Source organism: Streptomyces speibonae, assembly GCF_984686075.1.
In genome coordinates, this window is record NZ_OZ480260.1 from 562,175 (window position 1) to 676,392 (window position 114,218).

Consider the following 114,218-nt stretch of genomic DNA (forward strand, 5'->3'; position numbering starts at 1 on the left):
GAGGTCGAACTCACCCTCGGCGTACAGCCGTCCCGCGATCGCGGCGCGCTCCGGCGGCAGCAGCCGGTACGTTCCGACGATCTGCCCGCTCACCTCCTCGCGCACGAGCAGGTGGTCGCAGTAGGCGTCGAAGGGGTCGGCGTCAAGACCCGGCCGGGAGCCGGACAGCAGGGCGCCCATCTCACCCGCGAAGACGTCGTACCGCAGCCGCTGGGCGGCGCGCACGTCCTCCTCGTCGCGGGCGAGGGCGACGGTGTAGCGGGCGGGGGCGGCGGGTTTCGGGGGGTGGTCGGCGGTCAGCACACCGGTCATGGCTCTCTCCTGGTCACGCGCCGGAGGGGGTGGGGACACCCCTGTTCTGCCGACCGGGGTTGGCGTGTGCGTGACCGGAGCCGGGAGCACGGATGTGGAATGGCTGAATCCCAGGAGCGACAGCGAGACGGGGCCGGAAGGAGCACCTCTTCCGGCCCCGTCCGTCCGCGCTTCCGGCGAACGTCAGGCGCGCCCCTCGGGGGCGGTGCGGGGCGGGGCTACCGCTTGCCCGCCTTGCGGGTGGCCCGCAGCCACTCCTTGTTCATGCCGGTGATGGAGGTGAGCGGAATGCCCTTGGGGCAGGCGGTCGCGCACTCGCCGGCCAGCGTGCACCCGCCGAAGCCCTCCTCGTCCATCTGCGCCACCATGTCAAGGACCCTGGTCTCCCGCTCGGGAGCGCCCTGCGGCAGCACATTGAGGTGGTTGATCTTCGCCGAGGTGAACAGCATCGCCGCGCCGTTGGGGCAGGCCGCGACGCACGCGCCGCAGCCGATGCACTCCGCGTGCTCGAAGGCGAGATCGGCGTCCGGCTTCGGCACGGGCGTGGCGTGCGCCTCGGGCGCGGATCCCGTGGGCGCGGTGACGTATCCGCCGGCCTGGATGATCCGGTCGAAGGCCGACCGGTCGACCACCAGGTCCTTCACGACCGGGAAGGCGGACGCCCGCCACGGTTCGACGTCGATGGTGTCGCCGTCGCTGAAGGACCGCATGTGCAGCTGGCAGGTGGTGGTGCGCTCGGGCCCGTGGGCGTCGCCGTTGATGACGAGCGAGCAGGCGCCGCAGATCCCCTCACGGCAGTCGTGGTCGAAGGCGACCGGGTCCTCGCTCTTGAGGATCAGCTCCTCGTTGAGGGTGTCGAGCATCTCCAGGAAGGACATGTCGGGTGAGATGCCGTCCACCTCGTACGTGGACATGGCGCCGTCGGCGTCGGCGTTCTTCTGCCGCCAGACGCGCAGGGTGAGCTTCATGCGTAGCTCCGCTGGGTGGGGTGGACGTACTCGAAGACCAGGTCTTCCTTGTGCAGGGTGGGGGCGGTGCCCGTGCCGGTGAACTCCCAGGCGGCGGCGTAGGCGAACTCCTGGTCCTTGCGCTCGGCCTCGCCCTCGGGGCTCTGCGACTCCTCGCGGAAGTGACCGCCGCAGGACTCGGTGCGGTGCAGCGCGTCCAGGCACATCAGCTCGGCGAGTTCGAGGTAGTCGACGATGCGGTTGGCCTTCTCCAGCGACTGGTTGAACTCCTCACCGGTGCCCGGGACCTTGATGCGCCGCCAGAACTCCTCGCGGATCTGCGGGATGCGCTCCAGCGCCTTGTGCAGTCCCGTCTCGTTGCGGGCCATGCCGCAGAACTCCCACATCAGCTCGCCGAGTTCGCGGTGGAAGGAGTCCGGGGTGCGGTCCCCGTCGACGGACAGCAGCAGGTTGAGCCGGTCCTCGGTCTCGGCCAGCACCTCCTGCACCGCCGGGTGGCCGCTGTCGACCTCGTCCTTGTGCGGGTTGCGGGCCAGGTAGTCGTTGACGGTGGCCGGGACGACGAAGTAGCCGTCGGCCAGGCCCTGCATCAGCGCCGAGGCACCGAGCCGGTTGGCGCCGTGGTCGGAGAAGTTGGCCTCGCCGATCGCGAACAGGCCCGGGATGGTGGTCTGCAGGTCGTAGTCGACCCACAGGCCGCCCATCGTGTAGTGCACGGCCGGGTAGATCCGCATCGGCACCCGGTACGGATCCTCGTCGGTGATCCGCTGGTACATGTCGAAGAGGTTGCCGTACTTGGCCTCGACCGCCCCCCGCCCCATGCGCTTGATGGCGTCGGCGAAGTCCAGGTAGACGCCCTGGCCGCCGGGGCCCACTCCCCTGCCCTCGTCGCAGACGTTCTTCGCGGCGCGGGAGGCGATGTCCCGGGGGACGAGGTTGCCGAAGGAGGGGTAGATGCGCTCCAGGTAGTAGTCGCGCTCGTCCTCGGGGATCTGCGCGGGCGGGCGGGTGTCGCCCTTGGCCTTCGGCACCCAGATCCGGCCGTCGTTGCGCAGCGACTCGCTCATCAGGGTCAGCTTGGACTGGTGGTCGCCGGTGCGCGGGATGCAGGTGGGGTGGATCTGGGTGAAGCAGGGGTTGGCGAAGTACGCGCCGCGCCGGTGCGCCCGCCAGACCGCGGTCGCGTTGGAGTTCATGGCGTTGGTCGACAGGTAGAAGACGTTGCCGTAGCCGCCGGTGGCGAGGACGACGGCGTCCGCGAAGTAGGTGTCGATCTTCCCGGTGATCAGGTCCCGGGCGACGATGCCGCGGGCCCGGCCGTCGACGACGATCAGGTCGAGCATCTCGGTGCGCGGATGCATCTCGACGTTGCCGGCGGCGATCTGCCGGGACAGGGCCTGATAGGCGCCGAGGAGGAGCTGCTGGCCCGTCTGGCCGCGGGCGTAGAAGGTGCGGGAGACCTGGACGCCGCCGAAGGAGCGGGTGTCGAGCAGGCCACCGTACTCGCGGGCGAAGGGCACGCCCTGGGCGACGCACTGGTCGATGATCTCCACCGAGATCTCGGCCAGGCGGTGCACGTTGGACTCCCGGGAGCGGAAGTCGCCGCCCTTGACGGTGTCGTAGAAGAGGCGGTGGATGGAGTCGCCGTCGTTGCGGTAGTTCTTGGCGGCGTTGATGCCGCCCTGCGCGGCGATGGAGTGGGCGCGGCGCGGGGAGTCCTGGTAGCAGAACTGGACGACGCGGTAGCCCTGTTCGGCGAGCGTGGCGCCGGCCGAGCCGCCCGCGAGCCCGGTGCCGACGACGATGACGGTCTGCTTGCGCCGGTTGGCGGGGTTGACCAGCTTCGCCTCGAAGCGGCGCTTGTCCCAGCGCTCGTGGATGGGGCCGGCCGGGGCCTTGGTGTCGGCGATCCGCCCGCCGGTCCGGTAGTCGGCGTACGAGGTCATATCAGCTCACCACTCCGGTCATGACGCCCACGGGGACGGCGATGAAACCGGCCGTGAGCAGCAGCGCGAGTACGTTGGCGGTGGTCTTCAGGGCGCGGTCGCGGGCCCTGCTGCCGACGCCGAGGGTCTGGGCGGCGCTCCAGAAGCCGTGGCGGATGTGCAGGCCGACGGCGAGCATCGCGACGATGTAGATGACGTTGCCGTACCAGGTGGAGAAGGTGTCCACGACGTTCTGGTACGGCTTTCCGGTCTCGAAGCCGCCGGAGTGCACGGTGCCGGTGGTCAGGTCGAGGATGTGCCACACGATGAACAGCGCGAGGATGATGCCGCCCCAGCGCATGGTGCGCGTGGCGTAGCTCGTCCGCGCCTTCCTGTGCACGTACTTGCCGGGGCGCGCCTTGATGTCGCGGCGGCTGAGCTGGTACGCGGAGACGGCGTGCGCGATCACGGCGACGACGAGGACGACGCGGATCAGCCACAGCGTCCACTCGTAGTGCATGAACGGTTCGCCGATGGTGCGCAGCCAGTGGGCGTAGTGGTTGAACTCGCCGGCCCCGAAGAAGATCTTCAGATTCCCGATCATGTGGACGACCAGGTACAGCAGCATGATCAGACCACTGACCGCCATCACTGTCTTCTTGCCGACGGTCGAGTCCCACACGGTGCGTGCCATGGACGGCCGTCGGTCCGTCCGCGTTGCCAGAGCCATGTCACCAGACGCTAGGGCCGGAAGGCCCCATCGGTCCAAGACATGGTGCGGCTCGATTCGATAGGGGCTGCCTATGATGAGCCCATGCAGTTCCAGCAGCTCCAGTACTTCGTGGCCGTGGCCGAGACCAGGCACTTCACCCGGGCGGCCGAGCTGGTGCATGTCGCGCAGCCGTCGCTGTCGCAGCAGATCAAGGTGCTGGAACGGGAGTTGGGGGCGGATCTGTTCCAGCGGGCGCGCGGGAACATCACGCTGACCGACGCGGGCGAGGCGCTGCTGCCGCTGGCCCGGCGGATCCTGGCGGACGCGGACACCGCGCGGCACGAGGTGCAGGAAGTGGCGCAGCTGCGGAGCGGGCGGGTGCGGCTGGGGGCCACGCCGAGCCTGTGCACCGGTCTGCTGCCGGATGTGCTGCGCGCGTTCCACGACCGGTATCCGGGTGTCCGGCTGCTGATCGAGGAGGGCGGCTCGCACGATCTGGTGCGCGAGCTGGCGCGGGGGGCGCTGGATCTCGCCCTGGTGGTGCTGCCGCTGCCGTCGCCGTCACCGGCGCTGACCACGGTGGAGCTGCTGCGGGAGGACCTGGTGGTGGTGTCGTCACCGGACGCCCCACGGCCGGGGCGGGGCCGCAGAGCCGTGCGCGTCGCCGATCTGGAGGGGGAGCGTCTTGTGATGTTCCGGCACGGCTACGACCTGCGGGAACTGACGGTGGCCGCGTGCCGGGCGGAGGGCTTCGAGCCGGAGTTCGCGGTGGAGGGCGGGGAGATGGACGCGGTACTGGGGTTCGTGCGGGCGCGGCTGGGGGTGGCCGTGGTGCCGCGGATGGTGGCGGCCCGGTCGGGGCACGGGTTGCGGGTGACGCCGCTGGCCCGGCCGGGTCTGTACCGGGCCATCGCGCTGGCCCACCGCAGCGACGTGGCTCCGCCCCGGGCGGCACGGGAGTTGCAGCGGATGCTGCTGGAACGGTGAGGTGCGGGGAGGGGGGTGGGGGTGTTTTTCGCCCCTGCCGCCCCTTCCCGTCCCGTCCCCGGGGGGCTCCCCCCCGGGCCCCCCTTTGCGCCCACGCGGCGGAGCCGCATGTGTATACAGTCCCGCGCCCCTGTGCGGCTCCCCGCGTCCCTAACCTGTCGCGTCGACCAGGGCGAGTTCGTGGAGGCGGTCCGGGGGGCCCGGGCGGGCGTAGTACCAGCCCTGGGCGGTGTCGCAGCCCAGGATGCGGAGCTGTTCGGCCTGGGCGCCCGTTTCGACGCCCTCCACGGTGACCGCGAGGTCGAGGCTGTGGGCCAGGGAGACGATCCCCTCGACGATCTTCAGGTCGACCGGGTCCGCCGGGAAGCGCTGCATGCTCTGGGTGAAGGAGCGGTCCAGTTTCAGGACACTCACCGGCAGACGGCGCAGGTTGGCGAGGTTAGAGTAGCCCGTGCCGAAGTCGTCGAGGGCGATGTCGATACCCATCTCGGCGAGCCGGCGCAACGGCTTCAGCAGGTCGTCGTCGGCCCCGATCAGCGCCGACTCGGTCACCTCCAGGCACAGGCTGTCGGGGGCCACGCCGGTGCGCTCCAGGATCTCCACCGTGTCCTGGACGAGCCCGGGGTGGGTGAGCTGGCAGGGCGAGAGATTCACGTTGATGCGCAGCGGGCCGAGCGCCTCGCCCCCGTGGCGGTCGCGCCACTCGCGGGCCTGGCGCACGGACTGCTCCAGCACCCAGCGGCCCAGCGGCACGATGAGTCCCGTGTGCTCGGCGAGCGGGATGAAACGGTCCGGCGACAGCACGCCGTGCTGCGGGTGCAGCCAGCGCACCAGCGCCTCGGCGCCCCGGACGCTCCCGTCGCCGAGGTGGACCAGCGGCTGGTACTCGATGAAGAACTCGCCCCGGTCCAGGGCCGTGGGGAGCGCCGTGGTGAGGCCGTGCCGGGTGATGGCGCGGGCGTCCGCCTCCGGGTCGGCCAGCTCGAAGCGGTTGCCGCCCGCCGACTTGGCCCGGTACATCGTGATGTCGGCGCTGCGCAGCACCTCGGCGGCGCTGCGCTCCCCCGCCGGCCCCTCGACGATGCCGATGCTGCCGCGCACGGTCAGTTCCCGGCCGTCGACGCTGATCGGGGCGAGCAGCGCGTTCATGATGCGGGCGGCGAGCTCGTCGACCGTGCGCTGGGTGTCAGGGCCGGTGGTCAGGGCCACGAACTCGTCGCCGCCGAGCCGGGCCACCATCTCGCCGGGTGCGGTGGCGCAGGCCTGGAGCCGGTCGGCGACCTCGACCAGCAGCCGGTCGCCGGCCGCGTGCCCGAGGCTGTCGTTGACGGTCTTGAAGCCGTCCAGGTCCAGGTAGCACAGCCCGAAGCGGCGGTCCTTGCCGGCGCTCAGCGCCTTTTCCAGGCGCTCGAAGAAGAACGTACGGTTGGGCAGTCCGGTGAGCGCGTCGTGCGTGGCCTCGTAGCGCAGCCGGAGGTTGAGCAGCCGCCGCTCGGTGGTGTCCTCCATGAGGGCGAGCTGGTACTGCGGTTCGCCGTCGGCGTCGCGGAGCAGGGACACCGTCAGGTTGGTCCACAGGACCGTTCCGTCCTGGCGGTAGAACGCCTTCTCCAGGTGGTAGTGCTCGCGCTCGCCGCTGACCAGCTCGTCGTAGAGCCGCCAGGTCTGCGGGGCGTCGTCGGGGTGGACCCAGTCCCTGACGTTGCGGCTGCGCAGCCCCGGCTCGGACAGGCCGAACATGCGCCGCAGCGCGTTGTTGACCTGCAGGATGTTGCCCTCCAGGTCGGCGATGCCGATGCCTATGGCGGCGCCTTCGAAGACGGCCCGGAAGCGGGCCTCGGTGTCGTGCAGCGCCTGTGCCACCACGCCCTGGGCCTCCAGCGCGGCCTGCGCGATGGCCTCCTGTTCGGCCAGCGTCCGCTCGCGCAGCGCCTGAGCGAACCCCGCGGCCATGGCGTGCTGGAGCCGGGCGCTGCGCGCCCGGAGGTCCTCGCGGTCGCCGTCCTCCCCGCAGTACAGGACGAGATAGGCGTCCACGCAGTCCAGGGTCCGGCTGAGCGCCTCGGGGTCGGTGCAGTGCGCCTCCACCAGGGCCGCCCCGGCCGCCTTGCCGGCGTCCGCGTCGAAGGACCGGGCCCGCAGCGCCTCGCTCAGCCGGCGGGCCAGCGGCAGCAGACAGGCCTCGAACTCCGGGCGGGTCGACGAGGTGGAGGTCACCGGGTAGACCGCCCGGCTCCAGATCGTCGCGAACCGGCGCAGTCTGTCCTCCGGCCCGTCCGGCTCCCCGCTCACGCCGTACGCCCCACGCCGGCGAATCCGGAGAAGGCGTAGGGATCCTCGTCCTCCGGTGCGGTGTCCGGCCGCCACTGCGACATCGGCACCAGTCCGGGTTCCACCATGTCGTACCCCTCGAAGAACCGCGCGATCTCCTCGCGCGTGCGCATGATCAGCGGGTTGCGAATGTTCTGGTACACGTCCACCGCCCCCTCGGCCCGCTCCGGCGACAGCGGGAGTCCCTCGTACGAGGCATGGGTGAGCAGGAGCATGCTGCCGGGCGCGAGGGCGTCGCGCAGTCCGGCCACCGCTCCGTACGGGTCGTCCGCGTCTTCCACGAAGTGAAGTATGGCAACGAGAAGCAGCGCCACTGGCCGATTCAGGTCGATCAGTCTGCGGACCTCGGGAGCGTTCAGGATTTCCCGGGGCTTGCGGAGGTCCGCCGCGAGGATGTCCGCCCGGTCGTTGTCCTGGAGAACCGCCTGGCTGTGCGCCACGGCCACGGGGTCGTGGTCGACGTACATCACGCGTGCGTCCGGGTCGGCCGCCTGGGCCACTTCGTGGACGTTGCCGAACGTCGGAATGCCGGAGCCGATGTCCAGGAACTGGGAAATACCCTCGGAAACGGCGAATTGCACCGCTCGCCGCATGAATGCCCGGTTCGCCTGCATGATCTTGGGGAGTCCCGGCATGAACTCCATGGCCTTGCGGGCCGCTTCCCGGTCGACCTCGAAGTTGTGCGAACCGCCCAGGTAGTAGTCGTACATCCGGGAGACGCTGGGCACCGTGATGTCGATGCTCCGGGGGGCCCAGGCGGGACGCTCCATGTATCTCTCCAAGGCGTAGGCGATCCGGTGTTCGAGCAGAGGCTACTGATCGCCCGCCAAAGGAGCGACCCCAAACGGAAATTGACCATCCGTTCCCGGTCACTGCCAGTGGCACGTGCCGCGCCGGCCCACCCCATTCCGTGACAAGAAGTGTCCGCAGGAATCCGGAGAGTTCCGACACGCGGTGAAGTGTGCGGAGAAGCGGGTGCGGAGAAATACCGGCCCTTTCCGGGTTCCCGGGCGGGCGGACGGCAAAAGGTCCGCCCCTCCGCGGGCTGCGGAGGGGCGGAACGGGCCGGCGTCATCCGGAGTGGACGACACCCTGGGGAGGTTGTTACTTCTCCGAAGCGCCGACCGGCTTGCCGTCGGGGCGTACGGCGTACCAGGTGCCGCCGACTCCCTGACCGTTGGTGTCGCCGGGGGCCTTGTCACCGGCGAAGGTGTACATGGGCCAGCAGTTGATCGTCTGCTGCTCGGCTCCGTCCGGGCGGGTGAAGGTCATGTAGCCCTTCTTCTGGATGCCCTTGGTGTCCTCGAAGTCGACCGGCGACACCGCCGGCCACTTCTCCAGGCAGGCGCCGGTGCAGTTCGACACGGGCTCGGGCCAGGCCTCGTCCTTCATGAACCGGTAGACGGTCATGCCGTTCTTGTCCACGACGATCTCGCCGAGCTTCGGGTCCTTGCGGGTGGACAGACCGGGCTGGTCGGCCGACTGCGCCTTCTTGCCCTGCGGGTTCAGCGCATACCACTTGCCGCCCACGCCCTGGCCCTTGACGTCACCGGCGTTGACGTCCTTGACGTAGCGGTAGGCGGGCCAGCCGCCGACGGTGAGCTGCTTGGTGCCGTCGCTCCGGGTGACCTCGCCGAGCAGCGACTTCTCGATGCCCTCTCCGGCCGAGGCGTCGTCGGCCGGGACGGGCGGCCAGGTCTTGGCGCAGTCGCCCTCGCAGTTGGACGCGGGCGGTTCGGCGGTGTCCTGGTCGAAGCGGTACAGGGTCAGACCGAGGTTGTCGGTCACGATCTTGCCCAGTTCGCCGTTGGTCGAGACGTTCAGCTCGCCCGCGGTGTTGCTGGAAGGGCTCGCGGCGGGCTGTCCGCCGCCCGTCTTGTCACCGCCGCCGCTGCCCGCGTTGCCGTAGTCCCCGGCCGCGGCCGTGGCACCCACGTTCTGGCTGGCAGGGGGCGGCGGGGCGTCCTGACCGCACGCCGTGGTCAGGGACAGCACCGCCGCGGCGCTCGCGACCAGTGAGGCGGTCCGCCAGGAGGTCTTCATCGTCACAACTCCACATCATCGCCAGGGTCTTGCAGCGCCCCGTGTGCCGCCGCTCGACGATGGGTACGCACGGAGGCACGCGTTGTGTTCAACCGCGGCCCGGATTTCTTTCATTAACTCCTTCGGGGCAATCACCGCGGTCCCGTGCGCAGGCGGGTGTCCGGCGACTCATGATCGTCGTCGTGCAACGTCTCGTACCGACCCAATCCCGCATCGCGGCAACCGCGTTGGCCGCGACGGCGCTGGTCTGGGCGCTCGTCGGCGCACCCGGCGCGGCGGTGGCCGACGCCTGTGCGTACGCCTCGACGGGACCGGGCGGCACGGAGGCGGTGGCGGTCGCGGGAAGCCTCACCTGGACGGATCCCCCGCCCTGCGCACCGCCTTCCCCGTCCCCGACGCCCACCCCCACGCCCTCTCCGGCCCCTTCGCCGCCGCCCCCGCCCTCACCCACGCCTTCGCCCACGCCCGAGCCGACGACGCCTCCCCCGCCGGTTCCCAGCCCGGCTCCGAAACCGCCACCGCCACCGCCGCCGCCCGCGGCCCGCCCGGCACCGCCCCCGGCGCGTCCGTCACCGGCCCCCACACCGCCGCCTCCGCCACCGCGCCCCGCGCCGTCCCCGCCGCCGGCTCCGGTGCCACCCGAGCCGAAGCCGGAGCCGGAGCCGTCCGTGGCGCCCGTGCACTATCCGCCGTACCGCGCGACCCCGGACCGGCGGCCCACCGGCGGCGCCACCTCGCCGCTCACCTTCGTGCTGCTCATCGCGACACCTGCGGTGGTCGCCATCGCCGCGCTGCGTCCGCGCTGACGCCCCGCCCTCTTTCGATCCCTTCTGGAGGCATCTCTTGCCGGAATGGCTTGTTCTCATCCTCGCGATGCTCGCCGTGTGCGCCGTCGTGGTGGTCATCACCCTCGTGCGGCACCGCAGGGCGGCCGATGACGAGGACCCCAGCGAGACCCCGGACGTCATCGAGTACATGACGATGTGGATCGGCGTGGTGTACGCCATCGTCCTGGGTCTCGCCATCGCCGGCGTCTGGGAGGGCCGCAGCGCCGCCCAGGAGCACGTACGGGCGGAGGCGGTGGCCCTGCACGAGGTCACGGAGCGGGTACGGGTCTACCCCGCCGAGGTGCGCGACCGCATCCGGGAGGATGTCAACGCCTATGTCGGACACGTCGTCACCACCGAGTGGCGGGCGATGGCCGAGGACGGCGAGGTCACCGAGCGGGGCACCGAACTGCTCGACCGGGTGCGCCGGGACGTCACCGACTACGAGCCGCGGACGGACTTCGAGGCGCAGGCCTACCAGCCGCTCGTGGACCAGGTGGCCGCCGCCGACGAGTCGCGCAGCGCGCGGGCCGAGTCGACCGGGGAGACCATGCCGGGCGTGGTGTGGTTCGGGCTCATCGCCGGTGCCGTGATCACCATCGGGATGATCTTCGCGTTGCAGATCCGGCGCACCCGCCGGGAGATGATTCTCGCCGGGCTGTTCTCCGCGCTGATCGCCTTCCTGCTCTTCCTGATCTGGGACTTCGACGCCCCGTACAGCCGGGGACTGGCCACGTCCGCGGACGCGTTCCTGCGGCTGTTCCCGCACATCAAGGGCTGAGCCCCCGGCAGAGCTCCGCCCCGGATCCGTGGGGATCCGGGGCGCGGCCTTTCGCACACGTGCGCATCGGGACCGAGGGGGACAGCGGGCTCAGATCCGCTTCTCCGCGCGGCGGCGCATCCAGAAGACACCGCTGCCGACGACCGCCGCGGCCACCAGCGCGCCGCCGATCGCCATGTCGGTCGGGGTGGCCCCGCTGGTGCTGCTGCCGCCGACGCCACCGCGGACACCGCCGATGACGGTGAAGGCGGCCGGGCGGGTCAGGCTCCTGCCGGAGCAGTGGACGGTGATGTCGTAGGAACCGGGGCGCGCGTCGTCGTTGACGGTCGCGGTGCCCTTCGAGGTGTCTTTGGCGCCGCTGATGGGCGTCAGATTGGTTCTCGGGAAGGCGTTCGAGGTCGCCGTGCCGCCGTTGGGGCAGCCGTCGACCGTGATGGTCAGCTGGCCGCCGCGGGCGATGACGCTGGGCAGGGCGACGATGTTGGACGGGTGGGGAACCCGGCCGGAGTCCGCGACGGCCGCCGGGGCGGCGAGCCCGAGGACGGCGACCGCGGCGCCCGCGGCCGCCAGGGCACGTGAGTTACGCATGTGATCCTCCGCGGGAGACGCCCCGGGGCCCGTCCCCGGTCCGATCGGCGAGAAAGCGTCTCCCGGAAAGACCCTCAGTTGCCCTGCCCGGCCCCGCATTTCGGGAATGGTCCGTACTGGTGAGGTACACCCCCCGGGGACCGCCGTGCCAGGGGATATCGCCGCAGGTCACGGACCGTCAGAAAATCTTCGTCACGTTGATCCACGGATGGCGCACCCCGCCCCGCCCGCGCCACCCGTTCGCCGCCGCCCCGTCGCCGGCCGCGCGCGCTCCGCCTAGCGTTCTCGTCATGCGCGAGTGGTACGGCGACGGCCGTGGCGAGAGGGGAGGACCGATGTCTGCTTTCGAGCCGGACGAAGCCGAATGGGAGGCTCGGCGGAAGAGGCGTTCCCCCTGGGGCGTGATAGCGCTGGTCCTGCTGACCGGCCTCGCGCTCATCCGCAACGGCTCGGGGGAATTCGACGTGGGCCCGCCGCAGCCGGCCGGGGCGGCCGCTGCCGACAGCAGGACCCCCGGCGCCGTCGTGGCCGAGGCGGTGCCGCCGCTCCCGCACGCCGTGCCGCAGCGGGTGCGGATCCCGGCGATCCAGGTGGACGCGCCGGTCATGCCGGTGGGCCTGGACACGGAGGGCTGGGTGGACGCGCCGCCGCCGCAGGACCCGAACCTGGCGGGCTGGTTCACCGGTGCCGTCTCGCCGGGCGAGAAGGGCACGGCGGTCGTCGTCGGCCATGTCGACAACGCGCAGGGGCCGGCCGTGTTCTACGGGCTCGGGGCACTGAAGAAGGGGAAGCGGGTCGAGATCGCGCGGGCGGACGGGAAGACCGCCGTGTTCGAGATCTACGGCATCGAGGTCTTCGCGAAGAACGACTTCCCAGGCGACCGGGTCTACGCCTCCAAGGGGACCGCGGAGCTGCGGGTCATCACCTGCGGCGGCGGCTTCTCCCAGCAGAACGGCTACGACGGGAACGTCGTCGCCTTCGCCCGCCTGGCCGAGGTCCGCTGAGCGGTCCCCGGCCGGGCGGGCGGGGCCGCTCAGACGTACTGCCGTCGCGGCACGGTGATGTGATACCCGGAGTCCAGCAGTTCGGGCAGATAGTCGCGCAGGGCCCGGACGCTCTGCGAGCGGTTGCCCCCGGCGTCGTGCGAGAGCACCACGACCCCGGGGGCGGCGCCGTCCTCGACCCGCTCGACGATGGTGGCGGTGCCCGGCGTGGTCCAGTCGAGGGTGTCGACGGTCCACGCCATGGGCTCCATGCCCAGTTCGGCGCCGAGCTGGAAGGCGGCGCGGTTCCAGGCGCCGTAGGGGGCGCGGAACCATTCGGGGCGTTCGCCGTAGCCCTTCTCGATGACGTCGCAGGTGCGTTCCATCTCGGAGCGGATCCGGCGGCGGCTGAGGCGGGTGAGCAGGGGGTGGCTCCAGGTGTGGTTGCCGACCACGTGGCCCTCGTCGGCCATCCGGGCCAGCAAATCCCGGTGCTCGGTGGCCATCTCGCCGCACACGAAGAACATCGCGCGTACGCCGTAGCGGGCCAGGGTGTCCAGGATGGGCGGGGTGTAGCGGGGGTCGGGCCCGTCGTCGAAGGTCAGCACCATGGTGCGGCCGCGTCCGGACACCCGCAGCAGCGGCTTCTTGCGCACCGGTGTGCTGGCGGTCGTGCGGCGGGGCGGCCCGTAGCCGGTCAGGGGCCTCAGCCGGAACTCGGAGGGGCTGAGCGGCCGGCGGGCGGCCTGGGCGCCGGCGGCGGGCGCAGCGGGGGACGCGGCACGGTTCCCGGCGCCCGGCGCGAGCGCCGCCGCGGCGACACCTGCCGCGCCCAGCGTGGCGGCGCCGGTGAACAACGCCCGCCGCCGGGTGAGCAATTGATCCTTCTGCATGACTCATCAGTCGCCCCGCGAAGGGCCGACGCATCTCAGCGACACCGCTGTGGCGGCCTGAATTCACCCGTTCGGCTCAGTACGGGGCGGTGGTGCGCCCGGGACCGCTGGGGTCGGCACCGGCGCGTGTGTCGGCTAACCTCGCAGCTGTGACGGAACAGCAGGCCCCTCGGTTCGAACGGGGTACGGACGGCCCGAAGGTGATCGTGGCCGGCGTGGACGGCTCGGACTCCTCGCTGCGGGCGGCGGCGTACGCCTCCGGCCTGGCGCGGCGTCAGGGGGCGCTGCTCGCCATCGTGTACGTGCAGCCGGTGCCGGCGGCGGCCGCGGCGCTCGGCGCGCCGGTGGCCGAGGCGACCGAGGAGATCGCCGAGGATCTGGTGGCGCAGATCCGGGAGGCGATGGAGCGGATCAAGGGCGACTCCGGGCTTCGCTGGGAGTTCCACACGTTCCGCGGCGATCCGTACACCGGGCTGGTGAAGGCCTCGGACGACCTGAAGGCGGACGCGGTGGTCGTGGGGGCCTCCGAGCAGGCGGGCCACCGGATCATCGGGTCGGTCGCGGTGCGGCTGGTGAAGGCCGGGCGCTGGCCGGTGACGGTGGTGCCGTGATTCCGGACGGGCGGGCTCACAGCGTCTTGAGGAAACCGGCGACGATCTCGTTGTAGACGTCGGGGCGTTCCATGTTCGGGTAGTGGGCGGTGTTGTCGACCGTCACCGAACGGCCGTCGGCGACGGTACGCACGAGCCGGTCCGCCATCCGCAGATGGTCGTCGGAGTCGAGCCCGCCGTGCACCGCGAGCACCGGGACGCCGATGCCGTCGATCCGCTCCCAGGTGCCGGTGACGGGCACCCTGAGGTCCGGCTCGTCCGCGGTGTGCTTGCCGATGGTGCCGAGGGCCATGGCGCGCTGCCGGTCCAGGATCCCGGGGGCGACGTCGTCGGCGGTCCGGTGCGGTCCCGGCACGAACCGCAGGAACGCCTCGAGCCAGGCGTCCACGTCCCCGGCGGCCAGCGCGGCGCCCCAGTCGGCCAGCACGGAGGTGGTCCAGGGGTCCCGGAAGTCGGGCTCGCTGGTGCCGGCCCCGGAGACGATCAGGGCCCGCACCCGACGGGGGTGCTCCAGCGCGACGTCGACCGCCGTGCCCGCGCCCATCGACAGGCCGGCCAGGACCGCGGAGCCGATGCCGAGGTGGTCGAGGAGAGCGGCGACGTCGTCGGCCGGGCGGAAGGGCCGGGTGGCGTTGGCGGAGGCGCCGTGGCCGCGGGCGTCGGGCACCACGACCCGGTGGGAGGCGGCGAGGGCGGGTACCTGGGCGTCCCACATGCGGTGGTCCAGGAAGCCGCCGTGCAACAGCACCAGGGCGGGGCCGGTGCCCCCGGTGTCGCGGTAGGCGAGGTCGCCGTCGCCGGAGGGGAGGAAACGGAGGTCCGCATCAGCACTCATGACAACCAGGGTGTCATTTTCTGCCCGAACATGGCAACCCAGGTGTCATGATGGGACGGTGAACGCCACGGAACCGCCTCTCCCGCCGGACGAACTCGGCCACCGCCTCACCGAGGTCTACGACGCGGTCGGCCCCCTGTACCGGCGCGCGCAGCGCCTGGTCGAGCAGGGGCTGGCGCCGGAGGGCATCTCCGTCGGCGTGCGGGCGGTGCTGACCCTGCTGCACCGCGGCGGGCCGATGACCGTGCCGCAGATGGGGCGCGCGCAGTCGATCAGCCGTCAGTTCGTGCAGCGGATGGTGAACGACGCGGCGGCCCGCGACCTGGTGGAGAGCGTGCCGAACCCCGCCCACCGGCGCTCCTCGCTGATCCGGCTGACCGACCGGGGGCGGTCGGTGATCACCGCGGTGCTGGACCGGGAGCACCGGATGCTGCGCGAGGTGGGCGGCGGCCTCACGGACACGGACGTGACGGCGTGTCTGCGGGTGCTCGGGGTCATGCTGACGGCCCTCGACCACGTGGACGTCGACTGACCTCCCCGGCCTACTCCCCCATCACCAGGCCGTCCTGCGCCGCGCCCCGGCTCAGCACCACCTCCCGGATCCGGTCCCGCACCGACTGCACCTCGGCGCCCCGGGCCAGCGCCTGGTTGAGGTTGACGACCCGTCCGGCGTCCACGTCGAAGAGCTGCGGGACGAACTCGGCCCGGGTCACCTCCCAGCGCCCGCCGGAGCGCTTCGGCGGGGCGAAGGTGAAGCGGGCCAGGGTGGACTGGTTGCCGCGCGGGTCGTGGACCCCGTGGTGGTTGGTCATCTCGCCGGCGATCTGGTCACCCATGCCGTAGACGACCCAGGTGCCGTTGACCTTCTCGTAGGCCTGCGGGACGTGGGCGTGGGTGCCGAGCACGAGGTCGATGTCGGGGCGGCCGTTCGTGCGGGACGCGGTGAGCGCGCGGGCCAGCTCGGTCTGCCGCTGGTCGGGGGCCTCCTGCCATTCGGTGCCCCAGTGCACGGAGACCACCACGACATCGGCTCCGGCCCGCCGGGCGGCGCGCGCGTCGGCGATGATCCGCTCCCGGTCGAGGAGGGCGACGGCCCACGGCTGGTCCGGCGGCAGCGGAAGGCCGTTGGTGTCGGTGGTGTAGGCGAGGTGGGCGACGCGCGCCGCGCCCGCGCGCAGCACGGTCGCCGTACCGGCCTCCCCCTCGCTGCGGGCGGATCCCGCATGGCGTACGCCGGCCCGGTCGAGCGCGTCGAGCGTGCGGCGGATGCCGTCCACGCCGTCGTCGAGGGTGTGGTTGGAGGCGGTGGAGCAGCCGTCGTATCCCGTCGCGGCCAGCCCCCGGGCCACTTCGGGCGGGGACTTGAAGAGGGGGTATCCGGTGTAGTCGCCGTCGGCCCCGTAGACGGTCTCCATGTGACACAGCGCCACATCGGCGGGGGCGACCACGGAGCGGATGCCGGAGAGCATCGGCCGGAAGTCGTAGCCGGTGCCGCCGGCGTCGAACCGGGCGCGTTCGATGATCGAGGTGTGGGGCAGCACGTCGCCGGAGGCGACGAGGGTGAAGCCGCGCTGCCCGGCGGCGGAAGGGGCCGGACGACCCGGTTCCGGTGGCTGGTGGTCGCGGGCCTGACAGGCGGCACCCGCGGTGAGGACGACGGTCAGGGCCAGGGCCACCTGTCGACTGCGTGTGATCATCGCTTCACCCCGCGCGGTAGTCGTATTTATGGATAAACAGGTAAGAAGCCACATCTGGCCCTGGCTTGTTCCGACACGCTCTTTAGGCCGTCCGGCGTGCGTGAACGGCCTTTCCGACCGTTCGTCGAACCGTTCGTCGACGCGATCGACCGTCCGCCGCACGCTGCTGTGCACGCCCTGTCCCCCGGGGGACGCCGTGCGCTGCCATACGGCCATGACGGCCGGAATCACACTCACGAACGGGACGACCGCCGAGCACGAGCTCGCCGCACTGCAGCGGGAGCACGGCCGGCCTCTCTTCGCGCTGCTGCTCCGGCTCTGCGACGGGGACCGGCAGCGCGCGGAGGATCTGGTCCAGGAGACGCTGGTACGCGCCTGGCAGCACCCCGAGGCCCTGCGCGCCGAGGACTTCGACTCGGTGCGGCCCTGGCTGCTCACCGTGGGCCGGCGGCTCGCGATCGACGCGCGGCGGGCCCGGCAGGCGCGTCCGCCCGAGGTCGGGGACGCGGTGCTGGAGAACGCGCGGGTGATCTCCGACCACGCCGAGCGGGCCGCCGCGGCCCTCGATGTCCGCGAGGCTGTGAAGACACTCACTCCGGAGCACCGTGAAGTCCTGGTGCTGGTGTATTTCCAGGGGGCGAGTGTGGCGGAAGCCGCGGCTGCCCTCGGAATTCCGCCCGGTACCGTGAAGTCGCGCGCGTATTACGCGCTGCGCGCCCTGCGCCGGGTGCTTCCCGGATACGCCTCCGACATGCGGTGAAACCGACTGTCGGGTCAAGCCTCCGTAAAGCGCCTTGCCGATGACCCCGGTTGAGTAATCGGCTGTCCTCATCCGTGTTCCGGACCGGGGGCCAGGGTTCGGGCGACGCGCACGCACCGGAGGAAGGCAGGAAGGGATGCTGCACAGAGGTCGAGAGAGCACGGACGGCACCGGAGACGGTGAACTGACCGTCCCCATGGCCTGGTTGTACGCCGAGTACATCGCCGACGAACTGCTGCGCAGCGGCGATCTCATGCCGCCGACGTCCTTCGAGTTCCGGGCCGGCCGGGACGCCCTGGCGCTGACCGTCTTCCTGTCCGACACCGACGGCGAGCTGTCGGGCATCCGCGTGGTCACCCAGTTGGAGAACTGGCTGTCGCTGACCGCCTACGACCAGCCGTGGCAGGAGTGGGTGCAGGGGCGGCTCGCCGATCTGTCCGCGCGGGCCGCCGCGTCGGGGCGCACTGCGCCGGACCCGGACCTGGAGCTGGCCCGGGAGGCATGGCGCTGGCTGTGCGAGACGGAACTGCTCGCACCCGACCTCAACGCGGTGCCGGGCGGCGGCGCGGTGGCCGGTGAGGACGAGGGACCCAAGGTGTGGACGCCGGCCTGGCAGCTCGGGCTGCCGCTCGGCCACCTCGCCATCCATCTCTTTTGAAACCTCTCGGGAATCCGACCAATCCGCGGGCCGCAGGGCTCCGAATCCTTTGGTCACGATTCGGCATGCGGCTTGAGTGATTCGGTCGGCTGGTGCGTACCGGTGGGAGCAAGGAGTAACCCCACCCGCACCCAACGGCACGAGGATTCGGCATGAGGTCCCTGGAAAGGCATCGCGACGTCGGCGCCTACGCGCTCGGCGTGCTGGACGAGGCGGAGGCGTTCCGCTTCGAGGACCACCTCATGGAGTGCCCGAGCTGTGCCGTCCAGGTGACCGAATTCGGCCCCGCAGCACGCCAGTTGATGCTGTACCGGAGCGCCACCCCGCGACCGGTGAACCCGGTCGCCCAGCCCAGCCCGAGGATGCTGGACCGGCTGCTGTCCCAGGTCACGGCGCGCAGGCGCGCGGGGCGCCGCCGGATGCTGCTCGCCCTGGCCGCCTCGGTGGTCCTGGCCGTGTCCGCGCCGGCGCTCGTGGTGATGACGCGGACCGGAGGCGAGAGAGCCGTGACCGTCGCGGCGACCGACGAGCGGTCCGGGGTGTGGGCGGAGGTGACCACCGAGGACCGGGAGTGGGGCAGCCTGCTGGAGCTGAAGGTCAAGGACGGCGCCGGACCGCGCGCCTGCCATCTGGTGGTGGTCGGCCGGGACGGCACCGAGGAGATGGTGACCAGCTGGAGCGTGCCGCGTCACGACGCCCGCCCCAACACGATGCCGGGCGGCTCCGCCCTGCACCCCGAGGACATCGACCGCTACGAGGTGCGCACCTCGGACGGCGAGCACCTGGTCACGCTGGAACCGCGGTGACCGCCGCGGCCCGCCGGCTCACTTCAGCAGGCGGGAGAGCCTGCGGTCGGCCAGCGGCCTGCCCCCGGTCTGGCAGGTCGGGCAGTACTGCAACGAGGAGTCGCTGAAGGAGACCTCGCGGATGGTGTCCCCGCACACCGGGCAGGCCTCGCCAGTGCGCCCGTGGACCCGCAGACCGCTCTTCTTCTCAGCCTTCAGCCGCCCGGCCGCGACGCCGCGCGAGCGCTCCACCGCCTCGGTGAGGGTGGTGCGCAGCGCCGTGTGCAGCCGGGAGGTCTCCTCCGGCGTGAGGGAACCGGCCGGTTTGTACGGGGACATGCGGGCCGCGTGCAGGATCTCGTCGCTGTAGGCGTTGCCGACCCCCGCGATCAGGCTCTGGTCCCGCAGCGCCCCCTTGAGCCGGCGCCGTTCCCCGGACAGCAGCTCCGCCAGGCGCCGCTCGTCGAAGTCGTCGGCCAGCGGGTCAGGGCCCAGCCGGGCGATGCCCGGGACATCGCCGGGGTCCGCCACCACGTACACCGCGAGCCGCTTCTGGGTGCCCGCCTCCGTCAGGTCGAAGCCGGCCCCGGTCTCCAGCGCGACGCGCAGCGCGAGCGGCCCCTTGCCGGGGCGGGGCGCCCCGCTGGGCAGGCGGTCCCTCCAGTGCAGCCAGCCCGCGCGGGCCAGATGGGTGACGAAGTACGGCCCGCCGCCGGTCCGAAGGGCGAGGAACTTGCCGTACCGGTGCACGGCGGTGACCTCGCGGCCCTCGACGGCCGTGACCGGCGGATCGTAGGTCTTCAGGACGCTGATCGCCACGGGCAGCACCCGGACGATCTCGTGGCCGGCCAGGTGCTCGGAGAGGAAGTCCTTGAGCGCCTCGACCTCGGGGAGTTCCGGCATGGGTCCAGGGTGCCACCAGTGACGGGATCGGAGGGGTCAGGCGGCATCGGCCGCCGTGCCCACCACGAACTCGCTCCATACGCACTTGCCGCCGCCGCGCGCCTCCACGCCCCAGACGTCGGTGAGCATGTCGACCAGGAACAGGCCCCGGCCGGAGACCCCCGACTCCCCCGCCTCGCGGCGGCGCGGCAGCGCGCTGGAGGAGTCCTCGACCTCCACGCGCACCCTCCGGTCCTCGCCGGTGAGCACCCTGAGCGTGACGACCGCGGTGCCCTCGGTGTGCATCAGCACGTTGGTGATCATCTCGTCGGTGACCAGTTCGATCTCGTCGGCCCGGTCCCGGGCGCCCCACGCGCTCGCCGCCGCGCGGATCATGCGCCGGGTCTCGGAGAGCGCCCTCGGGTCTCCGGGCGGGACGTGCCGCTTGAGCCGGCCGCCGGGGCGCGCGCTGTCCAGGGCGCGGCGGCGCAGCAGGAGCAGCGCCACGTCGTCCTCGCCGCCGCGTTCCTCGGCGACGTCGATGAGCCGGTCGGCGAGGTCGCGCACGTCGTCGGGGCCCACGGTGATCAGCGCGGACAGGGTGCGCATGCCGTCGTCGAGGTCGGCGCCCGGCTGTTCGACAAGGCCGTCGGTGCACAGCAGCAGGGTGTCGCCCGCGTCGAGCTCTATCGTGCCGACGGGGTAGTCGAGCCCGCCGAACTCCGCCGACAGGCCGAGCGGCAGCCCGCCGGGGACGGGGACGCGGTGGCACGAGCCGTCGGTCCGGCGCACCAGCGGGTCGATGTGCCCGGCCCGCACCACCTGGACCACGCCCGTGGACAGGTCCGCCTCGGCGTAGAGGCAGGTCGCGGAGCGGTCGGTGTCGAGCTCGTCGAGGAAGACGGAGGCGCGGGCCATCACCGTGCTCGGCGGATGGCCCTCCGCGGCGTAGGCGCGCAGCACGATGCGCAGCTGGCCCATGACGGCGGCGGCGTGCGTGTCGTGGCCCTGGACGTCGCCGATGACGGCACCGACCCTGCCCCCGGGCAGCGGGATCAGGTCGTACCAGTCGCCGCCGATGTCCCGGCCGAAGGTGCCGCCGATGGAGGCGGCCCGGTAGCGCACGGCGAGGTCGGCGCCCGGCACGCTGGGGATGGTGCGCGGCAGCATGGCCTGCTGCAGGCTCTGGGCGAGGTCCGTCTCCTGCTCGTAGAACATCGCGCGTTGCAGGCTCTGGGCGATGCTGCTGCCCAGGGCGACCAGGATGTTGCGCTCCTCGGCGGAGAAGCCGCGCCGGTCGCTGTAGAGCAGTCCCATGGCCCCGATCGGGCTGGCCTGGACGATGAGCGGCAGATAGGCGGCGGAGGTGATGTTCAGGCCGGTGATGCCCTGCCAGAGCTTCGGGTAGCGCTCGGCGAACTCTTCCGGTGACTCGATGAAGCACGGACCGAGGGTGCGTACGGCCTCGCTCATCGGGTAGGGCTCGTCGATCCGGGTGATCCGGGTGCCCTCGACGAAGCTGCCGTCGGGTCCCTCCGCGATGAGCCGGATCCGCCCGGCCTCGACCAGTCCCATCACGAGGCTGGTGGCGCCCAGATGGGTGAGTCCGTGGGTGTCCTTGAGGGCGTCGATGACCTCCCGCACCGTGCGGGCGTGGGCGAGGGCCGCGGTGGTGAGCTGGACGATGTTGGTCTGCCGGCGGCGGGCGTCCTCCTGCTCGGCCTCGGCGCGCCGGGCCTCCGTGTCGCTGAGCTCCTCGGTGGCGTCGCGGACGATGCCGATGATGCGGCGGGGCCGGCCCGTCCCGTCACGGCGGATGTAGCCCTGGGTGCGGGTCCAGCGCAGGGTGCCGTCGCGGCGGCGGACGCGGAAGTAGGTGCCGTAGTTCTCGCTGCCGTCCTTCAGCGCCCGGGAGACGACGGCGTCCACCCGCCAGGCCTCGCCGGGCGGCACGCGCTTCGCCAGGGTCCCGGGCCGGTCGTCGTACTCGTCCGGGCGCACGTCGAAGATCTCGTGCGCCTGGGCGTCCATCTGCATCACCCCGGAGTCCAGGTCCCAGTCGAAGCTGCCCATGCGGTTGAGCACCAGGATCGGGTCCGGGTGGTCCGGCCAGTCGTCCGGGAGTGGCAGGGGGCTCGCTCCCTGTTCGGACATGGGGCCACCTTGCCAGGATTCTGCCGATTCTTCGACCGCTGGAGGGGTTCCGCGCGTCTCTTCCCCAGGGGTTGCGCCCGCCACCCGGTGGTATACGGAGAGTCACAGAGGTTCCGGGTGTGACCGGGCGGAGGGAGCGGACGGCCGTGGAGTGGTTCACCGCATCCGAGTACTGGCTCGGCCGGCTGGTGTTCCAGCGGGCGCTGGCCGGGCTGTATCTCGTCGCGTTCCTGACGGCGGCCCTGCAGTTCAGGGCGCTGATCGGGGAGCGGGGCATGCTGCCGGTGCCGCGCTTCGTGGAGCGGGTGCCGTTCCGCGGGTCGCCGAGCCTGTTCCACCTGCACTACTCCGACCGGTTCTTCGCGGGGTGCGCCTGGGCGGGGTGCGCGGTGTCGGCGGCGCTGATCGCGGGTCTGGACTCGCTGCTGCCGTTGTGGGGCGGGATGCTGCTGTGGCTGGTGCCGTGGGCGCTGTATCTGTCGATCGTCAATGTCGGGCAGACCTGGTACTCGTTCGGCTGGGAGTCCCTGCTGCTGGAGGTCGGCTTCCTCGCCGTGTTCCTCGGCAACGACGAGGTGGCGCCGCCGGTCGTGGTGCTGTTCCTGCTGCGGTGGATCCTGTTCCGGGTGGAGTTCGGCGCGGGGCTGATCAAGATGCGGGGCGACGTGTGCTGGCGGAAGCTGACCTGCCTGGACCACCACCACGAGACGCAGCCGATGCCGGGTCCGCTGAGCTGGTTCTTCCACCATCTGCCGAAGCCGCTGCACCGGGTCGAGGTGGCGGCCAACCACGTCACCCAGCTGGTGGTGCCGTTCGCGCTGTTCGCCCCGCAGCCGGTCGCCACGGCGGCCGCCGCCCTGATGATCGTCACGCAGCTGTGGCTGGTGCTGTCCGGCAACTTCGCCTGGCTGAACTGGCTCACGATCGTGCTGGCCCTGCCGGTGATCGCGTTCCCCGCCGACGCGCCCGAGGTGCCCGACGCGCCGCTGTGGTACGTGGTGGTCGTCCTCGCGGTGTCCGCGTTGCTGCTCGGCCTGAGCCACCGGCCGGTCCGCAACATGATCTCCCGCCGGCAGGTGATGAACCGCTCCTTCGACCCGTTGCACCTGGTCAACACCTACGGCGCGTTCGGCAGCGTCAGCCGGGTCCGCTACGAGGTCGTCCTGGAGGGCACGGCGGACGAGGTGCCCCGTGAGGACTCCGGCTGGCGGGAGTACGAGTTCAAGGGCAAGCCGGGTGATCCGCGGCGCTGGCCGCGCCAGTTCGCGCCGTACCATCTGCGGCTCGACTGGCTGATGTGGTTCGCCGCGCTGTCGCCCGCGTGCGCCGGGCCGTGGTTCGGGGCGCTGGTGGAGCGCCTGCTGGAGAACGACCGGGACACGCTGAAGCTGCTGCGCCGCTCCCCGTTCCCGCCGGCCGCGCCGCCCCGGCACATCCGCGCCCGTCTCTTCCGCTACCGGTACACGACCTGGCGGGAACTGCGGGAGACGGGCGCGTGCTGGGAGCGGACGTATGTGCGGGAGTACCTGCCGCCGACGCGGCTGGCGGGGACGGCGGCGCACCGGCCGTAGCCACGGCCGGCTAGTGCCCGTCGCCGTGCCCGTGCGCCTGGGTCCGCGCCTCTGCGTCGATACGGCGCTTGGCGTCGGCCCAGTCGATCGGCAGCCGGTCGGCGGGCACTTCCCAGAAGGTGAACGTCGAGTGGCGCATCGTCGCGCGCACGTCGCTCATCACGCTCCTGTGCGGCTCGGTCCGGGCGTAGGTGTAAAGCGCGTCGCGGCTCTCCCACGCGGACAGCGTGTAGAAGACCTTGCCCAACGGCTTGGCCTCCAGGGAGGCGCCGAGCGCCCCGGGCGCCTTGCGGACCTGCGCCCAGGCGGCGAGCGACTTCCGGAAGAAGCGGGGGACGTCCTTCAGCGACCGGACCTCGAAGCGGGAGGCCATGACGAAGGCCCGGGTGTCGGGGCGGGCCGGGTTCGGCGTGATCCAGGGAAGAGTAGGCACGGCAGTCTCGCCTCCATCGTTGCGAGGGCTATTGGGGAGTGGCACTATCCATCTTAGACAGTGACACTACCCAATAGCCAGAGGAAAGCGGGGAAGCGCGTGCGCATCTCGGAACTCAGCCGCCGCAGCGGGGTGCCCAACGCGACGGTCAAGTACTACCTGCGGGAAGGGCTGCTGCCGCCCGGCCGGGCCACCGCTGCGACCCAGGCCGAGTACGACGAGACCCACCTGCGGCGGCTGCGGCTGATCCGCGCGCTCATCGGTGTGCGCGGTCTGTCCGTGGCGGCGGCGAGACAGGTCCTGGACGCCATGACCGAGCACCGGGGCGACGTCCATGAGATGCTCGGCATCGCCTTCGGCATCCGGCCGCCCGGCGCCGGGTCACCGGACACGGCCGGGGAGGAGACCGCCCCGGAGGCAGCCGCCCTGGTCGACGCGATGGGCTGGTCGGTCTCCGGGGCCAACCCGGCCCGGCGGACCATCGACGAGACGCTGCGCACCCTGCGCTCACTGGACATCGACTACGACTGGCGGGCCCTGCTCCCCCACGCCGAACTCGCGGAGCGCACGGCCCGGCACGACCTGGACCGGATCGAGGCGATCACGGACCCGCTGGAGAAGGCCGAGCAGGCGGTGCTCCTGACCTTCCTGCTGGAACCGGCGCTGATGGCCCTGCGCCGGCTGGCGCAGGAGAACGAGTCGACGGCCCGCCACGGCGGCGCCGGACCCGGCCGGGAGCCCGGTGCGGATCTTGCCGGGCCCGCCTCGGAGGGCCTAGGGTCGGCCGGGTGACTGCCGGGTCGGCCGTAGGCCATGCACGAAGGGTGTTCCCGGCCTCGCCGTGAGGCCGGTGCGGGGCGCTCCCCCGCCCGCGCGGGACCGGGCCCCGGCCCGTGGCCCGCCGCTTCTCTCCGCGTTCCGTTCCCGCCGCGCGCGACCGCGCGCGGATCCACCCCGGAAAACGAAACCGGAGAATCGTCCCGCCATGCCCGAAGCACAGCACATCGAGCTCAACCACACCGTCGTTCACGCGCGCGACCGCCAGGTCTCCGCCGGGTTCCTCGCCGGGATCCTGGGGCTGGAGGTCGGCGCCCCGTTCGGCCCGTTCCTCCCGGTCGACCTGGGCAACGGCGTGACCCTCGACTACTACGAGAAGCGCGACGAGCCGATCCAGTCCCAGCACTACGCCTTCCTGGTGCCGGAGGAGGGGTTCGACGCCATGATCGCGCGCCTGGAGGCCGCCGGGGTCACCTACTACGCGGACCCCGGTCATACGGAGCCGGGCCGGGTCAACGGTCTGTTCGGCGGACGCGGCGCCTACTTCGACGACCCGGACGGCCACAACATGGAGATCATGACCCGGCCCTACGCACGGCCCTGAGCAGTGCCCGGCTCCGTCACAGCGCCCTGTACATGATGTGCAGTCCGACCGGGCCGTGCCGGGGGTGGTCGAACGCCTCGGGCACCGTCCCGAGGATGGTGAAACCGAGTGAAGTCCACAGTTTCACCGCGGGGTTGGTCTCGACGACGGCGTTGAACACCATGCCCCGGTAGCCGGCCTTCCGCGCCTCGGCCAGGACGTGCTCGGCGAGCAGGCGGCCCACGCCCCGGCCGGCGTGATCGGGGTCGACCATGAATCCGGCGTTGGCGATGTGCGCGGCGGGGCCGCCGTAGTTGGGGGTGACATAGGCCGAGCCGACCACGGCTCCGGCGTCGTCCTCCACGACGTACACCTGCTTCGGCGGACCCGTCCACAGGGCCCGGGCGGCCTCCTCGGAGGCGCCCGGGTCCCAGGCGTAGGTCTCGCCCGCGGCGACGATGCGGTGCCAGAACGGCCAGATGCGCGGCCAGTCGCCGGAGACCGCTTCCCTGATCAGCATGGGGCGAGTCTGGCACGCCCGCGAACCGGCGGGGCGCGGGGCCTGCGTCAGTCGACGCTGGGCAGGATGTGCGGTTCGGCGAGGTCGTCCTCGTAGCCCGCCAGACGGATCGGGGCCGAGCGGGCCCACACGTCGAGACTGCCGAGCTCCCCGGGACGGCGGCGGGAACGCTCCGTGCGTTCCTCGGGGCGCTGTTCGCTTTGCGTCTGTTCCGGTGTCACCGCGCACTCCTTATGTGTCGGTCACCCTGGGGACGTGCTGCGTCGGGCCCTGTGCCTGGCGTCTGACGTCCGCTCGGGTCTGAGTCGAATGCCGTTCGGACGCGGTGGCGCCGGTAACTCGGGTGAGAGCAGGCCGTGATGAACCGGCTTGTCCCAGACGGACCGTGGGTGCGGGTAGGACCCTGGGTGCTGTCCGTCCGACTCAGATTAACCAAATGAGCGGCCCCCCGCTCGATGGGGCTCGAAACCGCCGGTAACAATCACGCGACAGGGCGCTCACCATCAAGCGTAATATGCTGCTATTTCAGCTTTGTTACGGCATCTCCGTTCACTCGATCGGCGTACAGGGGTGTCGACGCTTTCGACAAGGCCGCATGGTCATGGTGCCGTTCAGGTCCCGTTGGCCGGATCGCAAGCTCGCCATGCTCTGCTGCCGCATGGCAACGGCTGTCTCCCGGGAGGACCGGCGCATGGAACTGCGCACCGTCGAGGAGCTGATGGACCTGCTGTACGCGTGCCGCGGCACACGGAAGGACCGGGACCGCCCCGGCGGCACCGGCGCGGACCCGCACGACCACGCCCTGCGGACCGCCGCGCTGCTGCGCCGGAGCCGGCCCGCGGACAAGGAACTCCAGGTGGCCGGGCTGGTCCGGCCGGTCGCCGGGCTGCTGATGCCGGGCGATCCGGCGGGGGGCGCCGGCCGCGCGGCGGACGCGGTACGGGAGCTGCTCGGCGCGCGGGTGGCCGGGCTGGTCCGCCGGCACCCCCGGTACGGCCTTCGGGCGGACGACGACGTCCTCGCCCTGCGCACGGCGGACGAGGAGGCCCGCACCGCCTGTTTCGACGCCGGCGTGCTGGAGGACTGGCGCACCGTGCTGGAACTGCTGGCGGCCCGTTCCGCACGGCTGGGCAGGGTCGACTGACGGCCGCGGGGGTGTCCCCCGCCTTCGTCACCAGCGGCTGGGCGCGTAGTCCTTGAGGAAGACGCCGTACAGGTCCTCGCCCGCCTCGCCGCGCACGATCGGGTCGTAGACCCGGGCCGCGCCGTCGACCAGGTCGAGCGGGGCGTGGAAGCCCTCCTCGGCCAGGCGCAGCTTGTCGAAGTGGGGACGCTCGTCGGTGATCCAGCCGGTGTCGACCGAAGTCATCAGGATGCGGTCGGTGTCGAACATCTCCTGCGCGCTGGTCCGCGTCACCATGTTCATCGCGGCCTTGGCCGCATTGGTGTTGGGGTGCCCCGCGCCCTTGTAGCCGCGGGCGAACACGCCTTCCATGGCCGAGACGTTGACGACGTACGCGCGCCCGGCGGCCGCACGGCGCGCGGCCTCGGCCATCGCCGGACGCAGCGCGCTGATCAGGATGAACGGCGCCGTGTAGTTGCACAGCTGGGTCTCCAGCAGCTCCACCGGGGAGATCTGCTCGATCGTCTGGACCCAGGTGTTGGAGTCGACCACGTCCGGCACCAGCCCGCCCGCGTCGATGGCGGTGCCGTCCCGGTGCCGCTCCACGCTGGCGTTGCCCGCGACCAGGGCGAGGTCGGCCACCTTCTGCGCGTCCAGTCCGCTCACCCCGGCGGGCAGCGCGGTCAGTCCGTCGACCGCACCGGAGTTGAAGGCGCCGATGACGTGGTGGGCGGGCAGCTCACCGGCCGGCAGCGGGGCGCTCTCGCCCTCGACGAGCGCGGCGTACGCCGACGGCAGGCGGCGCACCGTCTGGGTGGCGTTGTTGATGAGGATGTCCAACGGGCCCTGCTCCGCGACCTGCTCGGCCAGCGCGACGGCCTGGCCGGGGTCGCGCAGGTCGATGCCGACGACCTCCAGGCGGTGCATCCAGTCCGCGGAGTCGTCCATGGCCTTGAAGCGGCGGATGGCGTCCTTGGGGAAGCGCGTGGTGATGGTGGTGTGGGCACCGTCGCGCAGCAGCCGCAGCGCGATGTACATGCCGATCTTGGCGCGGCCGCCGGTGAGCAGCGCCCGCTTGCCGGTGAGGTCTGCGCGGGCGTCGCGGCGGACCCGGTTCTCGGCGGCGCACTCCGGGCAGAGCTGGTGGTAGAAGTAGTCGACCTCGACGTAGCGGGTCTTGCAGACGTAGCAGGAGCGGGGGCGCTGGAGTATCCCCGCGATCCGGCCGGACTCCACCCGCGAGGAGGGCAGGATGCCCTCGGTCTCGTCGTCGATGCGGTCGGCGGAGCCGGTGGCGGTGGCCTCGGTGACCGCCTTGTCGTGGGCGGTCTTGGCGGCCCGGCGCTCCTGGCGGCGGCGCTGCTTGACCGTGCGGTAGATGTGTGAGGTGGCCCTGCGGACCAGGATCGCGTCGGGGTGGTCGACGTCGAGCTTGTCGAGCTCCTCCAGCACGCCGAGGCAGACGGCCAGTCGTTCCGGGTCGATGCCGGGCCCGTGTGCCGCCGCCTGCGCGGCCTCGGGGCCGTTCTCTGTCACCGTCATCGCCGCTGCCGTTTCCCGCTCTTCCGTCGCGGCGCTCCGTTCGCATCCGCTGTCGAGCGGGGGATTTTACTTCAGCACCGGGCCGCAGTACCAAACCGCGGCCGGTCAGTGATCGCAGACGGCGGCCAGCGTCGTCACCTCCTCGGTGAGCGCCCGGGCCAGGCGGTCGAGGTCCGGGACGGCCACGCCGTCGGCGACCAGGCCGTAGTGGACGCTCCCGCGGTAGGTGGAGACGGCGACCGCGAGCGAGTGGCCCGGGGCCAGCGGCGCGAGCGGGAAGACGGCGCCGAGCGGGTCGCCGCCGAGCTTCAGACCGAAGCCGGGCAGCGGCACGCTGGTGACCAGGACGTCGAACCAGAGCCGGGCCGCCTGTCCCAGCAGCGGACCGCCGAGCCGGTGTCCGAGCGGCGGCACATGCTCGGCGAGCAGCGCGACCGCGCCCGCGCCGCGGTGCGGGCCGGCCTCCTTGTTGCGGTCCATCGCGGTACGGACCCGGGTCAGGCGGGTGACCGGGTCCTTCTCGTCGACCGGGAGCCGTATCAAGTACCCGGAGAGCCGGTTGCCCTGCGGGTGGGCGGTGCGCGGCCGGCGCCGGGAGACGGGGATGAGGGCGCGCGGGGCGACGCCCTCGCTGCCGTCGCCGCGCTCGTCGAGCCAGCGGCGCAGGGCTCCGGCGACGACCGCGATCGTGACGTCGTTGACGGTGCCGCCGGCGCTCTTGCGGATCCGGTGCACCTCGTCGAGGTCGACGACCGCGCCCGCGGTGCGCCGGGTGCCGCTGGGCGCGCAGGTCAGCGCGGGCGAGGAGCGCATGTCGAGGGTGGAGCGGGCGACGGCGGCGCCGATGTCCAGGGCCCGGCCCGCGTCGGACAGGGCGTCCCGCACCAGGCCGGGGACCTCGCGCACGTCCGGGAGGAGTCCGCGCGGGGGCGGGGCGGGGCGCGGCCGGGGCGCGGGCAGGTCCATGGGGTCCATCAGCGCGGCGGCGAGGGTCAGGGCGCGCAGTCCGTCGGCGAGGGCGTGGTGGAACTTGAACAGGACGGCGATGCGGGCGCCGCCCTCCTCCGGCAGCACGTGCGCCTCCCACGGCGGACGGGTGCGCTCCAGGGGGCGTCCCATCAGTTCGCCCGCGGTGGCGTGGAAGTCGGCGACGGGCGTGTGCAGCCGGACGTGGTCCAGGGGGTCGAAGCCGGGGTCGGGCTCGCGGGCGGCGCCGCCGAAGGCGAGCGAGCCGCGGACGACGGAGGTGAGCGGGCGGCCCAGCGCGGCCGTGAGGGGCTCGCCGGGGGTGGGCAGGGAGCGGCGCAGCGCCGACAGCGAGCGCCGTAGTCCGAGCGGCTGCCAGGTGTCGCGGATGCGCATCCGCAGCCCCGGCACGGCGGCGGCCCGGGCGGCCAGCAGATCCACCGCGTGCGCGGCCGCCGAGGGCGAGCCGGCGGAGAAGACCCCGAGCGCCGCGAGGTGCATCGGGTGACCGGCGGACTCGAGGTTCCAGAACGCCAGGTCGAGGGGGGCGAGCGGGTCTGCGGTCATGAGCGGGGCCTCGCATCGGCGACGGGAACGGATCAGCAGTCAATCGCTCCCGGCCGATTACGGTCAAGTACGATCTGGCTACACATAGTTAACAGCATGTGACGACTCCGCCCCTTCCGCCGTTACGGCAGAAGGGGCGGAAACCTGGTCATATGCGGCCCCGAGGGGCGTTCCGGGCGTCCGACGGGGTGACGCACGCCACCCGGACGCACGCCACCCGGACGGGCGGGTCACCCCTCACTACGGGTTTGTCAGTCCGTGGACGGGCAGCCCGCGGGCCGGTCCCGGGAGGCGTCCCGGATCAGGTCCCGCTGCGCCGCCCGCACCCGCTTCACGTCCGGCTTCATCACCCGCCGGTCGTAGGTGAGCAGACCGTTCAGCTCGCCCTCCACGTCGGAGATCTGGGTGTAGACGGCGCCGTTGCCGCCCTGGCACACCAGTGCCCGCACCTCGTCGAGCTTGGTGAGGTAGTCGTCGGTGTAGGTCGCCGGGTCGACGTCGACGTACGACTGCTGCACGGACCAGGCGTGGCCGGGCACGGCGAGGCCGAGACCGCCGTACTCGCCGCTGACGAGGGCGCGTTCGCCGTCGGGCCGGGGCGGCAGGGCGGGGCTCGGGTAGCCGTGCTCGTCCATGATGTCGCCGGTCCCGCCGTCGATGCCCAGGTTCAGCCCGGACTGGCTGTTGACCAGCCGGCTGGGGTCCCAGGACTTGGCCTGCGCGGCGATCCGGCCGACGTCGTACTGGCCCCAGCCCTCGTTGAAGGTGACCCACATGACGATCGACGGGCTGCTGATGTGCTCGTCGATCATCTCCTTCATCTCGCGCTCGTAGCGGGCGCGGGCCTCGGCGTCCGGGGTGCGGGCGTCCCGCATGGAGGGCATGTCCTGCCACACCAGCAGTCCGAGGCGGTCGGCCCAGTAGAACCAGCGGTCGGGTTCGACCTTGATGTGCTTGCGCACCGAGTTGAAGCCGAGCTTCTTGTGGGCCTTGAGGTCGTACGCGAGGGCCTCGTCGGTGGGGGCGGTGTGCAGGCCGTCGGGCCAGAAGCCCTGGTCGAGGGTGGCCATCAGGAAGACGGGCTTGCCGTTGAGGACCGTGCGCGGCACTCCGTCGATCTTCTCAACGGCGATGGAGCGCATGCCGAAGTAGCTGTTCACGCGGTCGGCGCCGACGCTGACCTTCAGGTCGTACAGGAACGGGTCGTCCGGCGACCACAGGCGCGGCTTCTTGATCTTCAGCGTGAGGGGCTGCCCGGTGCGGCCGGTGGCGGTGGCGACCTTGCGCCGTCCGTCGTACGCGGTGGCCCTGACCGGCAGGCCGGCGCGCACGCCCGTGGCCTCGACGGTGAGCCGTTCGCCCTTCACGTCGGGGATCAGCCGGAGGGAGTCCACGTGGTCGCGGGCGACCGGCTCCATCCAGACCGTCTGCCAGATGCCGGAGCTGGGCGTGTACCAGATGCCGCTCGGGTCGAGGCGCTGCTTGCCCATCGGCGGGTTCTCGCCGTCGGCGGCGTCGGTCGGGTCGTAGACGCCGACGATCAGCTCCTGGGGGCCGCTGCGCCTCAGCGCGTCGGTCACGTCGACGGAGAACTTGTCGTAGCCGCCCTCGTGCGCGGTGACCTTCCTGCCGTTGACGTAGACCTCGGCGCGCCAGTCGACCGCCTGGAAGTTGAGGCGCAGCCGCTTGCCGGAGCCGATGTGCCAGTCGCGCGGGACGGTGAAGGTCCGGCGGTACCACATGCGGTCCTCGTGCCGCTGGATCCCGGAGAGCTGGGACTCCACCGGGTAGGGCACCAGGATGCGTTCCTTCAGCGTGCGGCCCACGGGCGGGCGCTCGCCCTCCTCGGCGGCCGCGAACTGCCAGCGGCCGTTGAGGTTGCGCCACTGGGAACGGGTGAGCTGCGGGCGCGGGTACTCGGGGTGGGCGTTGCCGGGGCCCACCTCGTCGGCCCACCCGGTGCGCAGCTCGTGGGTGGAGCGGTTGGGTCCGCTGCTGAGGAAGGCGTCCACGGGGTCGCCGTCGGCGGCCTTCAGTCCGCCCTGGCCGTCGTACTGGATGTCGGCGCTGCCGCGGGCGGTGCCGGCCTTGTTGCCGACCACGGGCTCGGCGAGGGTGACGAGCAGCGCCCGCGGGTCGGCCGGGTCGGGTTTCGCCGAGGTCAGCGGCCACCGGGCGCCGCCGATCACCGCGTTGATGTGGTCGGTGAAGTCGGCGGGCGGTGTGGCGAGCGGCTTGGGGAAGTCCAGCTTGAGCGTGCGTCCGGAGGCAAGGACGGTGGCGGCGAGGGCACCGTCGTAGTCAAAGCCGTCCGGGAGGCGGAACGCCGACCGGGGCACCGGTGCCTTGGTGCCGCCGGGCGGGGTCCAGCGCAGGTGGAAGTTGGAGCCCCCGTAGTGTTCGAAGTACTCGACCTTGATGTCGTGGGCGCGGCCGGCGGTGAGCTGGACCGGCTCGGAGGTCTGCTCGTTGTCCCAGTCGTCGATCCAGTGGTCGATGACGAGGGCGCCGTCGACCCACAGCCGGAAGCCGTTGTCGGAGCTGACCGAGAAGGTGTGGGCGCCGGTGGTCTCCGGCACGAGCTTGCCGGTCCAGCGGACGCTGACGTCGTCGGCCCGGCCGGTGGTGAGGCCGAGGCGGGGTTCCAGGTTGTCGAAGTCGAGCTGGGGGTCGAAGGCGACGGCCTTGAGTTCGTGGAAGTCGAAGGCACCGGGGGCGGAGTGGGTCCAGTACTCGCCCTTCAGCCCGTGGACCTCCACCGGGTCGTCCTCCGCGGCGGCCGAGGCGGGCCCGGTCGCGGTGAGGCCGGTGACGCCCAGCGCCGTGGCCAGGAGGAGGGCGAATCGGTTCCTGAGTCGTCTGCTGCGCACGGATCCTCCGTCGGTGAGGAAGTGACGGCTCTCGCTCTGCATGTTCTGTTCTGTGCGTTGTCAGTCCAGTACAACGTTGTCAAAGAACAGCACTTGGCATAACAGCACGGATTCTTCCATCAGTCCAGGGACATGACAAAGGCCCCGGTCGTCACACGCGACCGGGGCCTCCTCGAGAGCCGCTACGGCACCAACTGCCCCTTGCCGAGCGCGATGACGCCGCCCTTGGACACCGTGTACAGCTCCGCGTCGCGTTCCGGGTTGACGCCGATCGTCGCGCCCGGCGGCACCTCGACGTTCTTGTCCAGCACCGCCCCGCGCACCACGGCGCCCCGACCGACGTGCACGTTGTCGTGCAGCACCGACCCCTGCACCACCGCACCCGGATCGACCACCACGCCCGGCGACAGCACGGACCGCGTGACCTGCCCGCGGATCAGACAGCCGGCGCTGATGATCGACTCGCTCGCCATGCCGCCGGCGTTGAAGCGGGCCGGGGAGAGCTGCCCGGAGTGGGTGTAGATGGGCCACTGCCGGTTGTAGAGGTTGAACGCGGGGCGCTCGGCGATCAGGTCCATGTGCGCGTCGTAGTACGCGTCCAGGGTGCCGACGTCCCGCCAGTAGCCCTGGTCCCGGCTGGTCTCACCGGGCACGTGGTTGGAGCTGAAGTCGTACAGGTGCGCCTCGCCCCGGTCGGTGAGCTGGGGCAGTATCGAACCGCCCATGTCGTGCACCGAGTTCTCGTCCTCGGCGTCGCGCTGGAGGGCCTCGACGAGCGCCTTGGTGGTGAAGATGTAGTTGCCCATGGAGGCGAACACGCACTCGGGGTCGTCGGCCAGCCCGGGCGGGTCGGCGGGCTTCTCCAGGAAGCGGTCCACGGTCTGCCCGTCCGAGCCCGGGGTGATCACGCCGAAGGCGGAGGACTCCGAGCGCGGCACCCGGATGCCCGCCACCGTGACCCCCGCGCCGCTCTCGATGTGCTGGGCCAGCATCTGGCGCGGGTCCATCCGGTACACGTGGTCCGCGCCGAACACCGCCACGTACTCGGGCTGTTCGTCGTGGATCAGGTTCAGCGACTGCAGGATCGCGTCGGCGCTGCCCAGGTACCAGCGGGGGCCGAGGCGCTGCTGGGCGGGGACGGGGGTGACGTAGTTGCCGAGCAGGCTCGACATCCGCCAGGTGGTGGTGATGTGCCGGTCCAGCGAGTGCGACTTGTACTGGGTGAGCACGCAGACGCGCAGGATGTCGCCGTTGACGAGGTTGGACAGCACGAAGTCGACGAGCCGGTAGGTGCCGCCGAAGGTGACCGCGGGTTTGGCCCGGTCGGCCGTCAGGGGCATCAGGCGCTTGCCCTCGCCGCCGGCCAGCACGATTCCCAGGACCGAAGGACCACCACGCCGCATGGCCGCTCCCCTCACGCCGATGTTTCCCAAGACTGCCCCGGACGGACCGGGCTAAGCCTGTTTGAGGATCTCCTCGTAGAGGAGGACCGTACGCCGGGCCACCGCGTCCCAGCCGAACTCCGATACCGCGCGTTCCCGTCCCGCCTCGCCCATCCGCCGTGCCGTGGCGGGGTCGCCCAGGACGGAGTCGAGGGCCCGCGCGAGGCCCGCCTCGAAATCGTCGTCCGCGTCCACGAGTACCCCCGTCGAGCCGTCCGCCACGACCTCGGGGATGCCGCCGACCCGGGAGGCGACGACCGCGGTGCCGCAGGCCATGGCCTCCAGGTTGACGATGCCGAGCGGCTCGTACACCGAGGGGCACACGAAGACGGCGGCATGCGTGAGCAGCTGGATCACCTCCGGACGCGGCAGCATCCGCGGGATCCAGTGCACCCCCTCGCGGACCCGGCCGAGCTCCTCGTGGAGCTCGCGGAACTCACGGTCGATCTCGGGCGTGTCGGGGGCGCCCGCGCACAGCACGACCTGCGCGTCCGGGTCGATGCCGCGCACGGCCCGCAGCAACTGCGGCACGCCCTTCTGCCGGGTGATCCGGCCGACGAACAGCACATAGGGGCGGGAGCGGTCCAGGCCGATCCGGTCCAGGGCGTCGGTGCCGGGGTCGGGGCGGTACAGCTCGGTGTCGATGCCGTTGTGCACGACGTGCACCCGGCCGGGGTCCAGGGCCGGGTAGCAGCCGAGGATGTCCTCGCGCATGGCGGCGGACACGGCGATCACCGCGTCGGCGGCCTCGACGGCGGTGCGCTCGGCCCAGCCGGACAGGGCGTAGCCGCCGCCGAGCTGCTCGGCCTTCCAGGGGCGCAGCGGCTCCAGGGAGTGGGCGGTCATCACGTGCGGAATGCCGTACAGCAGCTTCGCCAGGTGGCCGCCGAGGTTGGCGTACCAGGTATGGGAGTGGACCAGTTCGCGGCCCTCCAGGGCGGCGGCCATGGCGAGGTCCACGGAGAAGGTGCGCAGCGCGTCGTTGGCGCCGTCGAGCGTGGGCCAGGGCCGGTGGCGCAGCACGCCGTCCGCCCGGCCCTCGCCCCAGCAGTGCACCTCCAGGTCCACCAGCGGGCGCAGCTCACGGGCGAGGAACTCCACATGGACTCCCGCGCCGCCGTACACGTCCGGGGGGTACTCCCTGCTCAGCAGTCCCACTCGCACCCGTGAACCCCCTGTCTGAGCGGACGTCCCCCTCATGGTCACTCAGACGGGGCGCGTGGGGAAGAGCGGGGCGGCCGTACGAAGCAACAGTCGCCGCAGACTCCCCCGCCGGGCACCCGGTAGTACAGGCAGCAGCTGCGGCGCCGGAAGCCGGTGCCGGTGAGGGTGCCGGCCCCGGCGAGCCGCGGGTCGGCGAGGAGTTCCCGGGTCAGCCGGGCGGCCCGCTCGGCGACGTCCGTACGGCCGTGGCCGCGCGCCCAGTCCACCGGCCGGCGGGCGGCGCCGACGAGGGCGGAGGCCGCGTTGCCGCGCAGCAGTCCCGGGGCGAGCCGGTGGCGGGAGCGCAGGGCCGCCGCCAGGGGTTCGAGGTGGCCGGTCAGCACCAGGTCCGCGAGGGTGGGAGCGTCGCCGGGCAGCGGACGCACCTCGGTCAGCCACAGGTCGTCGGGGGCGCCGGCCGCGAGGTCCCAGCGCAGCAGCCGCGGGTCCAGGTCGGGGACGGCACCGTGGAGTGCGGCGGAGCCCAGGGCGACGGACCACAGCCGGGCGGCGAGCCCCTGGTGGGCCACCGACGCGGCGACCCGCGGCTCGGTGGTGCGCAGGGCTCCGGCGACCGTGCGGACCCGCGAGGTCAGGAAGTCGCCCTGAACATCCGCGGGTCCCGGGACGTATGCCTGTGCGAGCGTGGGCAGGGAGCGGCCGGGAACTCCTGCCGTGCGCAGGGCGTGAAAGCCACCGAGCCGGTGGAGGGCGGTGAGGCGGGGGTCGAGGTCCACGACGTGCAGTAGTACCAAGTCCCTTAGGGGCGCAACCAGGGGCCCGCTGTCGCGGGGCACCCCTCCAGGGGATGACGGGGCCGTCGTCGTACTCCATCGGCAGTAGGACTCATTGAGTGCTCAGGGACGACGACGGGAACAGCCTGGCACGGCATCGTGTTGGTCATGAAAGCCGACCGTTCGCCGCGCCGGGTTCGCTGCCCCGGCCTTACGCAGAGGAGCAGCCGATGAGCGCCCTCGCGTTGTCCGTGGTGCTGTCGTTCGTGTCCGCCGTGGCGTACGCCGGCGGTGCGATCGTGCAGGAGCAGGTCGCGGTGTCCTCGTCCGGGGCGCAGCAGTTCGCACCGCTGCGCCGGCCGGGCTGGTGGGCGGCGGTCGCGCTCAACGGCCTGGGCGGGGTGCTCCACGTGGTGGCACTCGCCTACGGGCCGCTGAGCATCGTCCAGCCGCTGGGCGCGCTGACCATCGTGTTCGCGCTGCCCATGGCCGCTCTGTTCGTCCGCCGCAGGGCCGGGGCGACCGCGTGGCGGGGCGCCATCATGGCGACCGTGGGTCTGGCGGGCCTGCTGGCCCTGGTCGGCGCGTCCGAGGCGCAGTCGCTGAACGGCACGCAGCGGGTGGCGGCGGCGCTGGGCACGGCGGGTGCGGTCGTGGCGCTGATGGTGGCGGCCAGGGCCGTGCACCGTCACCCGGCGGTGCGCAGCATTCTGCTGGCGACGGCGTCCGGTGTCGCGTTCGGCATGTCCTCCGTCTTCACCAAGACCGTCGCGGTGGACTGGAGCGGCGGGGTGTCGGCCGGCGATCTGCCGTCGATGGCGGTCATCGGCGTCCTGGCGACCGCGGGCCTGCTCCTCTCCCAGGCCTCCTACCGGGGTGCCGGACTGGCCGCCCCGCTGGCCACGCTGACGGTGGTGAACCCGGTAGTGGCCGCCGCGGTCGGCATCACGATGTTCGGCGAGACCTTCCGTTACGGCTCGACGGGCACGGCGCTGGCACTGAGCTGCGGCGTGGTGGCGGCCGGCGGGCTGATCCTCCTCACGACGGAGCGGCTGGCCCGCGAGCAGCAGGAGGCGCGGACGGCCGGTACGGAAAGCGCCGTGCCGCAGCCGGTGCCCGGCGCGGGGAGCCTCGTACCGGAGCCGGTGCCCGACTCGGTTCCGGCCGACCGCTCCCCGGCCGTCGCCGGCGGGCCGGCCGTGGGCGACCCGACCGAGCGGCTGCTGGCCGAGCTGGCGCTGGCCGAGGGTGTGGGGCTGCCCGCACCGCGCGGCGCACCGGAGGGCGAGGATCCCGCCATGCTGCCGCTGGTCTCGTACGCCCCCTTCTACGGCGGACCATACGTCCCGGCAGGCGGGCTGGACCGGCACGCGGCGCGCGTCAAATCCTGACGCCGCCCGCCCTCAGATAGGCGACCGGGTCGACGTCCGATCCGAAACCGGGCCCCGTCCGCACCTCGAAGTGCAGATGCGGGCCCGAGCTGTTGCCGGTGGAGCCGGACCGGCCGATGCGCTGCCCCGCGCCGACGGACTGACCGTTCCGCACGGAGATCGCCGACAGGTGCGCGTACTGGCTGTAGCGGCCGTCGCCGTGGCGGACCACGACCTGATAGCCGAACGACCCCTCCCAGCCGGCGCTCACCACGGTGCCCGCCGCGACCGACTTCACCGACGTGCCGGTGGGGACGGGGAAGTCGACCCCCGTGTGATAGCCCTTCGACCAGGCGGATCCGGCCTTGTGGTACGGCGTGCCGGGGGCGGCGCCGACGGGGGCGACCCGTTTCCCGCCGGTCGTGGCGGCGCGGTCGGCGCGGTCGTCGGTGCGCTGGGAAGAGGACTTCTCGGTCTTCTTCTCGGCGGTCTTCTTCTCTGTCTTCTTCTCGGTCTTCTTCTCGGTCTTCTTCTCGGTGCGTTCCCCGGCCCTCTTGCCGGCCTTCTTCTCGGCCGGCTTCGACCCGCTCGTGGAGGGCTTGGCCGTGCCGCCGGACAGGGTGAGGCGCTGGCCGGGGATGATCAGGTCGGCGTCGTCGCCGATGGTCGAGCGGTTGGCGTCGTACAGCCGTTGCCAGCCGCCGCGGATCCGCTCGTCCGCCGCGATGCCGGAGAGCGTGTCGCCGCGGACCACGGTGTACATCTCGGCACGGCCGGCCCGCGACTGGGGTGTGGTGTGCGGTTTGACGTCCTCGACGGTGGGTCGGCTCTTCTTCTTGCCGGCCGCCGTCGTGCCGTTCCCGCCGGAGGTGTCGGCGGCCGGCCGGATGTCGGGGGCGCTGCCGCCCCGCGTCAGTCCGGCCCGCTCCGAGCAGACCGGCCAGGCGCCGGGGCCCTGTCCGTCGAGCACCTTCTCGGCGACGGCGATCTGCTGGTCCTTGGTGGCCAGATCCGCACGCGGCGCGTACCGGGTGCCGCCGAACGCCTCCCAGGTGGACTGGGTGAACTGGAGCCCGCCGTAGTACCCGTTGCCGGTGTTGATGTCCCAGTTGCTGGTGGACTCGCAGGCGGCGACCTTGTCCCAGGTCTCCACGTCGGCGGCCTGAGCGGCGCCGGTGCCCATGAGCGGGAGCGCCATCCCGGCGCCGCCCGCGGTGACGGTGAGCGAGGCCCTGTTGATCCTGTTCGGCTGATACCGGCGATGCCGGCCGCGGACGGCCATGGAATCCCCCTCGACAATGCGTCAGGAGGGGCAAAAGTAAGCGTTGCGAACTGGCCGTGACAAGGCGCCTATCGGCCGCACGGATGCGCCAAGTGGCCGGGAATTTTCGCCCCTTGCGCCCCTGTTGACGCCTTCGAGCGCGTGTGCGCGGGCGGATGTGCCCGTCCGCGGGGGCACGCGGGAGCGCGCGCCGGCCGGGCGCGCTGGGCGGGGAGGCGCGGTGAGCGGCAGTACCGGGCGTCGGGAACGACGGCTGAGTACGACGTGTGTCTTCGCCCGTATGTGCCTGCGCGACGTTCGACCGACCCGCGCATGCGCAGGCAGGTGCGGCACGTCAGGATGGTCGATGGCAGGACTGACGGGCGCCGGCCGGCAGTACCCGGCGCAGCGGCAGTACCCATACCAGGTCACTAGGAGCCACCCCAATGAGCAGTTCAGCGCAGATCGGCGTCACCGGGCTCGCGGTCATGGGCCGCAACCTCGCGCGCAATTTCGCCCGCAACGGCTACACGGTCGCCCTGCACAACCGGACCGCGGCGCGCACGCACGCGCTGGTGGAGGAGTTCGGACACGAGGGCAGCTTCGTGGCGGCCGAGACGGCCAAGGAGTTCGTGGCGGCTCTGGAGCGGCCGCGGCGCCTGGTCATCATGGTGAAGGCCGGTGAGCCGACGGACGCGGTCATCGAGGAGTTCGCCCCGCTGCTGGAGCCGGGCGACATGATCATCGATGGCGGCAACGCCCACTTCGCGGACACCCGGCGGCGGGAGAAGGCGCTGCGCGAGCAGGGCATCCACTTCGTGGGCATGGGCGTCTCAGGCGGTGAGGAGGGCGCGCTGCACGGGCCGAGCATCATGCCGGGCGGGCCGAAGGAGTCCTACGACTCCCTGGGCCCGATGCTGGAGAAGATCTCCGCCAAGGCCAAGGACGGCTCCCCGTGCGTCACGCACGTCGGCCCGGACGGCGCCGGACACTTCGTGAAGATGGTGCACAACGGCATCGAGTACGCCGACATGCAGCTGATCGGCGAGGCGTACCAGCTGCTGCGGGAGGTCGCCGGGTACAGCCCCGCGCAGATCGCGGAGATCTTCCGCACCTGGAACACCGGGCGGCTGGACTCCTATCTGATCGAGATCACGGCCGAGGTGCTGTCGCACGTGGACGCGGCGACGGGCAAGCCGTTCGTGGACGTGGTGGTGGACCAGGCGGAGCAGAAGGGCACCGGGCGCTGGACCGTCCAGATCGCGCTCGACCTGGGCGTGCCGGTGTCCGGCATCGCCGAGGCGGTGTTCGCGCGCTCCCTCTCCGGCCACGCGGCGCTGCGCGAGGCCTCGCGCGGGCTGGCGGGCCCGACGGCCACGCCGATGAGCGAGGCGGAGGCGGCGGCCTTCGCGGACCGGGTGGAGCAGGCGCTGTACGCGTCGAAGATCGTGTCGTACACGCAGGGCTTCCACATGATCGCCGCGGGCAGTGAGGAGTACGGCTGGGACATCGACCTCGGCGCGGTCTCCGCGATCTGGCGCGGGGGCTGCATCATCCGGGCGGCGTTCCTGGACCGCATCCGCGCCGCCTACGACACGCGCGCGGACCTGCCCAGCCTGCTGTCCGACAAGACGTTCGCGCAGGAGATCGCCGAGGCGCAGGACGACTGGCGCGAGGTGCTGATCGCGGCGACCCGCCAGGGTGTGCCGACCCCCGGTTTCGCGGCGGCCCTCGCCTACTACGACGCCCTGCGCGCGGAGCGGCTGCCGGCCGCGCTGACCCAGGGTCAGCGGGACTTCTTCGGTGCGCACACGTACCGGCGCACGGACCGCGAGGGCTCGTTCCACACGCTGTGGGGCGGGGACCGGTCGGAGGTGTCCGCGTAGGGCGCGAGACCGGGAGGGGGCGGTGGACGGTCACGGGCGTCCACCGCCCTCCTCTCTCTGTGCGCGACGCGTTTCACCTCGGTTCACGTCAGCGGTGGTCCGGGCTCCGGGTTCGGGGGCGGCTCGGGGCCCGGCGGGATCGGTGACGGCGGCGGCTCGGGCGGGCCCGGGTGCGGCGGGGGCGGACCGGGCGGCTGCGGGCCCGGGCCGGGCGGCTGCGGGGTGGGCTCCGGGCCGGGGCCCGGCGGTGGGGGTGTCGGGGTGGGGCCCGGCGGCGGTTCGGGGGGCGGCACCGGGTCGGGGTGGGGCTCGGGGGGCGAGGGGTCCGGGCCCGGCGTCGGTCCCGGAGTGGGCCCCGGCGGGACGGGATCCGGGTACGGGTTCGTCATGGCGCGTGTCCTCCGGCCTGTCGGTCGACGTCGGCTCTGGACTACTCCCCCGCCTACCCGGGGCCGCTCCCGCCAGTCACCCGCCCGCGTGACGGCGCGGAGCCGGTTGGCGCCACCGCCCCGGCCTGCGGATCACGGGGTCAGGGTGTCGGAGCGGCCGGCCGCGAGGCGCGACCAGTGGGGGATGGGCCGTCCGTCGCTGCGGAACACGTCGTCGGCGGGCGTGCTCTGGACGGTGGGCCACCCGTCGGGCGAGTCCTCCCACAGCTCCTGACGTCCGTACACGGTGAGGTCCATGAGCGCGTAGCTGTAGTCCATCGCCTCCACGCCGCGCAGTGTCGTCCAGTACGTCTCGTACACGCGGTCGCCGTCCCGGAGGTAGCACACGAGGTGCATCATGCCGACGTGCCGCCCGGTCAGCAGTTCCTCCAGCGACGGGAGGGCCGAGTACCACGGCACCTCCCAGCCCATGAAGTCGCGGTAGCGGCGGCTCTCCTCGTACGGGCCCTGGCAGAGGACCGCGTAGGTGATGTCGCGCGAGTGCAGGTACGACAGTTCCTGCACCTGCGTGGTGACCCAGGTGCAGCCCTCGCACTGGCCCGCCGCGTCGTGGCCGGGGTGCCACATGAAGTAGTACGCGATGAGCTGCCGGCGTCCTTCGAAGGCGTCGAGCAGGGTGAGCGGCCCGTCGGGGCCGGTCAGCGGCAGGTCGGCCGCGACCTCCACCATGGGCAGGCGCCGCCGTTGCGCGGCGAGCGCGTCGCCCTCCGGGGTGTGCGCCTTCTCCCGGATCCGCAGTTGGTCCAGCCGGGCGTCGAAGGTGGCCCGGTCGGCCACCGGCGGCAGCGCCGGTGCGCGGTCCGTGGGGCCCGTGTCGTGCTCCGTCATGGCCTTGCTCCGTCCTGTGCGTGCTGTCCCGCGTCGGTCCTCGAGGGTCAGGGAGTGCCGGTCGGATCGGGACGCTCCGCCAGTTCCTTGATCCGCAGCAGCCGCGTCTCCCAGGAGCGGCCGATCCGGTCGAGTTCGCGGGCGAGTGCGCCGAGCCGGGCGCCGAGGGCGACGTGGACGACCTCGCGGCCGCGCTGCTCGGACTCGACCAGTCCGGCCTCGCGCAGCACCTCCAGATGCTTTCTGATCGCCTGCCGGCTCACCGGCAGGACCCGCGCCAGCGCGGACGCCGACATGGGTTCCTCCGCGAGCCGGGTGAGTATCTCCCAGCGCGTCGGGTCGCCGAGCGCGGCGCACACGTCGGGAAGGGCGACCGCGCTCACCGCTGCCCCGCTCCGGCCGGCGTGCCCTGCTCGACGAACGCCTTCGCGGCCGCCAGCTCGGTGAGCCAGCCCTTGTCGTTGCCCTCGCGTTCCCTCAGCCAGGCCGCCGGGTCGTCGGCGAGGCTCGAGAAGCCGCTCTCCACCACGCGCAGGGTCACCCCACCACTGTCCCGCTCATGGATCCAGAACTCGACCAGGGTGGAGGGCGTCGCGCCGTCGCGGAACGGGGTACCGATCCAGCGGAAGGCCGCGTAGCGCGGTTTGTCCAGCTCCACCGTCCGGAACCGGAACTCGCCGTGCGACGGATGGCGGACCACCGTCACCTCGCCCTCCTGGCGCAGGTCCGGTTCGGGCTCGACCTCACCGTCGTTGATGTACCAGCCGGGCCGGACGATCAGGTCCCAGACCCGCTCGGCGGGGGCGTCGATGTCGATCCGCCGGTCGATGCGGTCCAGCTCGGCGAGTTCCGCGTCGGTGTGCGTGATGTCGTTCACGGGGTGCCTCCCTCGTCGTCCCTTGATCTGCAACTGAACGGTTGCACACGAGGGCGGGATATGCAACCCGAGAGTTGCACTTACTCGAGGGTGCGCGTCAGATCAGCCGGGCCGCCGCCGCGAGCCCCGGACGAGGGCTGGAGAGCACGGGAACGGCCGTGGCGACGAGGGCCTCCGCCGGAGCCATGGAGGCCTGCGCCAGAACGATCGCGTCGGCGTCACGGACCGTGTCGGCGGCCCGCGCGACGAGGCGGACGTACCCCGCCGCGTCGCCCGCCTCGAAACGCTCCCAGGCGCCGTGCACCAGCACGGTGCGCACCTCGGCGGACCGGCCGGCCCGCCGGGCCTCGCCCTCGATCAGGGCGCCCGTGGGACCGAGCGTGCTCTCCAGCGCGGCGAGGACCACGACACGCGGACCCGCGGCCACGGCGGCAGCGGCCATGGGCCGGTCGACCCGCAGTACGGCGACACCGGCCCCGGCGCCGGCCGCTTCCGCGACCCCGCCGATGGTCGAGCAGGTGCACAGCACGGCACGGGCGCCCCGGTCGACGGCCTCGCGCACCCGCGCCCGTACGGCGTCGGCGACCGCCGCAGGCCCGTCGGCGCGGGCGCGCTCCAGCAGGTCCTCGGCGACGAGGTGCAGCAGCTCCAGGCCCGGGTGGGCGCGGTCGCGCAGCGCGTCGAAGACGGGGACGTGCACGGGCGAGGTGTGCAACAGCGCGAGCACGGGCCGCTCCGCCGGGAGCGTCAGAACCGCTCGGGGTGCGCCGCGAGCCACGCGTGCGCCGCCTTCATCAGCTCGGGCCCGGCCGCCGGGGCCCGGTCGGGGTGGCGCCCGGCCCACGCGGCGACGTACGGGCACAGCGGCGCGACGGCGCTGTCCTCCCGGGCGGCGAGGGCGTAGAACGCGCGGGCGAGTGAGCCCGCGATGCCCTGACCCTCGTGGGCGGGCTCCACGGCGGTGTGCACCGGGACGAGCGCGCGCTCCGGCGCGTCGAGGACGAAGTACTCGATACGCCCGACGACCTCACCGCCGGCCACGGCCTCGAGCCGGCCTGCCGCACGGTCGTCGCGGATCTCGATGTCACCCATGGTCACGTTTCATACCGGGGCGACGGCACCCGGGCTGCGCTCCTGGTCCGACCCCGGCACCGGCTCGGACGGATCGGCGCCCAGGGCCACGATGCGGTTGCCGGCGTCCACATGCACCACGCGGGGCCGCAACGCCCGCGCCTCGGCGTCGGTCACCTGGGCGTAGCTGATGATGATCACCAGATCTCCGGGGTGGACGAGATGGGCGGCGGCCCCGTTGATCCCGATCACCCCGGACCCGCGCTCCCCCTCGATGACGTACGTCTCCAGCCGGGCGCCGTTGGTGATGTCGACGATGTGCACGAGCTCACCGGGCAGCAGATCGGCGGCGTCGAGCAACTCGGCGTCGATCGTCACGGATCCCACATAGTGCAGGTCGGCCTGGGTGACGGTGGCGCGGTGGATCTTGGACTTGAACATGGTGCGCAGCACTATGGACTCCTGAAGGACGGCTCCCCGCCAGCTTGTTGCAGGTCAGGGGCGTCGTTCACTGTACACCGGCATGTCTTCGACTGCGTGCGCTCCCGGCAGGCCGGGGTCGCATGCCCGTTCCGCCGTGCGACCGCGCGGTCAGGCACCGTCGGCACGGTCGCACAGGGCGATGCCCTCGATCGTGTTCCCCTCGGTTCCGTGGCCCGGGAAGGTGAACCAGTTCCGCGGGGCCACCTCCTGGCAGGGGACGTCCATTCCGTCGCCGTACATGACCTTCACCCTGTGGGCGGTCGGGCAGTCGTTGATCACGAATGTGTAGCGCCATCCCGGGCTGTACGTCAGGCACGCGGGTACGGGGGGCTGGTTCCCCGCGCCCTCCTGTGACTCGGCGTGCACCGCCGTGGCGGGCGTCGCCAGGGCCAGAGCCATCGCGCACACCACGAAAGCTGAACGCACAAACCGCCTCATCAGAGTGCTCCCCTTCACTTACTGAACGGACACCTCAGAGTACGGAGGTCCGGCAGAGGCGTGAAAGTGATTGCGGCAAGTTTCAGCAGTTTTCGGTGCGGCAGGGCGGAGCAGTCCGAGATGTTGGCGTTCAGGCCCCTTGCGGGTCCGGACGCTGACGCAGGTGCGTCGCCCGGCGTAGCAGACGGTCGATGTTCTCGCGGCTGCGTCTGTCGGTGGGGGTCTGGACGACGAGGCGGACGCCGGGGTGGTCGGTCAGATCCATGCTGGTGGCACGCAGGCTCACTGCGCCGATCCCCGTGATGTCGTAGCGCTTGTCGCACAGGTGCGGTGGAGCGACGTCGTGCGTGGCCCAGAGCCGGGAGAACAGCGGGCTGGCGGTGCACAGACGGGCGACGAAGTCCTGCCATCGCGGGTCGCCCGCGTTCTGGCTGTAGCGATAGCGGAACCCTGCCACGGCCTCGGGCGCCTGCTCGTCGCGGTTGACGACGCGGGGCTGCCCCTCCGGTGCCGCGAAGAGCTGCCAGAGGGTGTTGCGCTTGCCGGGCGGAGCACTGACCAGAGCGGGGTGCAGGGCCGCGTATGCGCGGTTCCAGCGCAGCACGTCGGTACGGGCGTCGACCAGCATGGCGGGCAGCGGGTCCAGGGCTCCCAGGACGCTGTCGAGGTGGCCGGGGAGCTCGATCGGCGGATCGCTGACGGCCGGAGGCTGGGGGACCTCGGCCAGACGGTAGAGGTGGTCACGCTCGGCGGCGCTCAGCAAGAGCGTGCGGGCCACCGCGTCGAGCACCTGGGAGCTGACGTTGATCGGCCGCCCCTGCTCCAGCCACGTGTACCAGGTGATGCCGACACCGGCCAGCTGGGCGACCTCCTCGCGGCGCAGTCCGGGGGTGCGCCGACGGACTGTCGTGGGTATGCCGACGTCCTCGGGTGAGACCCGCGCGCGTCGTGAGCGCAGGAAATCCCGTAGTTCGGTCCGGTTCATGGTTGTCGGCACAGATCCACTGTGCCAGAGCCGGGAGATGCCGGCCTGGTGCTGCCGGTACCAGTATCAGCAGGCTTCTGGCACCGGTGTCAGCACACGGCGCAGGCTCGTACCGCCTGTGTTTCTCAGGACCTTTCCGGGACGTCTTGCACGACGTTCCCCGGGGACGGCTACCCAGATGAACGGACGACGAGTTCCATGAGCAACGCATTTCACCGCAAGGTCGCGGTCGTGACGGGTGGAAGTGCCGGTATCGGGCACGTCACCGCGCGGAAGATCGCCGAAGGGGGCGGGACTGTCTACATCACGGGACGGGACCAGGACGCCGTGACGGCGGCGGCCGCGGACATACCGGGTGATGTCATCGGGGTGCGGGCCGACTCGCGCTCTGCCGACGACCTCGACCGGCTCTTCACGCAGGTGGAGCGGCGCAGCGGCCGGCTGGACGTGCTGGTCGTCAACGCGGCGGCGATCGCGACCGCACCACTGGGAACCATCACCGAGGACGTCATCAGGACGGTCTTCGACGTCAACATCACCGGCACCATCATGACCGTCCAGAAGGCGCTGCCGCTGCTGGCGGACGGTGGTGCCATCGTCCTCACCGGCTCGATGGCCGCTCACAAGGCGTCGCGCGGGCGGAGTCTCTACGCGGCCTCCAAGGCCGGCGTCCGCGCTCTCGTCCGTACCTGGGCCCTTGAGCTGACCCCGCGGAGGATCCGGGTGAACGTGGTGAGCCCGGGCCCGACGGATACGCCCAGTTTCGCGCAGCTGGCCGCCACCGCCGAGGAACGCGAGGCGCTCATCGCCACGATGGGCACCGGGACCCCGATGACCCGGGCCGGCACCGCGGAAGAGGTCGCCGCCGTGATCTCCTTCGTCGCCTCGGACGCGGCCTCCCATGTCAACGGCGCCGACTACCAGGTCGACGGCGGTTACGGCCAGGTCTGACCGAGTTCCGCGCCGGCGGCGGGGACGTCGTCGTCAACCGTCCGTACGGCGAACACGGCATGGTCGACGACTCGGCCGCCGATCTGTGGCTTCTGGTCTTCGAGGAGGAGCTCCGTGACCATCTGGCGGTCTGACCGTCTCGCCGCCGGTCCCGCGGCGGGCGGCGCCCCGGCCGGCCCCTGCGAAACGGGGCCCCGAGGGCACCGGCGGCGACTTCACCGTGCTCGACGTGGGAGGCACGACGCTGCGGACCGAGCCGTTCCGCCTGGGCCTCGGTCGTCGCCGAGACGCTGGGGGCGCCCGCGCACCTCGTCGTGCCGGTGCCGCGGGCGGCCACGCGGTATGCGTCCCGACCGGAGAACGCGTGGCTGACCGGCTCCCTGCTCGCCCCGGTTGCCGGGCTGCCACGCGGTGCTCTCCGACGGTGTCCGTGACGAGCGTCACGCGGCGGGGTTGCGCCTCACGTCCGGGAGTAGGTGAGGCAGTCCACCTGGTCGTGCTCGTAGCCGACGGTGATGGCCGGGGCGTGGCACTCCAGCCCGGAGTTGTGCCGGCAGTCCGCCATCTTGCACGCCCCGACCCGGCCGGTGGTCGACGGCTCACCGCCCTCCAGGTCGGCGGCCATGAACGTTTCACAGACGGGGCTGTCGAGATCTCCCACGGTGATCGCCGCGGCGCGGCACGTGTGGTGGTCGTTGTAGGCGCAGTCCTCGGCCGCGCACTCGCTGATCACGGGCAGTTGCATGACGGGGGTGGCAGCCATGGCGGGTCGTCCTCCTCGTGGGCTCGCGGGGAGCGGAACGTTCCTTTCCTGTCTTCCACTGTCCGCGACGGCGGGCGACGGCGCATGTCAGGGGGAGGGCCGACGGCCCGGGTTGCACTGCGCCGATTCGCGGCGATCGTGGAGTTGTGGGCCTGGAGAGGATCGCAGTGCCTGATACCCCGCACACCGTCAGCGACGTGATGACCCGGAGGGTCGTGGCCGTCGGACGCGGCGCGCTCTGTCCGACGGCGAACGCGTCCGGCTTCCGAAGGGACCGGTCGCCATGAGCGCACACGTCACCTCCCCACCGCCTCCCGGCGGGCCCGTTGCCGTGGAGGGGTATCCGGCCCGGCTGACGGCTCGGCTCGACGCGCCGTTGTCGCGTTGGCTGTGGCTGGTCAAGTGGCTGCTCGCCCTCCCCCATTTCGTCATCCTGTTCTTCCTGTGGGTGGCGGTCGCGGGGGTGAGCGTGGTCGCCTTCTTCGCGATCCTCTTCACCGGCCGGTACCCGCGGCCCCTGTTCGACTTCACCACCGGTGTCCTGCGCTGGAACTGGCGCGTGGCGTACTACGCGTACGGCACGCTGGGCACCGACCGCTACCCGCCGTTCACCCTCGCCGACGTCCCGGACTACCCGGCGCACTGGGACCTGCCCTACCCCGGACAGCTCTCACGCGGCCTCGTCCTGGTGAAATGGTGGCTGCTGGCCCTGCCGCACTACCTGATCCTGGGATTCTTCGCCGGCGGTGCCCGTCTGGCCTGGTTCTCGGGCGGTCTCATCGGCCTGCTCACGCTGTTCGCGGGCATCGCCCTGGCCGCCACCGGGCGGTACCCGCGCGGACTGTTCGACCTGCTGCTGGGCCTGAACCGCTGGGTCCTGCGCGTCGCCGCCTACGCGGCCCTGCTCACCGACGCGTATCCGCCCTTCCGGCTCGACCAGGGCGGACAGGAGCCGGGGAGGGCGCCGTGAGAACTGCGGGGGGCGGGCCGCGGACGGACGTACTGGTCGCGTCGGCGTCGGGTCCACCCGGAGCGTCCCTCCGGAGCCGGAGTACGCGGATCACCGGGTGTGCTCCGGTGTGATCGAGCGAGGGCAGGTGCCGTGGCCGGGCCGGCGGGCGGCCGGTACGGGGACCACCGCGGCTGGAGGGGCGTCGACGGCTGGGCCGCGGGGGTCGCCGAGCGGCTCGCTCCGGCTCGGTCGTGCGAGGGAGCGGCGTCGTGGTCCGTCACGCGTCCTCCGGCACGGCCTCCCGTGTCCGATGGTCGGGTTCGGAGTGATCGTCGTCCTCGGCCGGGGCGGGGGCCCGTGGCAGGCGGAGCTCGAAGCAGGCGCCGAGGGTGCGGGGGGTGAGGGTGAGGGTGCCTCCGTGGCGGTGGGCCAGGTCGCGGGCGATGGCGAGACCGAGGCCGGTGCCGCCCTGGTCGCGGGAGCGGGCGTCGTCGAGGCGGACGAAGCGTTGGAAGATGCGCTCGGCGTCCTCGGAGGGCACTCCGGGTCCGTCGTCGTGCACGGTGAGGACGACCTGGTCGTCCTGGTCGCGGAGGGTGATCTGGATGCGGTGGGCGGCGTGGCGGGCGGCGTTGTCGATGAGGTTGCGCAGCAGCCGTTCGTAGTCGTCGGGGTTTCCCAGGGCGAAGGCGGTGACGGTGTCGTCGCAGGTGAGGGTCAGCGGACGCTCGGCGAACGGGTGCTGCTCTGCCAGCCGGGACGCGAGAGCGGTCAGGTCGACGGGTTCGGTGTCGTCAGCCGTGGGGGTGCGGGTGTCGAGGCGGGCCAGCAGCAGCAGGTCCTCGGCGAGCGCCTGGAGACGGCGGGTCTGCCGTGCGGCGGTGGTGACGGCCGCGGGCCAGTCGGTGCGTTCCGGGTAAGCGAGCGCGACCTCCAGGCTGGTCAGCAGGGTGGTGAGCGGACTGCGCAGTTCGTGGGCGGCGTCCGCGACGAAGCGGCGCTGCTGGGCGGCGGCGGTGTCGAGACGCTGGAGGGTGGTGTTGATGGTGGTGGCCAGGGCGGCGATCTCGTGGCCCGAGGCGGGGACGGTGACGCGTTCGCGGGGGTTGTTCGGGGTGACCGAGGCGGTGAGGACCCGGATGGCCTCGACGGGCCGCAGCGCGATGCGCACGGTCAGGTAGGCGACGCCGGCGATCAGTACGAGGCCGGCGAGACCGGCCCGCACCAGCATGCCGTCGACACTGTCGGTGATGTCCTTGGCCGCGGTGGGGAGGACCACCACGTAGACCCGCACGCGGGCGTCGGTGGCGACGCCCAGGGCGGCGGCCGCCTCGCGGCTCAGTTCGCCGGGTTCGATGTCGGACCACATGACCCGCTGGACTCCGCCGGGCACGTCGCCCTGGAGTCCGGGGTTGAAGTCGGGGTTCACCGGCATCCGGATGTCCCAGGACCCGGACGAACTGGTCGGCGCGGGCAGCACGTGGTGGACGTCGGGACGGAAGTCGTCCATGCCTCCGCCGTAGGCGACGGCGGTGCTCCGGCCGGTCGCCACGACCTCGAACGGCACGATGCTGGTGCGGGGAGGGATCACCCCCTCCCTCACCTCGTCGGCGAGCGACATGGCATGGTACAGGGCCTCCATGGTGGCAACGTCGGTGCTCTTGCGGTAGACCTCGCGGTGCACCCACCAGCCGATGCCGGCCAGGAGGACGGCGGCCGCCAGGGCGGCCGCCAGGGCAGCGCGGGCCCGTACCGAACGGGGCCACCAGCGGCGCCACGACTTGAACCCGTTCACGGTCGTCCACCTAAACCCGTTCACGGTCGTCCACCAATCGGTAGCCGGTCCCCCGCACGGTCTGCAGGGACTGCCGGTGGAACGCGGCGTCCACCTTCTTGCGGAGCGAACTGACGCGGGCCTCCACCAGGTTGGGGTCCACGGCCTCGTCGGGCCACGCGTGGTAGAGCAGGTCCGCCTTGGTGACCGCCTGGCCCGCCCGGCGGGCGAGCAGCTCCAGGACGGCGAACTCCCTCGGGGTGAGGTCCACCCGGGTGCCGGCCCGGCGGCACACGCGGGCCGCGACGTCCAACGACAGGTCGCCCACGGCGAGTACGGGCGGTGCGACCGCGGCGGCCCGCCTGACCAGGGCCCGCAGCCGGGCGACGAGCACCGGGTAGGAGAAGGGCTTGGCCAGGTAGTCGTCGGCCCCCGTGTCCAGGGCCTCCGCCTGGTCCCACTCCCCGTCCTTCGCGGTGAGCACGAGGATGGGGGTGGCGTTGCCCTCCCGGCGCAACTGGGCGCAGACCTTGTACCCGTTGAGCCCCGGCAGCATCAAGTCCAGGATGAGCAGGGCGTATTCACCGGTGCGGGCCATCCACAGCCCCTGCCGGCCGTCATGGGCGAGGTCGACGGTGTAGCCCTCGGCGGTCAGGCCGGTGTGCAGGGTGCGGGCCAGGTCGACCTCGTCTTCGACCACGAGTATCCGCATGCGGTGCAGCCTCGCACAGGGCCGGCACACCTTCCTGATCAGCCGGTCAGGTTGGATCAGCAAACGGTCAACGAGGTCCGGGCACGCTGGCGGCGCTTCCTCGCCCCTGCTGAAAGGCGCTGTCGCCGATGTCCGTTGACGCACGTGTCCCTGCCGTGAGCACGACGCTCTCCCCTCCCCCGCCCACCCGCCGGCCCCCGGCGATGTCGTCCCGGACCGTTGTCGCTCTCGCGCCGGTGCTGCTGACCGTCGCGCTCGGGCTCTGGGGGATCCGCAGGGAGAACACGCTGTGGGGGGACGAAGCGGTCACCCAGGACGTCGCGCACCGCGACCTCGCGCAGATATGGCAGACGGCCCAGCACGTCGACCTGGTCCATGCCGTGTACTACACGCTGATGCACGGGCTCTACGGTCTCTTCGGCGGTGGGCTGCTGACGCTGCGGCTGCCGTCCGTGCTGGCGATGGCCGGGGCAGCGAGCGCAGTCGCCCTGCTGGCGTTCCGTCTGGCGGGGCCGCGTGCCGGGCTGCTGGCCGGGCTGGTGTTCCCCGTCCTGCCCCAGGTGCAGAAGTACGCGCAGGAGGGCCGCTCCTACGCCCTGGTCTGCGCCCTGGTCGCCTGGGCCACCTGTGCGCTGGTGGCCGCCGTCCCGCGCCGCGACCGACGGCGGTGGATCGTCTACGGCTCCACCATGCTGCTGGCCTGTCTGCTGCATGAGTTCGCGGTCCTCGCCCTGGTGGCGCACGGCGTCACACTGGTCGTCTCCCGGGTGCCGCGGCCGGTGCTGCGGGCGTGGGGCGTGGCCGCGGCGGTTGTCGTGGCCGGGCTGCTGCCCCTGGCGGTCCTCAGCGCGGGGCAGTCGGAGCAGGTGTCCTGGATCGGCGGACCGGTGCGACCGGAATACTTCCTGGTGGTGGCGGTCGTGGGCGTGGCGCTCGCCCAGGCTCCCCTGGGAGCGAGGGGGCCCGTACGCCTCACCGCGCTGGCCGTGCCGCTCCTCGTCCTCCCGGGGCTTGTGCTGCTGGCCGCCTCGCTGGTCAGGCCCCTGTTCGTCGACCGGTACGTGCTGTACGGCAACATCGGGTTCGCTCTGCTGCTGGGGGCCTGGATGGACCATGCCCGCCGGGTGTGGTGGCCCGCCCGCTACGCGTGGGTCGCCGTGGCCGCGGCGGCGGTCGCGCTGATCCCGTCGAGCCTCGCGCTGAGAACACCCGAGAGCCGGAGCAACGACGTCACCGCCATCGGCGCCGCCGTGCGCGAGGCCAGCCGTCCGGGCGACGGGCTGCTCCATCTCACCGGTCAACACCGGGTGTTGACGTCGGCGGACCCCGAGGACACCCGCCTCCTGACGGACCTGGCCCTGGCGCAGGACCCCGTCGCCTCGGACACCCTCGCGGGCGTGGAGCTGCCCGCCCGGGAGATCGCGGCCCGCATGCTGGAGTCCGACCGGATCGTCGTGGTCCGTGGACGGGGCCGGCACCCGCTCGACGACCCGCGGGAGGCGGCGAAGACCAGCACCCTGCGGTGGCACTTCCGCGCGCACCGCACCACCCAGGTCAACGGGGCACGGGTCACGGTCTACGTCCGCAACCGCGACGCGTCGGGGAAGGACCGGACCGTCCCGTAGGCCGGCTACGCGTGGTCCGGGGCGTGGCCGGCGCCGGTTCCGGCCGCGCCGCGGTGCGGCGGGCTCGAGGGGGCCGCGTCCGGCTCCGGACCGGGCAGCGGCGCGTCGTCGTGGGCACGCAGCCCGGCGAGTGAGAGGTGCAGCAGCCGCTGCCACATGTGCGGGCGGCAGTCGTCGGTGAGCTGCACGGCGTGCCCCAGGGAGACCAGCAGGAGCAGCAGGTCGTCGGTGGTCACGCCGGGGCGCAGGACGTCCGTGGCGCGGGCGCACAGTTCCTCGACGACCAGGCGGAGTTGCTGGATGCCCTCCAGGTCGGGGACCGACCAGGTCAGGGAGAAGTTCTCCATGACGGCGATGTGGCGGGCGTAGCCGGTGAGGGCCTGCTGGTAGAAGTCGGTCAGGGCGGCCCACGGATCCTCGGCCTCGACGGCCGCCCGGCGTGCGGACTCCGCCCACCTCGTGAAGTCCCTGCGCAGGACCGTCTGGATGAGGTCCTCCTTCTTGGGGAAGTGCCGGTACAGCGTGCCCATGCCCACCCCGCTGCGGGCGGCGATCTCGCGTACGTCCACCGCGGCGCCCTGTACGGCCAGGACCTCCGACGCGGCCTCGACGATCGCCTCCCGGTTGCGGATCGCGTCCACCCGCTCCGCGCGGCGCCGCGTGCCACGCCCCGGCCCCTTCGGCCCTTCCTGTTCAGCCACTGCCATGGCGCCAGCCTACCTTCTTTTCCGGAGCGCCCGCTCCGGACATGCTACGTTGAGGAGCAGGTGCTCCGGATAGTGGGAGGAAAGGCATGCCTGACGGGTTCACGAGCAGTGCGGAGGACGTCTCCGCGGCGCACGGCGGCAGCTGGAACGAGCGGATCATCGCCGAGTTCCGGGCCAACGCCGGGTACGTGCCGTGGAGCAGCGAGGCGGAGTTCGCCGCCGGCCGCCCCGTCCCGCCCCGGATGCCCGGCTTCGACGAGCGGGGCATGCCGCTCATCCTGGTGCACAACACAGGGGCCAGAAGCGGGCGGAAGAGGATCAACCCGTTGTTCTTCCAGCCGGTCGACCGCGGCTGGGCCGTCTTCGGAACCCACGGCGGCAGCCCTCATGACCCGGCCTGGGTCGGCAACCTCGTGGCGCACCCCCGGGTCACCGTCGAGGTGGGCACGGAGACCGTGCCGGCCGTGGCCCGGATCGCCCGGGGAGAGGAGCGCGAGCGCCTGTGGGCACGCCAGGTGGCGCTCGTCCCGAAGTTCGCCGAGTTCGAGGCGGCCTCGGGCAGGCAGGTTCCCGTGGTCGTCCTGGAGCGCTCACGACCCGCGCTCACGACCCGCACCGACGACCGCGCCCACGCACCACGCACCACGCACATGAACGCGTCCGAACAAGGAGAGTCATCGCCATGACCGTACCGACCGAGTCCGTCGCGCTGCGGGAACTGCTCGACAAGTCCGCTGTCACCGAGGTCCTTCACACCGTCGCCCACGCCATGGACACCCGCGACTGGGATCTGTTCGCGGACTGCTACGCCCCGGAGGCCGAGGGCGACTACGTCAACGCCAAGGCCGCCGGCCGAGAGGCGATCGTCGCGGGGACGAAGGCGTTCCTCGAACCGCTCGACGCCACCCAGCATCTCGTCGGCAACATCCGCGTGAGCGTGGACGGCGACATCGCCACGACCCACGCCACGTTCGTCGCCCAGCACGTGCGCGAGGGGGCGTCGGACAGCGGGCAGTACATCCTTGGCGGCGTGTACCAGGACACCCTCCGGCGCACGGGCGCGGACTGGAAGATCACCCGGCGCCGGATCCGTGGACTGTGGAGCAACGGAGACGCGGCGGTGCTCACCATCCCCGTCTCCTGACGGTCACGAGCCGCGGCCTTCCGTCCACGGGACGGGTTTCACCCCGGACACTCCGTAGAGGATGCTCGTCGAGCGGGCGCGGCGCATGCGTACGTCGTCTCCGCGGCGCAGTGACCAGGCGATCAGGTCCCGTGTGCTGGGCACCAGTCCGAAGACGTCCACCGGTACCCCGTGTGCGGCGCAGGCGTCCGCCAGCGTCCGGGGTGCGATGAAGAGCCGGTGGTCGTGGGTGCCCTTGGGCGCGGCCCAGCTGACGGGGATGTTCTCGCCGAGGGTGATGACCGCCAGACGGGCCAGGAGGGTGTCCGCGATGGTGTCGATGATCAGGGTGCCGCCGGGCCTGAGCAGCCGGCAGCACTCGGCGACCACATCGAGTGGGCGCTCGACGTGCTCGAGACAGTGCCCGGCGACGACGACGTCCGCGCAGGCGTCGTCCAGCGGGATGTCGTTGATGTCGGCGATGACGACCTCGTCGACGCCGTGCCGCAGGGCGACTTCGGCGCTCTTGGTGGACACGTCGACGCCGACGTGCCGGTACCCCTTTCCGGCGATGAACGGATGCAGCAGTCCGCCGCCGCAGGCGACGTCGAGGAGCACGGCGTCGGCGCGGGCCGCCGGCGGGATGTGCTCGGCGCGGGCGCGGGCGATCCAGCGCAGGGTCGAGAACGGGCCGCGGCGCTGCCACCAGAGCCCCGACCAGGTGTCGTACTCGGGAACCGTGGTGGTCATCGGCCCTCCCCCCGCTCGGTGTGGCGGGCGTGCAGGGCCAGCGCCCACAGGGCGTAGGCGTTGGTGAGGGCGTCGTCGACGGCGTAGACGTTGTTCGGGATGATGATCATCCACTCCCGCTCGTCGGTCCAGCCGCCGTCCTCGCGCTGGTGTTTGATCAGGTACGCCACGGCGGCGTCGAGGCGTGCGTCGTCCACCACGCCGGTCGTGTGGGCGGCGATCACGCACCAGGCGGTCTGTACGACCATGCTCCCGCCCGTGGCACGCGGGGCGGCGTCCAGGGAGGACGGTATGTCCTCTCCCCAGCCTCCGTCCTCGTTCTGGTGCTGGTAGATCCACTCCATGGCGGCCGCGACGGCGGGGTGCTCGCTGCCCAGTCCCGCTTCCATCAGGGCGAACAGCACCTGCGCGGTGCCGTACAGCCGTCCGCCCCAGCGGGCCGGCCACGAGCCGTCGGTGTCCTGCTGGTCGAGCAGCCAGCTCAGCGCCCGCCGCACCTTGGGGTGCCAGCCGTACCCTTCCAGGCACAGCATCTCCACGATGTGCGCGGTCACACACGGCGAAGGTGGCTCGATGAAGCCGATGCCGGTCAGGGCCCGTTTACCGATGAGCGACCAGCGGTAGACCCCGTACCCGGACCAACCGCCCGAGCCGGACTGCCATTCCATGATCCAGCGGATGCCCTCCGCCACGGCGGTGTCGGTCTCGGGCGACCGCTCCACGCCCACCTGGTGGAAGGCCGCGATGACCATCGCCGTGTCGTCCACGTCCGGGTTGACGGTCGGAATGCCCTCGTAGTCCCAGGCCATGGCCGCCGGATGGGCCGCGTTCGCCGTGGAGTCGCTGCGGTGGGTCATCAGCCAGTCCACCGCGCGGTCCACGGCGGGGTCGGAGCCGGCGCGGCCGCCCGCCGCGGCGAGCGCGCGCAGGGTGATCGCGGTGTCCATCACGGTGCAGGGGAAGATGCGGACGCGCCGGGTGCCGTCGCCCAGGATGCAGTAGCGGTCGCAGGCTTCCAGGGCGGCGGCGATCACCGGATGCCGGGTGCCGTAGCCGAGTGACCACAGGGCCAGGACGCAGACCATCGTCTCCGTCCAGCTGCCGCCCCAGCTGCCGTCCGGTTCCTGACGGCTCAGCAGCCAGCGTTCGGCCCGGTGCAGCGCCTTGCGGCGCAGGGGTGCCGGGGACGTGCGGTTGACGGCGTTGGCGGCCTTGACCAGTACCGTGCCGGCGGTGCGTCCGAGTGGCGAGCGGCGGGCGGTGGCCGGGCGGCGCAGCGGGCCGGTGTCGAGCGGCAGTTCGCGCACGGGCCGGACCACGCCCAGGATGCCGATGGCGACGACCAGTTCACGCGCCAGGGGCTCGAAGTCGTCCACGGTGCCCGGGAACCACGAGGGCAGCAGGATCAGTTCCGGAGGCAGGGGTGGTATCTCCTCCCAGCCCACGACTCCGGTGAGCGCCAGCCAGAAGCGGGTGGGCACGAGTTCGGCCGCCTCGATGCCGCCGTTGTCCCTGGCGAAGCGTGCGGCGCGGCCGAGCCGGTCACGGTCCTCGTCGTGTCCGGCGAGCTGGAGCGCGCAGTGCGTCAGTACGGTGCAGGAGAGGTCCGACGGTCCCCCGGTGTAGAGCGGGAAGCCTCCGTCGTCGTTCTGCTGGGCGAGGATCCAGGCGCGCTGTTCGGCGATGTGCGCCGGGTCGGGGGTGCCCAGGACGTGCTGCATGAGGATGTCGGCGGACTCCCAGGAGGTGCCGCCCGTGGCGAAGTCGCCGGCCCAGCCGCCCTCCTTGTCCTGCTGGTCGCACACGGCGGTGCGGCCGGCGGCGAGGGCGGCGGACACGGTCGGGGCATGTGCAGCGGAGTTCATGGTGCTTCCCTTCACCGGCGTTGCTCGTCGCGTCGTGCGGGGGCCGTCTCCTCCGCCCGCCTCTTGACGGCGTCCATGGTCGTGGCCACCTTCCGGCCGATCAGGTGCTTCGTCACCGACTGCGGCATCTGCCAGCGCAGGGACAGTTCCTGGCGCAGCGTCAGTTCGGTGCCGCCGCCGTCGCGTGCGCCGACCGTGTACTCGGCGTCGTTCCTGGAGAGGAGGTCGCCCTCCAGCAGGGTCCACCGCATGGTCCGCTCGTCGTGCTCCAGGGCGAGTGTGAGGGTGGACTTCATGCCCATGGAGGTGACGGTGAGCTGCGCCCGGACCGGCAGGCCCCGGCCGTCGCGGCGCAGGAGTCGTACGGCGCTGATGTCGTCCTGCCAGTCGGGGTAGGCGGCGAGGTCCCTGAGGACCGCCAGGACGTGGGCGGGCGGGGCGTCGATGGTGATGTGATAGGTCGCGGCGTCGTCCGTGGATGCGTCCACAGGTGGGAAAGCCTCCCTCGGGTGGGGTCCGTGCGGTGGGGCCGCCGGTCAGGGGCGGAGCGGATCGTCGTCGCCGCCGGCGGTCTCCGGCAGCAGGTGGCCGATCTCCGGCATCAGCCGTCGGGCGACCTCGAGGAGGGGGGACACGGCGTTCACGGACGGTTCGAGGCCGCGTACCCCGGCGAGCGCGTCGGTGATGTAGCCGCGGGCGGTCTCGACCGCACGTTCGCGCACCCCCAGCCGGTCGAGGACCCGGACCGTCTCCTCGTGGCGCTCCGCGGAGTAGGGGCGTCGGCGCAGCAGACGAGACAGCTCGGGGCGCTCCTCGCGCAGCGCGTGGATCACCGGCAGGGTGAAGACACCGTTCTCGATGTCCTGGCCGCTGGGTTTGCCGGTGATGCCCGGCGGCGCCCAGATGTCCAGCACGTCGTCCCAGATCTGGAAGGCCATGCCCAGACTGCGCCCGAAGGAGGCCATGGTCTCCTGGGCCGGCGCGGAGGCTCCCGCGAGGGCCGATCCCACGCGTGCGCAGGTGGCCATCAGGGCGGCGGTCTTGCCCGAGACGGCGGAGAAGTAGTCGTCCTCGGTGCGCTCGAGGTTGCCGATGTCGGCCATCTCCTGCATCTGGCCGAGGCAGATCTGCTTGAGCGTGTCACCGGCCACCCGCATCTCGTGTTCGCCCAGCCGGGAGAACACCGACGTGGCGCAGGCGAGGAGGAGGTCACCGGTCAGCAGTGCGGTGTCGTCCCCGAAGGCGGCGTTGACGGTCGGGTGCCCGCGGCGGGTGGCGGCCCTGTCGCACAGATCGTCGTGGCACAGGGTCGCCAGGTGCAGGAGCTCCATGCCCGCCGCCGCGTCGACGACCCGGTCGGACCGGGTCCCGGACCGGGCGGTGTCGAAGACGTAGGCCGAGACCAGGGTGAGCACCGGCCGGAACAGCCGTCCCGGGCGTTTGACGTAGTGGTCGAGCGGGCCACCGATCCGGCCCGGGCCGACGGCGGTGGTGTCCTCCATCGACCGCCGGACGCGCCGCAGGTCCGCCTCCAGACGGGCGAAGAGGGGTGGTGCCGCCGCATGCGCCGGGGGCACGAGTTTCTCCATGGTGCCGTCCTCACTCCCCCGCGGCACGGGCCGCCGGGGGTCCGATGGTCGGATGTCGTCCGGCCGGCGGGCGCCCGGTCACCAGGCGACGGGCAGTGCCGCGGGGCCGCGGAACAGCAGGTTGCTCTTCCACTCCACGTCGTCGGGGTCGACGGCGAGCCGCAGCCGAGGGAGTCTGTCGAGCAGCAGGCCGAGCGCCACCTGGAGTTCCATGCGCGCGAGGGAGGCGCCCACGCAGTGGTGGGCTCCGTGGCCGAAGGCCAGGTGGTGGCCGACCGGACGCGTGATGTCGAGGCGGTCCGGGTCGTCGAAGATCCTGGGGTCCCGGTTGGCGGCGTTGGCCGACGTGAGGACCGGCTGGCCCTCGCGCACGGTGCCGTCACCGAGGTCCACGTCGGCCGAGGCGTACCGGGGGAACGCGGCGGACACGCTCAGCGGGGTGAACCTCAGCAGTTCCTCGACGGCGTTGGGCAGCAGGTCGGGGCGCTCCCTCAGCAGCGCGAGCTGGTCGGGGTGGGTGAGCAGCAGGTGGACGAAGTTGGCGATCTGGTTGGCGGTGGTCTCGTAGCCGGCGACGAGCAGCAGCATGCACAGGAAGATCAGCTCCTCCTCGGACAGCCGCTCGCCTTCGTCCCGCGCCAGCACCAGTTCGCCGATGAGGTCGTCGGTGGGCTCGGCGCGCCGCCGCACCACCAGGTCGCCCATGTACGACATCAGCTTGGCGATGTTCTCCATCCGCACCTCGGCGCCGTCGCCGGAGAGCATCCGGTTCATTTCGACGATCCACTGATGGAATTCGAGGCGGTCCTCGTACGGCACGCCGAGCAGATTGCAGATGACGCCGATCGGCAGGGGAACGGAGAAGGCCTCGACCAGATCCGCGGGTGAACCGGATTCCATCATGTCGTCGATGAGCCGGCCGGCGAGCCGTTCGGCCTCCGGCCGCTGCCGTTCGGCGCGCCGTGCGGTGAATGCCCCGGAAATGAGCCGGCGAATCCGTGTGTGTTCGGGCGGGTCCATTTCCATCAGACCCATCGGAATGACGTCGGGGGTAACCCTCGGCTGGTCGTGTCCGGGAGGAATGGCCCGGCGGAAACGGGGGTCCCCGAGGACCGTCCTGACGTCTTCGTACCGGGTGACCAGGACCGCCGGTTCCCCGTACGGCATGCGCACCGGGCATACGGGTTCGTCGGTCTGGAGCACCCGGTACAGGTCATGCAGATCCAGTCCGCCGCACGGGCCGAACGGATAGCGCTTTTCCTTCGTCCGCTCCGAGTGCGATGCCTCTGGGCTCACGCCTCACCCCCGCTGATGGGAAACAACTGCTCAGCACTAGCAGGACGATCGCGGCCGGACACTAGCAGACGGTTCACGGCCGTGATAAGGACACTCGTGTCCCCACCGGACAACCATGTCTCTGGACACGCCTACACCGGGAAATTTTTAATCGGCAATGGCCTGGGAAACATGCCTCAGCGGAGCCGCCGGGCCAACGCGAAATTCCGACGAATCGCTCGCCACCGAAATCGCCATCACACGCCATCACACTGGAGAATTCTGGATGACGGAGTCCCGGGCGGAACGCTCCCCCCTCGCGCCTGCCGCGAAATCCGCGGCATCACGTCCGACCGGGCCTGCCCGCGCCTGGATATCCGCGCTCGGTCTCCAGATGACGCTGGTGGTGCTGCTCCAGGCCGCCTACGCACTCGCCGTCGCCCGGCAGCTCGGTCCCCTCTCCCCGGGGCGTGCGCTGCTGACGATGGCGCTGTTCATTCCGGAGAGCATCGGGCGCCGGCTGATCAACGACTACGACGACTACCGGCGCGGCGTCGACCGTGTGGAGGACGCCCGTCCCGGCAGCGCCCTCGCCCTCGGGCTGCCGATGCGTCAGGTGCGCCTGGTGGGGCTGGTGAGCTTCTCGGTCGCCGTCGCGGTGATGACGTACCTGCTGTACACGACGAGTCCCCTGTCGGTGCTGATCCTGCCGCTCGCGTTCGTGACGCTCGTGTACTCGGGAGGCCCGTCGCCGCTCGGGCACCGGGCGCTCGGCGAGGTGATCGACTTCCTGCTCACGGGCTTCCTCGTGGTGGCCGCGGTGATATGGGTGAACGTCCATCGCCTCACCCCGGGCGCCGTGCTGACGGCGGTGGCGGCGGGGTTCCTGTTCACCGCGACGATGTTCCACAACGACCTGCGCGACAGCGCCGACGACCTGAGGGCGGGCAAACGCACGCTCGCCCACGCCCTCTCCCCGCGCGCGGCGAAGGTCTGGTACACGGTCTTCGTCCTCGCCCCGTATCCCTGCGTGCTGTACGCCGCCTACGAGTTCGAGTCCGTCCGCTACGCCGCACCGCTCCTCACACTGCCCTACGCGGCCTTCGTCGTCACCGCCGTGGTGCGGTCACGCCTGGGCGCCACGATGCCGTCGTGGCTCCACCTGCCCCGGCTGCTCTCCTCCTTCTTCGGCCTGCTCGCGCTGGCCGCGTGGATCTGACGAACGCGCGCTGCATCATCGCCCCGTCAAGGTAGAGGTGGTCACCGCATGCCCGTCCTGTGCCGTCCAGTGACACATTTCCCGGAACACGAGATCACCCTCGAGGACACCCTCGAGGCGGCACGCCGGCTGCATCCGGACCATCCGCGTCTGGAGACGGCACTGCGCCTCATCGAGCACACGGGGGTGCGCACGCGCCGCCTGCTCCAGCCCCTGGAGCGGACGCTGCGCCACCCGGGCGTCGCCGCCCGCACCGAGCTCTACCACGAAGCGGTCCGCCGGTACCTCCCCGGCCTCGTCGCGGAGGCGCTCGGAGAGGCGGAGCTGTCCCGGGAACAGATCGACGCGGTGGTCTTCGTGTCCTGCACCGGCTTCACCATGCCGTCCCCCATCGTCTGGATGATCAACGAGTTGGGGTTCCCGACCCACATCGATCAGCTGCCCGTCGCCCAGCTCGGCTGCGCGGCGGGCAGCGGCGCGATCAGCGGCGCGGCCCGGTACTGCCGGGCGCACCCGGACCGCAACGTGCTGATCGTCGCCTTCGAACTGTGCTCGCTCTGCTACCAGCCCACCGACTCCGACGTCGGCTCACTGCTGTCGGCGGGCCTGTTCGGCGACGGCTTCGCGGCCGCCGTCGTGAAGGGCACCGGGGACCGCGGGATCAGCATCGAGCGGTCGGCCGCCGAGACCGTCTCGCACACCTCGGACTGGATCTCGTACGACGTCAGGGAGACCGGTTTCCACTTCCGGCTGGACAGCAGGGTGCGGCACACCATGCGGGCCGTCACCCCGGCGATCACCAAGCTCGTCGAAGAGGCCTCCTGGACCACCGGGGAGCTGGACTTCGTCATCGCGCACGCGGGCGGCCCCCGCATCCTCGACGACCTGACCCAGTTCCTCGACATCGATCCCGCGCTGCACCGGTTCAGCCGGGCCGCGCTCACCGAGCACGGGAACACCGCGAGCGTCCTTGTCTTCGACTCCCTGGCACGCTTCTTCTCCGAGGGCACGGCCGCCCCCGGGGCCCGGGGGGTCATCGCCGGCTTCGGCCCGGGAATCAGCGCCGACTTCTCGCTGGGGGTCGTCCTGTGAGCCGCCGGAGGGAAGCGGCCACGGTGCCGCCGGACGGGGACCGGAAGCCCGTGGCCCTGATCACCGGGTGCTCCTCCGGCATCGGGCGCGCCGTCGCCCTGAGCGCCGTGGGCCGGGGATTCACGACCATCGCGACGTCGCGGAACACCGAGTCGCTGCACGACCTGGAGGCGGCGGGTTGCGTGGTGCGCCGGCTCGACGTGACCGACGACGCGGCGCGGCGGCAGGTCGTGGCGGAGTCGGTGGAGTCCTTCGGGGCGATCGACGTCCTCGTCAACAACGCGGGTTACGGCGAGCTCGGGCCGTGCGAGGAGGTGCCGCTCGACCGGTGGGACCGCCAGTTCCGTACGAACGTCTTCGGACCGGTGGGACTCATGCAGCTGGTCCTCCCCGGGATGCGTGCCCGCGGCTCCGGCCGGATCGTCAACGTCAGTTCCATGGCCGGGGAGCTGGTGCTGCCCGCCGGGGCCGCGTACCACGGGAGCAAGTACGCGCTGGAGGCGGCCACCGAGGCGCTCCGGCTCGAGGTGCGCCGGTTCGGCATCGGGGTCTGCCTGGTGCAGCCGGGCGCCGTGAACTCCCGGTGGGGCGAGAACGTGCCGGCGCTGAAGCACTACGCGTCCGGCGCCTACGGCGACCTGATGGGCGAGATGGAGCGGCAGATCGCCCGGCGGCTGCCGCGCGGTGTGTCCCCGCGGCGCGCCGCGGCCGTGGTCATGCGCGCTGTCACGGCACGGCGTCCGCGGGCCCGCTACCGGGTGGGGCGGGACGCGCACGTGCTGCTGCCCCTGCGCCGGCTGCTTCCCTCGGCGGTGTGGGCCCAGTGCGTGCACACCCAGTTCCCGTCGCTGCGGCGTTCCGCCGTCCCGGCGCCCGGTCGCACGACGCTCGGGGCGGGGGGAAGGCGATGACGGCATCCGTGAACGCCGGCCCGGCCGCCGCGGGTACGAGTCCGGCGGAACTGCTGGCCGCCGCTGGGGTGCCGCTCGCCGCGGCCGGTCTCGCCGCGGCCTTCCACGGGCCGCGGTCGGCGCACTGGCGCAGGCTCGCCCTGACCCACGGAACGCTGGGCCTGGCCGCGCTCGTCGCCCAGCCGTCGGTCCGGCCGGGGAGGCTGACCTGGCACGACACCCTGGCCGCCGCCGCAATGTCGGCGGGGATCCTCCTCGCGGGCTCGTTCGCGGACGCGCGGACACGCGGCTCCGTGGAACGCGTCGCCGACGACGCGGCGGCTCTGCGCGACCTCTCCCAGGTGATCGGACCGGCCCGTATGTGCGCGTACCTGGCGCTGGTCGTGGCGCCGGGCGAGGAGCTGTTCTGGCGCGGTCTGCTCCAGGACCGGCTCACCGGGCGGTACGGCACCGGGCGCGCGGCCGTGCTGACCAGCGCGCTGTACACGGCCGCCCATGTGGCGACGGGCAACACCGCGGTGACCGGTGCGGCGATGGGCATGGGCAGCACCCTGTCGTTCCTGCGGGCGAGAGGGGCGGGCGTCGGGCGTCTCGCCCTCACCCACGCCCTGTGGGTCGTGCCGACGCTGCTGCGCGAGCGGGCACGGGGGCCCGTGGGGAGCGCCGGGGGCGGGGCGGTGACCGGGGCAGGACCGGAAAACCTTGACGGTGAAGGGGAAAGGGACATGGCAGCTTTCCGGCACAGTACGGCCACGGGGCGCGAGGTGTCCCGGTGGAGCAGATGGGTGCAGCGCGTGAACAACGTCGCCCATGTCGCGCTGTACGAACGGACGAACGGGCGCCTGGGCAAACGGATGCTCGGGAATCAGGTGGGGATCCTGACCACCCGCAGGCCGCAGGGCGGCGACCCCTACTCCGTCCCGCTGTTCACCTTCCCCGACGGTGAGGACGTCGTGGTCGTCGCCTCCTACCGGGGGTCGGTCCACCATCCGAGGTGGTACCGCAACCTGCTGGCCGATCCCGACGCGGTCCTGCGGGTCGGCGGACAGGTGCGGCCGGTGCGTGCGAGGGTGATGGAGGGGGACGAGCGGGCCGAGTGGTGGCAGCGCATCGTGGATGGTTTCCAGGGCTACGCCGAATACCAGCGCCGCACGAGCCGGGAGCTCCCGCTGGTGCGCCTGACGCCGCGACCGGACGCCGAGTGAGATGACCCCCTTCGACGCGCCCTCGGTCCACGCCGGGCAGGCGGTGTACACCCGCTCGTTCCTGCGTGCCTACAACGCCTTCGTCTACGGTTTCAACTCCCCGCTCGCCTGGCGCTGCCCGAAGGACCGGCTCGTCGGCCTCTACGACCGCCACGTCTCGGCACGGCACCTGGACGTCGGGGTGGGCACCGGGCTGCTGCTCGACCTGTGCCGCTTTCCGTCCCCGGACCCGTCCGTCACGCTGATGGACCTCAACTCCAACTCGCTGGCCGCCGCGGCGAGCCGGCTGCGCCGCTTCGCGCCGCGCACGCACCTGGCCGATGTGCTGCGGCCCTGGCAACTGCCGTGCGACGGCGTGGACTCGGTGGGCATGGTCCATCTCCTGCACTGTCTGCCGGGGACCCTGGCCGACAAGGCGGTGGTCTTCGAGCACGCTCGCGCGGTGCTGAGACCGGGCGGCACACTGTTCGGCGCCACCATTCCCGGGCAGGGGGTCCGTCACAACTGGCTGGCGAGAGCGCAGCTGACTGCGGCCAACCGGCGCGGCATCATGTGCAACCGGCAAGACCGACTGGATGACCTCGATGCGGCTCTGGGCCGTATCTTCGAATCCCACGAGGTGACCGTGGCGGGCTCGGTGGCCCTCTTCTGGGCACACGCCGGGCCGGGCGTGCGGGGCCCCGGCATGCGGTGAACACAAGCAGCAGGAGCGGTCGGCAAGATCAGAAATGGACGAGCTGCGGGAGGGCCTGTGTTCGGGCTGAGGAAAAGGGACTTGACTCGCGAATTTCCCGTGTCCGCCAACCGGCCCAGACTCCCCTATCCCGACGGCTGGTTCGCGGTGGCATTCAGTGGCGAAGTACGGCCCGGACAGGTGGTACGGCGTCGCCTCAAGGGTGAGGACATCGTCGTTTACCGCACGCGGCAGGGCAGCGTCCGCGTGGTGAATCCCTATTGCCCGCATCTCGGCGCGCATTTGGGCTTCGGCGGCCGGGTGGAAGGGGAAAACCTGGTCTGCCCGTTCCACCACTTCGCCTTCGCTCCCGACGGCAGATGCGTGCGGACCGGTTACGGCACCCGGCCGCCCAAGGCCTCCCTGACCCAGCTGACGGCCCGGGAGGTCAACGGGGTGGTCATGGTCTGGAGCCATGCCCGCGGCGAGGCCCCGTCCTGGGACGTTCCCGTCGTTCCGGCGCAGGACTTCCCCCCGCCGGCCAGGCACTCCACGATCCTGATCGACCACCCGCAGGAGGTGGTCGAGAACTCCGTCGACATCGGTCACTTCGGGCCCGTGCACGGTACGTCCGGCGCCCGGGTCACCAAGCCGCTGGAGCTGAACGGCCCGAGACTGACCCTCGGCACTTCCGTCCACCGCACGACGCCGCTGCTGGGCCGGTTCGACGTGGATTTCGACGTGGAGGCCAACGGCCTCGGCCATATCCACGTCATCGCCCGTATGCCGCGGATGGGCCTGTCGGCCCTGGTACAGATCATGCCCACGCCCCTGGATCCCTGCCGCATCCAGACCCGGTTCACCGTGAGCGCGCGCCTGGGTACGGCCGGCAGCCGGGCCGGCAGGTACTCGTCGTGGCTCGCCACGCAGTTCTTCGCGCTCCCCTCCTGGCAGGGCGCCGCCCAGGACGCCCCGATCTGGCAGAACAAGACCTACCTGAGACATCCCCGGATCGCCCGGGGCGACGGCCCGATCATGCGATTCCGGCACTGGGCGGAACAGTTCTACCCGGATGAATTCCGGGAAATCGGCGAAGCCGCGGAGGCCGGCGATCCCCTGCCCGTCGAGAAAGGCCCGCACGGCTCCGCGTGAGGGCCCGCACGGACACCGCGCGACGGGCGCGGAAAAACCCCGCGGTGTGATGTTCCGACGGCACCAGAGGAAAGGGACCCGACTCGGTGACGAGCCTGCACGGACACCAGGACGAACGCCAGCACTTCGAGGACGCCTACGAAGCCGCACGGATCCTTTCGGGCAAGTGGGTGCCCGCCGTGCTGGTCCAGCTCGCCGGAGGCCCGAGATATCACAACGACCTCGCCCGCGCCGCCGGTCTGATGGAGAACAAGCCGCTGGACCGGGCCCTGCACCGCCTCGTGCACATGCGCCTCGTCGACCGCACGGTGCACAACCTCGGCGGCTCCGCGCCGCGGGTGCGCTACCGGCTCACACCGCGCGGGCATTCCGTGCTGCCGATCATCGACGAGCTGGCGGGGTGGTGGCAGGCGGCGAACGCCGCCGAGAACTTACCGTCGCCGACGGCCTCGTGGGAGGCCCGGCCACGGGAGCCGGACCAGGAGAGGTGCGCGCCCTTCCCCCCAGGGGGTGGCAGAGGAGGACAGTTTTAGTTAGCCTTACCTAAGTTTGCGGAGGGTTTCCGAGCGCTGTGGATCCGGTCCGGAGGATGCGTGAGAAGAGCGGACCTGCCGGGACGGAACGTCCTGTGGCGCGCGGTGGGCGGGCAGCGCCGGGACGTCGTCGTCGGCGCGGTGCTGGGCATGGGGCATCAGACCGGCGAGGCCCTCGTGCCGGTCGTCATCGGCCTCGCCATCGACCGCGGGGTCGTGGACGGCGATGTCACCGGACTGCTGCTGTGGCTCGGCGTCCTGGCCCTCGTCTACGTCGGGCTCTCGTTCAGCTTCCGCTACGGCGCCCGCGCCGGTGAGCGCGCCTCCGTCACGGCCGCACACCACCTCAGGACCGAGCTGACCGCCCGTGTCCTGGCGCCCGAAGGCGGCGCGGAGGAGGGCCGGTTGCCCGGAGAGCTGGCGAACATCGCCACGGAGGACGCCCGGCGGGTCGGCGCCGTCACCATGGCCCTCATCGTCGGGACCGGGGCCGCGACCGGCCTGGCCGTCGGCGCGGTCGTCCTGCTGCGCATCTCCCTGCCCCTCGGTCTCCTCGTGCTGCTGGGCACGCCCCTGCTGCTGTGGCTGGTGCACCTGCTGAGCAAACCCCTGGAGCGGCGCAGCGGGACCGAGCAGGAACGCGCGGCCCACGCGTCGGGCGTGGCCGCCGATCTGGTGGCCGGTCTGCGCGTACTCAAGGGCATCGGCGCGGAACCGGCGGCGGTCGCCCGCTACCGGCGCATCAGCCAGGACTCGCTCACCGCCACGCTGCGCGCCGCACGCGCCGAGGCCTGGCAGAGCGGCGTGGTGACCATGCTCACCGGCGCGTTCCTCGCCCTGGTGGCCCTGGTCGGCGGCCGGCTCGCCGCGCGCGGCGACATCGGCCTGGGCGAGCTGGTCTCCTCCGTCGCGCTCGCCCTGTTCCTCATGGGGCCGCTGTCCGAGTTCTCCTGGGTCAACGCGGAGTTGGCGCAGGGCCGTGCGTCCGCCGCCCGTATCGCCGGCGTCCTCGGCTCCGGGCCGGCCGTGCGGGCAGGGGCGCCGTCCGACGCTCCCGTACTGCGCCGGGTCGAGGGCCGGCTGCGGCTGCGCGGCCTGTCGTACGGGACCCTGCGCGGCGTGGACCTCGACGTCTGCCCGGGCGAGACGGTCGGCGTGGTCACCCCCGACCCGGCCGACGCGTCCGCCCTGCTGCGCTGCCTGGCCCGCAGCGCCGACCCCGACGAGGGCTCGGTCGAGCTGGACGGGACGGACGTGACCGCGCTGGGCCTGGCGGAGCTGCGGGCCGCGGTCCTCGTCGCCGAGCACGACGCCGACCTGTTCGAGGGAAGCGTCCTGGACAACGTCACCGCCGCCCGCGCCGACGGCCCGGTCGACGCCGCGATCACCGCCTCCGGCACGGACGAGGTGGCCGGCGCCCTTCCCGACGGCGTCGACACGGCCGTCACCGCGCGGGGACGCTCGCTCTCCGGCGGCCAGCGCCAGCGGGTGGCCCTGGCGAGGGCGCTGGCCGCCGACGCGCCGGTCCTCGTCCTCCACGAGCCCGCCACGGCTGTCGACGCCGTCACCGAGGTGCGGATGGCGGCCGGTGTCAGGGAGCTGCGCGGGGGCCGCACCACCGTCCTGGTGACGAACAGCCCCGCGCTGCTCGCGGTGACCGACCGGGTCGTCCTCGTCGCACACGGCCGGGTGACCGCGAGCGGCGGCCACGCTCAGCTGGTCCACGACCGCGCCGACTACCGTACGGCGGTGCTCGCATGACCGAGTCCCGCGAAGCGCCCCGCGCCGCCCCCTCGCTGCTGCCCGTCGCGACGCCCGCGCGCACCCGTGCCGCGGTCGCCCGACTGCTGCGGCCGCAGCGCGGTCTCGCACTGACCGCGCTGGCCGTCATGGTCGGTTCCACCGCGGTCGGCCTGCTGGTGCAGCCGCTGCTGGGCCGGATCGTCGACCTGGCCGCCGACCGCGGGTCCGTCGACGCGCTCACCACCACCGCGGCCCTGCTGGCGGCCGTCGCCGTGGCGCAGGGCGTGAGCGCCGGGTACGGCCTGTCGCTGGTCTCCCGGCTGGGCGAGACCACGCTGGCCCGGCTGCGCGAGAAGTTCGTCGAACGGGCTCTGGGGCTGCCGCTGGAGCGGGTCGAGAAGGCCGGCGTGGGCGATCTCACCGCCCGGGTCACCGCCGATGTGTCCCTCATCGCGGAGGCCGTGCGCAACGCCCTGCCGGAACTGGTCCGTTCGCTGCTGACCATCGTGCTCACCCTCGGTGCCATGGCCCTGCTCGACTGGCGGTTCCTGCTGGCCGCGCTGCTGGCCGTGCCCGTACAGGTGGCCACCGCCCGCTGGTACGTGGCCCGCGCGGTGCCGCTCTACGCGGAGCAGCGGGTGGCCGCGGGGGCCCAGCAGCAACAGCTCCTCGACACCGTCGCGGGCGTGTCCGCCGTACGGGCGTTCCGGCTGGAGCGGGAGCACACCGGGCGGGTCACCGAACGGTCCACGTCCGTGGTCGCGCTGACCATGAAGGGTGTGCGGCTGGTCCTGGGCTTCTACAGCCGCCTGCACATCGCCGAGTACATCGGGCTGGCCGCCGTCCTGTTCACCGGGTACTGGCTGGTCCGCCAGGGCTCGGCGTCCGTCGGCACGGCGACCGCCGCCGCCCTGTACTTCCACAGCCTGTTCACCCCGGTCAACGCGGCCCTGGTCCTGCTCGACGACGCCCAGTCCGCGACGGCGGGCCTGGCCCGTCTGGTGGGCGTCACCGACGAGCCGGTGCCGGAGCCACCGGCCCGCACGGCCGGCACGGGCCGCGCCGAGGTCACCGTGCGCGGTGTCCGGCACGCCTACCGGCCCGGGCACCCCGTCCTGCACGACGTGGACCTGACGATCCGGCCGGGTGAGCGGGTGGCTCTCGTCGGCGCGAGCGGCGCGGGCAAGACCACCCTGGCCCGGCTCGTGGCGGGCATTCAGCCGCCCACCGCCGGGACCGTACTGGTCGGGGGCGTGCCGCCGACCGAACTCGGTCAGGCCGTGGCCCGCCGCACCATCGCGCTGATCACCCAGGAGACCCATGTCTTCTCCGGCCCGCTCGCCGACGACCTCCGCCTGGCCGCACCCGACGCGAGCGAGGACGAACTGCGCGCCGCGCTCGACCGCGTCGACGCCCTGGGCTGGGCCGAGGCGCTGCCGGACGGCCTCGCCACGGTGGTGGGCGACGGCGGCCACCGCCTCACCGGCGCCCAGACACAGGCGTTGGCGCTCGCCCGGCTGGTCCTCGCCGACCCGCCCCTGGTGATCCTGGACGAGGCCACCGCCGAGGCGGGCAGTGCCGGAGCGCGCGTGCTGGAGAAGGCGGTCGCCCGCGCCGTCGACGGACGCACGGCGCTGATCGTCGCGCACCGTCTGAGCCAGGCGGCGACCGCCGACCGGATCGTCGTCATGGAGTCCGGGCGGATCGTCGAGACCGGCACGCACGACGAACTGCGCGCCGCCGGCGGACGCTACGCGGCGCTGTGGGCGGCCTGGTCCAACTCCCGCGCCACCGGCTCCTGACCGCCCCACGAACCCTCTGCCCCACGCAGTCCCCACCCCCCGCACCGCCCCGCACCACAGGAAACGAACCGAAGGACCCTTGATGTTCCGCTCCCGCACAGCGCCACGGCTCGTCGCCGCGCTCGCCTCGACGCTTCTGCTCCTCACCGCCGCCACGGCCTGCGGCGGGGACGACTCCGGATCCGACGCCGCCGGTTCCGGTGCGAAGGCGGGCGCCTCCGGGGAGTCCGCCTTCCCCGTCACCATCGCGCACAAGTACGGCAGTACGACCGTCAAGGCCGAACCGCAGCGGATCGTCACTGTCGGGCTCACCGACCAGGACGCGGTGCTGGCGCTCGGCAAGGTCCCGGTCGGCACCACCGAGTGGCTGGGCGGATACGAGGGCGCGATCGGCCCGTGGGCCGAGGACGAGCTGGGCGGGGGCAAGACACCCACCGTCCTGAAGGACACCGGCACCGGCCCGCAGGTGGAGAAGATCGCGGCGCTCAAGCCGGACCTGATTCTCGCGCTCTACGGCGGCCTGACCAAGGAGCAGTACGAGCAGCTGTCCAAGTTCGCGCCCGTCGTCGCCCAGCCGAAGGAGTACAACGACTTCGGCATCCCCTGGCAGGAGCTGACGAAGACGGTCGGCCAGGCCCTCGGCAAGCCGGACGAGGCCGCGAGGATCGTCGAGGAGACCGAGGCCACCATCAAGGCCGCGGCCGACGAGCACCCCGAGTTCAAGGGCGCGAGCGCGGTGATGGCCACCCCGTACGAGGGCATGTTCGTCTTCGGCAGCCAGGACGCGCGCTCCCGGATCCTGACCGACCTCGGCTTCTCCCTGCCCAAGGACCTGGACAAGGCGATCGGTGACCAGTTCGGCGCGAACATCAGCAAGGAGCGCACCGACCTGCTCGACCAGGACGTCGTCGTCTGGATCGCCGGAGACGTCGAGAAGGAGGCCGGCAAGCTGCACAAGGACGCCTCGTACAAGGATCTGAACGTGGTGAAGGAGGGCCGCGAGGTCTTCGTCAACGAGAGCAGCGACTACGGCAACGCCACGTCGTTCGTCTCCGCCCTCAGCCTGCCGTACGTCGTCGAGCGGCTGGCCCCGCAGCTGGCGGCGGCCGTCGACGGCAAGCCGGGGACGAAGGTGGAGCAGCCCGCCTCCTGACGCCGGAGGGGAACAACGTAGCGGGGGGGGGCGGCCCCGGTTGGTGCCGCCCCCCGCTACGTGTGCCGTGTCAGCCGTCCATCGCCTCGGCCAGACTGCGGGGCCGCATGTCGGTCCAGTGGGTCTCGACGTACTCCAGGCAGTCCTGCCGGCCCGTGGGCCCGTGGACGGCCCGCCAGCCGTCCGGCACTTCGGCGAACTCCGGCCACAGGCTGTGCTGGTTCTCGTCGTTCACGAGCACCAGGTAGACCCCTTCGGCGTCCTCGAACGGATTGGTCATGCTCTTCCTCTCCTCACGACGGCCCTACGGCCGACGGTTCCTCGTGGCCCGCGCGACGAGTCCCTCCAGCGCCCGGAACCAGGTCCCGGCGAGGTCCTCGACCGTCTCGCGCGGCACCAGCCCTTCCAGATGGGACCAGTGGGCGGCCAGCACCGGCCCGTCCTCCCGGTCCTCGGTCACGACGTTGATGCTCAGCGCGTGGCCCTCCCGCATAGCGCCCTCCGGGCCGATGTCGGCCGCGTCCTCCTCGGGCGCGTACGACCAGTCCGTCTCCTCCGGGATGCCGAACCGGCCGAGGTAGTTGAACTCCACGCGGGCCGGTTCACGGGCCGCCAGCACCTCGCGGGTACGGGGGTTGAGGTGCCGCAGCAGTCCGTAGCCGACGCCGTTCGCGGGCAGCGCCGCCAGATGCTCGCGCACCCGCCGTACGGCGTCCTCGGCCGCCGGACCGCCGGCGAAGGCGTCGGCGGGATCGGCCGGGCCCGCGTCGAGCCGCACGGGGAAGACGCTGGTGAACCAGCCCACCGTACGGGAGAGGTCGGCGTCGTCCCCGGCGAGTTCCGCTTCGCGGCCATGGCCCTCCAGGTCGACCAGGACGGAGGTGCCGGAGCCGCCGGCCCGCCGGCGCCAGTCGGCGAACGCCAGCGCGAGCCCGGCGAGCAGGACGTCGTCGACGCCGGCGCCGAACGCGGCGGGCACGGTCGACAGCAGCGGCCCGGTGAGCTCGGCGGGCAACCGCAGGACGACCTCGCGCTGGGTCGCGGTGGTGTCGCGGTCGGGGGCCGGCGGGCGGGTGAGCGGGAAGGGTTCGCCGCCGCCGTCCAGCACCGCCGTCCACACGGGCAGTTCGGCCTCCCGCTCGGGGTCCCGGGCCAGTTCGGTCAGCAGCCGCGACCAGCGGGCGAACGACGTCTCGACCGGATCCAGCCGTACCGCGCGCCCGGCGGAGACGTCCCGCCAGGCCGCCGCCAGGTCCGGCAGCAGCACCCGCCACGACACACCGTCGACCACCAGGTGGTGGGCCATGAGCAGCAGCCGTCCCGGAGCGTCGCCCGCGTCGAACCACACGGCCCGCACCATGGCCCCGGCGTCCGGGTCCAGCCGTGCCCGCGCCCTGTGGGCGTGCTCGCGCACCGCCGCGGCCAGCGCCTCGGCGTCGAGTCCGGTCACGTCCACCCGGTCGAGCCACCGCGCGGCGTCGACCGTGCCGGCGGGCGGGACGTGCAGCGACCAGTCCTCCGTGGCGTCGCGCGAGGGCCGCACCAGGGTGGCCCGCAGCAGGTCGTGCCGGTCGGCCAGGGCCTGGAGCACGGCGGTCAGACCGGGCCGGTCCAGGCCGGCGGGGGTACGGACGAGGGCGGCCTGGTGGTACGTCGAGAAGGGGCCGCCCAGTTCGCGCAGCCAGTGCATCACGGGGGTGAGCGGCACGGTGCCGGTGCCGTCGTCCTCGCTGCGGGCTCCGCCGGTCCCGACGGTCTCGGCGACCGTGCTCAGGGCGGCGGCCGTGCGGTGCCGGAAGACGAGGCGCGGGGTGATCCGTACGCCCGCCGCCCGGGCCCGGGCGACGAGCTGCATGGCGACGATGCTGTCGCCGCCGAGGACGAAGAAGTCGTCGTCCACGCCGACCCGTTCGAGTCCGAGTACCTCGGCGACGACCGCGCAGAGCGTCTCCTCCATCGGGGTGGCGGGGGCGCGTCCGGAGGACAGGGCGGAGAAGTCGGGGGCGGGCAGGGCGGAGCGGTCCAGCTTGCCGTTGGCGAGCTGCGGGAACCGGTCGAGCGGGACGACGACGGCCGGGACCATGTGGTCGGGGAGCCGTTCGGCGACATGGGCCCGCAGCCCGGCCGGGTCTGCGCCCGGCGCGACGGCGTAGGCCACCAGCAGTTTGCGCGCTCCCTCCTGGCTGACGGTCACCACGGCCTGTGAGACGGCGGGATGGGTGGTGAGCGCCGACTCGATCTCGGCGGGTTCGATGCGGAAGCCGCGGATCTTGACCTGGTCGTCGGCCCGGCCGAGGAAGTCGATCCGGCCGTCGGGCGTCCAGCGGGCCAGGTCGCCCGTGCGGTACAGACGGGAGCCGGGGGCGCCGAAGGGGTCGGCGACGAACCGCTCGGCGGTCAGGGCGGGTGCGCCGAGGTAGCCGCGGGCGAGTCCACCGCCCGCGAGGTACAGCTCGCCCGTGACACCCGGCGGCACCGGTCGCAGCCGCTCGTCCAGGACGTACGCGCGGGTGCCGGCCACCGGACGGCCCACCAGCGGGCGGTCGCTGTCGCCGACCCGGGCGACGAGGGCGTCCACCGTGGACTCGGTCGGACCGTAGAGGTTGAACGCCTCGGTGGCGCGCAGCGAGGCCAGTCGCCGCCACTGGGCGACCGGTACCGCCTCGCCGCCGACGCCGACGACGGCGAGGGGGCAGTCGTCTGTCTCCAGCAGGCCGCTGTCGGCCATCTGCGCGAACAGGGACGGGGTGACCTCCAGGAAGTCGAAGCGGTGCTCGCGCACGGCCGCGGCGAGGAGTTCGGCGTCGCGCCTGACCTCCTCGGACACGATGTGCACGCAGTGCCCGTCGAGCAGCCAGAGCTGCGGCTGCCAGGAGGCGTCGAAGAAGAACGACCAGGCGTGCCCCGCGCGCAGGTTCCGCCGTCCGGTGGCCTCGATCGCGGGCCGGTACAGCGTCTCGCGGTGACTGTGGAAGAGGTTGCCGAGGGTCTCGTGGGTGACCACGACTCCCTTGGGGCGGCCGGTGGAACCGGAGGTGTAGATGACGTAGGCCGGGTGGCGGGGCGTCAGCTCGGTACCCGCCTTGAGGCCGGACGGGTCCTGGGCGGCGATCCGCTCGGCCGTGCCGGACCCGTCCAGGACCAGGCGCTCGGCGTCCGGAGGCAGGAGGTCCGTGAACGCGCCGGTGGTGAGGGTGATCACGGGCCGCGCATCGTCGAGGACGTCCGCCGTGCGCTCCGGCGGCGCGTCCGGGTCGAGCGGCAGGTAGGCCGCGCCCGCCTTGTGCACCGCCAGGACGGCGACCAGGAAGCGGGCGGTGCGGGGCAGCGCGAGGGCGACCAACCGCTCAGGGCCCGCGCCGAGTTCACGCAGCAGCCGGGCCAGCCGGTTGGCCTCCGCGTCGAGTTCGGCGAAGGTCAGCTCGATGCCCTCGGAGGCCACGGCCGGCAGCCCGGGGAACTCGCGGACGCGGGCCGCGAAGAGGGCGGGGACGGTCGTCGGTGGCCCGAGGAGCGGACGGCTGTGCCAGCCGTCCGCCAGGCGCTGCCGCTCCTGCGGGGCGAGGATGTCCACCCGGCCCACGGTGAGGCCGGGGTCGGCGGCGACCGCGCGCAGGACGCGGCGGAGCCGGTCGGCGAAGGACTGGGCGGTGGCGTGGTCGAACAGGTCCGCGCTGTACTCGAGGACGCCGTCGACACCGCTGCCGTCGGCACGCTCCACGAAGTCGAAGGACAGGTCGAACTTGGCCGTGGCCTGCGCGACTTCGTCCCGGCGGCCGTCGAGCCCGGGCAGACCCGCGCTCTCGTCGCCGGCCGCGAGGTACACGACCATCACCTGGAACAGCGGATGCCGGGCCAGGGAGCGGGCCGGGTTGAGCACCTCCACCAGCCGCTCGAACGGCACGTCCTGGTGGTCGAAGGCCGCCAGATCGGCCTCACGCACCCGGGCGAGCAGTTCGCGGAAGGTGGGGTCGCCGGAGGTGTCCGTGCGCAGCACCAGCGTGTTGAGGAAGAAGCCGACCAGGTCCTCCAGGGCCGCGTCGGTGCGCCCGGAGACGGGGCTGCCGATCGGGATGTCGTGACCGGCGCCGAGCCGGGTGAGCAGGGTCGCCACGGCCGCCTGGAGCACCATGAACACACTGACCCCGTGGTCGCGCGCCAACCGGTGCAGGTCCGCCGCCAGTTCGCCGTCCAGGGAGAGGTCGGCCGAGCCGCCCCGGTAGCCGGCCTCCAGCGGACGGGGCCGGTCGAAGGGCAGAAGCAGTTCCTCCGGCAGACCGTCGAGGGCCTGCCGCCAGTACGCGATCTGCCGCTCGCTGACCCAGTCCAGCAGCGTCCGCTGCCACAGCGTGTAGTCGGCGTACTGGAGCGGCAGCGGGGCCCAGTCGGGCTCCCGCCCCTGCGTACGGCAGGCGTAGGCGAGGGCGAGGTCCCGGTGCAGGGGCGCGTCCGACCACTCGTCACCGGCGATGTGGTGCAGCAGCACCAGCAGGGTCCAGTCCCGCTCACCGGTGCGGAACACATGGACGCGCAGCGGGGGTTCGCGGTCCAGCTCGAAGCCGTACGCCCCGGCCTCCGCCAGCCGCTCGGCGAGCCGTTCCTCGTCGGTGTCCTCCACCTCGAACGAGATGCGGACCCGGTCCGGGCCGAGGATCAGCTGGTACGCCCGGCCGTCCTCGTCGGGGAAGACCGTCCGCAGCGTCTCGTGCCGTACGACGAGATCGTGCACGGCGGCCCGCAGCGCGTCGACGTCCAGCGCGCCGGTCAGCCGCCAGGCCGAGGGGATGTTGTACGTCGCGCTGGGGCCCTCGACCTGGTACAGCACCCACAGCCGCTGCTGGGCCGGCGAGAGCGGCAACCGCTCGGGGCGAGGGACGACCGTCAGTGCCGGGCGGGCGGCGCCTCCCACCGTGCCCTCGGTGGCCAGGCGCTCGGCGAGGCGGGCGACCGTGGGCGCGTCGAACACCGTGCGCAGGGACACCTCGGTGCCGAGGGCGGCGCGGATGCGTGCGGTGAGCCGCATGGCGAGCAGGGAGTGGCCGCCGAGCGCGAAGAAGTCGTCGTCGATGCCGACCTCGGGGACGTCCAGGACCGCGGCGAACGCCTCGCACAGCACGTCCTCGCGCGGGTTGCGGGGCCTGCGTCCCGAGGTGAGCGTGGCGAAGTCCGGTGCGGGCAGCGCCTTCTCGTCGAGCTTGCCGCTGACGGTGCGCGGCAGGGCGGGCACGGTGACGTAGGCGGCAGGGACCATGTGCGAGGGCAGCGCGGAGACGGCACGGGCGCGCAGGCCGGCGAGGTCGGGGGTGCGGTCGCCGGCGGGCAGGACGTAGGCGACGAGCCTGCGTACGCCCGGGGTGTCCTCGCGGACGACGACCGCCGCCGCCGCCACGTCCGGGTGCTTTGCGAGCAGCGCCTCGATCTCACCGAGTTCGATACGGAAGCCGCGCAGCTTGACCTGGCCGTCGGCCCGCCCCTGGAACTCGAGCGAGCCGTCGCGGCGGCGGCGGACGAGGTCACCGGTGCGGTACAGACGGCTGCCGGGCGGCCCGAAGGGGTCGGCGGTGAACCGCTCGGCGGTGAGTCCGGGACGGTTCAGGTAGCCGCGGGCCAGGCCCTCGCCCGCCAGGTACAGCTCGCCCGTGACGCCCACCGGGACCGGGCGCAGGGCGCGGTCCAGGACGTGGGCGCGGATGTTGTCGAGCGGCGCCGCCCGGCGGCCCGAGGCGTCGGCGTGCCGGCCGTAGGCGTCGACGGCGCACTCGGTGGGGCCGTACAGGTCGTGAACCTGCACGCCGGGCAGGGCGCACAGCCGTTCCCACAGCGCGGCCGGGGTGGCCTCGCCACCGACGCTGAGCACGCCGGGGAGGTGGCCGCCGGGCTCCAGGAAGCCGTGGTGGATCAGTTCGCGCAGGTAGGTCGGGGTGACGTCGAGGTAGTCGATCCGCTCCCGGTCCAGGTACGCCAGGAGGGCGGCCGGGTCGGCCATGGTGACCTCGTCGGTCACGTGCAGTTCGTGTCCGGCGGGCAGCCAGAGCAGCGGGTCCCAGGAGCCGTCGAAGCTGAACGACGCGGCGTGCACCGCCCGCAGACCGGTACGTCCGGTCGCCTGTTCCGCGGGGCCGATCAGGTCGTCGCGGTGGGCGCCGTAGAGGTTGCTCAGGCCCCGGTGGGTGCCGATCACGCCCTTGGGGGTGCCGGTGGAGCCGGAGGTGAAGATGACGTAGGCGGCGTGGGACGGGTCGGGGTACGGCGGCAGGGGTGTGCCGTCGTCGGCTGCGCGCTCGGTGCCGTCGAGCAGGACGCGCTCGCAGCCGTCCGGCAGCTCGGTGGCGAGGGCGGACGTGGTGAGCACGCGGCGTGCCGAGGCGTCCCGCAGCATGAACTCCAGCCGCTCGGCCGGGTATTCGGGGTCCAGCGGCAGATAGGCGGCACCGGAGCGCAGGACGCCCAGGATGGCCGGGACCATGAGGTGGCGGGGCAGGGCGAGACCGATCACGGTCTCGGGTCCGGCGCCGTGGCGCAGCGCCAGCCGGGCCACGGAGTCCACCTGCTCGGCCAGCTCCCGGAAGGTCAGCCGGGTCTCCCCCGCGACCAGGGCGGTGGCGTCCGGGCGGGCGCGCACCGTGTCGTCGAGGATCTCCGGGACGGTCCGGGTCTCCGGCGGCCGTGCGGTGTCGTTCCATTCGGTCGCGGCGGCGGACTCCTCGTCGTCGGTGAGGACGCGCAGGGTGCTCACCGGCCGCGCGGGGTCGCGGGCGATCTGTTCCAGCAGGCCGAGCAGGCGGTCGGCCAGGGCGGTGGCGGTCTCCGCGTCGGTGAGGTCGGTGGCGTACTCCAGCAGGAGCGCCATGTCGCGTCCGGCGCCGTGGTCGACGAAGGTGAAGTCCAGGTCGAACTTGGCCATGCCGGTGTCCATGTCGAACCACTCGGAGGGCAGCCCGAACAGGTCGGGGTCGCCGTCGGGCCGGTGGTGGTAGCCGAGCATCACCTGGAAGAGGGGGTTGCGGTCGGCGACCCGGACCGGGTTGACCGCGTCCACGACCCGGTCGAACGGCACGTCCTGATGCTCGAAGGCGGCCAGCGCCGACTCCTTCACCCGGTCGAGAAGTTCGGCGAAGGTCGGATCGCCGGACAGATCGGTGCGCAGCACCAGCGTGTTCACGAAGAAGCCGACCAGATCGTCGACGGCGCTGTCGGTGCGGCCCGCGATGGGCGCGCCGAGCGGGATGTCGTCGCCGCCGCCGAGCCGGTGCAGCAGCGCCGCTGTGGCCGCCTGGAACAGCATGAACATACTGGCCTGCCGGGAGCCCGCGAGCTCCCGCAGGGCGTCGCCGGTACCGTCCGGCAGCGCCCTGCGGACGACGGCGCACCGGCCGGTGGTCCGCGCGGCTCCCGGGCGGTCCAGGGGCAGCGGGATCTCCTCCGGCAGGTCGCGCAGGGTCCGCGTCCAGAAGTCGAGCTGCCGCTCGCCGACCTCGGTGAGCAGGGCTTCCTGCCACAGGGTGTAGTCGGCGTACTGCGCGGGCAGCGGCGCCCAGTCGGGCGCGCGCCCGGCCGTGCGGGCGGCGTAGGCGTGGTCGAGGTCGGCCAGGAAGGGGCGGTCGGACCACTCGTCGGTGGTGATGTGGTGCAGGACGAGTGCCACCACGGTGTCCTCGGCTCCGAGGCGCATCACCTCGGCTCGGACGGGGAGTTCGGTGCCCAGGTCGAAGGGGCGCCGCTGGGCCGCTTCCACCAGTGCGGGCAGCTCCTCCTCGGTGCAGTCGGCGACCCGGAACTCGGGCTCGGCCTCACCGGGCGCCGCGATCCACTGGTACGGATCGCCGTCCTCGACGAGGAAGCGCGTGCGCAGCGACTCGTGGCGGTCGGTCACATCGCGCAGGGCGCCGCGCAGGGCGTCGAGGTCCAGCGCGCCGCGTACCCGGACGACGAGGGGGAAGTTGTAGGCGACCCCGTCGCCGGTGATCCGCCCGACGAGCCACAGCCGCCGCTGGGCCGCCGACAGCGGGATGCGCGCGGGGCGGTCGGCCGGGGGCACCGGCTCAAGGACCGGGCGTGCGGGCCGTCCGGCCTCGGCCCGCAGGGCCAGCTGTTCGGGGGTCGGGGCCTCGAACAGGTCACGGATGGCCAGTTCGGCGCCGAGTTCGGTGCGGGCACGGCTGATCAGCCGGGTGGCGAGCAGCGAGTGTCCGCCCAGCTCGAAGAAGTTGTCCTCCGCCCCGGTGCGGGGCAGGCCCAGCACCTCGGCGAAGAGCCGGCACAGCACCTCCTCGACGGGGGTGCGCGGACCGCGGCCGGCGGACAGGGCGACGGCGGGCTCGGCGTCCGGCAGGGCGCGCACGTCGAGCTTGCCGTTGTCGTTCATCGGCAGACGCGGAAGCACCACGAAGGCGGCCGGGACCATGTAACCCGGCAGCCGCCGCCCCAGCTCCTCCCGGATACGGCGCACCAGCGCGCCCTGGCCGCGGGTGGCGGTCGGGGTGTTGGCGTACGGCTCCGTGCCGCGCCCGGCGCGCGGCCGGTACAGGCCGAGGGTGCGGACAGGGCCGGCCGCGGGCACGAAGACGGCATCGAAGAAGCCCGGCTCGTCGGACCAGGTGGTCAGTACCCGGAAACCGTGGCACTCCCCCAACCGCCGTACGTCCTCGGGTTCCTCGCCCGCTGCGGGGGCGGGCTCGGCGTCCATCGCGCGCATCGCGGCGAGGTCGGCGGCCGTGCGGGCGTCGGGGATGCGCCGGACACGGAAGGGGGCGGTCCCGCCGAGGAGTTGGGTGAGATCGGCGCCCCACTCCGTCACCGGCACCCCGTCCAGCCGGAGGGCGTCGGCGGTGTCGGCGTACAGGACGACGTCGTAGCGGTAGCGCGTCAGCTCGTTGTGGCGGCGTCCGCGCTTGGTGCGCAGGTCGACGCCCACGCCCAGGGTGGTGAACCAGTCGGGGTCGACGAGGAGTTCCTTCTCCAGGGCGAGCCCGCGGTCCACGGCCTGCCGCAGCGGCTCGGCGCCGCGGGCGGCCTGGATGCCGGTCTGGAGGACGCGCGCCTGCCGCAGGTCCCGTACATCGCCCAGGAACAGGGCGCCGCCCGGGGCGAGCAGGCCCATCGCGCCCCGGATCACCTTGCGCAGGTGGTCCAGGCTGGGGAAGTACTGGATGACGGAGTTGATGACGATGGTGTCGAAGTGGCCGGCGGGCAGCCCGTCGGTCACCTCTGCCGGCTGGCAGCGCAGCCGCACCTTGCGGGCCAGCTCGGGGTCGGCCTCGATGTCCTCGCCGAGCTTGCGGATCACGGGTGCCGCGAAGTCGGTCGCCCAGTACTCTGCGGCGTCCGGGGCGAGCCGGGACAGGAGCAGGCCGGATCCGACGCCGATCTCCAGGATGCGGGCGGGCCGCAGCTCCTTGATGCGCTCGACGGTGGCCTCGCGCCACTCCCGCATGTGCGCCGGCGGGATGGGCGTGCCGTCGTAGGAGCTGTCCCAGCCCGCGAAGTCCTCGGTGAAGACGGCGGTGCCGATCTCGGAGTACTCGGCGGAGTAGATCTCCCGCCACTCCCCGACGTGGTCCGCCTCGGCCACCTCGCGGGCCCCTGCGTCCGGTTCGGCCGGGACGACGTACCCGACGAGCCGCTGGGTGCCGGGCGCGGAGGTGTCGTCGCGGGCGACGACGGCGGCCTGGGAGACCTCCGGATGCTGCGCCAGCGCCGTTTCGATCTCGCCCAGTTCGACGCGGTGGCCGCGGATCTTGACCTGGTCGTCGGTTCGGCCGAGGAAGTCGAGGTTGCCGTCGGGGCGGCGGCGTACGAGGTCGCCGGTGCGGTACATGCGCTCGCCGGGCCGGCCGTAGGGGTCGGCGACGAACCGCTCGGCGGTCAGGCCGGGCCGGCCGAGGTAGCCGCGGGCCAGGCCCGCACCGGCGATGTACAGCTCGCCCGCCACACCGTCCGGGACGGGCCGCAGCCAGGGGTCGAGGATGCGGGCGCGGGTGGCGCGGATGGGCTTGCCGACGGTCGGGGTGGCGCTGTCGTGGGTGCCGCCGCCGAGGGTGTTGATGGTGTACTCGGTGGGTCCGTACAGGTTGTAGCCGTAGGTGCCCTCGGTGTCCCGCAGGGTGCTCCACACGGTCTCGGTGACCGCCTCGCCGCCCAGCAGCACCAGCGGCGGCCGGTGGCCCTCCAGCAGGCCCTCCTCGATGAGGAGATGGGCGTAGGTGGGGGTCACGTTGACCACGTCGACGCGGTGCTGTTCGCAGTACGCGACCAGCGCGGTGGCGTCGCGGCGCAACTCCTCGTCGCAGATGTGCACTTCGTGGCCCTCGACGAGCCAGAGCAGCTCTTCCCAGGACATGTCGAAGGCGAAGGACACGGTGTGCGCGATGCGCAGCCGGCGTCCGCCCGCCGAGGCGATGGCCGGGGCGAAGATCTCCTTCTGGTGGTTGAGCTGCATGTTGGTCAGGCCGATGTACGGCGTGACCACGCCCTTGGGGCGGCCGGTGGAGCCGGAGGTGTAGATCACGTACGCGGGGTGGTCCAGGCTGAACGACACCCGGACGGGTTCGGCGGGCTGGGCGGCGAGTTCGGCCTGCGTGGCCGGGTCGTCCAGGAGGACGCGCGGGATGTCGCCGGTGAGGGTCTCGGAGACGGCCCGGGTGGACAGCAGGAGCAGCGGGCGCGCGTCGGCGAGCATCAGCGACAGGCGCTCGGCCGGGTGGTCCAGCTCCAGCGGGAGGTAGGCGGCCCCGGTGCGCAGCACCGCGAACAGCGCCACCACGGTGTCGATGGAGCGCGGCAGGCCCAGCGCGACGACCCTCTCGGGTCCGGCGCCGCGTGAGATCAGCAGTCGGGCCAACCGGTCGCAGCGGGCGTCGAGTTCGGCGTAGGTGACGGTCCGCCCGCCGAAGACGAGTGCGGTGGCGTCGGGGGTGCGGGCGGCCTGGGCGGCCAGCATGTCGGCGACCGTCTCGTGCGGCACGGGCGCCCGGCCCGCCTCCTCCTCGCGGGCCAGCGCGGCGGCCTCGTCGGGCAGCAGCGCGGACAGCGAGCCGACGGGTGCGGACGGGTCGGCCATGAGCCGGTCGACCAGCAGCACGAACCGGTCGATCAGACGCTGCGCGTAGGCGTCCTCGAGCAGGTCCGGGCGGTAGGCGAGCGTCACGCGGACGCGCTCTCCGGGGGTCACGACGAGGTTCGCCGGGTAGTGCGTGGCGTCCACGTTGGCGACCGCGGTCGCCCCGTGCCGTTCGCGCAGTTCCGCGAGCCGCTCGTCGGTGTCGGCGTTGCGCAGCACGAACAGCGTGTCGAACAGGCGGCGGTGTCCGGTCTCTGCCTGGAGCACGCCGAGGCCGAGGTGCTCGTACGGCATGACCTCGAGACGCTCGCCCTGGATGCGGCGCAGCAGGTCCAGCACCGGTTCGCGCGGGTCGAAGGCGATGCGGGCGGGCACGGTGTTGAGGAACATGCCGATGACGTTCTCGACGTCCGGCACCTCACTGGGGCGTCCGGCGACCGTCGTACCGAAGACGACGTCGGTACGGCCGCACACGCCCGCGAGCACCAGGCCCCAGGCGGCGTTGAGCACGGTGTTGGGGGTCAGTCCGTGCCGACGCGCCGTCTCCCGCAACCGCGCGGCGGTGTCCGGGTCGAGGACGGCGTCCAGCTGACGCGGGATGACCGGCTCGACGCCTCGGTCGTCGACGGCCGGGGCGAGCAGCGTGGGCTCCTCGAATCCGGCCAGGGCGGCCCGCCAGGCGCGCCGGGCCGCGGAGTCGTCCTGGTGCTCCAGCCAGGTCAGGTAGTCGCGGTACGAGCCGGGGCGGGCGAGCCCTTCCGGGTCGCCGCCGCTCTCGTACAGGGCGAACAGCTGGTCCAGGAAGAGCCAGGCCGACCAGCCGTCCCACAGGATCAGATGGCGGCCGACGATCAGCCGGTCGCCGCGCTGCTCGCCGAGCCGGACCAGCAGCATCCGGAAGAGCAGCGGGCGGCCGAGGTCGAAGCGGCGGGCGCGCTCCTGGTCCAGCAACTCGTCCATCCGCCGGTCCTGTTCGGCCGCCGTCAGCCCGGACAGATCCACCTCGGTGAGCGGTATCTCGGCGTCCCGGACGATGAACTGCACCGGCCGGCGCAGCCCTTCGCTGGTGAACCCGGCACGCAGGGAGGGGTTGCGGTCGAGCAGGGCGCGGGTGGCGGCGCGCAGCCGGCCGGCGTCGACGCGTCCGGCGAGGTCGAAGGATTCGTGGACGGTGTAGACGTCCAGGGCGCTGTCGTCGTAGGTGGAGTGGAAGAAGAGGCCCTCCTGGAGCGGGGCCAGGGGCCAGATGTCCGCGACGCGTCCGGGGGCGAGCCGGTCGACGCGGGCCCGTTCCTCGTCGGTCAGGGTGAAGGCGGAGGCGTCCGGCGCGCCGCCCGCGTCCTCCAGGACCGTCGCCGCCTCGGCGAGCGCGGCCGGGGTGCGGTGCTCGAAGACCTCGCGCGGGCCGATCACCAGCCCGGCCCTGCGGGCGCGGCCGGCCACGGCGATGGAACTGATGCTGTCGCCGCCGAGCAGGAAGAAGTCGTCCTCGACTCCGGCGTCGGGCAGCTTGAGGACGGCGGCGAAGATCTCCGTGAGCAGTTGCTCGCGGGGGTTGCGCGGGGCGCGGGACTCGCCGCGCGGGGCCTGCAGGGCGGGCAGGGCGTTGCGGTCGAGCTTGCCGCTGGGGGTCAGGGGCAGGGCGTCCAGGACGACGTAGGCGGTCGGCACCATGGGGGCGGGCAGGGTGCCCGCCAGCGCCGCGCGCAGGTCCTCCGTGTCGGTCGCGGCGGACAGGACGACGTAGGCGACGAGGGCGTTGTCCCGTACGGTCACGGCGGCCTGGGCGACGGTGGACAGGCGGGTCAGGGCGGCCTCGATCTCGCCGGGTTCGATGCGGTTGCCGCGCAGTTTGACCTGCCGGTCGGTGCGGCCCAGGTACTCGATCACCCCGTCGGGGCGGCGCCTGACCAGGTCGCCCGTGCGGTACATGCGGGTGCCGGGCGGGCCGTAGGGGTCGGCGGTGAAGCGTTCGGCGGTGAGCGCCGGGCGGGCGTGGTAGCCGCGGGCGAGCTGGACGCCGGTGAGGTACAGCTCGCCGGGGACGCCGTCGGGCACCGGGCGCAGGCAGGTGTCGAGCACGCGCAGGCCGGTGTTCCACACGGGGCGGCCGATCGGCACGGCGGTGGACTCGTCGGTGCCGTCGAAGGGGTGGTGGGTGACGTCGACGGCGGCCTCGGTGGGGCCGTACAGGTTGTGCAGGGGTACGCCGGTCAGCTCGCGCCAGCGGTGCGCGGCGGCGGCGGGCAGGGCCTCGCCGCTGCTGAGGACGCGGCGCAGGGAGGTGGCCCAGGAGGGGTCGGCGGTGACCTCGTCGGACTGGAGGAAGGCCTCCAGCATCGAGGGCACGAAGTGCATCGTCGTGATGCCCTGCTCCCGTACGAGCGCCGTCAGATGGGCGGGGTCCCGGTGGCCGTCGGGCCTGGCGAGCACGACCGCCGCGCCTTCGAGGAGCGGCCAGAAGAACTCCCACACGGAGACGTCGAAGCTGGAGGGCGTCTTCTGCAGCACCCGGTCGTCGGCCGTCAGCCCGTACGCGCCCTGCATCCAGGCGAGCCGGTTGACGATGGCGCGGTGGGTGACGATCACGCCCTTGGGCAGGCCGGTGGAGCCGGAGGTGTAGATCAGGTAGGCGGGGTCGTCGGGGTGGGCGGGGCGTGCGGGTCCGGCCGGGGGCCGGCCTCCGTGCTCCTCGTCGAGGAGGAGCACGGAGGCCGCCGCGGACGGCAGCCGGTCCGCGATGCCGCCGAGCGTGATCACCGTGCTCGTCCCGGAGTCGGCGAACATGTGGGCGACGCGGTCGGCCGGGTAGTCCGGATCGACGGGGAGGTACGCGGCGCCGGACTTCAGCACGCCGAGCAGGGCCACCATCAGTTCGGTGGACCGGGGTACGGCGACCGCGACGAACCGGCCGGGACCGGCGCCCCGGGCCCGCAGTCGGCCGGCCAACGCCTCGGCACGGGCGTCGAGTTCGGCGTAGGTCAGGCGTTCACCGGCGAAGACGACCGCTGTGGCGTCCGGCGTACGGGCTGTCCGGGCGGCGATGGCCTCGGCGAGGGTGGTCGCCTGGACCGGGCGGTCCTCGCCGGCCGGGTGGGCGCGCAGGGCCTCGTCCGGGGTGAGCAGGCCGAGACAGGCCGCCCGTTGCCCGGGGTCGTCGGCGAACTCCTCCAGCAGGCGCGCCAGCCGGTCCCCCAGCAGGCGTACGGTGTCGGTGTCCAGCCGCCCGGTGTGGTGCTTGAGCCGCAGGTCGAGCCGTTCGCCGGGCTTGACGACGAGTGCGAGCGGATAGTGCACGGCGTCGTGGAAGGCGTCCCCGGTGATGCGGACGGTGCCCGAGGGGTCCCGCAGGTCGGTCGCGGCGGGATAGTTCTCGAACACGACCAGGGTGTCGAAGAGTTCGCCCTCTCCGGCGTGTCCGGCGAGGCGCTGGATCTCGGCGAGTCCGAGCTGCTGGTGGTCCAGCAGGCGGGCCTGCTCCTCCTGGAGCCGGGTCAGCAGGGTGCCCAGGGTCTCGCCCGGGGCCCAGCGCAGCCGGGTGGGCAGGGTGTTGATGAACAGGCCGACCATGGAGGCGATGCCCTCGACCTCGCTGTCGCGGCCGGAGACGGTGGTGCCGAAGAGTACGTCGTCGCGGCCGGTGAGCCTGCCGAGGAGCAGGCCCCAGGCGGTCTGCACGACGGTGCCGAGGGTGACGCCGTGCTCGCGGGCGCGGTCCGCCAGGCGTGCGGTGGTGCGTTCGGGCAGTTCCACCCGGACGTGTGCGGGCCGTACCGGTTCCCCGGTGGCCGGGGTGTCGACCAGGCGGGTGGGCCCGTCGAGTCCGGCGAGCGCGGCGCGCCAGGCCTCGCGGGCGGCCTCGCGGTCCTGTCCGGCGAGGCGGCGCAGGAAGCCGCGGTAGGGGGCGACCTCGGGCAGCGCGGGGGTGTCGGTGCCGTAGCAGGCCATGAGTTCGCGGTGCAGGACGGGCAGGGACCAGCCGTCGGCCACCGCGTGGTGGAAGGTCAGGACGAGACGGCTGCGGTGTCTGCCGAGCCGGACCAGGGCGCAGCGCAGCAGGGGCGGTGCGGCCAGGTCGAAGCCGGCCGCCCGCTCGTCGGCGGCGACGGCGTCGCCGAGTGTCTCGCGGGCCTCGCCGTCCTGGGCGGACAGGTCGGTCTCCCGCCAGGGCAGTTCGGCGTGCCGGGTGATGATCTGCACGGGGGTGCCGTCGGGGCGCCGGCGGAAGGCGGCGCGCAGGGGTGCGTGCCGGTCGAGGAGGCGCTGAGCGGCGCGGCGCAGGGTGGTGCCGTCGACCGGGCCGGCGAGGTCGAGGACCTGCTGGACGACGTAGACGTCGCCGCCGTTGCCGCTGGTCAGGGAGTGGAAGAAGAAGCCCTGCTGGAGTGGGGTGAGCGGGAGCAGTTCCTCGATGTCGAGGGGGTTGGTCCCCTGGATCTCGGCCAGTTCGCCGGGCTCGATGTCCACCAGCGGTGTCTGCGCGGCGTCCTCCTCGACGCGTTCGACGGCCGCGCGGGCGAGGGACTCGGCGGTGCGGTGCCGGAAGACGTCCCGGGTGGTCAGGCGCAGTCCCGACTCGCGGGCGCGGATGAGGAGTTGGATGGCGGTGATGCTGTCGCCGCCGAGGGCGAGGAAGTCGTCCTCCGCGGTGACCGCGTCCAGGCCGAGCACCTCGGCGAAGAGGGAGCACAGCAGTTTCTCGCGCGGGGTCTCGGGTGCGCGTCCGGAGCTCATCGCGCCGTGGTCGGGGGCGGGCAGGGCGCGGGCGTCGATCTTGCCGCTCGGGGTGACGGGCAGCGTGTGCAGGGGCACCAGCGCGGACGGGACCATGTAGTCGGGCAGCCACTCGGCGGCGTGCGCGCGCAGGGTCCGCATCAGGGCGTGGACGTCGCGGAAGGGTGCGGGGCGGTTGGTGTGCGGATGGGTGTCGCTGCCGCGGTACAGGCCGGCGTGCGGGTCGGTGCGGGCGAGGACGGCGTCGAGGGCGCCGTCGTCGGCGGTGCCGTTCCAGGTGAGCGCGGCGCGGTAGCCGTGGCGTTCGGCCAGGGCGTGCACGTCCTCGGGGTCGGCGGCGGGGGCGGCCGCGCGGCTGCTCCCTTCGAGGGCGCGTAGGTCGGCGAGGTCGTCGGCGAGGCGGGCGTTGGGGATGCCGGTGACGCGCAGGCGTGCGGGGCGCTCGGCGAGCAGCGCGTCGAGGTGGTCCGCGCCGGCCCAGGGGACCTCGCGCTCGTCGGGTGCGGCCGCCTGCCGGCCGGGGTGCAGGACGACGTCGTACCGGTAGCGGGTCAGCTCGTTGTGGTGGGCGCCCCGCTTGACGCGGATCTCGGCGTCGAAGCCGTCCAGGGCGGCGAAGTAGTCGGGGTCCAGCAGGAGTTCGCCCTCCCAGCGCACCGACTGCTCGACCGCGGCGCGCAGGGCGCTCTTGTCGTCGGTCGTGGCGCGCCGGGTCTCGACGGCGGCGCGCAGGGTGCGCAGCAGGCGCAGATTGCGGACGTCGCCGACGAAGATCCGCCCGCCGGGTGCGAGCAGCCGGGCGGCGGCGCGCAGGACCTCGGTGAGGTAGTCGGCGCCAGGGAAGTACTGGGCGACGGAGTTGATGACGACGGTGTCGAAGTGGCGCTCGGGGAGCCCGGTGGTGTCGTGGGCGGGCTGGGCGCGCAGGTGGACGCCGGGGAGGTCCGTCCGGGCGCGCAGGGCGGCGATCGCCTCGGCGGACAGGTCGGTGCCCCAGTACTCGTCGCAGTCGGGGGCGATCCGGGAGAGGATCAGGCCGCTGCCGACGCCGATCTCCAGTACGCGCCTGGCGGGGCCGAGTCCGCGGATCCGGCGCACGGTGTTCCCGCGCCACTCGCGCATCTCCTCGACGGGGATCGGGAGCCCGTCGTACATGCTGTTCCAGCCCGCGAAGTTCTCCTGGGAGCCCTCCGAACCGGCGGCGCTGTAGAGGAGTTCGTGGACCTCCTTCCACTCCTCGACGTGGCCGGCCGAGCGGTCGAGGGAGGGGACGACGTAGGCGGCGAGGCGGCGGTCGCCGGGGCGGTCCTCGCGGGCGACGACGGTGACCTGGTCGACGGCGGGGTGGCCGCGCAGCACGGACTCGATCTCGCCGGGTTCGATGCGGAAGCCGCGGATCTTGATCTGGGCGTCGGCGCGGCCGAGGAACTCCAGGCGGCCGTCGGCCTTCCAGCGCACGAGGTCGCCGGTGCGGTAGAGGCGTTCGCCGGGTGCGCCGAAGGGGTCGGCGACGAAACGTTCGGCGGTCAGGCCGGGGCGGCCGAGGTAGCCGCGGGCCAGGCCCGCGCCGCCGAGGTACAGCTCGCCCGTGACGCCCGCCGGGACGGGGCGCAGGTAGGCGTCGAGGACGTAGGCGCGGGTGCCCGGGTCGGGGACGCCGATCGGCACGATGGACCCGGCCGGGATGTCGGGGTCGCACAGGCCCAGGGTGGAGTTGGTGGTCGCCTCGGTGGGGCCGTAGGCGTTGAACATCATCCGCCCGCGCGCGTAGCGGCCCACCAGTTCCGGGGAGACGCGTTCGGTGCCGGCCAGCAGCGTGGCGGACGGGGGCAGTTGGACGTCGTCGGGCATGGCGGCGAGCAGGGCGGGCGGCAGGATCATGAAGGTGATGCCGTGCGCGTTGGCGTAGTCGGCGAGCGGTGCGCCGGGGACACGGCGCTCGGCGGGGACGACGACGAGGCGGCCGCCGGAGAGCAGTCCGAGGCACAGGTCCCAGAAGGCGACGTCGAAGCTCGGGGAGGCGAACTGGAGCACGCGGCTGTCCGGGCCGATGCCGAACCGTTCGCTCTGGGTGGCCACCAGCTTGGCCACTCCGCTGTGGGCAAGGACGACGCCCTTGGGGCGTCCGGTGGAGCCGGAGGTGTAGATGACGTAGGCGGCGTTGTCGACGGTGACCGGCGCGCCCGGGTCGTGTGCCGGGTGTCCGGCCAGTTCGGCGGCCGTGTCCGGCGCGTCGAGCTCCAGGACGGTCATGCCGTCCCGTGCGGGCAGTTCGCGGGCGGTGTCCGTGGTGGTCACCATGCAGACGGGGGCGGCGTCGCCGAGCATGTAGGCGATGCGGTCCACGGGGTAGTCGTGGTCGATCGGCAGGTAGGCGGCGCCCGACTTGAGGACGGCGGCCTCGGCGACGACGAGGTCCGCGGAGCGCGGCAGGGCGAGCGCGACGATCCGTTCGGGTCCCGCGCCGCGGGCGAGGAGGGCGTGGGCGAGGCGGTTGGCGCGTTCGTCCAGTTCGGCGTAGGTGAGTTCCTCGTCCTCGAAGACGAGCGCGACGGCGTCGGGGCGGCGGCGCACCTGTGCGGCGAACATCGCGGGCCAGGTGTCCGCGGGGACCGTGTGGTCGGTGGCGTTCCAGTCGAGGACGATACGCCGGTACTCCTCGGGCCCCATCAACTCCAGGCGGTCGACGGGGGTTTCCGGGTGGTCGAGGGCTGCCGCCAGCAGGGTGCGGTAGTGGACGAGCAGGCGGTCGACGGTCGCCTCGTCGAACAGGCGCGGGTCGTAGGTCGCGCGCGCCTCGCCGTCGCTCACCTCCAGCAGGAGGTCGACGGGGCCCGGGAGTTCTCCGGCGGGGCGGGTGGCCGTGGCGAACGCGGTGTTGAAGAGCAGTCCGCCGCCGCGGGTCGGCCGGGGGCGCAGGGTGTCGGTCAGCAGGCCGACGGGGACCCGGTGGGTTTCGGCCTCCTCCCATGCCTGGGCGACGCGCCGCGCCAGTTCCCGGAAGTCGGGGGCGTGTTCGGCGGACACCCGCACCGGGAGGCCGTCGTGGCCGACGGTGAGGTCGGGTGCGCCGCTGTAGCGGTGCAGCAGGGCGAAGAAGGCCGCGAGCAGGTCGTTCTCCGGGGCGTCCGGCACGGCGGTCAGGGTGCGGGTCTTCCGGTGGGTGGCCGGTTCCGACGGGTGGGGCCGGTCGGCGGGGAGCGGGATCTCCAGCGGGCGTGGTGTCATCAACCGCTGCCAGTAGGCCAGGACTTCTTCGGAACCGCACACGGTTGTGCACCCTCCCCGACAGGTCGTTTCCCGGACTGGGCCGGGGATCGGCGCCATAGTAAGGTAAGGGTTACCTAATTCAAAGGGTGCGTGGTTTTCTCGCCCGGGATGGGACGGTGGCCTGACTCGTCCTTTACAGTCCCTCACAGTAAGGCAAGCCTGACCAAAGGAAGATGACGTGGGGAGCTCGGAGGCCGGGGCGGCGAAGGACCCCCGCGCGGTGGTGCTGCTGATCGCGTCGTCCGGCGCGGCACTGCTGGTGCTGTGCGCCCTGTCGCTGGCGTTCGGCGCGCTCAGCGTCCCCCTGGACCAGGTGGGCCGCACGCTCATCGGCGACGCTCCCAGCGGCCGCGTGGACACGGTCATCTGGTCCGTACGGCTGCCGCGCACCCTGCTCGCCCTCGCCACCGGCGCCGCACTCGGCCTGTCGGGCGCGCTGATGCAGGCCCTGACGCGCAACCCGCTCGCGGATCCGGGCATCCTCGGCGTGAGCGCCGGCGCGGCCTTCGCCGTCGTCCTCTCGGTCGGGGTCCTCGGCATCGGATCCGTTTACGGCTACATCTGGTTCGCCTTCGCGGGGGCGTTCGCGGCGAGCGTCTTCGTCTACTTCCTGGGCGGGCTCGGCCGGTCGGGTACGACGCCGGTGAAACTCGCCCTGGCCGGTGTCGCCGTGACCTCGCTGCTGTTCTCGCTGACCAGCGCGGTCGCCCTGACCGACCCGGACGCCCTGAACCGCTACCGCTTCTGGTCCGCGGGCTCCCTGGCCGACCAGAACGAGGCGATCCTGCTGCGCGTCCTGCCCTTCCTCGCCGTGGGTGCCGCCCTCGCGCTGGCCTGCGCACCCGCCCTCAACAGCCTCGCCCTCGGCGACGACGTCGCCAAGTCCCTCGGACTCCGGCTCGGAATCGTCCGCATCCAGGGCGTGGTGGCCGTCACCCTGCTCACCGGCGGAGCCGTCGCCGTCATCGGGCCGGTGGTCTTCGTCGGCCTCGTCGTCCCGCACATCGCCCGCGTCCTCACCCAGTACGCCGGGATCGGCCCCGACCACCGCTGGCTGCTGCCCCTGTCGGCGGTGCTCGCCCCCTGCCTGCTGCTCGCCGCCGACATCGCGGGCCGGCTGATCGCCCGGCCGGTCGAGGTCCAGGCCGGGATCCTGGTCGCCTTCATCGGCGGCCCGTTCTTCATCGCGCTGGTACGCCGCAGACGCCTCGCGGAGCTGTGAGCCATGACGACCCCGACGCACGAAGCGGTGAGCCCATGACGACCGACCTCGCGCCCGTACCGGGCCGCAAGGACGCCGCGGACCGCACGGCACCCCGCCGCACGGCCGGCCGTGTCACCTTCCGGTTCGCCGTCCCGCCCGTCTCCGGGGTGCTGCGGCCCCGGCTGCTGGCGGTGTGCCTGCTGCTCGCGGCCGCCGCCTTCGCGCTGTTCGTGGTGGAGACCGCCGTCGGCGACATCGCGCTCCCGCTCGGCGACGTCCTGCGGGCGCTGGCCGGTGCGGGCGACCCGGCCACCGAGCTCATCGTGCACGAACTGCGGCTGCCCCGGGCGCTCGCGGGGCTGCTCGTCGGCATCGCCTTCGGTGTGTCGGGCGCCCTGCTCCAGACGATGACGCGCAACCCGCTCGCCAGCCCCGACATGATGGGCATCACGCAGGGCGCCGGGGCGGCCGTGGTCACCGGCATCGTCCTCGGCTGGGACGGCGGCCTGAGCACCCAGGCGCTCGGGCTGCTCGGCGCGCTGGCGGCGGCCCTGCTGGTGTATCTCCTGGCCTGGAAGAAGGGCGCCACCGGCTACCGGATCGTCCTCGTGGGCGTCGGCATCGCGTGGATCTGCACCAGCATCACCGACTACCTCATGGCCCGCGGCCAGCGCTTCCAGGCGCAGGCCTCGCTGGGCTGGCTGGTCGGCAACCTCAACGGCCGCACCTGGCAGCAGATCACCCCGCTGGTGGTGACCATGGCCGTGCTGCTGCCGGTGGCGCTGATGCTCGGGCGGCTGACGCGGACCCTGGAACTCGGTGACGACGTCGCCCGGGGGCTCGGGACGCGGGTGCAGACCGTGCGGGTGGCCGTGCTGCTCGCCGCCGTGGGCCTCGTGGCGTTCGGGACGGCGACCGCCGGACCCGTCGCGTTCGTGGCGCTCGCCGCCCCCCAGGTCGCCCAGCGACTGGCCGGTACGGCCTTCCCGCCGCCCGTGGGCGCCGGGCTGACCGGGGCGGTGATGGTCCTCGGATCCGACCTCGTCGCACGGAAACTCCTGCCGGACACCGAGCTTCCGGTGGGGATCGTCACGGGTGTGCTCGGCGCGCCCGTACTGCTGTGGCTGCTCGTCCGCGCCAACCGCGCAGGTTCAGGAGGCTGACATCGTGTCGAAGACGGACCCCGTGCCGGGCGGCGGCCCCGGTCTGCGCGCCGAGTCGCTGCGGCTGGCGTACGACGACCGGATCGTGGTCGAGGACCTCGACCTCGCCGTGCCCACCGGCAGGATCACCGTGATCGTCGGCGCCAACGCGTGCGGCAAGTCCACGCTGCTGCGCGCCCTGGCCCGGCTGCTGACACCGAAGTCGGGCGCGGTCCACCTCGACGGGCGCTCGATCCACGCGATGCCCACCCGGGCCCTGGCCCAGCGGCTCGGCATCCTGCCGCAGTCCCCCGTGGCGCCCGAGGGTCTGACCGTCGTCGACCTGGTGGGGCGCGGCCGTTCACCCCACCAGACGTGGTGGCGGCAGTGGTCGTCCGCCGACGAGGAGGCCGTGCACGACGCGCTGCGGGCCACGGCGATGACCGATCTGGCGCACCGGGCCGTCGACGAGCTCTCCGGCGGCCAGCGGCAGCGGGCCTGGATCGCCATGGCGGTCGCCCAGGGCACTCCGGTGATGCTGCTGGACGAGCCGACGACCTACCTCGACCTCGCCCACCAGATCGACGTCCTGGACCTGGTCACGGACCTGAACCGGCATCAGGGCCGCACGGTGGTGATGGTGCTGCACGACCTCAACCAGGCGTGCCGATACGCGGACCACATCGTCGCCATGAAGGCGGGCCGCGTGGTGGCCGAGGGCGCCCCCGAGAAGGTCGTCACCGCCGCCCTGGTGGAGGAGGTCTTCGGGCTGCGCTGCGTGGTCGGCGAGGACCCGGTCAGCGGAACGCCGATGGTCGTGCCGATGAGCCGGCACCACGAGGGCGCCGGAGCGGCCGCGGTGGCCGTCCCCGACGCCACCGGCTGACCCGGGGGGTCGTGGTGGCCGTCCCCGACGCCACCGGCTGACCCGGAGGGGCACGGTGGCCATCGGCTGGCCCGGAGGGGCGGCGCGCCCGCTCCTCCGGGCCGAAGGGCTTACGGACGGGCCGTCAGATAGCCGCCCATCGTGCGGAAGTAGTCGGTGGCGGGGTACTCGGTGCCGTCCTCGGTGCGCACCCGTTCGACCACCAGACCGGGAAGCCCCCCGGAGCGTGCCCCTGCGCCGGCCACGATGACGACGCCGTCGCCCTCGCGGATGAAGATCCGGCCCGGCGTGCCGCCGTAACGTCCTTTCGAGACCGAGGACTTGAGGATGCGCAGCCGCTCGCCGCGGTGGTAGGTGAAGGCGTTCGGATACGGGTCCGACTGGGCCCGCACCAGCCGCTCCAGGTCCTCGGCGGGCCAGGTCCAGTCGATGCGGCTGTCCTCCAGGGCACGCTTGTGGAAGAAGCTCGACCGGGACCGGTCCTGCGGTGTCCATACGGCCTCGCCCGAGGCGATGAGGTCGAGGGACTCCCTGACGATCGGTGCGATGACGTCGACCGTGCGGTGGAACAGGTCCGTCGCCGTGTCGGTGGCCCCGACCGGGACCGCGCGCTGCATCAATATGTCGCCCATGTCGAGGTCGGCGTCCATGCGGTGGGCGGTGACACCGACCTGCTTCTCCCCGTTGATGAGCGCCCAGATGATCGGCGAGAAGCCGGCGTAGGAGGGCAGCAGCGAGTCGTGGATGTTGAGCGTGCCGTGCGGCGGGAGGTCGTAGATCTCCGGGGGCAGCCAGGTGCGCCAGTTGTTCGCCACGATGAGGTCCGGTTCGGCCTCCTTGATCGCGCGCATCAGTTCCGGGTCCTCCGGCCGGTTGCGCAACAGCACCGGCACACCGTGCTTTTCGGCCAGTTCGGCGACCGAGTCGTTCCAGATCCTCTCGTACACGTGGTCGCTCTCGGGATGGGTGACGACCAGGACCACTTCGTGGTCGGAGTCCAACAGAGCTTGCAGCGTCCGGTGTCCCCAGGTCTGGTAGCCGAACATGACGACCCGCATCCAAGCCTCCTCAGCCATTGCTAGGTAAGGCTAACCTTATCTAGCATGTGCCTGCTGAGGGGAGAGCCTGTGTCCTTCATGGGAGAACGCTGCGGCATCCCCACGACCAGGAGGCGATGACGCGGTGACGACGCTGCACACTGGGCCGGATACCATCTACGACGTACTGGGCATCGGATTCGGCCCGTCCAACCTCGCACTCGCCGTCGCGCTCCACGAACACGGCGCGACCGCACGGGCCGGGGAGGAACTGCGCGCCGGATTCCTGGAACGGCAGCCGACATTCGGCTGGCACCGCGGCATGCTCATCGACGACGCCACCATGCAAGTGTCCTTCCTCAAGGACCTGGTGACGATGCGTGACCCCACCAGCGACTTCACCTTCCTCAACTACCTGCGCGAGCAGGGGCGGCTGGTCGACTTCCTCAACCAGAAGACGCTCTTCCCGCTGCGCATCGAGTTCCACGACTACTTCGAGTGGGCGGCCGCCCGCGTCGGCCACCTCGTCGAGTACGACGCCGAGGTGGTCTCCGTGAAGCCCGTGACCGAGGACGGCGAGGTCCGCTGGTTCGACGTCGCCAGCCGTGACCCCGGCGCCCCGGAGCGGCTGACGGTGCGCCGCACCCGCGCCGTCTGCGTGGCCACCGGCCTGGAACCGCATCTGCCACCCGGCGCGGAGCTGTCCGAACACATCTGGCACAACAGCGAGTTGCTGCCCCGCGTGGACCAGCTCGCGCGCTCGGGTGCCCCGGTGCGCCGCGCCGTGGTGCTCGGCGCGGGCCAGAGCGCGGCCGAGGCGGTCGACTACCTCCACCGCCGTTTCCCCGAGGCCGAGATCTGCTCCGTCTTCTCCAAGTACGGCTACACGCCCGCCGACGACAGCCCGTTCGCCAACCGGATCTTCGACCCCGAGGCCGTCGACGTGTTCTACGCCGCCTCGCCCGACGTGAAGCAGTCGCTGCTCGACTACCACCGCGGCACCAACTACTCCGTGGTCGACATGGACTTGATCGAGTCGCTCTCGCGGACGATGTACCAGGAGAAGGTCCAGGGAACCCGCCGGCTGCGGATGATGAACGTCTCCCGGATCCGCGAGGTCACCGGCCACGGGGACGGCGTGCGGGTGACGGTGGAGTTCCTGCCGACGGGGGAACGCGAGACGCTCGACTCCGACGTGCTCGTCTACGCGACCGGCTACCAGCCCCGGGGCATCGGCGACCACCTCGGGGAGATCGCCAAGCTCTGTCTGCGCGACGACGAGGACCAGCTCCGCGTCGGACGGGACCACCGCGTGGAGACCGCCCCGAACGTCACCGCGGGCATCTACCTCCAGGGCGGCACCGAGCACACCCACGGCCTCACCTCCACGCTGCTGTCCACCACCGCCGTCCGCGCCGGAGAGATCCGCTCCTCCCTCCTCACCCACCGCGCCACGCCGGCCGCGCAAGCGGGCGGCCCCGGCCGGTAGGAACGGCACGCGCGTCAGCGGGCCGCCGAACCCTGCTGCCGGCCGTCACACGCTCGCCCTCGCCCTCGCCGTCCTGCTGCTCGCGGCCCACCGCGGTGACCGCCGTCTTGCGGCTGTCGCCCGCCGGGCCGCCCCGCCGGGACGTCCCGGCGGGGCGGCCCGGCGGCGCGGCGGCGCGGCGGATGACCGGGACGGGTCCCCGGCGGACATCGCCGGTCAGGTGCGGGCCCCGGCCGGTTCGTCGGGTTCCGGGAGCGCGGTGGGAGCGGCCGGCGGCGGAATGTCGTCGGGGGCCGGTTCGGCGTTCTCGCCGAGGAAGCCCCCCGACTGGTGCTGCCACAGCTTGGCGTAGGCGCCGTCCGCGGCCAGCAGCTCGCCGTGCGTGCCCTGCTCCACGACGCGGCCCCGGTCCAGCACGACGAGCCGGTCCATGCCGGCGACGGTGCTCAGCCGGTGGGCGACCACCAGGGCCGTACGGCCGTCCATCAGCCGCCACAGCGCGTCCTGCACGAGGATCTCGCTCTCCGAGTCCAGCGCGCTGGTCGCCTCGTCGAGCAGCAGTACCGGGGCGTCGCGGAGGATGGCCCGGGCGAGGGCGACGCGCTGGCGCTGGCCGCCCGAAAGCTTCACCCCCCGCTCCCCCACCAGGGTGGCGAAACCCTCGGGGAGCTGGTCGGCGAACTCCGTGACATGGGCGGCCTCGGCGGCCGCGCGGATCTCCGCGTCGGTGGCGCCCGGCCGGGCGAAGGCGATGTTGTCCCGCAGGCTGCGGTGGAACATGGCGGGTTCCTGCGGCACGTAGGCGATCAGTGCGCGCAGGTCGGCCTGGCGCAGCCGGCTGATGTCCTGACCACCGATCAGCACGCGTCCGCCGTCGAGGTCCGACATCCGCAGCAGCAGCCGGGTGAGGGTGGTCTTGCCGCCGCCCGACCGGCCGACCAGGCCGACCCGCGCGCCGGCGGGCACCTCCAGGTCGAGTCCCTCGAAGATCGGCTCCGCGCCGGCGTGGGCGAAGGTCACGGCCTCGAAGCGGATACCGGTGTCCCGCGGTGCCGGCTCCTCGGGTTCCGCCGGGTCGAGCACGGTGGGCGGGTCGAGCAGCAGCTCCGTGAACTGGGCGGCCTCGGTCATCGAGGTCTCCAGCCGCCGGTAGATCTGGTTGAACTCGAACATGATCTGGGTGGCGTTCGAGTAGTAGGTGAACGCGACGACGATCTCCTCGACCCCCTGGCCCGAGCCCCCGAAGGCGATGGCGACCAGCAGGCCCAGCACGTTGGTCAGCACGGACATGGGGGCGATGAGGGTGTCGACGCGCAGATTGCCGTAGTCCCATGACCTCAGCGTCAGGCGCCGGGACTCCGCGACGCGGCTGCGGTGCTCCTCGGCCTCCCGCCGCTCGGCGGCGAACGCCCGGATGGTCTCCATGTTCGCGAGGCTGTCGGCGACATGTCCGGAGACCCGGGCGATCGCCGCCTCGCGTTCGTTGACGAGCCGCTGCCTGCGGCGGATGAGGGGCGCCGCGGCCGCCACGGTCACGGCGATCATCAGCAGCAGGCCGCCGACGAGCGCCGGCGCGTAGCTCCAGAGCACCACGGCGCCGAAGACCAGGGGCACGAGGCTGCCCACGATCCGGTAGGTCAGCGTGTCGACGAAGTCCTCGAAGCGCTTGCCGAAGCCCAGCACCCGCTTGGTCAGCGAGCCGGCGAAGTTGTCGTGGAAGAACGCGGCGTCCTTGGCGAGGAGTTCGTCCATGCCGCTCACGTACAGGTGTTCCATACCGAGGGCCTCGACCCGGTTCAGGCAGTGTTGCCCGAGCCGCCACATGGCTTCGGCGGCCAGCAGCACCGCGCCGAAGCCCAGCACGTACGGCAGGGCCGAGGCGAGGGTGAGGCCCCGTTCGCCGGCGGCCTGCCCCGCCAGTTTGGCGATCAGCAGGGGGGCCACGTAGCGGATGCCGATGTTGCCCAGGGCCGGCAGCAGCAGCGCCGGCAGGGCCTGCCGGCGCTGTCGCACCAGCTCCTGGCCGTAGCGGCGCAGCGCGAGGACGACCGCGCTTCTGCCCGGCGTCGGCCTGTGTGTGTCCGTGGTCGCCATCACACTCCCGGGAGGTCGGAGTCCGGAAGTGTCCCGCGGCGGGAGGGCACCGGTCCAGGCAATTACCGCGGATGGGCGACAACCGGACACTCCCGCACCGGCGGCCCTCGCACGTCGGTGACCTGAACGGCGCAAGGATCGGCGTCCCGAGGCGCTGGGACCGGCGTCGAGCGCCACGATCGTACGAGTGAGAGGGAGACACCGCTGGAACGGAACGCGCCGCGCGTGCGGGCCCGCGCCCCGCCAGGGCGACGCCGACGGGCCGGCAAGGGGAGCCTGTGAGACGTACGAAGAACGACCGGTCCTCCCAGACCCGGGCCGGGCGGCGCTCGCTGGCCGCCCAGCTCTCCGACCGCGTGCGCTCCTACCTGACCACGGAGGCGGGCAGCGCCGGCCTGCTCCTGGCCGCGGTCGTGGTGGCCATGGCGTGGGCCAACTCGCCCTGGTCGGAGGGGTACACGTCGCTGTGGGCGACGGAGATGTCCCTGACCTTCGGCAACGCCGAGCTCTCCATGGACCTGCGGCACTGGGTCAGCGACGGCCTGATGGCCCTGTTCTTCTTCGTCATCGGCCTGGAGGTCCGCTACGAGATCTCGGTGGGCGCCCTGTCCGGGCGCGACCGGGTGATGATCCCGGCCCTGGCCGGCATCGGCGGCATGGTCGTGCCGACGCTGATCTACCTCCTGATGGCGCCCGGCGGCGAGGCGGCGGGCGGCTGGGGCACGGTCATCGGCACCGACACCGCCTTCATGCTCGGGGCGCTCGCCGTGGTGGGCCCCCGGTTCGTCACACAGCTACGGGTCTTCCTGCTGGCCATCACCGTCATCGACGACATCGTGGCGGTCAGCGTGATCGGCCTGGTCTACTCGGACACGGTGCATCTGCTGCCGCTGCTGGAGGCGCTCGCGCTCTGTGTGGCCCTGGGTCTGCTGAGCACCCTGGGCGCCTGGCGGTCGGCACCGTACGTACTGATCGTCCTCGCCCTGTGGCTCGCCACCCTCTCGGCCGGTCTGCACGCGTCCATCGCGGGCATGGTCGGCGGCCTCCTCATCCCCGCCCATGCCCCCGTGCCCGAGGTGCTGGACCGCGCCACCCGGCTCTTCCGCGCCTTCCGCCAGTCGCCGAGGGCCGACGTCGGGCTGTCGGCGCGGCTGGGTCTGCAACGCGCGGTGTCGGTCAACGAGCGGCTGCAGTTGAAGCTGCACCCCTGGACGAGTTACGTCGTCGTCCCGCTGTTCGCCCTCGCCAGTGCCGGCATCGACCTGCGCGGCGGGGTCCTGGAACGCGCCCTGACCTCCTGGCTGACCTGGGCCGTCGTGGTGGGCCTTGTGGCCGGAAAGCTCGTGGGTGTCTGGGGCGGGGCCGTCCTCGGCACCCGCCTCGGGCTCGGGGCGCTGCCGAGGGGGGTGGGAGCCGGCCATGTGGTGGGCGGGGCCGTGCTGTCCGGGATCGGCTTCACCGTCTCCCTGCTGATCGTCGGCCTCGCCTTCGAGGACACCTCACTGCGCGCCCAGGCGACCGTCGGCGTGCTGCTCGCGGCGATCCTCGCCACGGCCCTGGGCTGGCTGGCGTTCCGTCTCGCCGCCGTGCTGCGCGGCGAGACGGAGGCGGACCTGCCCCGTTTCCTCGACCGTCCGGTCGACCCGGAGACGGACCACATCAGGGGCCCCCGGGACGCGCCCCTCACCCTGGTGGAGTACGGCGACTTCGAATGCCCCTACTGCGCCCGCGCCACCGGTGTCACCGAGGACCTGCGACAGCGCTTCGGCGACCGGCTCCGCTACGTCTTCCGGCACCTGCCGCTCCCCGACGTCCACCCGCACGCCGTACTCGCCGCCCGGGCGGCCGTCGCCGCCGCCGCGCAGGGCCGCTTCTGGGAGATGCACGACCTGCTCTACGCGCACCAGGACAGACTCGAGTTCGAGGACATCGCCGCCTACGCCATCGACCTGGGCCTCGACATCGAGCGGTTCCTCGTCGACATCGACGCCGAGCGGACCGCCGAGCGCGTACGCGCCGACACGGCCAGCGCGGAGGCCAGCGGCGCCCTCGGCACCCCCACCTTCTTCATCGGCAACCGCCGCCACACCGGCCCGTACGACGCGGAGACCCTGGCCCGCGAACTCGAGGAGTCGGGGGCCGACCCTCCGCCGTGACTCCCTGCGCCGACTGCGGGGCCGGGCTCAGCGGCGCCGGCCCAGCCACTGTTCGGCGTTCCAGGCGTGGAAGCGTTCCACCTCGGTGAAGCCCAGTTTTGCCGCGAGGCGCATGGAGCGGGTGTTGGCGGTCTGGGTGGCGAGGACGACCGGTTCGCCGGGGAGGGCGTGGGTGCACCAGTCGAGGGCCGCCGTGCACGCCTCGGTGGCGTAGCCGAAGCCCCAGGCGCGGGGCAGGAACAGGTAGCCGAGGTCGACCTTGCCCGCGGCGGCCGGGCGGTGGTGCTGCGTCGCTCGCCTGAGGAGGACGTGGCCGATCATCGCTCCGTCGAGGGTGACGACGAAGCTTCCGGGCCAACTCTCCGGCGCCCCGGGCAGCTCGCGTTCGAGTTCGTCGCGCGGGCGGGGGCCGCCGAGGTAGGTGTGCACCTCTGACGAGGCGTACAGCTCGATGAACGCCTCCCGGTCGCGGAGCTCGGGCGCACGGAGCACGAGCCTTTCGGTCGTGATCGGGGCGGGCGGCCAGGTGACGGATTCGAGGGCGTTCATGCCGGTCATTCGATCAGCGGGATCGGGGGTTGATCAAGTGCCGTTGGCTTCACGGGAGTTCCTGGCGGATCAGGGATCTGGCGAACGGTTCGCCCGTGCGGCGGGCGTACGTCATGCGCTCGCGGACCTCGCGCAGGGTGCGGGGGCGGTATCCGGGGCCACTGCAGCAGCCCTTGTGGAAGTGGATCCCGGCGTGGAGAAGGACGGACAGGGTGCGCCAGGCGGCGGTGTCCCGGCGCGGGGGCGGCGCGAAGGCCGACCCCACGTGGATCAGCGGTTCCGCGCACCGGGGGCAGACCCGGTGCGGCCTGTCCCGGTCGTAGGGCTGCTTGTACGAAGCCCGGCAGGGCAGACAGACGTAGTGACTCTTCGCGTGGCCCATGCGGCCAGGGTAGGCGGCGGAGGCGCGGAACTCGACGGAAATATGCGGGGTCAGGGTGTGCCCAGGTAGGTGGTTGCCTCGATCTCGTTGAGGTGGATGAGGATGTCGTGGGCCTTGCCGAGGGCGATGCGGTATTCCGTGGGGTCGGGCCAGCCCGCGCCGATGTTGTAGGTGGGGCGTGGCCTCGACAGCCAGGTGCGTACGGAGTGGGGGGCGGTACGCATGTCGAGGATGTAGTCGCGTTGGCGGGGGCGGTCCAGGGTGTGTTCGTTGGAGCCCGGTTGCGCGGCGTCCACGCGGTGGGTGCGGATCACGCCGTCGTCGGTTCCGAACGCCTTGAAGGCGCCGCTGTGGAAGCTGAAGCCGATGCTCACGTAGTCCTGGCCCAGTGCGTCGCGCAGGAAGGCGCCCTGTGTCCTCGGGTAGCGCGGGTCGAAGGAGTCGTACGAGACGTGGGTGTTGTGGGCCGACAGCAGGATCCGGTCACCGGTGTGCCGGTGCCACCAGGCCACGTTGTCGGCCATCACGCGGTCGCGGTATTTCATCATCTCCGTGACCTGGGCCTCGTCGGTGGCGTCGTAGGCGTAGGCCTTGGCCATCTGGTGGATCGCCTTGGCGTGCTGGACCGTGCGGATGTGTTCGCGTCCGGCCGGGCCGGGGGACGGGCGCAGTGCGCGGAGCAGCTGGTACGCCTCCAGGGTGCGTTCGGCGCGCTTCTCGCGTTCCGCCAGGGGGAGTTCGAGGTACCGCTCCAGGTATGTGGCGGCGTCGGTGGTCGGGGCCAGGCCTTCGTAGAGGGCGGTGATGCGGGCCTTCAGGCGCGGGTGGTTGCGGGCCACGTGACCGGTGACCCGGTCGTACAGTTCCGGTCCGGCGTAGCCCAGGTCGTTGCCCATGAAGCGCACCGGGTCGGTGGGGTGGTGGCGGTTGTAGGCGCGCATCCACTCGAGGAGGTTCAGGTAGTCCTGGTTGTGCCACATGCGGTAGGAGCCCTGGAACTCCTCGCGCGCCATGCGCTCGAGGTCGCCCTTGCCGTACAGCACGTACTCGTTGATGCGGACGCCGCTGCTCCAGGGCAGTTCCAGGGAGAAGGAGCGGAAGCCCTTGTGCTCGACCAGGTAGCGCAGGACCCGGTGCTTCATCCGGAAGAAGTCCCGCGAGCCGTGGGTGGCCTCGCCCAGGCCCACCACCTCGGCGTCCCCCACCATGCGGCCCAGGACGTGCAAGTCCCGCAGACCGGCGCCGGGTTCGGTGGTCCACAGGGGGTGGGCGCTGCGCTCGATCGCGTCGGCCACGTTCGTCGTGGTGAGGACGGCGGAGTGCCGCGGTGTGCCGGCGGTGGCGGGGGTGGCGACCGCTGCGGCCCCGAGGGAGAGGAGGAGCGCGGAGGAGAGTACTGCTGCCTTGTGCGGTGTCATGGCAGCAGGGTTTCGCGATCGCCCGGGCGTGCACCAACCTGTGAGCCGCCCGCTTTCGGGTAGCGCAGGCACTACCGCCACCATCGGCTCGTGAATGCGGCCGGCCCGGACCGCACACGCGGTCCGGGCCGGCCGGGTTCGGGGCGGTCGCGGGTCAGGCCTCCTGGGTGAACGCCGCGTGGAGGCGGCGGGTGTGGTCCAGGTGGCGCTCCGGCCCGGTGAGGGCGACCTTCGCCGTCAGGCGGGCGTCGGTGCTGGACGCGGCCAGACGCAGCTCCAGGTCGCCGGGTTCGACGACCCGGCGCCCGTCGCGGCCGGTGAAGGAGGCGACGTCGGCCGGGACCGTGACGCGCAGCCTGCGGGACTCCCCCGGCTCCAGCGGGACCCGGGTGTAGCCGACGAGGCGCTGCACCGGCTGGACCACGGAGGCGACGGGGTCGTGCAGGTAGAGCTGGACGACCTCGGTGCCGGCGCGGTCACCGGTGTTGCGGACGGTGAGGGCGAGGCCGAACTCGCCGTCCGTCGCGGCCTCGTGCGTGTCCACGGCGAGGTCGCTCCAGGCGAACGTCGTGTACGTCAGCCCGTGTCCGAAGCCGAACGCCGGGGTCGGGTCGATGTTGGACACCTCGCTGGCCTGGGCGAGCCGGGCGCCGAGGTAGGTGGTCGGCTGGGAGCCCGGGCCGCGCGGCACGCTGACCGGGAGCCGGCCGGAGGGCGCGGTACGTCCGCTGAGCACGCCGGCGATCGCCCGGGTGCCCGCGACCCCGGGGAAGAAGGACTGCACGATCGCGGCGGATTCGGCGGTGGCGCGGCCGAGGGCGTAGGGGCGGCCCGCGAGCAGCACGGTCACCACCGGTGTGCCGGAGTCGAGCAACGCGTCCAGCAGCTGCTGCTGGGCGCCGGGCAGGGTGAGGGACTCCGCGTCGCAGCCCTCGCCGCTGGTGCCGCGGCCGAACAGGCCCGCGCGGTCGCCGAGGACGGCGACGACGACGTCCGCGTCCCGGGCCGCGTCGACCGCCGCGCCGATGCCGGAGAGGTCCCCGTCGTCGACGCCGGTGCCGCGGACGGCGGTGAGCTCCGCGTCGGGGAACTCGGCGGCCAGGGTGTCCCGCAGGGTGGGCAGGTCGATGCCGACGGGCACCTCCGGGTGCTGCACGCCCACGTGCTGGGGGAAGGAGTAGCAGCCCAGCACGGCGGTGGCCTCGGCCGCGTTGGGGCCGACCAGGGCGATGCGGCGGGGCCGGGAGAGCGGCAGGGTCCCGTCGTTGGTGAGCAGGACGACGGCCTTCTCGGCGATCTCGTGGGCCAGTTCCCGGTTCCCGGGGCTGTCCAGGTCGATCTTGCCGCGCAGCGCGTCCGGGTCGTCGAGGTCCGCGCCGTCGAGCGCGGCCGGCACCGGGCTCCAGTCGGGGTCGAGCAGGCCGAGCATCGCCTTCTGCGCGAGGACGCGGCGCAGGGCCCGGTCGATGAGTGCCTCCGGGACACGGCCGTCGGCGACGGCCTCGGCGAGCGGCGCGCCGAACGTCTTGACGGTGGGCAGTTCGACGTCGACACCGGCCTTGAGCGCGGCGCCCGCGGCCTCGGCCCAGTCGCCCGCGACGCCGTGCAGGATCTTGAGGAAGGCGATGCCGAAGTAGTCGGCGACGACGGTGCCGTCGAAGCCCCAGGTGTCGCGGAGCAGTCCGGTCAGCAGCTCCTCGTCGGCCGCGGCGGGGACGCCGTCGGTGTCGGTGTAGGAGTGCATCACGGAGCGGGCGCCGCCCTCGCGGATCGCCATCTCGAACGGCGGCAGCAGCACGTCGGCCCGTTCGCGGGCGCCCATGGGCGAGGGCGCGAGGTTGCGTCCGGCGCGGGAGGCGGAGTAGCCGACGAAGTGCTTGAGGGTGGCGACGATCCCGGCGGACTCCAGCCCCTGCACATAGGCGGTGCCGATGGTGCCGACGAGGTACGGGTCCTCGCCGATGGTCTCCTCGACCCGGCCCCAGCGGGCGTCGCGCACCACGTCCAGGACGGGAGCGAGGCCCTGGTGGACGCCGACGGAGCGCATGTCGCGGCCGATGGCGGCGGCCATGCGGCGCACCACGTCCGGGTCGAAGGTGGCACCCCAGGACAGCGGGACGGGGTAGGCGGTGGCGCCCCAGGCGGCGAAGCCGGCCAGGCACTCCTCGTGGGCGACCGCGGGGATGCCGAAGCGGTTGGCCCCGGTGATGCGGGACTGGGTGCGCAGCAGGGAGAGCGCGCCGAGCGCCGGGTCGACGGGGGCGGTGCCGAAGGGGCGGGTCAGCTGGCCCAGACCGTTGGGAAGGAGCGCGTCGAGGTCGACCGCCTCCTCCATGTCGTGCTGGTGGGGGGCGACTTCACCGCCGTTGGCGGACGCACCGACCCACACGCCGTACAGCTGGGCGATCTTCTCGTCCAGGGTCATCGCGGCGACGAGCGCGTCGACTCTGTCGGCGACGGGCCGCTCGGGGTCGTTCCAGAGGGGGATTTCGGGGGTGGTCTCTACGGCCACGTCGGCAGTCACTTTCCTCCGACGCCCATCAGGCCCTGGACCAGGGCGCGACGGGCGAACAGGTAGACGAGCAGGATGGGCACCATGGAGAGCACCACGGCTCCGAGCAGACCGGGGATGTCGATGCCGTGTTCGGTCTGGAAGTTGTACAGACCCAGGGTGACGACCTTGCTGGAGTCGGACTGGGTCAGGACGAGCGGGAACAGGAAGCCGTTCCACGCCTGGAGCGCGGAGAAGACCACGATGGTGGAGAGTCCGCCCCGCGACAGCGGCAGGACGAGCTGGAAGAACATGCGCCGCGGGCTGGCTCCGTCCATGGCCATGGCCTCGTACAGTTCCGGCGAGATGTCCCGCATCGCGCCGCTGAGGATCAGCGCCGACATGGGCAGACAGAACGCGGCCGTGGGCAGGATGACGCCGAGCAGGTTGTCGTACAGCCCGGCCTCGCTGATGAGGTAGAACATCGGCACGATGACGGCCTGGGCGGGGATGGCGAGTCCGAGTAGGAACAGCCGGAAGATCGCCGACGTGGCCCGGCCGCGGCTGCGGACGATCGCGTAGGCGAGCGGCGGTACCAGCAGCAGCACGATGCCGATGACGCAGCCGGTGACGACGAGCGTGTTGAAGAAGTACTGGCCGAATCCCGAGTCGAAGGCGCCGGTGTAGTTGTCCAGCGTGAAGCTGTCCGGGATGGAGATCGGGCCGTTCTCGGCGTAGTCCTGGCGGGTGCGCAGGGTCGCGGCGAGCAGCACGTACAGGGGCAGGCCGACCAGGAAGAGCCAGACGAGGGATCCGGCGCCGGCCAGGTAGTTCGGTCGGCGCCTCATGACACACCCTCCATGGAGCTGCGCATCTTGTCGTAGCCGGAGACCCGGACGACGATCAGCGAGATGATCGTGGCCGCGACGACGAGCACCAGGGCGATGGCGGAGCCGGTGCCGTAGTCGAAGCTCTTGAACGCCTTGTCGTACATGTAGTAGGCGCTGATGGTGGTGTCGGTGCCGGGGCCGCCCTGGGTCAGGATGAGGACCGTCTCGAACGTGGTGAGTCCGCCGACGATCATCAGGATCATCGAGGTGATCATCGCGTTGCGCAGCTGCGGCAGGGTGATGTGGAAGAACTGCCGGTAGCGGCCGGCCCCGTCGATCTCCGCGGCCTGGTAGAGGACTTGGGGGATCGCGCGGGCTGCGCCCTGGTAGATCAGGGTGTGGAACGGGGTGAACTGCCAGGTGCTGACGAACGCCAGCACGCCGATGGCGGTGGCCTGTTCACCGAAGAGGTTGCCGTCGCCGAACAGCCAGGTGGCGTCGGCGGGGATGCCGAAGTTGGGGTCGAGCAGCGCCCGCCACAGCACGGAGACGGCCGTCGCGGAGAGCAGCAGCGGAATGAAGTAGATGACGGACAGCACGGCCCGGTTGCGCTGGTGGCCGGCGGCCCAGACGCCGAGCAGGATGCTCAGCGGCGTCTGCAGGGCCACGCCGAGCGCGGTCAGCAGCAGCGTGAGCCAGATGCTCTTGACCATGACCGGGTCGTCCATCAGGCGCGACCAGTTGTCCAGGCCGGTGAACTGGGGTGAGCTCAGGCCGTCCCAGGTCATGAAGGACAGCACCGCGACCATGATCAGGGGGATGATCGCGAAGAGGGCGAAGAACACTGCGGCGGGCAGCGCCCAGGCGAAGCCGGGGCGGCCCACCTTCGTTGCGGACGAGGCGGGCGGCCGCCGCCGGGACCCCTTGCGGGGGCCGGCGGCGGACCGGGCGCTCGTGATCTGTGTGGTCATGAGCCGTTCGTTACTCGGTGGGGAGGGCCTGCATGGCCTTGATGAAGCCGTCCGTGTCGAGCTGTCCGTTGAAGAACTGCTGGATGGCCTTGTGCATGTCCGAGCTGGCCTTCTGCGGGTACGCCTGGTCCCAGGACAGCTGGAACGACGGGGCGTCGGCGACCAGGTCGTACTGGAAGCGCGAGTACTCGGCGTTGCCGGCGGTCTCGATGAACTCGTCGGTGTTGGTCGTGGTCGGCAGGTTGCCGATCTCGAGCTGCGCCTTGACGAACTCGTCGGAGTACATGAGCTTCAGGAACTCGGCGACGGCCTCGGGGTGCTTGGTCTTCTTCATCACCGAGTAGTAGTTGTTGGTGTTGCCGGCGACGTTGGCCGGGTCACCCTTGCCGCCCTCGATGGTGGGGAAGGCGGTGTAGCCGAGGTCCTTCTCGGCGAAGTCCTTGTGGTCCGTCAGCTGCTGGGAGTAGTACCAGGAGCCCATCAGCTCGAAGCCGGCCTTGCCCGCGGCCACCAGCTGGACCGAGCCGCCGTTGGTGTACTTGACGGAGTCGTAGTTCTTGCCGAAGGCGCCGGCGTCGACGAGTTCCCTGATCCGGTCCAGGGCCTTCTTGCTGTCGGCGCTCTCCCAGGCGCTCTTGTCGCCGGTGAGGGCCTTGGCGAAGAGCTCCGGGCCGGCGATGCGGTCGTAGAGGTACTGGAACCACATCTGCGTGGGCCACACGTCGCCGCCGCCGAGCGCGATCGGCGTGACGCCCTCGGCCTTCAGCTTCTCCACCGCGTCGAGCAGCTCGTCCCAGGTCTTCGGCGGCTTGACGCCCGCCTTCTTGAGGACGGCCTTGTTGTGGAAGAGCAGGACCGGCTGGGTGCCGCGCATCGGGATGCCGTACGGCTTGCCGTCGACGACCGCGTTGTTGAAGACGGACGGCAGGAACTTGTTCTCCAGGTCCGGGTTCTTCTTGATGAAGTCGTCGAGCGGCAGCAGGAGATCGGCCTTGACGAACGGCTTGATGCTGCCGCCGCCCCAGTTGTAGAAGACGTCCGGGGCCTGCGGGGTGTTGATGATGGTCTGCAGCTTCTTCTGGTAGTCCGCACCGGGGATGGTGTCGAGGACGACCTTGACGTCGGACGTCTTGTTGAACGTATCGACGATCTGCTTCTCGACCTTGTTGGTCGCGTCCCCGTAGACCAGGACATGGATCTTGCCGTCGTCCCCCGACGCCCCGCCGTTCCCGTCACCGCAGGCCGACAGGCTCAGTGCCAGGGCGAGCGTCGCACCGCAGGCGACCAGTCTGGGCAAGCGCGCACGTGTCTTCATCGTTCGCCTTTCGAAAGTTTCGGCGCCATCACCGAAAGTCCATGCCGTGGGACAGTAGGTCAGACGAGACTTTCGGTCAACGGTCGAGGAGTTACGCACCCAAACCGTTATCGTCGCGCGGTGCCGTATCCTGCGTGTATGCACGATGACGACGAGACGGGCGGCAGAGTCACCCTGGCCACGGTAGCGAAAGAGGCCGGCGTTTCGATGCCGACAGTTTCGAAGGTGCTCAATGGCCGATCGGATGTCTCCCGGGCCACCCGGGCCAAGGTGGAGCGCCTACTGGAAGAGCACGGTTACCGCAGGCGCGCCCAGCCCTCGTCACGCTCCCCGCTCATCGAGATCGTCTTCCACGAGCTGGAGAGCATCTGGGCGATGGAGCTGATCCGGGGTGTGGAGACCGTCGCCAAGGAGAACCGCGCGACGGTCGTACTCACCGAGAGCGGCACCCGGCACACCCCCGACCCCCAGTGGCTCCCGGGCGTGCTCCAGCGCAGGCCGCTGGGGGTCGTCCTGGTCTTCTCCACGCTCCCGGCGGACATCAAGCGCCAGCTCAGGGCGGCGGCCATCCCGTTCGTCGTCATCGACCCGGCGGGCGACCCCGACCCCGACGTGCCCTCGGTCGGCTCGGCGAACTGGGCCGGCGGCCTGGCCGCCACCCGCCATCTCACCGACCTCGGCCACCGGCGGGTCGCCATCATCACCGGGCCCGAGGACATGCTCTGCTCGCTGGCCCGCCTCGACGGCTTCCGCTCCGCGATGGCGATGGCGGGCCTGGACACGGACCCCCGTCTGATGCGTTTCGGCGACTTCCACGTCCAGAGCGGCTTCGAGCACGCCATGGACCTCCTGGACGGCCCCGACCGGCCCTCGGCGATCTTCGCGGGCAGCGACCTCCAGGCGCTGGGCGTACTGGAGGCCGCCCGGGTCAGGGGCCTGCGCGTCCCCCAGGACCTGTCGGTGGTCGGCTACGACGACGTCCCGCTCGCGCAGTGGTCCAGCCCGCCCCTGACCACGGTGCGCCAGCCGCTGCGGCACATGGCGGAGGAAGCGTCCCGCATGCTCCTGCGCCCGGACCGCCCGGACGACCCCGGGGCCGCGGCCCAGCGCATCGAGCTGGCGACCCACCTGGTGGTACGGCTGAGCACGGCCAGGCCAGCCGGGGACTGAGGGCGGCGCGGACCTGCGGGTTCCAGGCGGACCGAAGCTTCTCCGAAGGTTCCCGACGCCGTCCGTGGCAGCGTGGCCGGCCCAACCACGATGTAAGGAGCCCCATGTCAGTCCGTGTACGCACCGTCATGGCCGCCTTCACCGTCGCTCTGAGCAGCGCCCTGGCCCTGGCCCCCGCCGCCAACGCCGAGCAGCCGCTGTCGGCATCGCGGCCGGCCGAGGCACGGTCGGCGGCACCCTGCTCCTACAGCGGGAGCCACCCGGTCCTGACCTTCGGAAGCTCGGGGTCCGCCGTTGCCCACGCGCAGTGTCTCCTCAGGAACGTGTGGGACTACAACATCACCGTCGACGGTCAGTTCGGTATCGCCACTCACCAGGCGGTGATGAACTTCCAGACGCTCTGCGCGCCCCCGGTCGACGGCATCATCGGCTCGAAGACGTGGAATCAGCTGCACCCGGACACGTCGACGTGCTGAACGGGTGAGGGCACGGCAGCTGGGCGGGTGAGGCGGCCGGCACGCACGCTCCGTGCCCGGCTCAGCGGCCGCTGCCCCGCTCCCGTCGCAGGCGGCGCAGTACGACGATCAGGTCCAGCAGTGCCGTCAGGGCGAGCACGCCGCAGACCACGGCGAGGAAGGTCAGCGGGCCGCGGCCGGGGCTGTCGCCGGGCCCGGCGTCGGCGGCCCACACGGCGAACAGGGCACAGCCGGCGAGGAAGAGCGGCAGGAAGATTCCGGCGAGCAGCAGGCGCAGCCGCAGCGGGCTCCGGGCGGTGACCGGCTCGGTGCCCGTCCGGGGGAAACGGCGGCCGATCGTTCCGGATCGGGCCCGGGAGACTCCCTGCCCGGTCCGGTCGGGACGTTCGTCTCGCACGCCGCACACCTCCTCGTCCGCGTTCGCAGGGGGCCGGGTAGCCCTCCGGGGGGAGGACAAACAGGGATCCGTTGGGTTCCGGCGTGTTGCGGGTACCCGGCCCTCGACCCTCGGGGACCGGCGCACCATGAGGAAGGACACCGCCTCATGCAGCACGATCAGATCATCGGAAAAGTGCAGGCCCTGACACGGCTGCCGGACCGGGGATCGGCCGAGACGGCGACCCGCGCGGTGCTGACCACGCTGGCCGAACGGCTGCCGCCCGGGCTGACCGACCATGTGGCCGCCCAGCTGCCACCGACCCTGGCCGCTCCCATGCGCGAGGCGAAGACAACCACCGCCGAGGGGGCCGAGGGACCGGCGGCCACCACGGGCGAGCGCTTCGGCCTGACCACGTTCGCCGGGCGGATCGCCGGCCGTGCGGAGACCGACGAGGACGCGGCCCTGCGGGAGGCCGCCGCCGTACTGGAAGTGCTCGACGCCGCGCTCGCCCCGGAACTGACGGAGAAGGTGGCCGCCGCGCTGCCCAAGGACATCGGCGGCCTGCTGCCTGTCGGCCGGGCCGGCGAGGAAACCCGCTGAGGAGGTGACCGGACATGGTCTCCGAAACCGTGACGGTTCCCTCGGGCGGGGCGGCGCTGACCGGTGACCTCGACCTCCCCGCCGGGGTGGGCGGTGTGGTGCTGTTCGCCCACGGCAGCGGCAGCTCGCGGCACAGCCCCCGCAACCAGGCCGTCGCCACCGCGCTGCAACTGGCCGGCTTCGGCACGCTCCTCATGGACCTGCTGACCGAGGACGAGGACCGCGAGGACGTGGCGACCGGCCGGCACCGTTTCGACATCGGCCTGCTGTCCCGGCGGCTGGCACACGCCGTCGACTGGCTGGAGCAGCGCCCGGACACCGTAGACCTGCCGGTCGGTCTGTTCGGCGCCAGCACCGGAGCCGCGGCCGCCCTGGTGGCGGCGACGGAGCGTCCCGCCAGGGTGTCGGCGGTCGTGTCGCGGGGCGGCCGCCCCGACCTCGCGGGGGACGCGCTGGCCCTGGTCTCGTGCCCGGTGCTGCTCATCGTGGGCGGCGACGACACGACGGTCCTCGACCTCAACCGCCGGGCCGCCGAGCAGCTGTCGGCGGCCCCGCACCGCATCCATGTCGTGCCCGGCGCGACCCATCTCTTCCCGGAGCCGGGCGCGCTGGAGCAGGTGGCGGATCTGGCCGCGGCGTGGTTCCGCGAGCATCTGTGACGGAACATGCGGCGAGCCGCGGCGCAGAACACGCCGCGGCTCGCTCCTCGCTCGGCCGGCCTCAGCCGGTGCTGCACGACACCGTCGGCCAGTTCCAGTTGCCGTTGGTCTGGATCGTCACCCCCCACCGGTTGCCGCTGCCGTTGGACCGGGCGACGAGCGTCTGGGCGTCGGGATAGGAGGCGCTGATGTTCCAGGTCGCGGAGACCTTCGCCGGGGACGGCACCTTCATGGTCACCGTCCAGTCGTCCGCACCGCTGACCGTGACGTCGAGGTTGTAGCGGTCGCCCCAGCTGCTGCCGGCCGACAGCGTCGCGGTGCACGAGGTGCCGCCGCCTCCGTCGCCTCCGCCGTCTCCTCCCCCGCCGCCGGAGCCGTCGGGGGCCACCGCGCGGCCGGTCTGCGGGGAGATCATGCCCGCGCACAGCCCCCGGGAGGCCAGGTTCTGCGCGATGCGCGGGATCGCCGCGATGGTGTTGGCCGGCCAGTCGTGCATCAGGATGACCTGGCCGTTGGTGAGCCGGGAGGCGGCCTGCACGATGGCGTCGGTGCTGGCGTTGTTCCAGTCCTGCGAGTCGACGTCCCAGATGACCTCGGTCAGACCGTACTTGGCCTCGACCGCGCGCAGGGTCGAGTTGGTCTCTCCGTAGGGCGGCCGGAACAGCTTCGGTGTGCCGCCGCCGGCGTTCGCGATCGCCTGCTGGGTACGGGCGATCTCGGAATCCATCTGGGACTGGCTCAGCTGCGTCATGTGGGGGTGGGTGTAGCTGTGGTTGGCGACCCACATGCCCGCGTCCACCTGGGCCCTGACCAGGGAGGGGTTGGCGGCGGCGTTCTGGCCCTGGTTGAACATGGTGGCCCGCAGCCCGTTCTGCCTGAGCGCGTTGAGCAGGTTCATGGTGGAGCCGGACGACGGGCCGTCGTCGAAGGTGAGTCCGACGTAGCCGTTGCAGGCGGCGGCCTGCGCCGGGGTGGCGTTGACGGTGGAGGTCACGGTGCCTGCCAGGGTGAGTGCTGCGGCGGCCAGCCCCGTGACCAGGTACCGGGTGACCGGCTGTCGCTTTCCGGTGCTCATGGGGGGTCCTCCTCGTCCGCGGTCAGCCTGCGCTGCAGGAGACCGACGGCCAGGTCCAGTTGCCGTTCGTCATGATCGTGGCGCCCCAGTTGTTGCCGCTGCCGTTGGACCGGGCGACGAGCGTCTGGGCGTCGGGATAGGAGGCGCTGATGTTCCAGGTCGCGGAGACCTTCGCCGGGGAGGGGACGCGCATGGTGACGGTCCAGTTGCTGGAGCCGCTCACCGAGACGTTGAGGTTGTAGCGGTCGCCCCAGCTCTCACCGGCCGAGAGCGTCGCGGTGCAGCCGCCGTTGCCGCCGCCTCCGCCGCCGCCTCCGCCACCGCCACCGCCGCCACCGCCACCGCCACCGCCGGAGCCCTCACTCACGGTGATGTTGGAGCTGCCGCTGCTCTGGTAGCCCTCGGTGGCCATGATCATGTAGTTGTGGTTGCCCAGGTTCATCCCCTTGCTCGCCCAGGCGTCGAAGTGGTTGCCGCTGGTGATGGTGCCGCCCGTGCGCTTCGACTGCCGGACGCTCCAGTACTGGTCGAAGGTCCTGGTGCCCTCGATGGAGGGGGCGTTGTACCGGGTCGTCTTGTAGATGTCGTACGTGCCGCCGTCGCTGGTGACGGTGCCCTTGTACTCGCCGGTGGGCCGGTAGGTGCCCCAGTTGTCGACGATGTAGTACTCGATGAGCGGGCTGGTGGTCCAGCCGTAGAGCGTCAGGTACGCGTTGCCCGACGGGTTGAAGGAACCGGAGTAGCTGACGGTCTTGCGCCCGCCGGTGCTCCAGCCCTTGCCGGCGACGAAGTTGCCGGTGTTGCTCCACCGGGTGCTGTAGTTGCCGCCGGAACCCAGGTCCATGGAGACGGTTCCCTCGGCATCGGTCCAGAAGGAGTACCACCAGCCGTTGTTGGTGCCGGTCTGGTTGGTGGTGATGGCGGTGGCCGTGGTGGCGGTCAGCATCAGCGCGGTGACCGCGGCCAGCGCGACGGTCCAGACGCTTCTGACGCTCATCAGCATTCGCCTGGGTCTGTGGGTTCTGGGGGGTCTCGGGGGTGCGGACATGTTCATGCGATGCGCCTCCTGTGACGGATCGACGGTGAGGTCGATGCCGGAACAGTGTTGGTCTGAGCGCGTCAACCGTCAACGGTTTCGGTGAATATTTCGAAAACTTCGCCGCAGTAAGGGTAATGACGTTCTGTTATAAACACAGGTGAAGCCCCATATCGCATCGGCCGCACAAAGCAGGATCCCGTCAATCGACCGTCACGTGTCGAAGACTGATGAGATGTCATCGAATATTTCGATCACCTGTGGAGCACCACGCGACGGAGCCCGGACACCTGCCGGTGTCCGGGCTCCAGGGGGCGTCGTTCGGCTCAGGTGGGTGTCGTCCAGCGCGGGGCCGTCTCCGCCCAGGCCGTGTCCCAGCGGGACAGGTTGCGGCGGCGCAGGGCCAGGGCGGCCAGCGCGTAGGAGGCGGCGCCGGTGAGGGCGACGCCGACGGCGGCGAGGAGGGCCCAGCCCATGGTGCGGCTGTGGACCTCCTCGGGGGTCAGCGGCGCGTCC

At 72.3% G+C, this 114,218-nt stretch carries 95 protein-coding genes (2 of these 95 running past the window's edge); 39 read left to right on the forward strand and 56 right to left on the reverse strand.

Going from position 1 to position 114,218, the window contains the following annotated elements; all coding sequences use genetic code 11:
* The 4 genes from AC5L3C_RS02455 to AC5L3C_RS02470 all read right to left on the reverse strand — a co-directional run.
* A protein-coding gene (locus tag AC5L3C_RS02455; protein ID WP_493646584.1) for a GNAT family N-acetyltransferase crosses the window boundary here: on the reverse strand, window positions 1-312 show its 5' portion. 465 nt of this gene lie to the left of the window's left edge; 312 of the gene's 777 nt are visible here — the first part of the coding sequence; it begins with the start codon at window positions 310-312; its stop codon lies off the left edge, out of view.
* A gap of 218 nt (window positions 313-530) precedes the next feature.
* The gene (locus AC5L3C_RS02460; RefSeq protein WP_493646585.1) at window positions 531-1,280 is read right to left on the reverse strand and encodes a succinate dehydrogenase/fumarate reductase iron-sulfur subunit; all 750 of its coding nucleotides are present in this window, start codon (window positions 1,278-1,280) and stop codon (window positions 531-533) included.
* Window positions 1,277-3,226: a fumarate reductase/succinate dehydrogenase flavoprotein subunit gene (locus AC5L3C_RS02465; protein WP_493646586.1), complete on the reverse strand. Its 1,950-nt coding sequence runs from the start codon at window positions 3,224-3,226 to the stop codon at window positions 1,277-1,279. The genes AC5L3C_RS02460 and AC5L3C_RS02465 overlap by 4 nt, the downstream gene beginning before the upstream one ends.
* Window position 3,227: 1 nt before the next feature.
* Window positions 3,228-3,899, reverse strand: a complete 672-nt coding sequence (locus AC5L3C_RS02470) for a succinate dehydrogenase (protein WP_493653717.1) — start codon at window positions 3,897-3,899, stop codon at window positions 3,228-3,230.
* Between the two features lie 120 nt (window positions 3,900-4,019).
* Between AC5L3C_RS02470 and AC5L3C_RS02475 the strand changes: the two genes are divergently transcribed.
* Window positions 4,020-4,904 (forward strand): LysR family transcriptional regulator, encoded by an 885-nt coding sequence (locus AC5L3C_RS02475; protein ID WP_493646587.1) that lies wholly within the window; start codon window positions 4,020-4,022, stop codon window positions 4,902-4,904.
* Between the two features lie 150 nt (window positions 4,905-5,054).
* Here AC5L3C_RS02475 and AC5L3C_RS02480 read toward each other — a convergent pair whose 3' ends face one another.
* The 3 genes from AC5L3C_RS02480 to AC5L3C_RS02490 all read right to left on the reverse strand — a co-directional run bounded on the left by AC5L3C_RS02480 (window position 5,055) and on the right by AC5L3C_RS02490 (window position 9,278).
* Window positions 5,055-7,196 (reverse strand): putative bifunctional diguanylate cyclase/phosphodiesterase, encoded by a 2,142-nt coding sequence (locus AC5L3C_RS02480; protein ID WP_493646588.1) that lies wholly within the window; start codon window positions 7,194-7,196, stop codon window positions 5,055-5,057.
* Entirely contained in the window at window positions 7,193-8,005 is an 813-nt protein-coding gene (locus AC5L3C_RS02485; RefSeq protein ID WP_125502108.1) for an SAM-dependent methyltransferase, read from the reverse strand. Before AC5L3C_RS02485 ends, AC5L3C_RS02480 begins: the two co-directional genes overlap by 4 nt.
* A 334-nt stretch (window positions 8,006-8,339) precedes the next feature.
* Window positions 8,340-9,278: an SCO0930 family lipoprotein gene (locus AC5L3C_RS02490; RefSeq protein ID WP_125502110.1), complete on the reverse strand. Its 939-nt coding sequence runs from the start codon at window positions 9,276-9,278 to the stop codon at window positions 8,340-8,342.
* 668 nt (window positions 9,279-9,946) lie between these two features.
* On the opposite strand from AC5L3C_RS02490, the gene AC5L3C_RS02495 reads away from it, so the two are divergent.
* Together AC5L3C_RS02495 and AC5L3C_RS02500 are read left to right on the forward strand one after the other, a co-directional pair.
* Window positions 9,947-10,084: a hypothetical protein gene (locus AC5L3C_RS02495; RefSeq protein WP_164555546.1), complete on the forward strand. Its 138-nt coding sequence runs from the start codon at window positions 9,947-9,949 to the stop codon at window positions 10,082-10,084.
* 37 nt (window positions 10,085-10,121) lie between these two features.
* Window positions 10,122-10,886, forward strand: a complete 765-nt coding sequence (locus AC5L3C_RS02500; protein WP_125502112.1) for a bestrophin-like domain — start codon at window positions 10,122-10,124, stop codon at window positions 10,884-10,886.
* Window positions 10,887-10,976: 90 nt separating this feature from the next.
* Here AC5L3C_RS02500 and AC5L3C_RS02505 read toward each other — a convergent pair whose 3' ends face one another.
* Window positions 10,977-11,474: a hypothetical protein gene (locus AC5L3C_RS02505; protein ID WP_493646589.1), complete on the reverse strand. Its 498-nt coding sequence runs from the start codon at window positions 11,472-11,474 to the stop codon at window positions 10,977-10,979.
* Between the two features lie 335 nt (window positions 11,475-11,809).
* Between AC5L3C_RS02505 and AC5L3C_RS02510 the strand changes: the two genes are divergently transcribed.
* Entirely contained in the window at window positions 11,810-12,478 is a 669-nt protein-coding gene (locus AC5L3C_RS02510; protein WP_493646590.1) for a class F sortase, read from the forward strand.
* 29 nt (window positions 12,479-12,507) lie between these two features.
* Here AC5L3C_RS02510 and AC5L3C_RS02515 read toward each other — a convergent pair whose 3' ends face one another.
* Window positions 12,508-13,350: a polysaccharide deacetylase family protein gene (locus AC5L3C_RS02515; protein ID WP_493646591.1), complete on the reverse strand. Its 843-nt coding sequence runs from the start codon at window positions 13,348-13,350 to the stop codon at window positions 12,508-12,510.
* Window positions 13,351-13,499: 149 nt separating this feature from the next.
* Between AC5L3C_RS02515 and AC5L3C_RS02520 the strand changes: the two genes are divergently transcribed.
* Complete coding sequence (locus AC5L3C_RS02520; protein ID WP_493646592.1) at window positions 13,500-13,961, forward strand: universal stress protein; 462 nt, start codon at window positions 13,500-13,502, stop codon at window positions 13,959-13,961.
* 16 nt (window positions 13,962-13,977) lie between these two features.
* Here AC5L3C_RS02520 and AC5L3C_RS02525 read toward each other — a convergent pair whose 3' ends face one another.
* Window positions 13,978-14,796, reverse strand: a complete 819-nt coding sequence (locus AC5L3C_RS02525) for an alpha/beta fold hydrolase (RefSeq protein WP_493646593.1) — start codon at window positions 14,794-14,796, stop codon at window positions 13,978-13,980.
* Window positions 14,797-14,854: 58 nt separating this feature from the next.
* Between AC5L3C_RS02525 and AC5L3C_RS02530 the strand changes: the two genes are divergently transcribed.
* Window positions 14,855-15,328 carry a MarR family winged helix-turn-helix transcriptional regulator gene (locus AC5L3C_RS02530; RefSeq protein WP_493646594.1) on the forward strand — a complete coding sequence of 158 codons (474 nt, stop codon included), beginning with the start codon at window positions 14,855-14,857 and terminating at the stop codon, window positions 15,326-15,328.
* A gap of 10 nt (window positions 15,329-15,338) precedes the next feature.
* Here AC5L3C_RS02530 and AC5L3C_RS02535 read toward each other — a convergent pair whose 3' ends face one another.
* On the reverse strand, window positions 15,339-16,493 hold the full coding sequence (locus AC5L3C_RS02535; protein WP_493646595.1) for a CapA family protein: 1,155 nt from the start codon (window positions 16,491-16,493) through the stop codon (window positions 15,339-15,341).
* Window positions 16,494-16,707: 214 nt separating this feature from the next.
* On the opposite strand from AC5L3C_RS02535, the gene AC5L3C_RS02540 reads away from it, so the two are divergent.
* The 3 genes from AC5L3C_RS02540 (at window position 16,708) to AC5L3C_RS02550 (ending at window position 18,717) form a co-directional block, all read left to right on the forward strand.
* Window positions 16,708-17,253 (forward strand): sigma-70 family RNA polymerase sigma factor, encoded by a 546-nt coding sequence (locus tag AC5L3C_RS02540; protein WP_125502126.1) that lies wholly within the window; start codon window positions 16,708-16,710, stop codon window positions 17,251-17,253.
* 136 nt (window positions 17,254-17,389) lie between these two features.
* On the forward strand, window positions 17,390-17,911 hold the full coding sequence (locus AC5L3C_RS02545) for a hypothetical protein (protein WP_493646596.1): 522 nt from the start codon (window positions 17,390-17,392) through the stop codon (window positions 17,909-17,911).
* A 152-nt stretch (window positions 17,912-18,063) separates the two neighbouring features.
* Entirely contained in the window at window positions 18,064-18,717 is a 654-nt protein-coding gene (locus tag AC5L3C_RS02550) for a zf-HC2 domain-containing protein (RefSeq protein WP_493646597.1), read from the forward strand.
* An 18-nt stretch (window positions 18,718-18,735) separates the two neighbouring features.
* Here the strand turns inward: AC5L3C_RS02550 and AC5L3C_RS02555 are convergent, their stop codons facing one another.
* The gene (locus tag AC5L3C_RS02555; protein WP_493646598.1) at window positions 18,736-19,599 is read right to left on the reverse strand and encodes an Fpg/Nei family DNA glycosylase; all 864 of its coding nucleotides are present in this window, start codon (window positions 19,597-19,599) and stop codon (window positions 18,736-18,738) included.
* 36 nt (window positions 19,600-19,635) lie between these two features.
* A complete protein-coding gene (locus AC5L3C_RS02560) occupies window positions 19,636-21,732 on the reverse strand; it encodes a SpoIIE family protein phosphatase (RefSeq protein ID WP_493646599.1) in 2,097 nt (698 codons plus the stop codon).
* Window positions 21,733-21,878: 146 nt separating this feature from the next.
* Here AC5L3C_RS02560 and AC5L3C_RS02565 point away from each other — a divergent pair, with 146 nt between their 5' ends.
* Window positions 21,879-23,303, forward strand: a complete 1,425-nt coding sequence (locus AC5L3C_RS02565; RefSeq protein ID WP_493653718.1) for a lipase maturation factor family protein — start codon at window positions 21,879-21,881, stop codon at window positions 23,301-23,303.
* A 10-nt stretch (window positions 23,304-23,313) separates the two neighbouring features.
* Here the strand turns inward: AC5L3C_RS02565 and AC5L3C_RS02570 are convergent, their stop codons facing one another.
* Window positions 23,314-23,736, reverse strand: a complete 423-nt coding sequence (locus AC5L3C_RS02570; RefSeq protein ID WP_493646600.1) for a DUF3291 domain-containing protein — start codon at window positions 23,734-23,736, stop codon at window positions 23,314-23,316.
* 99 nt (window positions 23,737-23,835) lie between these two features.
* Here AC5L3C_RS02570 and AC5L3C_RS02575 point away from each other — a divergent pair, with 99 nt between their 5' ends.
* Together AC5L3C_RS02575 and AC5L3C_RS02580 are read left to right on the forward strand one after the other, a co-directional pair.
* Complete coding sequence (locus AC5L3C_RS02575) at window positions 23,836-24,528, forward strand: MerR family transcriptional regulator (RefSeq protein WP_493646601.1); 693 nt, start codon at window positions 23,836-23,838, stop codon at window positions 24,526-24,528.
* Between the two features lie 193 nt (window positions 24,529-24,721).
* On the forward strand, window positions 24,722-25,117 hold the full coding sequence (locus AC5L3C_RS02580) for a VOC family protein (protein WP_493646602.1): 396 nt from the start codon (window positions 24,722-24,724) through the stop codon (window positions 25,115-25,117).
* 16 nt (window positions 25,118-25,133) lie between these two features.
* Here the strand turns inward: AC5L3C_RS02580 and AC5L3C_RS02585 are convergent, their stop codons facing one another.
* On the reverse strand, window positions 25,134-25,616 hold the full coding sequence (locus AC5L3C_RS02585; protein WP_493646603.1) for a GNAT family N-acetyltransferase: 483 nt from the start codon (window positions 25,614-25,616) through the stop codon (window positions 25,134-25,136).
* A 47-nt stretch (window positions 25,617-25,663) separates the two neighbouring features.
* Complete coding sequence (locus AC5L3C_RS02590) at window positions 25,664-25,837, reverse strand: hypothetical protein (protein WP_493646604.1); 174 nt, start codon at window positions 25,835-25,837, stop codon at window positions 25,664-25,666.
* Window positions 25,838-26,307: 470 nt separating this feature from the next.
* Here AC5L3C_RS02590 and AC5L3C_RS02595 point away from each other — a divergent pair, with 470 nt between their 5' ends.
* Window positions 26,308-26,760 (forward strand): hypothetical protein, encoded by a 453-nt coding sequence (locus AC5L3C_RS02595; protein ID WP_493653720.1) that lies wholly within the window; start codon window positions 26,308-26,310, stop codon window positions 26,758-26,760.
* Between the two features lie 27 nt (window positions 26,761-26,787).
* Here the strand turns inward: AC5L3C_RS02595 and AC5L3C_RS02600 are convergent, their stop codons facing one another.
* The 6 genes from AC5L3C_RS02600 to AC5L3C_RS02625 all read right to left on the reverse strand — a co-directional run bounded on the left by AC5L3C_RS02600 (window position 26,788) and on the right by AC5L3C_RS02625 (window position 36,066).
* The gene (locus AC5L3C_RS02600; RefSeq protein ID WP_493646605.1) at window positions 26,788-28,281 is read right to left on the reverse strand and encodes an SDR family NAD(P)-dependent oxidoreductase; all 1,494 of its coding nucleotides are present in this window, start codon (window positions 28,279-28,281) and stop codon (window positions 26,788-26,790) included.
* A 105-nt stretch (window positions 28,282-28,386) separates the two neighbouring features.
* A complete protein-coding gene (locus AC5L3C_RS02605) occupies window positions 28,387-29,814 on the reverse strand; it encodes a wax ester/triacylglycerol synthase family O-acyltransferase (protein ID WP_493646606.1) in 1,428 nt (475 codons plus the stop codon).
* A gap of 251 nt (window positions 29,815-30,065) precedes the next feature.
* Window positions 30,066-32,684 carry a PA14 domain-containing protein gene (locus AC5L3C_RS02610; RefSeq protein WP_493653722.1) on the reverse strand — a complete coding sequence of 873 codons (2,619 nt, stop codon included), beginning with the start codon at window positions 32,682-32,684 and terminating at the stop codon, window positions 30,066-30,068.
* Window positions 32,685-32,866: 182 nt separating this feature from the next.
* Entirely contained in the window at window positions 32,867-34,087 is a 1,221-nt protein-coding gene (glgC, locus tag AC5L3C_RS02615) for a glucose-1-phosphate adenylyltransferase (RefSeq protein ID WP_125502155.1), read from the reverse strand.
* A 51-nt stretch (window positions 34,088-34,138) separates the two neighbouring features.
* Window positions 34,139-35,290, reverse strand: a complete 1,152-nt coding sequence (gene glgA, locus AC5L3C_RS02620) for a glycogen synthase (RefSeq protein WP_493646607.1) — start codon at window positions 35,288-35,290, stop codon at window positions 34,139-34,141.
* A 38-nt stretch (window positions 35,291-35,328) separates the two neighbouring features.
* Window positions 35,329-36,066, reverse strand: coding sequence for a (2Fe-2S)-binding protein (locus tag AC5L3C_RS02625; protein ID WP_493646608.1), 738 nt, complete (start codon window positions 36,064-36,066; stop codon window positions 35,329-35,331).
* A gap of 227 nt (window positions 36,067-36,293) precedes the next feature.
* Here AC5L3C_RS02625 and AC5L3C_RS02630 point away from each other — a divergent pair, with 227 nt between their 5' ends.
* Entirely contained in the window at window positions 36,294-37,454 is a 1,161-nt protein-coding gene (locus AC5L3C_RS02630) for a DMT family transporter (RefSeq protein ID WP_493646609.1), read from the forward strand.
* Here AC5L3C_RS02630 and AC5L3C_RS02635 read toward each other — a convergent pair.
* Complete coding sequence (locus AC5L3C_RS02635; protein WP_493646610.1) at window positions 37,444-38,715, reverse strand: transglycosylase family protein; 1,272 nt, start codon at window positions 38,713-38,715, stop codon at window positions 37,444-37,446. The genes AC5L3C_RS02630 and AC5L3C_RS02635 overlap by 11 nt on opposite strands.
* A 425-nt stretch (window positions 38,716-39,140) precedes the next feature.
* Between AC5L3C_RS02635 and gnd the strand changes: the two genes are divergently transcribed.
* On the forward strand, window positions 39,141-40,580 hold the full coding sequence (gene gnd, locus AC5L3C_RS02640; RefSeq protein ID WP_125502163.1) for an NADP-dependent phosphogluconate dehydrogenase: 1,440 nt from the start codon (window positions 39,141-39,143) through the stop codon (window positions 40,578-40,580).
* Window positions 40,581-41,101: 521 nt separating this feature from the next.
* On the opposite strand, the gene AC5L3C_RS02645 is transcribed toward gnd, so the two are convergent.
* The 8 genes from AC5L3C_RS02645 to AC5L3C_RS02680 form a co-directional block, all read right to left on the reverse strand.
* Complete coding sequence (locus AC5L3C_RS02645; RefSeq protein ID WP_493646611.1) at window positions 41,102-41,857, reverse strand: DUF899 family protein; 756 nt, start codon at window positions 41,855-41,857, stop codon at window positions 41,102-41,104.
* A 47-nt stretch (window positions 41,858-41,904) separates the two neighbouring features.
* Window positions 41,905-42,240 carry an ArsR/SmtB family transcription factor gene (locus AC5L3C_RS02650; RefSeq protein WP_493646612.1) on the reverse strand — a complete coding sequence of 112 codons (336 nt, stop codon included), beginning with the start codon at window positions 42,238-42,240 and terminating at the stop codon, window positions 41,905-41,907.
* Window positions 42,237-42,734: an SRPBCC domain-containing protein gene (locus tag AC5L3C_RS02655; protein ID WP_493646613.1), complete on the reverse strand. Its 498-nt coding sequence runs from the start codon at window positions 42,732-42,734 to the stop codon at window positions 42,237-42,239. Before AC5L3C_RS02655 ends, AC5L3C_RS02650 begins: the two co-directional genes overlap by 4 nt.
* Window positions 42,735-42,831: 97 nt before the next feature.
* Complete coding sequence (locus AC5L3C_RS02660) at window positions 42,832-43,461, reverse strand: aspartate/glutamate racemase family protein (protein WP_493646614.1); 630 nt, start codon at window positions 43,459-43,461, stop codon at window positions 42,832-42,834.
* A gap of 20 nt (window positions 43,462-43,481) precedes the next feature.
* Complete coding sequence (locus AC5L3C_RS02665) at window positions 43,482-43,826, reverse strand: GNAT family N-acetyltransferase (protein ID WP_493646615.1); 345 nt, start codon at window positions 43,824-43,826, stop codon at window positions 43,482-43,484.
* 9 nt (window positions 43,827-43,835) lie between these two features.
* Entirely contained in the window at window positions 43,836-44,258 is a 423-nt protein-coding gene (gene panD / locus AC5L3C_RS02670) for an aspartate 1-decarboxylase (protein ID WP_493646616.1), read from the reverse strand.
* 138 nt (window positions 44,259-44,396) lie between these two features.
* A complete protein-coding gene (locus AC5L3C_RS02675; protein WP_164555547.1) occupies window positions 44,397-44,687 on the reverse strand; it encodes an alpha-amylase inhibitor in 291 nt (96 codons plus the stop codon).
* A gap of 169 nt (window positions 44,688-44,856) precedes the next feature.
* Complete coding sequence (locus tag AC5L3C_RS02680; RefSeq protein ID WP_493646617.1) at window positions 44,857-45,723, reverse strand: helix-turn-helix transcriptional regulator; 867 nt, start codon at window positions 45,721-45,723, stop codon at window positions 44,857-44,859.
* Between the two features lie 186 nt (window positions 45,724-45,909).
* Between AC5L3C_RS02680 and AC5L3C_RS02685 the strand changes: the two genes are divergently transcribed.
* Window positions 45,910-46,662, forward strand: coding sequence for an SDR family NAD(P)-dependent oxidoreductase (locus AC5L3C_RS02685; RefSeq protein WP_493646618.1), 753 nt, complete (start codon window positions 45,910-45,912; stop codon window positions 46,660-46,662).
* Here AC5L3C_RS02685 and AC5L3C_RS02690 read toward each other — a convergent pair.
* Window positions 46,647-46,784 (reverse strand): hypothetical protein, encoded by a 138-nt coding sequence (locus AC5L3C_RS02690; protein WP_164555548.1) that lies wholly within the window; start codon window positions 46,782-46,784, stop codon window positions 46,647-46,649. The two genes, AC5L3C_RS02685 and AC5L3C_RS02690, sit on opposite strands and share 16 nt — an antisense overlap.
* 338 nt (window positions 46,785-47,122) lie before the next feature.
* Window positions 47,123-47,425 (reverse strand): DUF1540 domain-containing protein, encoded by a 303-nt coding sequence (locus AC5L3C_RS02695; RefSeq protein WP_206302280.1) that lies wholly within the window; start codon window positions 47,423-47,425, stop codon window positions 47,123-47,125.
* Window positions 47,426-47,708: 283 nt separating this feature from the next.
* Here AC5L3C_RS02695 and AC5L3C_RS02700 point away from each other — a divergent pair, with 283 nt between their 5' ends.
* Window positions 47,709-48,395, forward strand: coding sequence for a DUF4389 domain-containing protein (locus AC5L3C_RS02700; protein ID WP_493646619.1), 687 nt, complete (start codon window positions 47,709-47,711; stop codon window positions 48,393-48,395).
* Window positions 48,396-48,654: 259 nt separating this feature from the next.
* Here AC5L3C_RS02700 and AC5L3C_RS02705 read toward each other — a convergent pair whose 3' ends face one another.
* The gene (locus tag AC5L3C_RS02705; RefSeq protein ID WP_493646620.1) at window positions 48,655-50,172 is read right to left on the reverse strand and encodes a sensor histidine kinase; all 1,518 of its coding nucleotides are present in this window, start codon (window positions 50,170-50,172) and stop codon (window positions 48,655-48,657) included.
* Between the two features lie 10 nt (window positions 50,173-50,182).
* A complete protein-coding gene (locus AC5L3C_RS02710; RefSeq protein WP_493646621.1) occupies window positions 50,183-50,863 on the reverse strand; it encodes a response regulator transcription factor in 681 nt (226 codons plus the stop codon).
* A 128-nt stretch (window positions 50,864-50,991) separates the two neighbouring features.
* On the opposite strand from AC5L3C_RS02710, the gene AC5L3C_RS02715 reads away from it, so the two are divergent.
* Complete coding sequence (locus AC5L3C_RS02715; RefSeq protein ID WP_493646622.1) at window positions 50,992-52,488, forward strand: glycosyltransferase family 39 protein; 1,497 nt, start codon at window positions 50,992-50,994, stop codon at window positions 52,486-52,488.
* A 5-nt stretch (window positions 52,489-52,493) separates the two neighbouring features.
* Here the strand turns inward: AC5L3C_RS02715 and AC5L3C_RS02720 are convergent, their stop codons facing one another.
* Window positions 52,494-53,195 carry a TetR/AcrR family transcriptional regulator gene (locus AC5L3C_RS02720; RefSeq protein ID WP_493646623.1) on the reverse strand — a complete coding sequence of 234 codons (702 nt, stop codon included), beginning with the start codon at window positions 53,193-53,195 and terminating at the stop codon, window positions 52,494-52,496.
* Between the two features lie 86 nt (window positions 53,196-53,281).
* Between AC5L3C_RS02720 and AC5L3C_RS02725 the strand changes: the two genes are divergently transcribed.
* Both AC5L3C_RS02725 and AC5L3C_RS02730 read left to right on the forward strand, forming a co-directional pair.
* Entirely contained in the window at window positions 53,282-53,881 is a 600-nt protein-coding gene (locus tag AC5L3C_RS02725; protein WP_493646624.1) for a nitroreductase/quinone reductase family protein, read from the forward strand.
* Complete coding sequence (locus AC5L3C_RS02730; protein ID WP_493646625.1) at window positions 53,878-54,339, forward strand: nuclear transport factor 2 family protein; 462 nt, start codon at window positions 53,878-53,880, stop codon at window positions 54,337-54,339. Before AC5L3C_RS02725 ends, AC5L3C_RS02730 begins: the two co-directional genes overlap by 4 nt.
* A gap of 3 nt (window positions 54,340-54,342) precedes the next feature.
* On the opposite strand, the gene AC5L3C_RS02735 is transcribed toward AC5L3C_RS02730, so the two are convergent.
* From AC5L3C_RS02735 to AC5L3C_RS02755, 5 genes are all read right to left on the reverse strand, one after another.
* The gene (locus AC5L3C_RS02735) at window positions 54,343-55,068 is read right to left on the reverse strand and encodes a methyltransferase domain-containing protein (protein ID WP_493646626.1); all 726 of its coding nucleotides are present in this window, start codon (window positions 55,066-55,068) and stop codon (window positions 54,343-54,345) included.
* Complete coding sequence (locus AC5L3C_RS02740; protein ID WP_493646627.1) at window positions 55,065-56,933, reverse strand: prenyltransferase/squalene oxidase repeat-containing protein; 1,869 nt, start codon at window positions 56,931-56,933, stop codon at window positions 55,065-55,067. Before AC5L3C_RS02740 ends, AC5L3C_RS02735 begins: the two co-directional genes overlap by 4 nt.
* A gap of 11 nt (window positions 56,934-56,944) precedes the next feature.
* Window positions 56,945-57,421: an SRPBCC family protein gene (locus tag AC5L3C_RS02745; RefSeq protein WP_125502198.1), complete on the reverse strand. Its 477-nt coding sequence runs from the start codon at window positions 57,419-57,421 to the stop codon at window positions 56,945-56,947.
* A 48-nt stretch (window positions 57,422-57,469) separates the two neighbouring features.
* Window positions 57,470-58,522 (reverse strand): polyprenyl synthetase family protein, encoded by a 1,053-nt coding sequence (locus tag AC5L3C_RS02750; RefSeq protein WP_493646630.1) that lies wholly within the window; start codon window positions 58,520-58,522, stop codon window positions 57,470-57,472.
* Between the two features lie 78 nt (window positions 58,523-58,600).
* On the reverse strand, window positions 58,601-59,818 hold the full coding sequence (locus AC5L3C_RS02755) for a cytochrome P450 (RefSeq protein WP_493646632.1): 1,218 nt from the start codon (window positions 59,816-59,818) through the stop codon (window positions 58,601-58,603).
* A 373-nt stretch (window positions 59,819-60,191) separates the two neighbouring features.
* Here AC5L3C_RS02755 and AC5L3C_RS02760 point away from each other — a divergent pair, with 373 nt between their 5' ends.
* The 10 genes from AC5L3C_RS02760 (at window position 60,192) to AC5L3C_RS02805 (ending at window position 71,280) form a co-directional block, all read left to right on the forward strand.
* Window positions 60,192-61,016 carry a prenyltransferase gene (locus AC5L3C_RS02760; protein ID WP_493646634.1) on the forward strand — a complete coding sequence of 275 codons (825 nt, stop codon included), beginning with the start codon at window positions 60,192-60,194 and terminating at the stop codon, window positions 61,014-61,016.
* Window positions 61,017-61,085: 69 nt separating this feature from the next.
* Window positions 61,086-62,108 (forward strand): type III polyketide synthase, encoded by a 1,023-nt coding sequence (locus tag AC5L3C_RS02765; protein WP_493646636.1) that lies wholly within the window; start codon window positions 61,086-61,088, stop codon window positions 62,106-62,108.
* Window positions 62,109-62,158: 50 nt separating this feature from the next.
* A complete protein-coding gene (locus AC5L3C_RS02770) occupies window positions 62,159-63,019 on the forward strand; it encodes an SDR family oxidoreductase (RefSeq protein WP_164555550.1) in 861 nt (286 codons plus the stop codon).
* Window positions 63,016-64,224 (forward strand): nitroreductase/quinone reductase family protein, encoded by a 1,209-nt coding sequence (locus AC5L3C_RS02775; RefSeq protein ID WP_493646638.1) that lies wholly within the window; start codon window positions 63,016-63,018, stop codon window positions 64,222-64,224. Before AC5L3C_RS02770 ends, AC5L3C_RS02775 begins: the two co-directional genes overlap by 4 nt.
* Before the next feature lies 1 nt (window position 64,225).
* Window positions 64,226-64,918 (forward strand): class I SAM-dependent methyltransferase, encoded by a 693-nt coding sequence (locus AC5L3C_RS02780; RefSeq protein ID WP_493646640.1) that lies wholly within the window; start codon window positions 64,226-64,228, stop codon window positions 64,916-64,918.
* A gap of 81 nt (window positions 64,919-64,999) precedes the next feature.
* Window positions 65,000-66,049: an aromatic ring-hydroxylating oxygenase subunit alpha gene (locus AC5L3C_RS02785; RefSeq protein WP_493646641.1), complete on the forward strand. Its 1,050-nt coding sequence runs from the start codon at window positions 65,000-65,002 to the stop codon at window positions 66,047-66,049.
* A gap of 86 nt (window positions 66,050-66,135) precedes the next feature.
* Entirely contained in the window at window positions 66,136-66,582 is a 447-nt protein-coding gene (locus AC5L3C_RS02790) for a winged helix-turn-helix transcriptional regulator (RefSeq protein ID WP_493646643.1), read from the forward strand.
* 60 nt (window positions 66,583-66,642) lie between these two features.
* A complete protein-coding gene (locus tag AC5L3C_RS02795) occupies window positions 66,643-68,343 on the forward strand; it encodes an ABC transporter ATP-binding protein (RefSeq protein WP_493646645.1) in 1,701 nt (566 codons plus the stop codon).
* Window positions 68,340-70,127, forward strand: coding sequence for an ABC transporter ATP-binding protein (locus AC5L3C_RS02800; protein WP_493646647.1), 1,788 nt, complete (start codon window positions 68,340-68,342; stop codon window positions 70,125-70,127). The genes AC5L3C_RS02795 and AC5L3C_RS02800 overlap by 4 nt, the downstream gene beginning before the upstream one ends.
* An 82-nt stretch (window positions 70,128-70,209) precedes the next feature.
* Window positions 70,210-71,280, forward strand: coding sequence for an iron-siderophore ABC transporter substrate-binding protein (locus AC5L3C_RS02805; RefSeq protein ID WP_493646649.1), 1,071 nt, complete (start codon window positions 70,210-70,212; stop codon window positions 71,278-71,280).
* A gap of 70 nt (window positions 71,281-71,350) precedes the next feature.
* Here the strand turns inward: AC5L3C_RS02805 and AC5L3C_RS02810 are convergent, their stop codons facing one another.
* Window positions 71,351-71,560, reverse strand: a complete 210-nt coding sequence (locus AC5L3C_RS02810; RefSeq protein WP_125502224.1) for an MbtH family protein — start codon at window positions 71,558-71,560, stop codon at window positions 71,351-71,353.
* A gap of 24 nt (window positions 71,561-71,584) precedes the next feature.
* Window positions 71,585-90,343: an amino acid adenylation domain-containing protein gene (locus AC5L3C_RS02815; protein WP_493646651.1), complete on the reverse strand. Its 18,759-nt coding sequence runs from the start codon at window positions 90,341-90,343 to the stop codon at window positions 71,585-71,587.
* A gap of 220 nt (window positions 90,344-90,563) precedes the next feature.
* On the opposite strand from AC5L3C_RS02815, the gene AC5L3C_RS02820 reads away from it, so the two are divergent.
* Genes AC5L3C_RS02820 through AC5L3C_RS02830 form a run of 3 tightly spaced genes read left to right on the forward strand, consistent with a single transcriptional unit; the run spans window position 90,564 to window position 93,575 of the window.
* Complete coding sequence (locus AC5L3C_RS02820; protein WP_411573138.1) at window positions 90,564-91,565, forward strand: FecCD family ABC transporter permease; 1,002 nt, start codon at window positions 90,564-90,566, stop codon at window positions 91,563-91,565.
* Window positions 91,566-91,600: 35 nt separating this feature from the next.
* Window positions 91,601-92,710 (forward strand): FecCD family ABC transporter permease, encoded by a 1,110-nt coding sequence (locus AC5L3C_RS02825; protein WP_125502230.1) that lies wholly within the window; start codon window positions 91,601-91,603, stop codon window positions 92,708-92,710.
* Between the two features lie 4 nt (window positions 92,711-92,714).
* Window positions 92,715-93,575, forward strand: a complete 861-nt coding sequence (locus AC5L3C_RS02830; protein ID WP_493646652.1) for an ABC transporter ATP-binding protein — start codon at window positions 92,715-92,717, stop codon at window positions 93,573-93,575.
* A gap of 110 nt (window positions 93,576-93,685) precedes the next feature.
* On the opposite strand, the gene AC5L3C_RS02835 is transcribed toward AC5L3C_RS02830, so the two are convergent.
* Window positions 93,686-94,633, reverse strand: a complete 948-nt coding sequence (locus tag AC5L3C_RS02835; RefSeq protein ID WP_125509909.1) for a methionyl-tRNA formyltransferase — start codon at window positions 94,631-94,633, stop codon at window positions 93,686-93,688.
* 124 nt (window positions 94,634-94,757) lie between these two features.
* Between AC5L3C_RS02835 and AC5L3C_RS02840 the strand changes: the two genes are divergently transcribed.
* The gene (locus tag AC5L3C_RS02840) at window positions 94,758-96,101 is read left to right on the forward strand and encodes a lysine N(6)-hydroxylase/L-ornithine N(5)-oxygenase family protein (RefSeq protein ID WP_125502234.1); all 1,344 of its coding nucleotides are present in this window, start codon (window positions 94,758-94,760) and stop codon (window positions 96,099-96,101) included.
* 216 nt (window positions 96,102-96,317) lie between these two features.
* Here AC5L3C_RS02840 and AC5L3C_RS02845 read toward each other — a convergent pair whose 3' ends face one another.
* Window positions 96,318-98,195: an ABC transporter ATP-binding protein gene (locus tag AC5L3C_RS02845; protein WP_493646653.1), complete on the reverse strand. Its 1,878-nt coding sequence runs from the start codon at window positions 98,193-98,195 to the stop codon at window positions 96,318-96,320.
* Between the two features lie 278 nt (window positions 98,196-98,473).
* On the opposite strand from AC5L3C_RS02845, the gene nhaA reads away from it, so the two are divergent.
* Window positions 98,474-100,351, forward strand: coding sequence for a Na+/H+ antiporter NhaA (nhaA, locus tag AC5L3C_RS02850; protein ID WP_493646654.1), 1,878 nt, complete (start codon window positions 98,474-98,476; stop codon window positions 100,349-100,351).
* Between the two features lie 27 nt (window positions 100,352-100,378).
* On the opposite strand, the gene AC5L3C_RS02855 is transcribed toward nhaA, so the two are convergent.
* From AC5L3C_RS02855 to AC5L3C_RS02885, 7 genes are all read right to left on the reverse strand, one after another.
* Window positions 100,379-100,900 (reverse strand): GNAT family N-acetyltransferase, encoded by a 522-nt coding sequence (locus AC5L3C_RS02855; protein ID WP_493646656.1) that lies wholly within the window; start codon window positions 100,898-100,900, stop codon window positions 100,379-100,381.
* Between the two features lie 49 nt (window positions 100,901-100,949).
* Window positions 100,950-101,282 (reverse strand): deoxyxylulose-5-phosphate synthase, encoded by a 333-nt coding sequence (locus AC5L3C_RS02860; protein ID WP_493646657.1) that lies wholly within the window; start codon window positions 101,280-101,282, stop codon window positions 100,950-100,952.
* Window positions 101,283-101,332: 50 nt separating this feature from the next.
* Window positions 101,333-102,700: an erythromycin esterase family protein gene (locus AC5L3C_RS02865; protein WP_493646658.1), complete on the reverse strand. Its 1,368-nt coding sequence runs from the start codon at window positions 102,698-102,700 to the stop codon at window positions 101,333-101,335.
* Between the two features lie 154 nt (window positions 102,701-102,854).
* Window positions 102,855-105,224: a beta-xylosidase/alpha-l-arabinosidase gene (locus AC5L3C_RS02870; protein ID WP_493646660.1), complete on the reverse strand. Its 2,370-nt coding sequence runs from the start codon at window positions 105,222-105,224 to the stop codon at window positions 102,855-102,857.
* Window positions 105,221-106,039, reverse strand: coding sequence for a carbohydrate ABC transporter permease (locus tag AC5L3C_RS02875; protein ID WP_125502248.1), 819 nt, complete (start codon window positions 106,037-106,039; stop codon window positions 105,221-105,223). Before AC5L3C_RS02875 ends, AC5L3C_RS02870 begins: the two co-directional genes overlap by 4 nt.
* Complete coding sequence (locus AC5L3C_RS02880; RefSeq protein WP_125502250.1) at window positions 106,036-106,992, reverse strand: carbohydrate ABC transporter permease; 957 nt, start codon at window positions 106,990-106,992, stop codon at window positions 106,036-106,038. Before AC5L3C_RS02880 ends, AC5L3C_RS02875 begins: the two co-directional genes overlap by 4 nt.
* Window positions 106,993-107,002: 10 nt before the next feature.
* Window positions 107,003-108,307 carry an ABC transporter substrate-binding protein gene (locus AC5L3C_RS02885; protein ID WP_125502252.1) on the reverse strand — a complete coding sequence of 435 codons (1,305 nt, stop codon included), beginning with the start codon at window positions 108,305-108,307 and terminating at the stop codon, window positions 107,003-107,005.
* Between the two features lie 138 nt (window positions 108,308-108,445).
* Between AC5L3C_RS02885 and AC5L3C_RS02890 the strand changes: the two genes are divergently transcribed.
* Window positions 108,446-109,477: a LacI family DNA-binding transcriptional regulator gene (locus AC5L3C_RS02890; protein WP_493646662.1), complete on the forward strand. Its 1,032-nt coding sequence runs from the start codon at window positions 108,446-108,448 to the stop codon at window positions 109,475-109,477.
* Window positions 109,478-109,581: 104 nt separating this feature from the next.
* Complete coding sequence (locus tag AC5L3C_RS02895) at window positions 109,582-109,953, forward strand: peptidoglycan-binding domain-containing protein (protein ID WP_493646663.1); 372 nt, start codon at window positions 109,582-109,584, stop codon at window positions 109,951-109,953.
* 61 nt (window positions 109,954-110,014) lie between these two features.
* Here the strand turns inward: AC5L3C_RS02895 and AC5L3C_RS02900 are convergent, their stop codons facing one another.
* Window positions 110,015-110,350, reverse strand: a complete 336-nt coding sequence (locus tag AC5L3C_RS02900) for a DUF6343 family protein (RefSeq protein ID WP_493646665.1) — start codon at window positions 110,348-110,350, stop codon at window positions 110,015-110,017.
* A gap of 147 nt (window positions 110,351-110,497) precedes the next feature.
* Here AC5L3C_RS02900 and AC5L3C_RS02905 point away from each other — a divergent pair, with 147 nt between their 5' ends.
* Window positions 110,498-110,932 (forward strand): DUF2267 domain-containing protein, encoded by a 435-nt coding sequence (locus AC5L3C_RS02905; RefSeq protein ID WP_493646667.1) that lies wholly within the window; start codon window positions 110,498-110,500, stop codon window positions 110,930-110,932.
* Window positions 110,933-110,946: 14 nt separating this feature from the next.
* Window positions 110,947-111,591 carry a dienelactone hydrolase family protein gene (locus tag AC5L3C_RS02910; protein WP_493646669.1) on the forward strand — a complete coding sequence of 215 codons (645 nt, stop codon included), beginning with the start codon at window positions 110,947-110,949 and terminating at the stop codon, window positions 111,589-111,591.
* Window positions 111,592-111,652: 61 nt separating this feature from the next.
* Here AC5L3C_RS02910 and AC5L3C_RS02915 read toward each other — a convergent pair whose 3' ends face one another.
* The 3 genes from AC5L3C_RS02915 to AC5L3C_RS02925 form a co-directional block, all read right to left on the reverse strand.
* The gene (locus AC5L3C_RS02915) at window positions 111,653-112,666 is read right to left on the reverse strand and encodes a polysaccharide deacetylase family protein (RefSeq protein WP_125502262.1); all 1,014 of its coding nucleotides are present in this window, start codon (window positions 112,664-112,666) and stop codon (window positions 111,653-111,655) included.
* A gap of 22 nt (window positions 112,667-112,688) precedes the next feature.
* Complete coding sequence (locus AC5L3C_RS02920; RefSeq protein ID WP_493646671.1) at window positions 112,689-113,663, reverse strand: glycoside hydrolase family 11 protein; 975 nt, start codon at window positions 113,661-113,663, stop codon at window positions 112,689-112,691.
* Window positions 113,664-114,028: 365 nt separating this feature from the next.
* Window positions 114,029-114,218, reverse strand: partial view of an Rv1733c family protein gene (locus tag AC5L3C_RS02925; protein ID WP_125502267.1) — the 3' portion only. The gene runs 440 nt beyond the window's last position; 190 of the gene's 630 nt are visible here — the last part of the coding sequence; its start codon lies off the right edge, out of view — the gene reads right to left on this strand; the stop codon is at window positions 114,029-114,031.

Excerpts from the sequence above, each read along its gene's own strand:
- glgC (WP_125502155.1), bottom strand. The coding sequence starts at position 34,087 with ATGCGGCGTGGTGGTCCTTCGGTCCTGGGAATCGTGCTGGCCGGCGGC.
- AC5L3C_RS02865 (WP_493646658.1), bottom strand. The coding sequence starts at position 102,700 with ATGACACCGCACAAGGCAGCAGTACTCTCCTCCGCGCTCCTCCTCTCC.
- AC5L3C_RS02725 (WP_493646624.1), top strand. The coding sequence starts at position 53,282 with ATGCCTGACGGGTTCACGAGCAGTGCGGAGGACGTCTCCGCGGCGCAC.
- AC5L3C_RS02560 (WP_493646599.1), bottom strand. The coding sequence starts at position 21,732 with ATGTCCGAACAGGGAGCGAGCCCCCTGCCACTCCCGGACGACTGGCCG.
- AC5L3C_RS02695 (WP_206302280.1), bottom strand. The coding sequence starts at position 47,425 with ATGGCTGCCACCCCCGTCATGCAACTGCCCGTGATCAGCGAGTGCGCG.
- AC5L3C_RS02895 (WP_493646663.1), top strand. The coding sequence starts at position 109,582 with ATGTCAGTCCGTGTACGCACCGTCATGGCCGCCTTCACCGTCGCTCTG.
- AC5L3C_RS02490 (WP_125502110.1), bottom strand. The coding sequence starts at position 9,278 with ATGAAGACCTCCTGGCGGACCGCCTCACTGGTCGCGAGCGCCGCGGCG.
- AC5L3C_RS02875 (WP_125502248.1), bottom strand. The coding sequence starts at position 106,039 with ATGAGGCGCCGACCGAACTACCTGGCCGGCGCCGGATCCCTCGTCTGG.
- AC5L3C_RS02690 (WP_164555548.1), bottom strand. The coding sequence starts at position 46,784 with ATGGTCACGGAGCTCCTCCTCGAAGACCAGAAGCCACAGATCGGCGGC.
- AC5L3C_RS02510 (WP_493646590.1), top strand. The coding sequence starts at position 11,810 with ATGTCTGCTTTCGAGCCGGACGAAGCCGAATGGGAGGCTCGGCGGAAG.
- AC5L3C_RS02740 (WP_493646627.1), bottom strand. The coding sequence starts at position 56,933 with ATGAACTCCGCTGCACATGCCCCGACCGTGTCCGCCGCCCTCGCCGCC.
- AC5L3C_RS02750 (WP_493646630.1), bottom strand. The coding sequence starts at position 58,522 with ATGGAGAAACTCGTGCCCCCGGCGCATGCGGCGGCACCACCCCTCTTC.
- AC5L3C_RS02760 (WP_493646634.1), top strand. The coding sequence starts at position 60,192 with ATGACGCTGGTGGTGCTGCTCCAGGCCGCCTACGCACTCGCCGTCGCC.
- AC5L3C_RS02595 (WP_493653720.1), top strand. The coding sequence starts at position 26,308 with ATGGAACTGCGCACCGTCGAGGAGCTGATGGACCTGCTGTACGCGTGC.
- AC5L3C_RS02780 (WP_493646640.1), top strand. The coding sequence starts at position 64,226 with ATGACCCCCTTCGACGCGCCCTCGGTCCACGCCGGGCAGGCGGTGTAC.
- AC5L3C_RS02880 (WP_125502250.1), bottom strand. The coding sequence starts at position 106,992 with ATGACCACACAGATCACGAGCGCCCGGTCCGCCGCCGGCCCCCGCAAG.
- AC5L3C_RS02735 (WP_493646626.1), bottom strand. The coding sequence starts at position 55,068 with ATGACCACCACGGTTCCCGAGTACGACACCTGGTCGGGGCTCTGGTGG.
- AC5L3C_RS02700 (WP_493646619.1), top strand. The coding sequence starts at position 47,709 with ATGAGCGCACACGTCACCTCCCCACCGCCTCCCGGCGGGCCCGTTGCC.
- AC5L3C_RS02910 (WP_493646669.1), top strand. The coding sequence starts at position 110,947 with ATGGTCTCCGAAACCGTGACGGTTCCCTCGGGCGGGGCGGCGCTGACC.
- AC5L3C_RS02905 (WP_493646667.1), top strand. The coding sequence starts at position 110,498 with ATGCAGCACGATCAGATCATCGGAAAAGTGCAGGCCCTGACACGGCTG.
- AC5L3C_RS02550 (WP_493646597.1), top strand. The coding sequence starts at position 18,064 with ATGAGGTCCCTGGAAAGGCATCGCGACGTCGGCGCCTACGCGCTCGGC.
- AC5L3C_RS02810 (WP_125502224.1), bottom strand. The coding sequence starts at position 71,560 with ATGACCAATCCGTTCGAGGACGCCGAAGGGGTCTACCTGGTGCTCGTG.
- AC5L3C_RS02685 (WP_493646618.1), top strand. The coding sequence starts at position 45,910 with ATGAGCAACGCATTTCACCGCAAGGTCGCGGTCGTGACGGGTGGAAGT.
- AC5L3C_RS02635 (WP_493646610.1), bottom strand. The coding sequence starts at position 38,715 with ATGGCCGTCCGCGGCCGGCATCGCCGGTATCAGCCGAACAGGATCAAC.
- AC5L3C_RS02800 (WP_493646647.1), top strand. The coding sequence starts at position 68,340 with ATGACCGAGTCCCGCGAAGCGCCCCGCGCCGCCCCCTCGCTGCTGCCC.
- AC5L3C_RS02555 (WP_493646598.1), bottom strand. The coding sequence starts at position 19,599 with ATGCCGGAACTCCCCGAGGTCGAGGCGCTCAAGGACTTCCTCTCCGAG.
- AC5L3C_RS02915 (WP_125502262.1), bottom strand. The coding sequence starts at position 112,666 with ATGAGCACCGGAAAGCGACAGCCGGTCACCCGGTACCTGGTCACGGGG.
- AC5L3C_RS02630 (WP_493646609.1), top strand. The coding sequence starts at position 36,294 with ATGAGCGCCCTCGCGTTGTCCGTGGTGCTGTCGTTCGTGTCCGCCGTG.
- AC5L3C_RS02805 (WP_493646649.1), top strand. The coding sequence starts at position 70,210 with ATGTTCCGCTCCCGCACAGCGCCACGGCTCGTCGCCGCGCTCGCCTCG.
- AC5L3C_RS02460 (WP_493646585.1), bottom strand. The coding sequence starts at position 1,280 with ATGAAGCTCACCCTGCGCGTCTGGCGGCAGAAGAACGCCGACGCCGAC.
- AC5L3C_RS02540 (WP_125502126.1), top strand. The coding sequence starts at position 16,708 with ATGACGGCCGGAATCACACTCACGAACGGGACGACCGCCGAGCACGAG.
- AC5L3C_RS02545 (WP_493646596.1), top strand. The coding sequence starts at position 17,390 with ATGCTGCACAGAGGTCGAGAGAGCACGGACGGCACCGGAGACGGTGAA.
- AC5L3C_RS02645 (WP_493646611.1), bottom strand. The coding sequence starts at position 41,857 with ATGACGGAGCACGACACGGGCCCCACGGACCGCGCACCGGCGCTGCCG.
- AC5L3C_RS02580 (WP_493646602.1), top strand. The coding sequence starts at position 24,722 with ATGCCCGAAGCACAGCACATCGAGCTCAACCACACCGTCGTTCACGCG.
- gnd (WP_125502163.1), top strand. The coding sequence starts at position 39,141 with ATGAGCAGTTCAGCGCAGATCGGCGTCACCGGGCTCGCGGTCATGGGC.
- AC5L3C_RS02605 (WP_493646606.1), bottom strand. The coding sequence starts at position 29,814 with ATGACCGCAGACCCGCTCGCCCCCCTCGACCTGGCGTTCTGGAACCTC.
- AC5L3C_RS02665 (WP_493646615.1), bottom strand. The coding sequence starts at position 43,826 with ATGGGTGACATCGAGATCCGCGACGACCGTGCGGCAGGCCGGCTCGAG.
- AC5L3C_RS02475 (WP_493646587.1), top strand. The coding sequence starts at position 4,020 with ATGCAGTTCCAGCAGCTCCAGTACTTCGTGGCCGTGGCCGAGACCAGG.
- AC5L3C_RS02775 (WP_493646638.1), top strand. The coding sequence starts at position 63,016 with ATGACGGCATCCGTGAACGCCGGCCCGGCCGCCGCGGGTACGAGTCCG.
- AC5L3C_RS02675 (WP_164555547.1), bottom strand. The coding sequence starts at position 44,687 with ATGGCTCTGGCCCTGGCGACGCCCGCCACGGCGGTGCACGCCGAGTCA.
- AC5L3C_RS02525 (WP_493646593.1), bottom strand. The coding sequence starts at position 14,796 with ATGAGTGCTGATGCGGACCTCCGTTTCCTCCCCTCCGGCGACGGCGAC.
- AC5L3C_RS02855 (WP_493646656.1), bottom strand. The coding sequence starts at position 100,900 with ATGAACGCCCTCGAATCCGTCACCTGGCCGCCCGCCCCGATCACGACC.
- AC5L3C_RS02885 (WP_125502252.1), bottom strand. The coding sequence starts at position 108,307 with ATGAAGACACGTGCGCGCTTGCCCAGACTGGTCGCCTGCGGTGCGACG.
- AC5L3C_RS02730 (WP_493646625.1), top strand. The coding sequence starts at position 53,878 with ATGACCGTACCGACCGAGTCCGTCGCGCTGCGGGAACTGCTCGACAAG.
- AC5L3C_RS02860 (WP_493646657.1), bottom strand. The coding sequence starts at position 101,282 with ATGGGCCACGCGAAGAGTCACTACGTCTGTCTGCCCTGCCGGGCTTCG.
- AC5L3C_RS02470 (WP_493653717.1), bottom strand. The coding sequence starts at position 3,899 with ATGGCACGCACCGTGTGGGACTCGACCGTCGGCAAGAAGACAGTGATG.
- AC5L3C_RS02710 (WP_493646621.1), bottom strand. The coding sequence starts at position 50,863 with ATGCGGATACTCGTGGTCGAAGACGAGGTCGACCTGGCCCGCACCCTG.
- AC5L3C_RS02600 (WP_493646605.1), bottom strand. The coding sequence starts at position 28,281 with ATGACGGTGACAGAGAACGGCCCCGAGGCCGCGCAGGCGGCGGCACAC.
- AC5L3C_RS02585 (WP_493646603.1), bottom strand. The coding sequence starts at position 25,616 with ATGCTGATCAGGGAAGCGGTCTCCGGCGACTGGCCGCGCATCTGGCCG.
- AC5L3C_RS02485 (WP_125502108.1), bottom strand. The coding sequence starts at position 8,005 with ATGGAGCGTCCCGCCTGGGCCCCCCGGAGCATCGACATCACGGTGCCC.
- AC5L3C_RS02890 (WP_493646662.1), top strand. The coding sequence starts at position 108,446 with ATGCACGATGACGACGAGACGGGCGGCAGAGTCACCCTGGCCACGGTA.
- AC5L3C_RS02920 (WP_493646671.1), bottom strand. The coding sequence starts at position 113,663 with ATGAGCGTCAGAAGCGTCTGGACCGTCGCGCTGGCCGCGGTCACCGCG.
- AC5L3C_RS02535 (WP_493646595.1), bottom strand. The coding sequence starts at position 16,493 with ATGATCACACGCAGTCGACAGGTGGCCCTGGCCCTGACCGTCGTCCTC.
- AC5L3C_RS02845 (WP_493646653.1), bottom strand. The coding sequence starts at position 98,195 with ATGGCGACCACGGACACACACAGGCCGACGCCGGGCAGAAGCGCGGTC.
- AC5L3C_RS02720 (WP_493646623.1), bottom strand. The coding sequence starts at position 53,195 with ATGGCAGTGGCTGAACAGGAAGGGCCGAAGGGGCCGGGGCGTGGCACG.
- AC5L3C_RS02835 (WP_125509909.1), bottom strand. The coding sequence starts at position 94,633 with ATGCGGGTCGTCATGTTCGGCTACCAGACCTGGGGACACCGGACGCTG.
- AC5L3C_RS02715 (WP_493646622.1), top strand. The coding sequence starts at position 50,992 with ATGTCCGTTGACGCACGTGTCCCTGCCGTGAGCACGACGCTCTCCCCT.
- AC5L3C_RS02505 (WP_493646589.1), bottom strand. The coding sequence starts at position 11,474 with ATGCGTAACTCACGTGCCCTGGCGGCCGCGGGCGCCGCGGTCGCCGTC.
- AC5L3C_RS02465 (WP_493646586.1), bottom strand. The coding sequence starts at position 3,226 with ATGACCTCGTACGCCGACTACCGGACCGGCGGGCGGATCGCCGACACC.
- AC5L3C_RS02825 (WP_125502230.1), top strand. The coding sequence starts at position 91,601 with ATGACGACCGACCTCGCGCCCGTACCGGGCCGCAAGGACGCCGCGGAC.
- AC5L3C_RS02515 (WP_493646591.1), bottom strand. The coding sequence starts at position 13,350 with ATGCAGAAGGATCAATTGCTCACCCGGCGGCGGGCGTTGTTCACCGGC.